The organism is Nitrospirillum goiasense (assembly GCF_034427435.1).
Lineage (GTDB): Bacteria > Pseudomonadota > Alphaproteobacteria > Azospirillales > Azospirillaceae > Nitrospirillum.
Genome location: NZ_JAXQNP010000002.1, coordinates 47,501 through 160,573 on the forward strand (window position 1 = coordinate 47,501; position 113,073 = coordinate 160,573).

The window sequence follows — 113,073 nt, forward strand, 5'->3', positions numbered from 1 at the left end:
TTCGCTACGCCTCCAGCTATCGCCTTAAGCTCGCTGCATACTGTAAGTCGCTGACCCATTATACAAAAGGTACGCCGTCACGGCCGTTGCCGCTCCGACTGCTTGTAGGCATCCGGTTTCAGGAACTGTTTCACTCCCCTCGTCGGGGTGCTTTTCACCTTTCCCTCACGGTACTGGTTCACTATCGGTCACTGAGGAGTACTTAGGCTTGGAGGGTGGTCCCCCCACGTTCAGACAGGATTTCACGTGTCCCGCCCTACTCGAGGATCAATGCCGGTTTACCCGTACGGGGCTTTCACCCACTCTGGCATGCCTTTCCAGGCATTTCCGGTTATGTAGCATCAATCACTGGCCTGGTCCGCGTTCGCTCGCCACTACTAGCGGAGTCTCGGTTGATGTCCTTTCCTCCGGGTACTTAGATGTTTCAGTTCCCCGGGTTCGCTTCTCCAACCTATGAATTCAGTTGAAGATACCCATCGCTGGGTGGGTTTCCCCATTCGGAAATCCACGGATCAATGCCTGCTCGCGGCTCCCCATGGCTTATCGCAGCGTGCTACGTCCTTCATCGCCTCTCAGTGCCAAGGCATCCACCAGATGCCCTTATTTCACTTGATACACCGTCAGCGCTCCCTCGCGCAGGGACAAGCCCATCGCCAGGTCACGACCGACAAAACTTCAGAAGGTCATTCACCAATCCCGCAACTCCCGTACGTCGTACGGCGTCCACGGAACCGGGAATGGTCCTCGGTTACACTAGACCCTCTTCACAATGTCCAAGACCCCTGATCCTCTCCTCGGAGACGATCAACAGGCGATCGCGATAGCGTCTCGCCTGTAATCTTTGCACAACGTCTTTTTGACAAACCCTTGTTGCTCTCTCCCAAGCCTCAACACCAGCCCGCTTAACGCTGAATGGTGGAGGCGATCGGGATCGAACCGACGACCTCATGCTTGCAAAGCACGCGCTCTCCCAACTGAGCTACGCCCCCGGAACCAATTCCGGACGCTGGGGATAGAGTGGTGGGCCAGGCAAGATTTGAACTTGCGACCTCACGCTTATCAAGCGCGCGCTCTAACCAGCTGAGCTACTAGCCCACGGGATCACGAAGCCTCAAGCCTCGCGCCGTTCTAAAGGGTCTGGAGAAGGGATGCGCCGACGGCGGAACCTACGGGCCGGTTAAAACCACGCTCACCCAAAACGGGCAAGCCGTGAACCCAGCGCAGGCAATCCTTAGAAAGGAGGTGATCCAGCCGCAGGTTCCCCTACGGCTACCTTGTTACGACTTCACCCCAGTCGCTGACCGTACCGTGGTCGGCTGCCTCCTTGCGGTTAGCGCACCGGCTTCGGGTAAAGCCAACTCCCATGGTGTGACGGGCGGTGTGTACAAGGCCCGGGAACGTATTCACCGCGGCGTGCTGATCCGCGATTACTAGCGATTCCAACTTCATGCACTCGAGTTGCAGAGTACAATCCGAACTGAGATGGCTTTTGGAGATTAGCTACCCCTCACGAGGTCGCTGCCCACTGTCACCACCATTGTAGCACGTGTGTAGCCCAGCCCATAAGGGCCATGAGGACTTGACGTCATCCCCGCCTTCCTCCGGCTTGTCACCGGCAGTTTCTCCAGAGTGCCCAACCAAATGATGGCAACTGAAGATGGGGGTTGCGCTCGTTGCGGGACTTAACCCAACATCTCACGACACGAGCTGACGACAGCCATGCAGCACCTGTCTTACCGTCCCCGAAAGGAAAAGTACGTCTCCGTACCGGTCAGTAGATGTCAAGAGCTGGTAAGGTTCTGCGCGTTGCTTCGAATTAAACCACATGCTCCACCGCTTGTGCGGGCCCCCGTCAATTCCTTTGAGTTTCAACCTTGCGGCCGTACTCCCCAGGCGGAGTGCTTAATGCGTTAGCTGCGACACCGAAGTTCTAAGAACCCCAACGTCTAGCACTCATCGTTTACGGCGTGGACTACCAGGGTATCTAATCCTGTTTGCTCCCCACGCTTTCGCGCCTCAGCGTCAGTATCGGTCCAGTGAGCCGCCTTCGCCACCGGTGTTCTTCCCAATATCTACGAATTTCACCTCTACACTGGGAATTCCACTCACCTCTCCCGAACTCAAGCCGCACAGTCTCAAGCGCAATTCCCAGGTTAAGCCCGGGGATTTCACGCCTGACTTGCGCAGCCGCCTACGCGCCCTTTACGCCCAGTAATTCCGAACAACGCTAGCCCCCTTCGTATTACCGCGGCTGCTGGCACGAAGTTAGCCGGGGCTTCTTCTCACGTTACCGTCATCATCGTCACGTGCGAAAGAGCTTTACAACCCTAAGGCCTTCATCACTCACGCGGCATTGCTGGATCAGGGTTGCCCCCATTGTCCAATATTCCCCACTGCTGCCTCCCGTAGGAGTCTGGGCCGTGTCTCAGTCCCAGTGTGGCTGATCATCCTCTCAGACCAGCTACCGATCGTCGGCTTGGTGAGCCGTTACCTCACCAACTACCTAATCGGACGCGGGCCCCTCCTTCGGCGATAAATCTTTCCCGATCAGCCTCCACGGCCAACCGGCTCATCCGGTATTAGCTCCAGTTTCCCGGAGTTATTCCGAACCAAAGGGCAGGTTCCCACGCGTTACTCACCCGTGCGCCACTAAGGCCGAAGCCTTCGTTCGACTTGCATGTGTTAGGCATGCCGCCAGCGTTCGTTCTGAGCCAGGATCAAACTCTCAGGTTCAATGCGGTATCCCGATCACCGTCGCCGGCAATCAAGAACCTCGGCGGAAACCAACCGTAGTCGGCACCTAAACCCAAGTCCGTTCCTGTATCCCCAATCGCTCGGGGATCATTTCAGAGCATGTATTCAAGATGCGTTCTGGTCGTTTCCATGTTGCTGCCCGTACCGGGCCCATCATCGGAACCGCCGTCTGCGCATCCCTTCTCAAGACGTTCACTTGTTCAAGAACCCGTGACCCAAACGCGAATACGCGCTCAAACCACAACCCCGTCCCTAGCCGATCCCCTGAAGGACCAACCCAAACCCGGACAGTAAGGGCAAATTCCGTTTCGTCCAGCGGCGTTGCCGCCAGGATCGCTACCCCGTCATCACCAGCGTCAACCGCCAGAACTCAGGGATCGCTTCGCCGTCGCGCCGTTCGTTGTCGCCCGCCGCGTCGGTGAACGGGGTTATAGAGATGGCGCCGGGGCCTGTCTATAGCTTTTTTCGGTCCGCCTTCATTTTTTTCGAAACGCGGCGTAGCCCCAATCCCAACACCGCGCCGCAGGCGGCAAACCCCATGGGCCGCAAGGGCTTAGGCCAGGCCCAACTGGCGTAGTTCCGCCAGGATATGGGGCGGCAGGTCCTGCCCGCCACCGGCCTGGTCCAGGTCGGGCGGCGCGTCCTCGGGCTTCAGGTAGCGCCAGCCCTGGAACGGCCGCTTGGGCTGCGGCACGGTTTCCACCAGTTCGGTATCCAACAGCATGCGGCAGACCTCGTCCCCCTCGGGCGAACGCAGCAGGTCGAAACCGACGAAGCGCGCCCGGCAGCACAAGATCCCCTTCACCACCCAATAGAGGGAACCGCCGTCCAGCAGCTCCGCCGTGCGGGTGGGCATGCGCCGGGTATAGGTCGGCACCACGCGGTGACCGTTCCAATCCATCTGGTTGCGATTGCGCCAATCGCGCATGTCGGCAAGGTCGGGGGCGCCCACGGCGAGGCGCAGCATATGAAGGGGCATGGTCTCACAAAGCCGATATCACTCAGGGTCCGTGAGACTACGAGCTTAAGCCCCGGGGTCAAGGCGCCCCGTCACAGGAGCGCCGCTACAGGGGGCGAAAGGGTCCCGAGATCAGCCGGTGGGGATCAGGCGGTGGGAATCAGGCGGTGGCGGAGGCGTTCAGGGACCGGCACTTGGCCTCGAACCCTTCGGAAATGAATTCCGGCCGTTTGAACATGCCCTTCAGCCACGCGGCCAACAGGCACAGTTCCTCCAGCTTCAGCACCTCATCCAAGGTGCCCTGGGGGAAGCGGATCGAGAAGCTGTCGGCGACGATGTCCAGCACCTCTTCCACCTGCTCAATGGTGAGGCCGCAGTCGGTCTCCAGCACCGCGGTGCGGGTCAGGATTTTCTCGTCGACGCCGTAGTCGTCGCGGATCAGTTTCACGATCCAACGAAACAAGTGCATCCAGTTGCTGACGCCTTCGATCGACCGGCTCACGGCATCCCGCCCCTCAAGTTTCAGGCCCCGCGCCGGGGCGGTCACCCCTGCCCCAACGCGGCTTTCGGCCTCAACCCCTATCAGAGAAGCGTTAAGACTTTTTTGACACGGGCACCAGAGATGATTGGCGATGATTTATCGTTCGGGGGGCCGACGGCTGCTGGAATAGCTGAAAATGGCGTTGAAGCCGAACAGCAGCAGCAGCATGCCGACGATGACCTCGGCCGCCACCACCAGCCGGATGAAGCTGCCCACCGGCACGATGTCGCCATAGCCCACCGTCGACAGGGTGACGACGGAGAAATAAAGGCTTTCGGCGAATCCGATGCGCTGCGGCACGCCACCGATCATGAATTGGTTGAGGGGCGCGAAACGGTCGACCACCGTGTAAAGGGCGGCGAAGATGATCACCAGCAGGGAGTAGAAGGTGAAGAAGGCGAAGGCCGGCTCCGCCAGGCCGGCCACCTGCTCGAAGAACTCCTCGAACAGCAGCCCCGTCTCCAGCAGCAGGACCACCACGTCGTAGCTGACCAGCAGCACGATGAAGGAGATGAACCCCATGGCGGCGACGAAGGCGTCGCGGACCACAGGCTGGGGCGTCTCCGGCGTCAGCAGGAAAGTGGCGGCCCCCACCAGGCCCAGCGGCAGCACCCAGCCGAAGGCCCGGCCGAAGCGCCGCAGATCGCGCCGGGTCGGCCCCTGCGGACGGCCATGGACGATGGCGCGGATGCCGGCGCGCCGGATGACCACGCCCGCCAGGAAGGCCGCCAGGGGCAAGACGAAGCCCAACCCCAGCAGATAGGCCGGCAGCTTGGCGAAGTGCGCCTCGACAAAGAACTCGAAGATGATGGCGTAGATGCCGACGAAGTTGGCCAGACCGATGGTGAAGAAGCGGCTGCCTGGGAACAGCAGGTGGCAGGAGCCCACCACCACCACCACGGCACCCAGCAGCGCCAGCGTCAGGCCCGGATCGGCCCCCTGGATGGTGAGGGAGATCAGGGCCAACAGGCCCACCGTCAGGGCGATGGGCGTGACCAGCGAGCGCTTGCGGCGGCGACGGGGCGTGGCGCTGGCGTTCATCACCAACCGCCCTGGGCCAGCCAGCGTTCCACCTGCACCAGGCGGTCGGCGCCCCAGAACCCCTCCCCATCCACGAAAAGGAAGGGCGAGCCGAAGACGCCCCGGGCCATGGCCGCGTCGGTGGCGGCGCGCAGCGCGTCCTTCACCGCCGGTTCCTGCACGCCGTTGCGCACCGCGTCGCCATCCATGCCGATGCCGGCGGCGACATCGGCCACCGCGTCTATTCCGGAAATGTCCCGCCCCTCCTGCCAATGGGCGCGATACAGCGCCTTCGCCAAGCCCCGCGCCAACTCGGCATCACAGGCGGCCGTCCAGTAATAGGCGCGCGAGGGTGTGACCGCATTGATCGGCATCACCGCGGGCCAAGTCAGGGGCAGGTCGTAATAGCGGGCACAGCGCACCACGTCATGGCGCAGGTAATCGCCCTGCAAGGGGCGTTGAACGGTGGCCGCCACACCCGTGCTCTTGAACACCGCCCCCAGCAGGATGGGATGCCAATTGACGGTCCGGCCATGACGGGCGGCCAACTCATCGATGGCCATGGCGGCGAAATAGCCGTAGGGCGAGGCGAAGTCGAAATAAAAATCCAAGGGCTGCGTAGCCATCACGGGGTGGCCCCTCCTGATAAGAGGACGGCCGCGCCTCCCGGCGCGGCCGTCTCCAGTATGCCCACCCGATGGATGAGATCCAGCGTGTCAGTGCAGGCGTTCGATGGCCACGGCCGTGGCCTCACCCCCGCCGATGCACAGGCTGGCCACGCCCCGTGCCAGGTCGTAGCGCTGCAGGGCCGCCAGCAAGGTCACCAGGATGCGGGCGCCGGACGCGCCGATGGGGTGGCCGAGGGCGCAGGCGCCGCCATGGACGTTGACCTTGTCGTGCGGGATATCGAACTCCCGCATCGCCGCCATGGGCACCACGGCGAAGGCCTCGTTGATCTCGAACAGGTCGACATCCCGGGCGGACCAGCCGGTCTTGGCGAACAGGGTCTCGATGGCCCCGATGGGGGCGGTGGTGAACCAGTTGGGCGCACGGGCGTGGCTGGCGTGGCCGACGATGCGGGCCAGCGGCTTGAGACCGCGCTTCTCCGCCACGCTGGCGCGGGTCAGCACCAGGGCGGCGGCGCCGTCGCTGATGCTGGCGCTGCTGGCCGCCGTGACCGTGCCGTCCTTGCGGAACGGGGTCTTCAGCGTGGGGATCTTCTCGGGCTTGCCCTTCAGCGGCTGCTCATCCCGGCTGATGACGACATCGCCCCCCTTGCCCTTGACCGTGACGCCCACCGTCTCGCCATCGAACCAGCCGCCTTCCACCGCGGCCTTGGCCCGGCGCAGGCTTTCGATGGCGTAGGCGTCCTGCATCTCCCGGGTGAACTGGTAATGGGCGGCCGTGTCCTCGGCAAAGGTGCCCATGGCGCGGCCCCGGTCGTAGGCGTCCTCCAGCCCGTCCAGCGCCATGTGGTCATAGATGGTGGCGTGGCCATAGCGGTAGCCGCCCCGCGCCCGGTCCAGCAGGTAGGGGGCGTTGGACATGCTTTCCATGCCACCAGCTAGCGCGATGTCGACGCTGCCCGCCACCAGCAGGTCATGGGCGACCATGGCCGCCTTCATGCCGCTGCCGCACATCTTGTTCAGGGTGCTGCAGGGCACGGACTGCGGCAGGCCCGCCGCCAGCGCCGCCTGGCGGCCGGGCGCCTGGCCCTGGCCGGCCTGCAGCACGCAGCCCATCACCACCTCGTCAATGGTGTCGGGCGCCAAGCCCGCGCGCTCCACCGCCGCCTTCACGGCCGCCGCCCCCAGCTGGGCCGCCGGCAGGCTGGACAGGTCGCCCATCATGCCGCCCATGGCGGTGCGGGCGGCGCTGACAATGACAATCGGATCAGTCGACATGGCTTATCTCTCCCGTTTGATTGTGTGCGGCGGCAGCCGCGTCCGTAACCTGGGCGCGCCAGGCGCGGCGTACGAAATCCAGGCCCTCCGGCTCGCCCAGCAGGCGGCAGGTCATGGTCTGGGCGAAGGCGATCCCCACCATCTGGAACGCGAACAGGGTGCAATCGAGGTCGGGGCGAAAATGGCCCGCCGTCACCGCCATGGCGGCCCCCTGCTGGATGAAGGTGCGCAGACGGCGTTGCGCCCCCGCGATCTCATCGCGCAAAGGGCCGGGGCGGTCGTCCAGCTCCAGGCTGGCCGCCTGGATGGGGCAGCCGCCCGGGAAGGGCGGCGACTGGTTCCAGGCCCACCAGCCCTCGGCGAAGGCCTCCAGCCGGGGCAGGCCGCGCGGCAGGGGCAGCACCGGCCGGATGACATGGGTGGTGAAGCATTCCTGGGCCTGCCGCAGCACGGCCACCTGCAACTGCTCCTTGGACCCGAAATGAGCGAACAGGCCGCTTTTCGACAGGCCGGTACGCTCCGCCAGCAGGCCGATGGTCAAGCCTGACAACCCGTCCGTGCTGGTGAGGCTCAATGCCTCCTCCAGGATGGCGGCGCGTGTGCGGACACCCTTGCTCATGGGCGAGAAAATAAACGAACGATCGTGCTTTTGTCAAGGTGAGGACTGGCGCCGGAACGGAAAAGGCCGCCCGGATCACTCCGGGACGGCCCTTTTCAGATCACGCCTCCAGCGCAGTGGGCACCGGATCGGATCAGTTCCCCTCACCCGCCTCGTGCATCTGGGCGTCGACCACGGCCAGGGCGGACATGTTGACGATGCCGCGCACGGTGACGGACGGGGTCAGGATGTGGGCCGGCTGGGCGGCCCCCAGCAGCACCGGACCCACCGGCTGCCCCTCACCCAGGGTCTTCAACAGGTTGAAGGCGATGTTGGCGGCGTCGCGGCTGGGCATGATCAGCAGGTTGGCCGTGCCCTTCAGGCGGCTGTTCGGGAACACGCGGTTGCGGATGTCCTCGGAGATGGCGCTGTCGGCATGCATCTCACCCTCGACCTCCAGGGTCGGGCAATGCTGCTCGATCTTGGCCAGGGCCTCGCGCATCTTCACCGACGAAGCGTCGCCATGGCTGCCGAAGTTGGAATGCGACAGCAGGGCCACCTTGGGCACCACGCCGAAGCGCCGGACCTCTTCCGCCGCCAGCGCGGTCATGGCCGCGATCTGGTCGGCCGTCGGCTCCGGCGTCACATAGGCGTCGGCCAGGAAGAAGGTGCCCTTGGGCAGGATCAGGACCGACAGGGCGGCCGGGATGGTCGTGCCCGGCTTCAGGCCGATGACGTCCAGCACATGCTTGAGGTGCCAGTCGTAGAGGCCGACGGTGCCGGCGATCATGGCGTCGGCATCACCCTTGCGCACCATCAGCGAGCCGATGACGGTGGTGTTGTTGCGCACCAGCTGGCGGGCGCGGTCCGGGCTGACGCCCCGCCGCTCCATGACGGCATGGTAGCTCTGCCAGTAGTCGGCGTAACGCGGATCGTTCTGCGGGTCGACCAGCTCGACATCGCGGTCCAGCGCGATGCGCAGGCCCAGCTTCTCGATGCGACGCGCCACCACGTCGCGGCGGCCGATGAGGATGGGCTTGGCCAGGCCGTCGTCCACCACGAACTGCACGGCGCGCAGCACCCGCTCCTCCTCGCCCTCGCAATAGACCAGGCGCTTGGGCGCCTGCTTGGCGCGGGAGAACACCGGCTTCATCAGCAGGCCGGAGCGGAAGACGAACTGTGACAGCCGCTCGCGGTAGGCGTCGAAATCGGTGATGGGCCGGGTGGCGACGCCGCTGTCCATGGCGGCCTTGGCCACCGCCGGCGCGATCTCCAGGATCAGGCGCGGGTCGAAGGGCTTGGGAATGATGTTGTCCGGGCCGAAGCCGGTGGACTGGTCGCCGTAGGCGGCGGCCACCACGTCATGCTGCTCCGCCATGGCCAGGCGGGCGATGGCCTCCACCGCGGCGATCTTCATCGCCTCGTTGATCTGCGTGGCGCCCACGTCCAAGGCGCCGCGGAAGATGAAGGGGAAGCACAGGACGTTGTTGACCTGGTTGGGATAGTCGGACCGGCCAGTGGCGATGATAGCGTCCGGCTGCGCCGCGCGCGCCTCCTCCGGCATGATTTCCGGGGTGGGGTTGGCCAGCGCCAGGATGACCGGCTGGCCCGCCATCTTGGACACCATGGGCTTGGTCAGCACACGCGGCGCCGACAAGCCCAGGAAGATGTCCGCGCCGTCGATGATGTCATCCAGGGTGCGGGCGTTGGTCTTCTTGGCGTAGCGGGCCTTGCGCGGGTCCATCAGCTCGGTGCGGCCGTCATAGACCACGCCCTTGATGTCGCTGACCCAGATGTTGTCCACGGGCATGCCCATGTCCACCAGCAGATCCAGGCAGGCCAGCGCCGCGGCGCCGGCGCCGCTGGCCACCAGCTTGACCTCGTCGATCTTGCGGCCGCGCAGCTTCAGCGCGTTGGTGATGGCGGCGGCGACGATGATGGCGGTGCCGTGCTGGTCGTCATGGAAGACCGGGATCTTCATGCGCTCGCGCAGCTTGCTTTCCACGTAGAAGCATTCCGGCGCCTTGATGTCCTCAAGGTTGATGCCGCCGAAGGTCGGTTCCAGCGCCGCGATGATGTCGACGAGCTTGTCGGGGTCCTTCTCATCGATCTCGATATCGAAGACGTCGATGCCGGCGAACTTCTTGAACAGGACGCCCTTGCCCTCCATCACCGGCTTGGCGGCCAGGGGGCCGATGTCGCCCAGGCCCAGGACGGCGGTGCCGTTGGTGATAACGGCCACCAGGTTGCCGCGCGAGGTCATCTGGCTGGCCTCGGCCGGATCGGCGACGATCGCCTCGCAGGCGAAGGCCACGCCGGGCGAATAGGCCAGGGCCAGGTCGCGCTGAGTCGCCAGGGGCTTGGTCGGTTGAACGGCGATCTTACCCGGCGTCGGCAGCCGGTGATAGTCTAGGGCGGCTTCGCGAAACTCGTCGGACATGGGGCCGGTCTCTTCTGCGGGGGACTGGGTCCCGAACGGCATCACCGGCGCCCGTGGCGCCACCGTCGCGGCGGCCCCACCGGCGCCGCGAAGCGTTCGGCGCCCTTCCTGCTTAGGCCCCAGGGCCCGCCATTGTCCAGAGGCGATGGGCGGCAAGGTGCCATTCAGGCCCGGCGCGACCGGCTGCCATGCGTTTGATCGGCCTGGAAAAGGCGCCCGGATACGCGAAAGGCCGAACCAAACGGTCCGGCCTTTCAGGTCTATGGTGCGGTCAAGAAGACTCGAACTTCCACGGGTTGCCCCACAGCGACCTCAACGCTGCGCGTCTACCAATTCCGCCATGACCGCATCATGTCAGAACCTCGCCGGCAAGGGCTTGCCAACGGGTGAACGGGGGAATAGCAAATCGCCGAACCCATAGCAAGCCCCCGTGTGGCCCTTATCGGATGGGAACCACTATATAAAGGTGTGATCCCCACCCATCAGGGCCACACGGGGGGTCCCCGGCACCGCCCCGCCCGCGGTGTTCACGGAAAAACGCCTTCACACGACAGGTAAGCGCATCACCATGTCCGCCAGCCCCTCCCCAGCCCCGACCACGCCACCTGTCCCGTCCCTGGCATCCTCCAAGGAGGGACCGGAGTGGCGCATCAGCGACCAGCCGGTGGCCTACCCCGAGGCGGTCGCCGCCATGGAGGAGCGGGTGGCCGCCATCCGCGCCGGCACGGCACCGGAATTGGTGTGGCTGCTGGAACACCCGCCGCTGTACACCGCCGGCACCAGCGCCAAGGCGGAGGATCTGCTGGACCATGGCCGTTTCCCGGTGTTCCAGACCGGACGGGGCGGGCAGTACACCTATCACGGCCCCGGCCAGCGCGTGGCCTATGTCATGCTGGACCTGATGAAGCGCGGACCGGACGTGCACCGCTACGTGACCAACCTGGAGGAATGGATCATCCGCACCCTGGCCCTGTTCAACATCAAGGGGGAACGGCGGTGCGGCCGGGTGGGCATCTGGGTGGACAAGCAACCCTATGGCGGCCTACCGGGCCAGGAGGACAAAATCGGCGCCATCGGCGTGCGCGTGCGCCGGGGGGTCACCTTCCACGGCATCTCGCTGAACGTGGATCCGGACCTGAGCCACTTCGGCGGCATCGTGCCCTGCGGCATCACCCAGTACGGGGTCACCTCCATGCACGCGCTGGGTCACCTGGCCAGCCTGCACGAAGTGGACGCGGCGCTGCGCGATGCCTGGAACGGGGTGTTCGAGACGGCGGAAAGCGCGACGGCGGAAGGGGGGGCGGCGGCCCGCTGCGACCGGTAACGGCCGGCCACCGCCAACCGGCGCTTACCCCTCGGCTTTCGCCTTGAGCAGGTCGCGGATCTCTTCCAGCAGCACTTCCTGCCGGGGCGGGGCGGACGCGGCCTTGGTGCGGAAGCGGTTGACCTGCTTCACCAGCAGGAACACAGCGCCGGCGACGATGAAGAAGCGGATGACGACGTTGATGAAGACGCCATAGTTGACGGTGGCGGCGCCCGCGTCCTGCGCGGCCTTCAGGCTGGCGTAATGCTCCCCGTTCAGGGCGACGAAATAGCTGGAGAAATCAATGCCGCCCATGAGGTAGCCGATGGGCGGCATGATCAGGTCATTGACCAGCGAATTGACAATGCCGGTGAAGGCGGCGCCGACGATGATACCGACCGCGAGATCGATCACGTTGCCCCGGCTGATGAACGACTTGAACTCTTCCCACATGGCTCGTCCCCCGTCTTGTGTTGAGGCCCCCGTTTGGCTGGGGCGGTTCATGGGTTGATCGCCATACTATGACGCCCATCGCCCGGCGGGGTCACTACCCACACGATGTAGGGTCCCTGGCCGCCGGGGCGGAAAGCCTCACACGGACGCCCGGAATCGACAGGGCCGGTCCCGTCGCCGGGCCGGCCCTGTGCGTAAACCGTCTCCGGTTCGGTCTTAAGCCAGGATGTACAGCCCGCGCTGGCCATCCATGGGCTTGAACTTGTCCGTGATGCCCAGCACCGTCTCGGCCCCGCCCAGGTACAGCACGCCGTCCGGCGGCATCTGCTTGGCGATAGCCTCCAGCACCTTGGTCTTGGTCGGCTGGTCGAAATAGATCAGGACGTTACGGCAGAACACCACGTCGAACTGGCCCAAGGGCGACAGGTCGGTCAGCAGGTTGTATTCCCGGAACGTGGCCATCTGCCGTATCTGCGGCGACAATTGCCATTTGTCGCCCATCTGCTTGAAATACTTGACCAGCATGGTGATGGCCAGGCCGCGCTGCACCTCGAACTGGGTGTAGATGCCGGCCCGCGACTTCTCCACCATCTCGGAGGACAGGTCGGTGCCCACGATCTCGATGCGCCAGCCGGCCAGGCGGACATTGTCTTCCGACAGCATCATGGCCAGGGAGTAGGCCTCCTGCCCGCTGGAGCAGGCGGCCGACCAGATGCGGATGGATTTCTTGGCCGCACGCGATTCCAGCAGCGCCGGCAGAACGACCTGCTTGAACTGGTCGAAGGGCTTTTGATCGCGGAAGAAGGACGACTCGTTGGTCGTCATCGCCTCCGTGATGTCCTTCAGCAGGGTTTCGTCCTTGCGGGCGCGAACCGTGGCCGCCAGTTCATCCAGCGTCTTCAGGTTCCATTTCCGCGCCACGGGCATGAGGCGCGATTCCAGCAGGTAGGCCTTGTCCTTGGTTAGGACCAAGCCCGAACGCTGCTTCAGCATCGTGCAGAACATGTCGAAGTCTTCGACCTTCATGCCGCCGTCCTCAGTGCGATCTTGCGGATAAACGGACCGATCTCCTTCAAGGGTAGGATGGAGCTGCACAAGCCCGCCGTCGCCACGGCACCCGGCATACCCCATACCACGCTGCTGGCCTCGTCCTGACCAACAACCATTCCCCCGGCCTGGACCACGTGGTCGCAGCCACCACGACCGTCATGCCCCATGCCGGTGAGGATGACCGCCAACACCTTACGCCCATAAATCTTAACAATACTGCGCAACATGGGATCGACCGCCGGCCGGCAGAAATTTTCCGGCGGGTCCTTGGTGAGTTGCGCGGTGGTGACGCCGTTACGCGACACCAGCAGGAAATGATTGTCGCCCGGCGCCACATAGGCGCGTCCGCCGACGATGGGTTCCCCATCCTTGGCCTCCGCGCACTCGATCCCGCACTGGCGGGTGATGTGCTCGGCCAGGATGGTGGTGAAAGTCGCCGGCATGTGCTGGGTGATGACGATGGGCTGCTGCAGCCCACCGCGGAAATTGGCCATCACCTCGAACAGCGCCTGCGGTCCGCCGGTCGAACTGCCGATGGCGATGATGTCGGGGCGGATGTCCGGCGCGGGCCGCAAGGTGACCGGTCCCTGGTCATACAGGCGGCTGCGGATGGGCGACGGCGCCGCGGCTGACGCGGTGCCGGCCGACGCCGGGACACCCCCTGGCGCCGGTGCGATAATCGGGCGCGGCGCCAACGGACGCGACGGCGCCCCCTTGGATGGATCGGCCCGGCGCGCGGCCTCGCCCAGCGCCTGGACCTTGCTCAGCAGCTCCGCCTTGAAGCTTTCGGCCCCCGTCAGCTCACGCGTCGACGACGGCTTCGTGACATAGTCGGAGGCGCCGGCGCGCAGGGCCCGCAGGGAGATATCGGCGTTCTTGGCCGTCAGGGTCGAGGCCATGATGACCTTGACCGCGGGATCGGCGGCGATGAGTTGCGGCAAGGCGGTCAGGCCGTCCATCACCGGCATCTCAATGTCCAGGACGATGACATCCAGGGACTGGCGCTGCAGGGTGTTGATGGCCATCTGGCCATTGGCGACGGAGGCGACGACACGGATGGTGCCGTCACTCTCCAGCGTACGGGTCAGCAAGCCACGGATGACCGCCGAATCGTCCACAACCATGACCCGGTACGGCTCGGTGGTTGCGGCCGCCGGTGAAGCGGCCTGGGGTCGTCCGGGGATATCGTTCATGATCTTATGATTCCCGGGCGTCAGAGAAGCCCGACCTGCTCGAACTTGGTTTGGATGATCTCGCTGTCGAAGGGCTTCATGATGTACTCGTTCGCCCCGGCGGACAGCGCCTCCTGGATGTGGGCCAGATCGTTCTCGGTGGTGCAGAACACCACCTTGGGCGCCTGGCCCCCCGACATCTTACGCAGACGTCGCAGGAACTCGATACCGGTCATGACCGGCATGTTCCAGTCCAGCAGGATGGCGTCCGGCATGGAAACCGCACACGCATCCATGGCCTGCTTGCCATCCTCGGCCTCTGAACAGGTGAAGTTCAGTTCTTCCAGGATCTTGCGCGCGACCTTGCGGACGACGCGGCTGTCATCGACGACCAGGCAGGACTTCATGCAAAGAACCTCGGGTTGCTAAGCGCTCGAAAGCACCGGTGGTTGAAGCCCAGGCTTAGGCAGCTTCGGTATTAGCGAAATTCAACAACCGCGACACGTCAAGTACAACGAGAAGATTTTCGCGAAGACGATAAATACCCGTGGACACTTCGCGCCAACGCGCGTCCATGGTGGCCGGCTGACGCTCGAAATCGTCCGACGTCAGGCTCAGCACTTCGCCCACGCTGTCGACCATGAGGGAGTAGAGTTCCCCCTTATGGTCCACGACGATGCTCATGCCGGGCTTGTCGGCCGCGCGCGGCGGCAGGCCCAGGCGCAGGCGGACATCGATGGCGGTGACGATACGGCCACGCAGGTTCAGCGAACCGGCAACCTCGGGCGGAGCCAGGGGAATGCGGGTGATGCGCTGGGGACCCAACACGTCCTGGACCTGGAGGACGGGGATGCCGAACACCTGGTCGGCGATGGTCATGGTGACGAAGTCTTCGTTCTTGACGACCGCGACTTCAGTGCTGGCGGTGCGCTTGGCGGGCAGGTTGGTACTCATGCGGCACCCTTGGTCTCGGAGATGGTCTGCTGCAGCGTGAAGAGCAGCGCGTCACGGTCGAACTTCGCCACGTAGTCGGTGAAGCCGGCCTGACGGCCGCGATCGAGGTCGCGCGGGGTGGCGTGGCTGGACAGCGCCACCAGGGGCACGTTCTGCCAGCGGCTGTTGCCGCGGACGGCCTGGGCGAATTCCAGCCCACTCATGCCGGGCATCTCGATATCGCTGACGATGACATCGAAGTCCTCGCCGGATTCGCAGAGGCCCAGGGCTTCATCCGCGCTCTGCACCGCCGTGACGGCGTAACCGGACACGGTCAGCAGCGGGGTCAGCAGGTTGCGGAAGAAGGGGCTGTCGTCGACCAGCAGCACCTTGTGCAGGCGCTCATCCTCGAAGCGATCGGTGGCGTTGCCGAACCAATCGCGGAAGGCCTGGGTCAGGTAGAAACCGGCATCGATGACGTCCGTCGCCTTGTCGGCGATGATGGCGCTGCCCATGAAGCCGGCACGTTCCGTGCCCAGCTCCACCTGCAGGCGATCCTCGACGATGTCGATGATCTCGTCCACCACCAGGCCCATGGAGCGGTCGCCATCGGCGAACACCAGGACCGGCTGGCGCTTGTCGCGCTGGATCTGCCAGGACGGATCGATGGGCACCAGCGGCATGAGCTTGCCACGGTACTGCACAACCGGCTGGCCGTTGGACGCCTCGACCTGGTTGAGGTCGATGTCTTCCAGGCGGGCCACCAGCGACAGCGGCACGGCCTTGGGGGCGCCCTCGCCGGCGCGGAACAGCAGCAGGGCCATGCGGTCGTCCTGGCGGGTGGCTTGCTTGGCCTCGGCGGCGGCGGCGGCCGTGTCGTGCATGCCGCCCGAAATCTCGCCGGAGAAGCTGGCGATGCCGTTCGGGTCCAGGATCATGATGACGGAGCCGTCGCCCAGGATGGTGTTCCCCGAGAACAGCTCGATGTGGCGCAGGATGGGGGCCACCGGCTTCACCACGATTTCTTCCGTGTCGAAGACGCGGTCGACGATGATGCCGAAGGTGTAGTTGCCGACCTGGGCGACCACGATGAAGGTCTCGCGGTTGTACTGGTCGCCGTCACCCAGCTTCAGCAGCCGTTCCAGGCTGACCAGCGGCAGCAGGCGATTGCGCAGGCGCAGGACCGGAGTGCCGTTGATGCGCTCGATCTTGTGCTCGCTGTCGTTGGCGGCGCGCACCAGCTCGATCACGCTGATCTGCGGGATGGCGAAGCGTTCGCCACCGCATTCGACGACCAGGGCCGAAACGATGGCCAGGGTCAGCGGGATCTTGATGGTGAAGGTGGTGCCACGGCCCTCGATGGACTTCAGCTCGATCGTGCCGCCGATCTTCTCGATGTTGGTCTTCACCACGTCCATGCCGACACCACGCCCGGAGACGCTGGTGACCTTGGCGGCGGTGGAGAAGCCGGCCTTGAAGATGAACTGCTGGATCTGCTGGTCGGACATGCCGGCCAGCTCGGTTTCGGTGGCCAGGCCGTTCTGCAGGATCTTGCGCTTGATCGCCTCGATCGCCAGGCCCTTACCGTCGTCGGCGATCTCGATGATGATGTGGCCGCCTTCATGGAAGGCGTTCAGCGTGATGCGGCCGGTCTCGGACTTGCCCTTGGCCACACGCTCGCCCGGCAGCTCCAAGCCATGGTCGGCGGAGTTGCGGACCATGTGGGTCAGCGGGTCCTTGATCAGTTCCAGCACCTGACGGTCCAGTTCCGTCTCGGCGCCCAGCATCTGCAGGTCGATCTTCTTGTGCAGTTCGTGCGCCAGATCGCGCACCAGACGCGGCAGCTTGGCCCAGGCGTTGCCGATGGGCTGCATGCGCGTCTTCATGACGCCTTCCTGCAGCTCCGACGTCACATGGTTCAGGCGCTGCAGCGGAACCGCGAATTCGCTTTCCTTCTGGCTGCGCAGGATCTGCAGCAGCTGGTTGCGGGTCAGCACCAGCTCGGAAACCATGGTCATCAGGTTTTCGAGCAGGTCGACGTTGACGCGGATGGTCTGGTTGGCCAGCGACGACTCACCACCGTCACCACCACCGGCATGCGGCGGCGGGGCGGCCTGGGGAGCGGCGGCGGCGGGGGCAGGCGGGGCGGCCTCGGCGACGGGCGCGACCTCGCGGGTCGTGGTGGCGGCCGGCACCGACGGAGCGGCGGCCACGGGGGCGGGCGGCGGCGGGGCCACCGGCTCGGGCACAGGCTCCGGCGCCGGGGGAGGAGGCGGTGCCGCGACGACCGGGGCCGCGGGAGCGGCGGCGGCCGGAGCCTCGCGGCCTTCGGCCAGGGCGTTCAGACGGTTGATCAGATCTTCGTCGGTACCGGCCGGCTCAGCTTCCGTCTTTTCCAGGACCAACAGGATCGACTTGATGGCGTCCAGGGATTCCAGGATCAACGTCACCGCGTAGGGGCTGACGTTCAGCTCCCCATCACGGAAGCGGCCCAGCACGTTCTCAGACGCGTGCGCCACCGCTTCCAGCCGGGGCAGACCAAGGAAACCGCAGGTGCCCTTGATGGTGTGAACCAGCCGGAAGATATTGCTCAGCAGGCTGGGGTCATTCGGGTTCTGCTCAAGCCGCACCAACTCAACGTCCAAGACCGCTATGTTTTCGTTGGTCTCGGTCAGAAATTCGCTAAGCAGATCATCCATGGTCCACGTCCCGTTGCCATGCGCGTATCAGGGCCGTCCCGAGCGGGCGGTCCCGTTTGGAATTGAGGTGTCAGCCCCGGCCCCCGTCCTTAATCGCGACGGGGTGGCGCCACTCCCTACACCCATCTTTTCCAGAAAGACGATTAAGAACACGTTACTCCTGCCAGATTGATGGCGCGCCCCGGGCGACAAGACAAGCGATAAACGTATTAAGGTTCTCGATCGGCGCGAAAGAACCGGGCGGGCGGGTCAGGACGCCTGGCGCAGCAGCAGGAAACGCAATGCTTCCGGGGCCTTGGCGTCGATGGCGATGCGCCAGCCGCACTGTTCGGCAAAGCGGCCGGTGACATAGGCCTGCACGCTGCGTGGCGTAAGGTCGGCCTGGGCCAAAGCCCCGTCCAGGGCCAGGCGCACCTCATCGCGCAGGTTGAGCACAGGCCCCTCCGCCGTCACAGAAAGCGCCGGCTTTCCGCCCCCGTCGGCCTCCCCGCCACCGCCGGCGGCGGCGATGGTCACAACCCCGCCATGGGGCATGGCCTCTTCCGCCAGAAGGCCCAGGTTCAGCGCCAATTTCAGCAGGCCATCGTCCGGCTTGGGCATGACGTCGGCCGGCCAATCCAGCCTCACCCGCCCACCCCGGAACCAGGCGCCCAGCACGGTCCGCGCCTCGGCCGCGGTGAAGGAACCGCTGTTGCCCGCCGCCCCATAGGCCAACCGGAACAGCCGCAGCCGCCGGGCCGCCTGGTCGGCGCTGTCGGCGATCAGGGACATGGCCTCATCAGCCATGGATTGTCCCATTTCCTCAATGAGTTCCACGCCATTGGCGATGGCGCCCACCGGGCTTATCAGGTCATGGCACAGGCGGGAGCACAGCAGCTCCACGACGTGAAGTTCCAGGGAAACCGTCATTCGTAGGGGGCCTTGTCTTCGATGCGGGCGCAGGAGGCCTTGCGCGGGGGGCGGGGCGGTCCATAGTGGTGGGGGTGCCAGTATATTAACGATTGGCGCCCCCCAGGCAGGGATTTAGACCCCCCGGACCCGAGAAAAACGGATAAGGGCAAAAGGATAGGTGACGCTTTTTGTGCCGCTCCCGCCCACCGTCCCCCTCCCGCCCCAGCCCTCTAGCCCAAGGATATATACCCCATGCCCCCTTTCACCCCCGAATCAGGCGCGGTCACGGCACTGCTGACTCCCGGGGCGTATGTCATGCATCCCGATCAACCCGATTGGGGCCTGGGGCAGGTGCAGTCCGCGGTCGGCACCCGGGTGACGGTCAACTTCACCCACGCCGGAAAGGTGACCATGGACGCCGCCGTCATCGCCTTGCGGTTGGCGGAGCCGGAGGATTGGGCGCCATAAAGGCGGGCCAGCGTCGGAGGGGCACCGTTGCCGCCATCACAGCGCGACGGGGGCTGAATTGCTATGGTCGCTGTACCATATTGGCGATAACGGGTGAGCCGGGCGACGGTGACCGCGCGCCCGGGATGTTGGTTCGTGCTTGATTTGAGGATGGCTGAGACGATGGCGGATGGCGCCCTGAATACCGCAGCCCTGAATACCACACCTGGGCAAACCGGACCGGCGCGCGACCGTCTTCCGCTGGTGGATCCGTACGGTCGGTCCATCCGCTACCTGCGCGTTTCCGTGACCGACCGCTGCGACTTCCGCTGTGTCTATTGCATGGCGGAGGAGATGACCTTCCTGCCCAAGGCCCAGGTGCTGTCGCTGGAGGAGCTGGAACGACTGTGCGCCGCCTTTATCCAGACCGGCGTGCGCAAGCTGCGCCTGACGGGCGGGGAACCGCTGGTGCGCCGGGGCATCATGGACCTGGTCCGCCGCCTGGGTCGCCACCTGGATACCGGCGCCCTGGATGAACTGACCCTGACGACCAACGGCAGCCAGTTGGCCAAGTATGCGGACGAGTTGCGCGCGGCCGGCGTGCGCCGCGTGAACGTCAGCCTGGACACCCTGGACCCTGACCGCTTCCAGGCCATCACCCGCTGGGGCAAGCTGGGCCCCGTTCTGGACGGCATCCGCGCCGCCAAGGAGGCGGGACTGCACGTCAAGATCAACTGCGTGGCCTTGCGCGGCGTGAACGATGGTGAGGTGCACGACCTGGTGGACTGGTGCGGCCGCGAAGGGCATGACCTCACCTTCATCGAGGTCATGCCCCTGGGCGACATGGACGGCGGCGACACGGGCGGGGCCGGCGGCCAGGGCGGCAGCGTCCGGGCGGACCAGTATTGGCCCCTGTCCCTGCTGCGGGCGGAACTGGCCAAGCGCTGGACCCTGACCGACCTGCCCATCAGCACCGGCGGTCCCGCCCGCTACGCCCAGGTGGCCGAGACGGGCGGGCGCATCGGATTCATCACGCCCATGACGCATAATTTCTGCGAGAGCTGCAACCGCGTGCGCCTGACCTGCACCGGGATGCTGTACATGTGCCTGGGGCAGGAGGACGCCGCCGACCTGCGCGCCGTCATGCGGGCCGCCCCCGACGATGACGCGGCCCTGCTGGCCGCCATCAAGGAGGCCATCGCCCGCAAGCCCAAGGGCCATGACTTCATCATCGACCGCCGTCAAAAGACCCCGGCCGTGCCCCGGCACATGAGCGTCACCGGCGGCTGATCCGCCGGCGCCCCCCCCCCCACGCTCCCATTCCTGACGACACCGGTTTCCCCTCCCCGGCATTTCTTTGCCGGGCCCGATCCGTTAAGGTGGGCGTCCCTTCCAGCCAATGGGGCGTTTCCGGCAACGGGCCGCGTCCCTCCCCTTCCCCCGTGACCTGGACCCAGGCGAACACGCCATGCTTGACGAACCCACACGCGCCGCCGCCCCTGTTCCGGGCCAAGCCCCCGGCACCGCGGCGGAGGTGTCGGCCGTGCACGGCACCCCGGTTCCGCTGCCGGCCAAGCCCGCCTTCTGCATCGTCGCCGCCGAAACACCGGAGGCGGAGGCCGCGCGCGTCACCTTGTCGGAACGCTATCGCACCGTGCGGGCGGAGGACGCGGACGTCATCGTGGCGCTGGGCGGTGACGGCTTCCTGCTGGAAACGCTGCATCGCCACCTGCCCCTGTGCAAGCCGGTCTACGGCATGAACCGCGGCTCCGTCGGCTTCCTGCTGAACAACTTCAGCCCCCGGGGGCTGACGGACCGCGTGCGCCGGGCGCAGCGGGTGGCGCTGAACCCGCTGCGCATGGTGGCCGTGAACGCCCAGGGCCGGCATGAGGCGCTGGCGTTCAACGAGGTGTCGCTGCTGCGTGAGACGCGCCAGGCCGCCAAGCTGCGCATCAGCGTGGATGGGGTGGAACGCCTGGCCGAACTGGCCTGCGACGGCGCGCTGGTGTCCACGCCCGCCGGCAGCACGGCCTACAACCTGTCGGCCCACGGCCCCATCGTGCCCCTGGGCGCCGGCATCCTGGCCCTGACCCCCATCAGCGCCTTCCGTCCCCGCCGCTGGCGCGGCGCCCTGCTGCCCCATACCGCCAAACTGCAGTTCGACATCCTGGAAGGCGCCAAGCGCCCGGTCAGCGCCGTGGCCGACTTCACCGAAATCCGCGACGTCGCCCGGGTGGAAGTGTGCGAGGACCGCAGCGTGGCCTCCATCCTGCTGTTCGACCCGGAAATGAATTTGGAAGAGCGCATCCTGAAGGAGCAGTTCACGCCTTAGTTCCGGCCCTCAAGCGCCGGGAGACGCCGCCGGCTGGGCTTGGGTTGGATAGCCCTACTCCGCCGCCAGGCGGCGGTCGCCCACCCGAGCCAGGGCGAAGGCGTGGATGGCGCGCATCAGATCCTCCAGGTCGCGGGACAGGCGCCAATAGCCGTCGTGGCGCTCCAGCGTTTCCTCATCCATGTACAGGCGCCGGTCGATCTCCAGCTGCAGGCTGTGGCGGCCGCGCGTCGGCACGCCGTAGCGGCGGACCAGTTCCACGCCCTTGTAGGGGTCGTTGTGGCGCACGCGGTAGCCCATGCCGCGCAGCGTGGCGGCCACGAAGCGGCTGAAGGACGGGTCGCAGCAGGCGCCGTCACGGTCCCCCAGCACGAAGTCGGCACCGGCATCGCCCGTGCCCAGGGTGGGCATGGAATGGCAGTTCAGGTGCCAGACCTGGCCGAAACGGGCATGCAGGCCATCCAGCGACGCCTTGAGCTGGGCGTGGTAGGGGCGCCAATAGCGCTCGATGCGGGTCTGGACCTCCTTCACCGTCAGCTTCGCGGCGTAGAGCGCCTCGCCCGGGCGGCTGACCGTGCGCACCAGGCCCATGCCATGCCGGCTTTTTTCCGAGGGATTCAAGGGGCCTGGCCAGGGGTCCGCCAGACAGGCGGGGTCGATGTCATCCTCCGCCCGGTTCACGTCGATGTAGCTGCGCGGAAACAGGGCCTGCAGCAACGTCGCGCCCAGCGCGGGGGCACGGGCGAACAGTTCATCCACATGCGCGTCCTCCGACTGGCGCAGCAGCATCAGCGGACAGCGGGGGGTGAAGCCCAGGGGATAGGCGGAGCCGCTATGGGGCGAGTCATAGACGACAGGAACGGGCGTGCCTTCCGGATCGTGGCGCACCAGCACATCGTCGATGACGTATTTCATACCCACCTCACAACCGCCAATGGCGACGGAACAAACAACCGCCGGACTGCCTTATCATGGCCCCGACACCATACCGCAGACCGGGGCATCCCGTCCCTTTCCATGACGTCGTCCCCCATGGCCCTTTCCATGATCGAAAGGACCCGGCACTATTGCCTAACCAGCCCAATGGAGAAAGGCGGCCATGGTTCCAATGGGTTCGGACGCGATCGTCAGGGATGGGGGCGCATGATGTGGGACCGTCTGGGCCCACCCCTGGGGCCGGCCACGCCCCAGCCCCCCTTGGCCATGCCCGACCTGCGCGCGCACCGGGCTGGCAACATCGGCGTGCCCTATGTCTGGCGCTTCGAGGGCAAGGCCGAGGGGCCGCACGTGGCCATCGTGGCGCTGATGCATGGCAACGAGCCCTGCGGCGCCGTGGCGCTGGACCGGTTGCTGCGGCGGGGCCTGCGGCCGACGCGCGGCACCTGGACCCTGGCCTTCGCCAACACCGATGCGGCGGCGGGCGGCCGCCTGTTCGGCCCGGCGGGTACGCCCGCCCGCTATCTGGACCAGGACATGAACCGCCTGTGGGCCGGCGCCCGGGCATCGGGGCCGCCGCCGGGTCACACCCACGGCCGGGAACAGGCGCGGGTGGCGGCGTTGGCGCCCCTGATCCTGACGGCGGACCTGCTGCTGGACCTGCATTCCATGCAGGTGCCCTCGCCCGCGCTGACCCTATGCGGGCGATCCCCCCGGGGGCGGGCCCTGGCGGTGCGGCTGGCCGACCCGGGCTGGGTGGTGGCGGATGACGGCCATGCCGATGGCCGGCGCCTGATCGACCATCCCCGCTTTACCGGCCCTGGCGCCGAGGCCACCGCCATCCTGATGGAATGCGGGCAGCACGCCTCGCCCGCCGCCGGCGCCCAAGCGTGGCGCGGGCTCATCCGCTTCCTGGCGCTGTCGGAAACCCTGGACGCGGCCACGGTCCGCACCCTGCTGGGGGAGATCAACGCCCCGGCCATCCCGCCCCGGCCCACGGTGGTGGATGTCACCCACGCCATCCAGGCGCAAACGGATGAATTCGCCTTCGTGCGTCCCTTCCAGGGGTTGGAGCGCATCGCCGCCGCCGGCACCCTGCTGGCCCTGGACGGCAAGCAGGCCATCCATACCCCGTACGACGACTGCGTGCTGGTCATGCCCACGCGCAGCGCCCGGCGGGGGCAGACCACCGTCCGGCTGGGGCGGATCCTCTGATCACCCCACCAGGGGCCCGGTTATATGAACTGGGGTCACATGAACTGGGCGCGGTTCAGCAGATCGTAGAAGTTGCGCAGCACGGCGGCCTTCTCGGCCTCGGTGGTCAGGCCCTCGACGAACTTGGCGTCGAAGTTGGGCTGGCGCAAATGGCTGATGATCTGGTCGCGCACGATGCGCCGCGCCTTGGGGCTGGCCAGCACCTCGGCGGCGGCGAACTGCACCAGGCGGGTCGCGCGGACGCGCAGGCTGGCCGCCGGGTCGTCCAGCCGCTCGATCACCCGGCCATCGACAATGTAGGCCGCCACCATGTCATCCAGGCGGCCCCCCAGCTTTTCCGCCATCTCACCCGGCAGATCCCCACCCTCCATCACCAGGCGGTAGAGGGCGGCGCTGGCCTCCATCTTCGGCTTCAGCGGCAGGGCGCGGTCCACCAGGTCATTCAGGCCGGCCGCGCGGTTGGCGACTTCCAACGCCTGGGCGGCGATCGCCGCGCCATCGGTGGCGGCCAGGTCGGAGCGGGCGAGGCAGGTCAGGTAAACCAGCCGCTCCGCCCCGGTGGGCAGCAGTTGCAACACGGACTCGAGAGCCAGGCGCCGCCCCTCCGCACCGCCCTGCTCAATGAAGCGCTGATAGCCCATCAGCACCGCCTCGGCCATGGCGGGACCGCCCAGCAGCCCATCCAGTTGGGTCAGGCGGCCGACCAAGGCGCGGTATTTGGCGATTTGCTGGAACGGCTCGCCATGGGACAGGCGCTGCGTCCCGCGGACCTGGCGCCGCAGGAAGTCCAGCAGGACCGCCCGGGTTTCCTTGCCATGCGGGCCCGCCACCCAACGGCTGATGGCCGCGGTGCATTCCGGCGACATTTCCGCCGGCTGCGGCTCGAACGTGCCGCTGATCAGGTCGACCAGGCAATTCAAGGCGGTGACCAGATCCGGCTGCCGGCCCAGCATGTCGCGCACCATATCGGGCGCGGTCAGGACATCGGCCAGCAACTGATCCAAAAGCGCGGCATGGTCAGCGGGCAGGCTGTCGTCGGCGGCGAGTTCGATCAGCAATTCCGCCTTGCCCAGCAGGCCGCGGATGTTCACCAGATCACGGCAGACGATCACCTTCCCCAGGTACGCCGCCTCTTCCGCCGCCTCTTCAGGCGTAGCGGCGGGCGTGCCGCCCAGGATCTCATCCACCCGGCGCATGGTGGCGGCGAAGCCGATTTCCTTGGGATAAGGCAGCGTGCGGTTGGCCACCGCCTTTTCCGCCCGCTGGCGCAATTGTTCCAGCACCCCCAGGATGACGTCCCGGCGGGCGCGACTGTCCTCCCCCGTCTCCTTGACCTGCAAGGTCGCGATGCGGCTGACGGCGTTGGGGACCAGGGCCTCAAAATTCAGGACGCGCTTCGCCTCGTTGGCGTTGTGCAGCAATTCCGACGCCGTGACGCCTTTCTCATCCAGGTACTGGCGCAGCACGCGGGAGATCAGCACCCGGCTGTCGAACGCCAAATACTCCTGCGGCACGCGGCAGTAATGGGCCTCATCCACCGGGACCGGCGCGATGGGGCGCTTGGGCTCCTGCCGGTATTCGGTATGGATGATGGTGTCCACGGTTTCCCCGCCCCGGCCGGGGCGGACGAATTCGCGGATGATGCGCACGCCGGTGCGGGTGGGCAGGATGCGGGCGGCCAGCGCACGGGCATCCTCTTCCTTGCGGCAAATCTGCTCGGTGAGCCAATGGTCATCCTTCAGGTATTGCACCTCGAAGGAAATACCCCGCGGCTCGCTCAGCGGCGGCGGCCGTTTCGCCTTATCCTGTAGCAGCCCCAAGACCATCGCCCGCCCCGACCGGCAATAAAACCCGGGGGACGGGGAAGCCCCTTCCCCGCCCTCACCAGGCCAACCCTCGGCCCATTGGCAGCCCCGCCGCTAAGCCGAACGCACCACCGATATATGGATGCTGGCTTAAAGGTGACGTCGCACAAGCGGGTAGTCAACCGAATGATGTATGCCTACCGGTGGGACAGGCTGGTTTTTTTATCCCGATTGAACAGGAGGTTAACGGTCCGGCTTGCCTTTGGTCCAGGTGGGGTTGGCGCTGAACAAAGGTACTGTGGAGATGGCCATCTTGGCCGACGCATCCTTCACCTGGCGGCTGTAGACGACATAGATCAGGGTGTCGTTGGCCCGGTCATAGATTCGCCGGACGGCGATGGACTTGAAGATCAGGCTTTTGCGCTCGGAGAACACCTCTTCCCCATGCTTGGAGGTGTCGATCTTGCCGATCACGATGGGCCCGGTCTGCCGGCACGAGATCGAGGTGTTGGAGGGATCCTCGAACCAGTTGCCCTTGCGCAGCCGGTCGATGACGCTGCGGGAGAAGCTGACGATGTGGCAGGTGACACCCTGGATGTCGGGGTCGGGCACGGCCTCCACCGTCAGTTCGTTGCCGGTCCAATCGTTGCTGAACGACCCCACCTCATCGGCCCGCGCCGCCGCCGGGGCGAGCGACAGGCCGACCATCGCCACGGCCGCGATGGCCGCCGCCGCCAGCAGGCGCCTCAATTGGTCAACTCTTCCATGGTCTGGCGGACGATCTGGACGATCTGGCCGCCACGGCCGGCCACGTCGAACCCGGCGGCGTTGCTGATGACCGATAGCTCGATTTCCGTCGTGGGGGCGTAACGGGCGATCTCCGCCACCACGCTGTTGGACAGGATCTCCTCCTTGTCCACGCCCAGCGCCTTGGCGACGTCGGTGCGCCAGCTGTTGATGGCCGATATGATGGCCGACTCGATCTGCGCGGTTTCCTCCTTGCGGCGCAGGTCCCGGTATTGGACCAGCACCCGCCAGGCGCCATCGGCGTAGGCGGTATCGATACGCGAGACCTCCACCGTGCGCAGGAACGAGGCCAGGCGGGTCTCGTCCTCGTCATGCACGGCGTCACGGATGGAGAAGGTGCGGATTTCCAAGGTCATGCCCAGTCCCGGTCAGAGTAGCCCGGATGGTCCGCCCGGCGCCGAGGCCGGCGGGCCGCTTCCGAGGATAGGTGGCAATATAACCGAGGCTGGGCCGCTTTACAGGGGGCTGAGGTCCCGTCGCGTTGGTTTTTCGGGTTGGGTTTGCGGTTTTTCGCCTCGCGCGCCCCGACGTATTTCACTAATAGCAGCCAGATCGTTCATCAGCCGACGCAACACGGGTGCCGCCGCCCGCCGCTAAAGGAAAAACGACCATGCCCACGATCCACGTTATCGACGCCGATGGCGCGGAGCACGTCATCGAGGGGGACCTGAAGGCCTCCCTCATGGAGAACCTGTGCGATCACGACCTGCCGCTGGACGCCGATTGCGGCGGCTCCTGCGCCTGCGCCACCTGCCACGTCCTGGTGGACCCGGACTGGGCCGCCCGGCTGTCGGCCCCCAGCCTGGATGAGCAGGCGCTGCTGGAGGAAGAGGCGAGCTATCAGCCCGGCCGGTCGCGCCTGTCCTGCCAGATCGATTTCCGGGCGGAGTTGGACGGCCTGCGCGTAACCCTGCTGCCCCGCCGCTGAAGCGGGCGGCATCGCCAAAAAACGAAGGGCGCGGACCTTGGGACAGGTGCCGCGCCCTTCGCTTTTCACCGAGCCGGCTCAATGGCCGGCGGGGTTTTACTTGGAGGCCAGCACCCGCTCGGACGCCAGTTCCGCCAGGATGCTCCAGCGGGACAGCGAGATGAAGTGGGAGTAGACCAGGCCCAGGTAGCCGCGCTTGCGCCACTCCAGGAACACGTCGTCCGGCAGTTCGTTGAACTTCTTCTCATCGATGATGGTGAAGCCGGTCAGCGTCATGCGGCTGTTGTCGTGCGACAGCGTCAGGTCCAGGCGCTGTTCCACCAGCAGGCCGCGATCGTGCAGTTCCTTGCAGAAGGCGCTGGTGGCAACGGCGGACTGGTTGAAGGTGGCGCAGAAGTTCAGGGCGTCGTTGCCCGCCGGGCCGGCCTTGTCACCCTCGAACAGGGGAACGTCGCCGTCCGGACCCACTAGGTTGGCGTCCTCTTCCAGGCACAGCACCAGGCGTTCACGGTCCGGCGTTTCCATCATCAGGAAGGGGTAGCGGCGGACATAGGCCGGGATCGGCGTGTTCTTGCGCCAGTTGCCCTCGGCGTCCACGAACAGGTTCTCGTCCGGGCGCACCCCGGTCAGCACCACGGCGGCCGGGTTGTCACCCAGGGTGAAGACGATGGGGTAGTGGCCGTTGAGGGAGATGAACTCCTCACCCACGATCGGAATGGCGTTGGCGCCGGCGGCATAGGAGAACGTACGCTGCTGCTTCAGCTTCCAGTCACGGTGACGGCTGATGTCGACGGGAACGGGCTCCCGATAGAACGGGGGCATCTGGCCGGCATCGTTGGCGGCGGCGGCGTCGGTCATGGCAAAAGTCCTGATTTACCGGTTAAATCCCACTGACCGGGAATTGGACCCTGACACGCGCGCCCTCTCCCCCGACAGGATGGGCTTTGAAGTGCCGGAATTGTATGCGCAAGTCAACAGCGCCGCGACCCAGCCATGACTTCAGCGCGTGACAAGTTGTGACACCACCGCGGGGCGGCGCGGCCCCCTGGAACACGCACCGGGCGATTTATCGGTTGCGCAGCATCGTTTTGACGCGCTTGGCCCCCACCTCCTGCTCACCCAGCCAGATGACCAGCGTGGCGGAGCCGGAAATGACCTGCAGCACCTTCTCCGCCTTGGCGGGGATGCGAATCTTCCGCGTCATGCAGTAATTCACCAGGGCCGCCGCCACTTCCATCTCGGCGTAGCTGGTTTGGGACACCGTGCCGTAGTCATCCTCAATCGGCAGGTGCACGGCCACCGGGGGCCCCTCGACGATGACGGGGTCCTTGACCATGCCTACGGGCAGCGGGCGGTTGAGACGGGCCGTGAATTCCACGATCGCCGTCGCCAGCTCACGATCCGTGAAGCTGATCGCCCGCAATTCCTGCATGCACCGTCCCCTTGGATACGTCCACCCCTCGGTGGGGCCGCCCCTGAGGTGGGGCCGCGGCATCATATAGGCGGCGCGTCCGCCAAGTCACGCCATCGCAAGGATCATAATCATCCTGGCCCATAACGAAAAAGGCCGGCGCGCCACCAGATCGTCCTGGCGGGGCGCCGGCCTTCGGCGTCATGGACCTGGCAGGGCGCCGGTCTTCGGCGCCATGGAGATCACGGGGATCAGGCGACCTTGGCCATGCCCCGGGCGCGGCCGGCGGCCAGGCGCTCCCGCGCCATCTGGTCGGCGACCTCGTTGGTGGGGCGATCCTCGGCGTCGGCTCGGCGGAAGATGTCCGCCAGCGTGCCGTGGATGGCCTCCACCTTGGCCAGGATGGCCTCCTTGCTGTAGGCGCCGCCGACTTCGCCGGCCACGTTGATGATGCCGCCGCCGTTGATGACGTAGTCGGGGGCGTACAGGATGCCCAGGCCGCGCAGTTGGCGACCGATGGCGTCCACCGACAGCTGGTTGTTGGCGCCGCCGGCAACCACCTTGGCCTTCAACTGGGGCAGCGATTGCTCGTTCAGCACGCCACCCAGGGCGCAGGGGGCGAAGACGTCGACGTCCTGGGCATGGATGACGGACGGGTCCACGGCCGTGGCGCCATGGCGGTCGACCACACGCTTCACCTGGTCGGCGAAGATGTCGCTGACCACCAGGACGGCGCCGTCGTCAGCCAGGCGCTGGCACAGGTGGCTGCCGACATTGCCCAGGCCCTGCACGGCCACGCGCACGCCCTTCAGGCTGTCCGTGCCCAGGCGGTGCTGCACCGCCGCCTTGATGCCCAGATAGACGCCATAGGCGGTGAAGGGCGAGGGGTCGCCGCTGGCGGCGGCGCCATGGTTCAGGCCGGCCACATGCTTGGTTTCCCGGCCCATGACCTGCACGTCGGCAACGGTGATGCCCACGTCCTCCGCCGCGATGTAGCGACCGCCCAGGCTTTCCACCATGCGGCCGAAGGCGCGGAACAGGGCGTCTGACTTGGCGGTCTTGGGATCGCCGATCAGCACCGACTTGCCGCCGCCCAGGGGCAGCCCCGCCATGACGTTCTTGTAGCTCATGCCGCGCGACAGGCGCAGGACGTCCTTCACGGCGTCGGCCTCGGTCGCGTACGGCCACATGCGGCAGCCGCCGCAGGCGGGCCCCATGGTGGTGTCATGGACGGCGATGATGGCTTTGAGGCCACTCTCCGGGTCACGGCCGAACAGGACCAGCTCGTGATTGTCGAAATCCGGAGCGTCGAACAGCATGGGGGCACTCTCCTGCCTGGTGCCCGGAACCAAGGGCGCCGGGCCGGTGATCCGGCCCCCGTCACATGGGGCGGGGGCGGAACTGTCTGCGCGACGAAGCTTAGGGGGCGGGACAGGCCGGGTCGATTTCGTTGTTTTATTGCGCGGCGCAGCTTTGGCGAACCCACAGGCGCCCGCCGGGTAATGTCCTGTCGCGCCCGCCCGAGGGCAGGCGCCTTGGCGGGAAAAGGCGCGTCAGTGGCCGACGCGCAAGCCGGGGGACGGCTGGGGCGGGCCGCCCCTTCCCCCAGGCGGGGCATGACCCGGCCATCAGGCAGGCGGCTGTCCTCCCCGCCCAGCGACGGCTCACGCCGCACGTCGGCGGGGCGACCGCGCTTGGGCGCCTTGCGGCTGGGACGCCGCCCGCTCCACCACCAGATGCCGGCCATCAGCGCGAACAAGGCGCCGACGAAGCCCAACAGCGCGTTGCGCGCCCAATCCGGGGCGGTGATCTCGGTCGCCGCCTGTTCCGGCGTGTCACCGGTCGACTGCGTCTCCACCGCGATGCGCCCGGCACCGGTGGGGCTGGACGCGTCCTGGCTCCCGGCCTGTGAGGTGGCCGGGGCGTCGCCGGGTCGCTGGGTCACGGAGGGGGGCGACAGATCGGCGGGGGCGGAGGGCGTGGCGGTCGGCGTGCGCGACACGCTCAGCACCGTGCTTTCCTGGCCCTGGGGACCACGCTCGACACCGACGGCGGAGCGGGCGGCCTTGGGCTGCACATCCTCCTCCTTCAGGCGCGGCTGCGAAGCCTTGGCGCGGCTGGTGGGGTCGGCCAAATTCCCCACGGTCTTGTCCACCGGGCGGCCTTCCATCATGCGGGCGATGGTGTCCTGGTCCAGCTTGCCCGTCACCTTCAGGCCTTCGGCCTTCTGGTACTGGCGCAAGGCGGCGATGGTGGGCGGGTCCATGCGCGAGGTGGCGCGGCCCTCATACAGCTCTTTTTCCTTCAGGATGTTCTGGGCCCACTGGATGGTGGCGCTGTTGGGCTCCCCCCCATTGGCGTCTCCCGGGGCGGCCCACGCCTGGCCGGCGCCCGCCGTGGTCAGCATCACCGCCAGGATGGCAGAGGCGAACAGGGGCCGACGGGCGTTGAACATCGTGAAACGATCCTTTTTCCAGGTCATGCAAAGCGGCCTGATGAGAGACAAGCACCGGGCAAATCAACAGGCCGCCGCCATGCCAAGCGTGTTACAATTCATCCCGCTTTGCCATGCGCATTTTAGCCGCCGACCCCCGTGCATGCTGCATTGCACCGGAATGAGGGCGGCGCCGGAGCCGCAGGGGCCCGGAACCGCAGGAGCATCGAGACCAAATGGGTATGCCTGACGGCGACATGATGACCATGCGACCATAAGCGTTGCCAAAATCACCCCGGATTGTGGGTAAATAATGGCACGGGCGGGCCCAAGACCCCCATGAAGCATGCCAAATAACATAATAAACCAAGCGAACTAACGGAAAAGGCCTATGACCGCGCATCCCGAGACCGAAAACTGGCAACTTGAAGACACGCCCGTTCTGGACCGTGGCGTCCTGACCGCCCACATGACCGACCTGGGCGTCGACTTGGTCCGCCAGATCGCGGAGAAATACCTGGAGGACGCGCCGAGCAGCGTGGCCGCCGTGCAGGCGGCGCTGGAGGCGCAGGATCTGCCGCTGCTGCAGCGGCTGATCCATCGGCTGGGTGGCGGCGCCCAGACCGTGGGCCTGGCCGCCCTGTCGGCGCAGGCCAAAAAGGCGGAACACGCCTTGCGCCAAGGGCAGAGTGAGGAGGGCCTGCGCGAGGCGACCCGCCTGCTGGCGCGCGTCAGCAGCGACCTGAAGGCGCTGGAGGAATTCCGCGCCAGTCTCAAGGGCTGACGGCTGTCGCGGATCGGGCCCGACCCGGATTGGATCGGGCCCGATGGCGCTCAAACCCAGGGAATGCGGAGAGGACGCGGTGACTTACACCGGGCCGGTGACGTCGGCGCCCAGGCGGTAGCCCAAGCCCTTCTCCGTCAGGATCAGACGCGGCTGGGCGCCGCCGTCGTTCATCTTGCGGCGCAAGCGGCTGACCAGCACATCGATGGTGCGGTCGCTGGGATTGCGGTCCGTGCCGCTGACGGCGTCGATCAACTGGTCGCGGGTGACCACCCGGCCACCCGAACGGACCAGCAGCGCCAGCAGTTCGAATTCGCCGCGCGTCACGCGCACTTCCATGCCCTGCGGATCGATCAAGCGGCGACGCGCCAGGTCGATGGTCCAGCCACCGAAGCGGCGCACCGTGCCCTCGGCCCGGCGCATCTTGCTGGGATGGGTGCGGCGCAGCAGGTTGCGCGCGCGGGCCAGCAGCTCCCGCGGGTTGGGCGGCTTGGTCACATAGTCATCGCCACCGGTTTCCAAACCGAAGACGCGGTCGTCCTCATTGGCCCGACGGGTCACGATGATGATGCCGACGTTGGAGATCTCGCGGATGTCGCGGGCGATCGAAAACCCATCCTCGTCCGGCAGCTCGATATCCAACAACACCAGATCAGGGGGCTGCCGGATGATGGCTTCCCGCGTCTGCTTGCCATTGGCGGCTTCGGCGATCATGAAACCGGCCTGATGAAAGTACCCTGCCAACAAGGCCCTGGTCGCCGGCTCGTCCTCAACGATCAGGACCAGCGGCGCTTCCACACTCTCCGTCATGACTCTTCCAACCCCCCTGCCGGCCATTGCCCCAAACGCACCGCCGGACGTTGGCGACAGAATGTCTCTCGCGGCCTGTTAACGCAAGTCCCTGGCGAACCAAGGCTGTATGGCCTTTTCCTAGGTAAAAAGGCTGGGGTGGAGCCGGAAAACCTATCCAAAAAAGCATAGGGCGGGCACCACGGACAATCACCGCGAGCACCCGCCCTATGCCGGACCCTCCTGCCGAAGGGGACTCAAGCCCGAGTCTGCGCCCGAGTCTTGAGAAAGAAGAAATGGGTGGATCAGCCGCCCAGCCCCAACAGGTCGGCATTGCCGCCGAAGGCGGTGATGTTGACGGTCAAGGTCTTTTCCGTGGCGAAGCGCAGCAGATAGTGCGGGCCGCCGGCCTTGGGGCCCGTGCCGGACAGGCCATGCCCGCCGAAGGGCTGCACCCCCACCACGGCGCCCACCATGTTGCGGTTGATGTAGGTGTTGCCGCAGTTCAGGCGCTGGAAGATCTCCTGCGCCCGGCCCTCCAGGCGGCTGTGCACGCCCAGGGTCAGGCCGTAGCCGGTGGCGTCGATGTCGGCCAGCACCTGGTCCAGGCTGTCGGCCTTCCAGCGCACCAGGTGCAGGATGGGGCCGAACACCTCGCGCGGCAGGCGCTTCAGGCTGTCGATCTCATAGAGCCGGGGACCAAAGAAGGTGCCGTTGGCCAGGGCCGCGCCCGGGTCGCAGGCGTGGATCAGCTTGGCCTCGCGGTCCATGCGCGCGGCATGGGCCACCAGGATCTTGCGCGCGTCCTCATCGATGATGGGGCCGACGTCGGTGGCCAGATCCATCGGGTCGCCCAGGGTGACCAACTGCATGGCGCCCTTCAGCAGGTGCGCCATCTGATCGGCCACGTCATCCTGCACGAACAGGACGCGCATGGCGGAGCAGCGCTGCCCCGCCGACTGGAAGGCGGAGGTGATGCAATCGTCCACCACCTGCTCCAGCAGGGCGGTGCTGTCGACGATCATGGCGTTCTGGCCGCCGGTCTCGGCGATCAGCGGAACGATGGCGCCGTCGCGGGCAGCCAGCGCCCGGTTGATCAGGCGCGCCGTCTCGGTGGACCCGGTGAAGGCCACGCCGCCGATGCGGGCGTCAGCCACCAGGGCGGCGCCCACGGTCTCGCCATCACCCGGCAGCAGATGCAGGATGTCGCCCGGCACGCCGGCCTTGTGGAACAGGCGCACGGCGCGGGCGCCGACCAGGGTGGTCTGCTCCGCCGGCTTGGCCGCCACGGCGTTGCCGGCGGCCAGGGCGGCCGCGACTTGGCCAGTGAAGATGGCCAGGGGGAAGTTCCACGGGCTGATGCAGACGAAGGTGCCGCGGCCATGCAGCGACAGCTCGTTGCTTTCGCCCGTCGGGCCCGGCAGGCGGGTGGGCGCGCCGAACTGCTTGCGGGCGAGGTCGGCGTAATAGCGGCAGAAGTCCACCGCCTCGCGCACCTCGGCCACGGCGTCGCCCCAGGTCTTGCCCGCCTCGCGGATCAGGATGCCCAGAAGGGCCGGGGTGTCGGCCTCCAGCGCGTCGCCCATGGCGTCCAGGACGCGGGCGCGCCCCTCCCCGCCCAGCCTGTCCCAGGCGGGCTGGGCCTGGGCGGCCAGCGCCAGGGCGCGGTCGATGTGCTCCGCCGTGGCGTCGGCGGTGGTGCCCACGGTACGGGTGCGGTCGGCGGGGTCCAGCACCGGACGGGCCTTCTGGCCGGCCAAGTCCTGGCCACCGACGATGGGGCCGGCCGTCCAAGTCTGGGCCAGGGCGGCGTCGATGCCGGCGCGCAGGGTCCGCACCGTGGCCTCGTCCGTCAGGTCGACACCGCGGGAGTTGGCGCGGTCGTCACCATAGAGCTTGTCGGGGGTGGGGATACCGGCATGGCGCAGCACGGGCAAAGCCTCCAAAAGGGCGATCGGGTCGGCAACCACCTGGCTCACCGGAATGGCCGGGTCCATGTAGGCGTTGACGAAGTTGCTGTTGGCGCCGTTCTCCAGGAGACGGCGGACGAGATAGGGCAGCAGGTCCTCATGCGTGCCGACGGGCGCGTAGATGCGCACGCGCGGCACGTTCTTCAGACGGTCCCGCGCGGCGGCGTACAGCAGGTCGCCCATGCCGTGCAGGCGCTGGAACTCCAGGTCGCGGTTGTCGCCGGCCAGATGCAGGATGGCGGCGATGGTGTAAGCGTTGTGGGTGGCGAACTGCGGGTAGATGGCGTCCTTGGCCGCCAGCATCCGCCGCGCGCACACCAGATAGCTGAGGTCCGTGGCCGCCTTCTTGGTGTAGACGGGATAGTCGGCGTGGCCCTGGGTCTGGGAGAATTTGATCTCCGTATCCCAATAGGCGCCCTTCACCAGGCGCACCATCAGCCGGCGCCCGGCGGAACGGGCCAGCGCCGCCAGCCAATCGACCAGATGGGCGGTGCGCTTCTGATAGGCCTGGATGGCCAGGCCCAGGCCGTTCCAGCCGGCGAGATCGCCATCGCGCGCCAGGGCCTCCAGCAGATCCAGCGAGATGTCCAGGCGGTCGGCCTCCTCCGCGTCGATGGTCAGGTTGATGTCCCAGCGCTTGGCGGCCAGGCACAGGTCCTTCACGCGGGGCAGCAGCTGGGCCATGACGTCGGCGCGCTTGGCGAAGACGTAGCGCGGGTGCAGGGCCGACAGCTTGATGGAGACGCCGGGGGCGGCGTAGGGCCCACGGCCCGCCGCCGCCTTGCCCACCGTGTCGATGGCGTTGAGGTAGGAGGCCTGGTAGCGGTCCGCCTGTTCCCAGGTGCGGGCACCCTCGCCCAGCATATCATAGGAATGGACGGTGCCCTCGGGCTTGGCCTTCTTCGCCTCGGCCACCGCCTCGGCGATGGTGCGGCCCATGACGAAGTGCTCGCCCATGACGCGCATGGCCTTCATCATGGCGGCGCGGATGACGGGCTCGCCCGAGCGCTGCACCAAACGGCGCAGCAGGCCCGGAGCGTCCCCCTGCTTCTTGGTGTCGACCTCCACCACCCGGCCGGTCAGCATCAGGCCCCAGGCGGCGGCGTTGACGAAGGCGCTGTCGGATTGGCCCAGGTGCTGGTCCCACTGGCCCTTCGTGATCTTCTCGGCGATCAGGCGGTCGGCCGTGGCCGGGTCGGCGATGCGCAGCAGGCACTCGGCGATGCACATGAGGGCGATGCCCTCCTGGTTGGACAGGCCGAATTCCTGCATGAAGGCGTCGAGCGGCCCCAGCTCCGACCGGCGGGCGCGGGCGGCGTTCACCACGTCCACCGCCTGGACGTCGATGGTCCGGCGCTCCTGCGTCGTCAGGCCGTGCGCCGCCAGCAGGGCGCGCACCGCCGTCTCCTCATTCACATGCTTGGCCCGGCGCAGGGCCGCGCGGGGGCCATCAAGATCGGGCGTGGCCGGGGACGATGCGGGAGAGAGGGCGGTCGCCTGGTGCATGACACTGCCTGGGGCTGGAATAGGTGGTTGATGTCGCGGATTATGGCGAGATCACCGGCATATTTCCCGCCAATTTGGGGATTTTTTCAGTATATCATCCGGTCATGGGGCCTTTCGGACGATGAAAATATGACCCGCCAAACCGCCGACCAGTTGGACCGTATCGACCTGAACATCCTGCGCATCCTGCAGGAGGATGGGCGCCTGTCGAATGTGGAGTTGTCCCGCCGCGTGAACCTGTCCCCCACCCCCTGTCTGGAGCGGGTGCGGCGCCTGGAACGCGACGGCTATATCCAGGGCTACGCGGCGCGGCTGGACCCGGAGCGGCTGGGGCGCAGCCTGATGGCCTTCATCGAGGTGCGGCTGGACCGCACCAGCCCCGACGTCTTCAAAATCTTCGCCGACGCCATCGCCCCCATGGACGAGATCCAGGAATGCCACATGGTGGCCGGCGGCTTCGACTATCTGATCAAGGTACGGGTGGCCGACATGGCCGCCTACCGCGCCTTCCTGGGCGACAAGCTGTCCAGCATCCCGGGCGTGGCCCAGACCCACACCTATATGGTGATGGAAGAGGTGAAGTCGACGGCGGCCATTCCGGTGCCGGTGCGGTGAAAATTTAGAGCTTCCCCACAGCCAACAGCACTTGGGCCATCGTTTCCAACGGCAGCACCAAGCTTAACGGCGCATCAAGAAGCGGAACCGCGCCATAACTGGCGTACCATTCCGCCACCGTGTGGTTCTTGGCGTCGATAAGCAAAACGGTGCCGCCCGTTTCTTGCGCCACCCGCAGGCAACGATGGGCTGCGGCAAGAAGCAGTTGCCCGCCCATGCCCCGCCCCTGGCAGTTGCGGGAAACCGCGAGCCGTCCCAAGCGGTAGCCTCCTACGTCATAGCGACCGAGCCCGCGGCGAACCACGTCCGGGACACGGGCATATTCGATGGACGCGGGGCTAAGGCTGTAATAGCCGAAGACGGTCACACCGTCAGAAACATCGACGGCCAGGAACGTTTTCGCGGCGCCACGCTCATGGTTCTGCCGGGCATGTAACCGCAGAAAATCATTCAAATCAGCTTGACCGCAATCGAACCGCTTACGGTCATGGTGTTTGGCGATGGCTTCTTCCCGCCAAGTCGGCAACGTCATCGTTTGGCCGGCAGGGCCCGGGCCGCCGCCATCAAACGAGCATTGGGCGCCGGCGGATTTTCCAGCAGATCCAATACCCGCAGGCTGTCTCGCTCAGTCAGCTTAACCTGCTCCGCCTTCGCGATCACGTCGTCCGCCGCGCGTAAAGCCGTTCGCAGGATGAAGTCCGTGAGGTCGGCATCTTCCAGCGCACTGGCCCGCATCAGCTTGGCCTTGTCCGCCGGGCCGACCCGGAAACCGATCCGCGCTGTATCTTCACGCAGTGCCCTGGGCATCGACCATCCTCCACCACAGCGACCGATAGTGTCCCGCAGCACGATCGACATGTCAATTTGTACGCATTGAAAACGCACAAGGTCAAATTTAACGAAGCCTCGCCGCCATTCCCTCCGCCGCCACCACCGCCCCGCTGAAGCAGGCCTGCAGCAGGTAGCCGCCGGTGGGCGCCTCCCAGTCCAGCATCTCGCCCACGGCGAAGACGCCGGGCAGGCGGCGCAGCATCAGGTGGTCGTCCAGTTCGGTCAGCGTGATGCCGCCGGCGGTGGAAATGGCGCGGTCCAGGGGGCGGATGGCGGTCAGGGTGATGGGCAGGGCCTTGAGACGGGCGGCCAGCGCCGCCGGGGTGGCGAGATCGGCGGGCGGGACGCCCTCGCGCAGCAGGGCGGGGAGGACGCCCTCCAGGCCCAGGGCCTTGCGCAGGCGGTTTTTCAGGCTTTCCGACGGCGGCGCCTTGGCCAGACGCGCCGTGATGGCGGCCAGGTCCAGGTCGGGCTTGAGGTCGATGTGCAGCACCGCCTGGCCGTCGCGGGCGATGGCCTCGCGCAGCGGCGCGCCCAGGGCGTAGAGGGCGCCGCCCTCCAGGCCGGTGCGGGTCACCACCGCCTCCCCCCGGCTGGTCTGGCCGGCGAAGGACAGGGCGATGCGCTTCAGGGGCTGGCCCTCCGCCCGCTCGATGAAGGCGGGGGACCAGGCGACGTCGAAGCCGGCGTTGGCGGCGCGGAAGGGGGCGAGGTCAATGCCCCTCGCCGCCAGCAAGGCCGCCCACCCGCCGTCGGAGCCTAGGCGCGGCCAACTGGCGCCGCCCAGGGCCAGCAGGGTGGCGTCGGCCCGCACCGTCCGGGGCCCGTCCGGCGTGTCGAAGGCCAGCGCGCCATCGTCGGTCCACCCGGTCCAGCGGTGGCGGGGTTTCAGCGTCACGCCCAGGCCGTCCAGCCGGCGCAGCCAGGCGCGCAGCAGGGGGGATGCCTTGAGGCCCACGGGGAACACGCGGCCGCTGCTGCCGACGAAGGTCTCGATGCCCAGGCCGTGCACCCAGGCGCGCAGGTCATCCGGCGTGAAGCGCCTGATCCACGGCGCCACCACCGGCGCCGCCGCGCCATAGCGGGTGAGGAAGCGGTCTAGCGGTTCGGAATGGGTGATGTTCAGGCCGCCGCGCCCGGCCATCAGGAACTTGCGCGCCGGTGACGGCATGGCGTCATAGACGGTGACGGCGATGCCCTTGCCGGCCAGCGCCTCGGCCGCCATCAGGCCGGCGGGGCCCGCACCGATGATGGCGACCGTCGGGCGCCCCGCTTTTTCCGCCGTGTGAGGCACCGCTCAACCCTTTCTCAACACTCTTGGCCGCTTCTAGGCATGGCGACGCGCCGCCGTCAATGCGCGCGACCCGCCATGGCCCCCAACACGGGCCTCTGGAAGGCGGGTGACGCCTGCGTCCGGCGCATCACATAAAGACATCTTTATGTTTGCATCTGTATCCCCGGATGACTAGGGTGGCGAACATTGTTACCTGGAACATACCCGGCGTCCCTTATGCCGGTGGAGTACGCGATCATGGCCCTGACCCGTTCCGAACGCCTGGCCCGCCTGCCGGACCTGCTGAAGCAGCGCATCCTGGTGCTGGACGGCGCCATGGGCACCATGATCCAGGGCTATAAGCTGGATGAGGCCGGCTATCGCGGGGAGCGGTTCAAGGACTGGCACCGCGACCTGCGCGGCAACAACGACCTGCTGAACCTGACGCAGCCGCAGATCGTGCGGGAAATCCACCAGCAGTATTTCGACGCCGGCGCCGACATCGTCGAGACCAACACCTTCAATTCCACCAGCATCAGCCTGGCCGACTACGGCATGGAGGATCTGGCCTACGAGTTCAACAAGGCCGGCGCCGCCCTGGCCCGCGCCGCCGGCGACGCGCTGGAGGATGCCGATCCGTCGCGCCCGCGCTACGTCGCCGGCGCCATCGGCCCGACCAACCGCACCGCCTCCATCAGCCCGGTGGTGACCGATCCCGGCTTCCGCAATGTGGACTTCGATGAGCTGCGCGCCGCCTATCGCACCCAGGTGGAGGGCCTGATCGACGGCGGCGTCGACATGCTGCTGGTCGAAACCATCTTCGACACCCTGAACGCCAAGGCCGCCCTGTTCGCCGCCGAGGAGGTGCTGGAGGAACGGGGGCTGGAACTGCCGGTCATGATCTCCGGCACCATCACCGACCGCTCCGGCCGCACCCTGTCCGGCCAGACGACGGAGGCCTTTTGGAACAGCCTGCGCCATGTGAAGCCGCTGAGCATCGGCCTGAACTGCGCGCTGGGCGCCGACCTGATGCGCCCCTATGTCCAGGAACTGAGCCGCATCGCCGACACCTATGTCAGCGCCCACCCCAACGCCGGCCTGCCCAACGAGTTCGGCGGCTATGACGAGACGCCGGAGCAGATGGCCGACGCGCTACGCCACTGGGCCGGCGACGGCCTGGTGAACATCGTCGGCGGCTGCTGCGGCACCTCCCCCGTCCACATCCGCGCCATCGCCGAGGCGGTGAAGGGCATCACCCCGCGGCCGCCGGCCGACCGCCCGGCGCGCATGCGCCTGGCCGGGCTGGAGCCGTTCGAGATGCCGGCGTTCTGATCCACCCCACCCAGCCCCCCAGCGCCCCGCCCCTCGTTTCGCTTCCGGAATCAGCCGCCATGACCCAGCCCCGCACCGCCGTCTTCATCAATGTGGGTGAGCGCACCAACGTCACCGGATCGGCCAAGTTCAAGAAGCTGATCCTGAACGGCGACTATGAGGCGGCCCTGGCCGTCGCCCGCCAGCAGGTGGAGGGCGGCGCCCAGATCATCGACGTGAACATGGACGAGGCCATGCTGGACAGCGAGGCCGCCATGGTCCGCTTCCTGCGCCTGATCGCCTCGGAGCCGGACATCGCCCGCGTGCCGGTCATGATCGACAGTTCGAAGTGGAGCGTGATCGAGGCGGGGCTGAAGAACGTCCAGGGCAAGGCCATCGTCAATTCTATCAGCCTGAAGGAAGGCGAGGACGCCTTCATCGCGCAGGCCCGCAAGGTGCGCCGCTACGGCGCCGCCGTGGTGGTCATGGCCTTCGACGAGAAGGGCCAGGCCGACACGGAGGAGCGCAAGGTGGCCATCTGCCGCCGCAGCTATGACGTGCTGGTGAACAAGGTCGGCTTCCCGCCCGAAGACATCATCTTCGACCCCAACATCTTCGCCGTCGCCACGGGCATCGAGGAACACAACAACTACGCCGTCGACTTCATCAACGCCACGCGCCGCATCCGCACAGAGCTGCCGGGCGCCCACGTCTCCGGCGGCCTGTCCAACGTCTCGTTCAGCTTCCGCGGCAACGAGACGGTGCGCCAGGCGATGCACGCCGTGTTCCTGTACCACGCCATCGCCGCCGGCATGGACATGGGCATCGTCAACGCTGGCGAGCTGCCGGTGTACGAGAACATACCGGCCGAGCTGCGCGAGCGGGTGGAGGATGTCATCCTCAACCGCCGTGAGGACGCCACCGACCGGCTGCTGGAGGTGGCGGAGAAGTACAAGGGCGGCGGCGCCAGGAAAGAGGCGGATCTGAGCTGGCGCCAGGCGCCGGTGAACCAGCGCCTGACCCACGCCCTGGTGCACGGCATGACCGACTGGATCGACGAGGATGTGGAGGAGGCGCGCCAGGCCGCCGACCGTCCGCTGTCGGTCATCGAAGGCCCGCTGATGGACGGCATGAACGTGGTGGGCGACCTGTTCGGCGCCGGCAAGATGTTTCTGCCCCAGGTGGTGAAGTCCGCCCGCGTCATGAAGAAGGCCGTGGCCTACCTGCTGCCCTTCATCGAGGCGGAGAAGGACGGCGCCGCCAACCGCAGCCACGGCAAGGTGCTGCTGGCCACCGTAAAGGGCGACGTGCACGACATCGGCAAAAACATCGTCGGCGTCGTCCTGCAGTGCAACAACTACGAGGTCGTGGATCTGGGCGTCATGGTGCCCTGCGCCCAGATCCTGGAGACGGCGCGCAAGGAAAAGGCCGACATCATCGGCCTGTCCGGCCTGATCACCCCATCGCTGGACGAGATGGTGTTCGTGGCCAAGGAGATGCAGCGCGAAGGCTTCGACCTGCCGCTGCTGATCGGCGGCGCCACCACCAGCAAGGTGCACACCGCCGTCAAGATCGACCCTGTCTACCAGGGCCCGGTCGTCCATGTCATCGACGCCAGCCGCGCCGTGGGCGTGGCCGGCAACCTGGTCAGCCTGGCGGCCAAGGCCGACTACATGCAGAACGTGAAGGGCGATTACGCCCGCATGCGCGAGGCCCACGCCCGCGCCCAGGCCAACCGCGCCCGCCTGCCCCTCGCCGACGCCCGCGCCAACCGGGCCAAGCTGGACTGGGCGGCATATGAGGCACCGCAGCCGCTGAAGCCCGGCCTGACGGTGTTCGAGGATTACGACCTGGCGGAGCTGGTGTCGCGCATCGACTGGCGCCCCTTCTTCCAGGCCTGGGAACTGGCCGGCACCTTCCCCGCCATCCTGGAGGACGCCGTGGTGGGTGAGGCCGCGCGCAACCTCTACGCCGACGCCCAATCCATGCTGCAGCGGATCATCGGGGAGAAGTGGCTGACGGCCCGCGCCGTGGTCGGCCTGTGGCCCGCCAACGCCGTGGGCGACGACATCGAGGTCTATGCCGATGCCGGCCGCACGACGGTGACGGCCACGGTGCACACCCTGCGCCAGCAGATGGCGCGCGAGGCGGGCCGCGACCGGCCGCACTTGGCCCTGGCCGACTTCGTGGCGCCCAAGGAAACGGGTGTCGCCGATTGGATCGGCGGCTTCGCCGTCACCGCCGGTATCGGGCTGGAGGAGCGCGCCAAGGCCTTCGAGGCGGCGCACGACGACTACAGCGCCATCCTGCTGAAGGCCCTGGGCGACCGCCTGGCCGAGGCCCTGTCGGAACGCATGCATGAGCGTGTGCGCACCGAGCTATGGGGCTACGCCGCCGGCGAGAGCCTGAGCAACGAGGATCTGATCGCGGAGAAGTACCGCGGCATCCGCCCAGCCCCCGGCTACCCCGCCTGTCCCGACCATACGGAGAAGGGCATCCTGTGGCGGCTGCTGGACGCGGAGAAGAACGCTGGCGTCACGCTGACCGAAAGCTACGCCATGACCCCCACCGCCGCCGTCAGCGGCCTGTACTTCGCCCATCCGGACGCCAAGTACTTCGGCCTGGGCAAGGTGGAACGCGACCAAGTGGCGGACTATGCCGCGCGCAAGGGCATGGACATGGCCACCATGGAACGCTGGCTGGCCCCCAACCTGAACTACGAGCCCGCCACGACGGACGGCGTGGCGGCGTAAGCTAATACTGTCGCCGGCCTCCTGGTGTTCCAGACGATGGCCGAACCGATGCCGGTGGTCGCGGCGGGTTACGGTTCCGGCGCCGGCCGGTCGATGCGGCGGACGGAGGAAATGGCCCGGTCCAGGCCGATGCGGGACAGGTCGTTAATGACATCCCACCCGCTGATCGTCACGCAGTCACGGTAGCCGGCGTGGCGGCACACCTCCCACGTCCCCCCCGTGACTGTCAGGGACCGCGCCCGGTCGTTCCACGTGGTGTCGGCAAGGTTCTCGTTATCCTCGTCAATGTCGAGGGTCCTGCCTCCCCGGTTCAGCTCCGAATAGAGGATGACCGTGGCGTCGGCCGCCCGCGCCATCGTGGACGGGGCGGTCGACAACACCAGACCCGTGGACATCAACAGGCGCGCAACGAAACGGGCCATTCCCATCCCCTGCCCCGGCAGGATCACTGCCAGATGTTGATCTGCTCCGGCGTGCAGCGGTAGTGCCAGCGATCCCCATTCCAGAAGATGCGGCCTTCCCACTCCTCGCCCCGGAAATTGACGTCGCCCGGCGGGCCGAAGCGCTGGACGAAGGCGTCATAGATGCGGCGGCGGCAATCGCCCATGGGCGGGGGGCCGTCCCGGCGGTCGTCATTCCAGGTGATGCCGCCGCCATAATTGGGCGGCGGGGGCGGGGGCTGGTCATAGGCCGGCGGGCCCGAGGGACCATTGTTCCAGGTGATGCCGCCGCCATAGCCGGGCGGCGGGCCATAGGCGGGCGGGGGCGGCGGCGGCTCGTAGACCGGCGGCGGGGGCGGTTCCGGCTGGTAATAGCGGCCGTCGATCTGCCGGGCGGAGGAGATGGCGTTGTACAGCCCGATCTCGCCCAAATCGCCGATCCGGGTGCCACGGCCGACGCGCTTGCAGTTACGGAAGCCGGAGTCCTTGCACACCTCCCACTCGCCTGAGCGCACGATCATGGACTTGGCGCGGTCGTTCCAGCGCCCCATGTCGGCCAGGTTTTCCACGCCGTCGCGGACGGTCAGCGCATCACCCCGGAAAAAGGCCTCGGAATACAGGGTGATTTCCCCCGCCAGCGCACCGCCAGCGGTCATCAGGGTGCCAGCCAGCACGGCCGCCCCCATCACTCGGTGCATCAATCGTGTCATGACGGTCCACCCTGTCGTCCGGCCCGGCGGGATGCCCCGCCGGCTCAAGTAAGTACCGGCCCAATTCCTTGCAATCATCGTTTGCAAGAATGCCTGCCGGCGGATTTAACCTAAACCGACGAGAATGGCGAGCCCGTGGCGGCGCGGTGGCATCATCCGGATTTCAGGTGCCGTCAGGGGGCCTTGGGCGCCCGCACCCCCAGCATGTGGCAGATGGCAACCGTCAGGTCGGCGCGGTTGAGGGTGTAGAAATGGAAATCCCGCACCCCTTCCCGCTCCAGCCGCAGGCACTGCTGCACGGCCACGGTGGCGGCCACCAACTGGCGGGTTTCGGGTTCCGCGTCCAGGCCGCCGAACAGGTCCGCCATCCAGGCGGGCACGGCGCAGTTGCACTTGGCGCCCAACTCCACAGCGCGTCCGAAATTGGTGATGGGCAGGATGCCCGGCACGATGGGGATATCGATGCCGGCCGCCGCCACCCTGTCGCGGAAGCGCAGGAACTTGTCGGTATCGAAGAAGAACTGGCTGATGGCGCGCGTCGCGCCGGCGTCCACCTTGCGCCGCAAATTGTCGATGTCGGCGGCGGCGCTGGCGGCCTCCGGATGGGTTTCGGGGAAGCAGGCCACGGAGATTTCGAAATCCGCCACCCGCTTCAGTCCCGCGACCAGGTCGGTGGCGTAGGCGTAGCCGCCGGGATAGGGCTGGTAACCGCTGCCGCCCAGGCCGCCGCTGCCGTCCGCCGCCTGGGGCGGGTCGCCACGCAGCGCCACGATGTGGCGGATGCCGGCGTCCCAATAGGCGCGCGCGATGGTGTCGATCTCTTCCTTGGTGGCCGCGACGCAGGTCAAATGGGCGGCGGCCGGGATGCCGGTGCGCTGCTGGATGGCGGTGACGGTGGCGTGCGTGCGTTCCCGGGTGGACCCGCCGGCGCCATAGGTGACCGACACAAAGGCCGGGGACAGCGGCGCCAGGCGGTGGATGGCTTGCCACAGCGTCTGTTCCATCTTTTCCGTCTTGGGCGGAAAGAATTCGAAGCTGACGCGCAGGTCCCGCGGCACGGTCACCAGCGGCTCACCACCCCCCAAAGGGCTGTCGGCGGCGGTCTCATTCACGATGGTCATGGCAAGTCTCGGCGTCTTCGGAAGGTCGTTAAGCGGGCCGCTGGCCGGACCACAGGGTCACGGTCAGGGGTGTGCCAGGCAGATGCACGGGTGCCGCCGCCGTCAGGCCGGCGTTGGCGAACCACTGCGCCATCTCCGCATCGGTGAAGCCCAGGCGGCGATGGGCATGGTCGGTCCGCAGGTTCTCCACGGCGTGGCTGGCGAAGTCGACCACCACCAGCCTGCCGCCGGGGCGCAGCGCGCGCGCGGCCTCGGCCAGCACCTCCTGCGGTTCCTCGGCATAGTGCAGCACTTGGTGGATGATCACCATGTCCTGGCTGCCGGTGGGAACCGGCACCTGGTACATGTCCGCCAGACGGACCTGGACATGGCGCAATCCCGCCTTTTCGAGGTTCGCCCGGGCCACCGCCAGCATCTCGCGCGAGGCGTCGATGCCCAGGGCCCGGGTGACGTGGGGGGCGAACAGCTCCAGCATGCGGCCAGTGCCCGTGCCGATGTCCAGCAGGTCGCCGATGCCGCCGGCGGGCACCAGGGCCAGCAGCGCCTGCTCCACCTCACGCTCCGGCACATGCAGGCTGCGCACCTCGTGCCAACGGGCGGCGTTGTCGCGGAAATATTGGGCCGCCGTCTCCTGGCGCGCGCGCTTGATCTGGTCCAGCCGTTCCAGATCCAGCGCCAGGCCTGGGTCGTCGGCCGGGATAGCGTCCACCAGGGTGCGGGCCAATTCCGCCACCGCCCCGCGTTCCGCCAGTCGGTAATAGGCCCAGATGCCCTCGCGGAAGCGGTCCAGCAGGCCCGCGTCGCACAACAGTTTCAGGTGGCGGGACACACGCGGCTGGCTCTGACCCAGAATCTGGGTCAATTCGCTGACCGTCAGTTCACCATGGGCACACAGGGCCAGCAAGCGCAGGCGCGTCGGTTCGGCCGCCGCCTTCAATGCCCCTAGCAGAAAGTCCATGGTCCACCAGAATCCTACGCCGTCATTTCGTCGGATCATTTGTACATATAAAGATGTCTTTATGCGAGAGATTTTGTGCTCTCTCGCGAGAGGCCCGGTCGGGGTCGCACCGGGAGGGTGTTGCGGCAGGCCTACGACGGGATGCCGAGCGCACCAGGCACCGTCCCGGCACCCACCCGCCGGATGGCTGAATCCTATATCGAAGGTTGGATAGAAAATGGCCCCAGCCTGGCCCACCTCATAGTGGTGCCTGGATTTGGCCACAAAGTATGCCAATCATTCCCCCCAGTAACCAACTTAACCGTGGGTTGACGCATGCGCCTCATGTCGCTGACCGTGCCGGATGGGTCCTTGGCTTCCAGCCCGAAGCGGCCCCCTCCGGACCGCTGGGGACGGCGTTTGGCCCCCCCATTACTTGCCTTGATGGCCTTGCTCGGCACATCGGCCTGCGCCCACAAGCCCGACAGCACCCCTGCGCAGCCCGCCTTGGCGGGTCCGGAGGCCAATGACCCGCTGGAAGGGATGAACCGGGGCGTGTTCTGGTTCAACGACCAGGTGGACCAGGCCGTCCTGCGCCCGGTGGCCCAGGCCTATCGCTGGGCCATCCCGCCGGCCCTGCGCGATGCCGTGTCCAACGTGCTGAACAACGTGCGCTCCCCCCTCACCTTGGCCAACAACCTGTTGCAAGGCGACTTCGAGGGCGCTGGCGTGACGGTGGAACGGTTCGTCATCAATTCCACGGTGGGCATCGGTGGCCTGGTCGACGTGGCCGCCGCCAACGGCATCCCCTATCATTATCAGAGCCTGAGCCAGACCTTCGCCGTCTGGGGCATCGACGAGGGGCCCTATCTGGTGCTGCCCTTCCTGGGCGCCTCCTCCGTTCGTGACGCCGCCGGCTTCGGGCTGGAGGCATGGGGCGATCCCGTCACCCGCGTCGCCAGCAACACCAACAACGACTGGGCCAACTATACCCGCGTCGGCTTGACAGTGCTCGACGCGCGGTCAACGTACTTCGAGGCGCTGGACGATCTGCGCAAGAACAGCGTCGATTACTACGCCGCCATCCGGGCCGCCTATCGGCAGCAACGCGACGGCTACATCCTGAACGGCAAGGCAGATCCGCGCCAATATCCCACCATTCCCGACTACTCCCAGAACCCCGACCCGTAATAGAAAGGCGCCCGGCGCCTGGGCGTCGGCCATGCCGTCGCCATGATGGAAGTGGGACGCCCGAAACTGTACTGACCCGCCGTGACCCCCATCACTGCATCAGCCCCCGTCCCCAGCGGACAGTCTTGACACACGAAGAGATCAACAAGGCCATGACCAACATGCTGACGCGCCGTACCCTTTTGCTCGGCACCGCCACGATGGGCCTCGCCCTTTCCCTGGGCATGCCCTTCGCCACCCCCGCGCTGGCCGCCGCCGATGCCGGCGCGGCCGTGAAGTTCGTGCAGGGATTGGGCGACCGGGCCATCGGCGTCCTGTCCAAGCCTGGCGCATCGAAGGCGGAAATCCAGTCCACCTTCACCCAGCTCCTGGAACAGAATTTCGACCTGCAGACCATTGGCCGCTTCGTCCTGGGCCGGTACTGGAACATCGCCAACGACGCCCAGCGCCAGGAATACATGAAGCTGTTCCAGACCATGATCGTCTCGGTCTACGCGGAGCGGTTCAGCCAGTACGCCGGTGAGACGTTCAAGGTCGGCAACGCCCAGCCGGACGGTGAAAAGGACGCCATCGTCAACAGCCAGGTCATCCGGTCCAACGGCCCGGCGGTGAATGTCGATTGGCGCCTGCGTTCCAAGGACGGCAGCTTCCGCATCATCGACGTGGTGGTGGAGAACGTCAGCATGAGCCTGACGCAGCGGTCGGAGTTCGCCTCCGTGATCGAAAGCCACGGCGGCGACTTCAACGCCCTGCTGGAAGCCCTGCGCGACCGTATTCAGAAGGCCAACGCCGGCGTGGCCCAATAACGCCGGCACCATCGAGAGAATTGGCAGTTGGAATGGCGCCCCGGGGCAACGACCTCGGGGCGCCATTTCTTTTTGGCGCTGGGCACCGTAGCCTTCCCCCATGCTCGTGGAATGGATCACCAGCGGCCTGACGGCCTGCCCTCCCGCCGCGCGGCGACTGGGATATCATCGCCAGGCGGCGGCCATTGCCGCGCGGGGCCGCCGCCGCGCCCGCGACTGGGCGCCCCATTTGGAAAACAGCCGGCGGCAGGTGGCCGAGGCGGCGGAGCGGTTCGGCCGGGGTGGCACCCTGCTGGTCCTGGGTTCCGGCCCGCTGCTGGACCTGCCGCTGGCGGCGCTGCGGCCCCGTTTCGGCCGTCTCATCCTGGCCGATATCGCCCATGGGCCGGCGGCGCGCTGGCGGGCTTGGCGCGATCCCCGGATCACCCTGGATCTCGTGGACCTGACCGGTCTGGTGGACCGCATCGCCGCCGGACGGCCCCTGACGCCCAGGTGCGACGCTTATGTCGGCACCGCCTTGGATTTGGTCGTCTCGCTGAACCTGGCGTCGCAACTGCCCCTGGCGGCGCGGAGCCTGGTGGCGGCGCAAGAGGGGGAAGCGGTGGCCGACCGGCTGGCGGCGGCCATCGTGCAAGCGCACCTCGATCACCTGGCCCACCTGGCCGCCCCCTGCCTGATCCTGGCGGACGTGGAGCGCCGATGGCGGGATGGCCAGGGGCGCGTCCAATCGGTCGAAGACCCGTTGTTTGGCCAGGCACTGCCGGGGAAGCGCCTGGCCGCATGGCCATGGGCCGTGGCGCCGCCCGGTGAAATCACCCGCGACACCGCCTTTGAAACCACGGTGGCCGCCCATCTGCTGCCGCCGCCCGACCAGTCATAGGGCGGACCGGTCACGAGAATGTCATGCGCCCAGGGTCGCAACCGATGGTCGTTGATGATAGACGCCGCGCCATCGAAGGCCAGGGGCGCACGCCATGACCGAGGATTCACTACCTGAACGCACCAGCCTCTACCGGTTCATCATGCGCAGGGTGGGCGACCCTTGGGTCAGCGAGGACCTGGTGCAGGAAACCTTCATCCGCCTGTTCACCTATCGGCTGAAAAGCACGGTGGGGGACAATGCCGCCCTGTGCTTCCGCATCGCCCAGAACCTGGTGCGCGATCATTTCCGCGCCAGCCATCGGGCCGCGACCGAAGAGCTGGGTGACGATCTGGCGTGCGACGCCCCCCGGGCGGAGGAGGTGATCATGCACCGTCAGCGCGTGGCCGCCTTCCAACGGGCCCTGGAGGCCATGCCTCCCTTGCGCCGCGAGGTGTTCGTGCGACGGCGCCTCAAGGGGGAGAGCCTGCGTGACATCGCGCAGGCCCTGGACATGAGCGAGGCGGCGGCGGAAAAGCATGTGGTGCGCGCCTTGGAATGGCTGCACCAGGAAATGTCCCGCAGTGAACGCGCCCGCCCCCGCGCCGCGCGGCAGGAGGAAGCGCCGTGAGGGCCGACCGTCGCGATGTCTGGAACCCCAGCCCGGTGGAAGAGGCGGCCCGTTGGGCACTGCGCCGCGCCGACGCCCCCCTGACACCGGAGGAGGAAGCGGCCTTCCAAGCCTGGCTGGCGGCCGATCCAGACCATAGGGACAGTTATCGCGCGCTGAACGCCACCCTGGGGGACCCCGCCCTGGCCGAGGCGCTGGCCGGCCTGGGCACGGCCCCGCACGCGGCCCGGCGGCCGAGCCGCCCGCCCATGCCTCGCGCAATTCCTGGGGCGCGGCGCCTGCTGCCCGGTCTGGCCCTGGCCGCTTGCGCCGCGTTGGCGCTGGTCGTCGTCTGGCCCAACGTCGACCGCTACATGGCCACGCCGCTGCGCTATGAAACCGCAGCCGGCCAAGGCCGCACCGTCACACTGCCCGACGGCACGGCGCTGAACCTCAACGGCGACACGGTGGTCGAAGCGCGCCTGGGCCACGGCCACCGGTGGCTGACCTTGATCCGGGGCGAAGCCTTCTTCGACGTGGCGCACGACAGCGACCGGCCGTTCGAGATTCAGGCCGGCGACCGCGCCGCCATCACCGTCCTGGGCACCGCCTTCGATATCGACCTGACCCGCGACGTAGTGGAACTGTCCGTCTATCGCGGCCGGGTGCGCCTCAGCGCCACCGGCGGCCGGCGCGAGCTGACGGCGGGACAGCGCGCCGACGTCCATAACGGACAGCTTCAGGCCATGGCCGACTTCAACCCCACCGCCGAGGATTGGCGCCAGGGTTGGTTGGAAACGGAGGGCATCACCCTGGGCCGTCTGGCCGAACGGCTGAGCCGCCGCAGCGCCGTGCCCATCGTGCTGACCGACAGCCGCTTGGCCGCGCGACAAATCTCCGGCCGCTTCCGGCTGGATGACCCCGCCCGCCTGCTCGGCACCCTAGGCCGGGTCCACGGCTTCACCGTGGAGCGGGACGCCGATCGCCTGGTGCTGCAACCCACGGCGTAGGCCCCGTCTCACAAGCTTCATAAAATTCGATGTCCGGTTTCCCAACCGCCGGTCGTCTTCCGGCCCGAGGTCGCGCCCACGGGGGGACGCGGCCACGGGATTTGGGGACAAGAATGAAGAACCTGGATACGGCCCTCGGCCGCGCCCTGCGCCATCTGCGCGCCTCAGCCTCCGCCTTGGCCCTGGCCACGGCGGCGATCACGGCCACGGCGCCGGCCGCCCTGGCGGCGCAGAGCGTGACGCAGTTCAGCATCGCCGCCGGCGACCTGCGCGCCGCGCTCAACGCCTTTTCCCGCGCCACCGGCCTGCAGGTGCTTGCCGACCCGGCGCTGCTGGACGGCAAGCGCACCGGCGGCCTCAGCGGCGCCTTCAGCACCCCGGACGCGCTGGGCCGCCTGTTAGCCGGCACCGGGCTGGACTACACCCTGGACGGCGACAGCGTCGTGCTGAAAATGGCGGCCGCCAAGGCAGCGACTGCCGCCCCGGCCGCGACCACGCCCCCCGCCACCAGTCTGGCGGCCGCCGACGCCAGCCCGCTGGAAGAGATCATCGTCACCGGCTTCGCCGGCAGCGTCACCCGCGCCCTGGACACCAAGCGTCTGGCGGACAATGTGGTGGACGCCATTTCGGCGGAGGATATCGGCAAGTTCCCCAGCCAGAACGTGGCCGAGGCCATGCAGCACATACCGGGCGTCACCATCTCCCGCGACCGGGGCGAGGGCCTGTTCGTCCGCATCCGCGGCCTGGGCCCGGATTTCGAGGTCACCACCCTGAACGGCCGCAGCATGGCGGTGAACGAGAACGTGCGCGACAGCGGCCAGTCGGGCCGCAACTTCCGCTTCGACACCCTACCGTCCGAACTGGTGTCGGGCATCGAGGTGGTCAAAAGCCCCCTGGCCAGCCAGGATGAGGGCGCCATCGGCGGCCTGGTGAACATCCGCACCTTCCGCCCGCTGGAACTGGGCGACCTGACCTTCACCGGGTCGGCCAGCGGCAGCTATGCCCAGTTGGCCGACGCCGCGGACCCCCACGTCTCCGGCCTGACCAGCTGGAACAACGATGCGAAGACCTTCGGCGTGCTGCTGGCCGCCGTGTATGACGAGCGCACGGTGCGACAGGACCGCGTGCTGGGAGGGAGCTGGACCCTCTATCCCAACGGGATCGACACCAATGGTGACGGCAAGGCCGACAGCGGCCCCGTCATCGACGCCAGCGGCGAGCGCCCGACCCTGGAGATGCAGCACAGCCGCCGCGTGGGCATGAACGCCGCCGCCCAGTGGGCGCCCAACGACAACCTGGAGATCGGCCTGGACGTGCTGTTCACCCGGCTGAACATGCATTACGACGAGAAGACCTACTCCGCCGACTGGACCATATCCAAGGCGGTGCCGGGCAGCGTGTCCATCCGGGACGGGGCCGTCGTGGCAGCGACCGCCCCGGTCAGCGTGCAGATCGGGCGCGAGGAGTCCGACCTGCTGCACACCAACTACCAGGTGGGGCTGAACGGCAAGTACCGCATCGACGGCTGGACCCTGTCGGCGGACGGCGCCTATAACCGCGCCGACAGCGGCACGCCCACGCCCATCCGCCGGTCCCGCATCCTGGGCTCCGCCGGCCAGGTCAGCTTCAGCATGCCGTCGTCGGACGACGGCGTGCCCAGCCTGAACTATCTGACCGCCGACCTGAACTCCATCACCCTGCTGCCCGGCCGCCGGCTGGAGTGGCGCACCGAGAACGCCAAGGACACGGAAGGCGCCATCCAGGTCGATGCCGAACATGACCTGGATTGGGGGCCCTTTTCCAAGATCCAGATGGGCGCCAAGTACCGTGACCGGGGCCGCGATTACGACCGCCGCGACCTGACCATCACCCAGAACATCGCCGGCCAGTATTTCCCCGCCAGCTATTACGACAGCTTCCCGGTCAGCGGCTTCCTGGCCGACGCCTCCGGCACCCTGCCCCGCACCTGGCTGGTGCCGGACACCGGCGCCTTCTTCAGCCGCATGGATCCGAACCTGGTGAACCAGCCGCTGACGGCCGCCGACCAGCGCAATTCCTACAAGGTGACGGAAACCATCAGCGCCGGTTACGTCATGACCAGCCTGTCCACCACCTTGTTCGGCCTGCCCTTGCGCGGCGATGCCGGTGTGCGCGTCACCAACACCGACCAGACGTCCAGCGGCAGCGCCACCAGCGGCACCAAGGCCATCCCGGTGCGGTACGAGCGCATCTACACCAACGCCCTGCCGTCGGCCAACCTGGTGCTGGAGTTGCAGCCCGACGTGCAACTGCACCTGGCGGCGTCCAAGGTCATCACCCGGCCGTCGCTGTCCAGCCTGGGCCCGCAGATCACGCTGAACTCCTCCAACACCATCTTCACCGCCAGCGGGGGCAACCCGCAGCTCCGCCCCTATGAGGCATGGCAGTACGACGCCTCGGCCGAATGGTACTTCACCCGCAGCAGCGCGCTGATCGCCGACTTCTTCTACAAGGACATCAGCACCTTCACCTTCAACCAGGTGACCCCGCTGGTGGTGGATGGACAAAGCTATCTGCTGACCGCCCCCGTCAACGGCGGCGGCGCCCATGTCATCGGCGGCGAGCTGGCCTATCAGCAGCTATTCACCTTCCTGCCCGCCCCCTTCGATGGCCTGGGCTTCCTGGCCAACCTGACCATCACCAATTCCGGCGCGACCTACCACGACATCACCACCGGCCGCTTTTTCGAGGCCGATCTGGCCGGTGTGGCCCGCCACAGCTATAACCTGACCGCCTTTTACGAGAAGGGCCCCATCGGCGTGCGCGCCGCCTATAGCTGGACGGGCAACATCCTGAACCAGGTGGGCACCAACGGGCTGTCGTCGGTCAACGACCGGGCCTTCGGCACCCTGGACCTGAACGCCACCTACGCGGTGGACGACCACATGACCCTGACGGCGGAGGCCATCAACGTGACCGGTTCGGCCCAGAGCCAGTATGTGAACAACGGCCTGTTCGCCACCTACACCGACTTCGGCCGCACCTTCCGCTTCGGCGTCCGGGTGAAATACTGATGGGCGGCAAGGCCCTGCTGCGGGGGCTGGCGGCGGCGATGCTGCTGCTGGTCCTCCCCGCCGAGCTAGAGGCGGCGGAGGCGCCGGCGGACAAGCTGGAACGGGTGGTCATCCTGACGCGGCACGGCATCCGTGCCGCCATGTCCACGCCGGAGGAGCTGGGCCGCTGGACGGCGGAGCCCTGGCCGGCCTTCGCCGTGCCGCCCGGCCACCTGACGGCCCACGGCTTCCAGGCCGCCGTCCTGTTCGGCGCCTATTACCGGGAGCATTACCGGGCACTGGGGCTGTTGCCGGCGGGTGACTGCGCCGCCGCCCGGGTGCATGCCAACCTGCCCCAGCGCACGGTGGAGACGGGGCGGGCATTGGCCGAGCAGTTGCTGCCCGGCTGCCCCGCCAAAATCGACACGGTGACGACCAAGGCGGACCCGCTGTTCGACCCGGTGCCGGCGGGGACCACGCATCTCGATCCCGACCTGGCCCTGGCGGCGGTGCGCGGCCGCGTCGGCGACGCCACGGCCTGGACGGCAGCGCATGCCGACACGGTGGAGGCCCTGCAGCGCCTGCTGCTGAACTGCGCCCCGGCGGACTGCCGGGCCCAGGTCCAGCCGGGCGGCCGGCTGGCGGGCCGCCGGCTGCTGACCGACGTGCCATCGTCGCTGGGTCGGGGCCAGGGCGATGACTGGCTGGCCCTGCAAAGCCCGCTGGCCACGGCGTCCGGCCTGACGGAAAGCCTGATCATGGCCTATGCCGACGGGGCGCCGCTGGCCAGCCTGCTGGGCGGACGGGCGACCGCGGACGCGCTGAACCGCGCCGGGGCCGCCCATGCCGCCGACCTGGACGCGCGGCTGCGCACGCCCTACATCGCCCGCGTGGGCGCCAGCCCGCTGGCCCGGCACCTGGCGGACCTGCTGGCCGGCGACGGCCCCGCCGTCAGCGTGCTGGTGGGCCATGACGGCACCATCCTGCTGCTGGCGGGCCTACTGCGCCTGGATTGGGTGCTGCCGGGATATCAGCCCGACCAGGTGCCCCCCGGATCGGCGCTGGTGCTGGAACGCTGGCGCCGGGCGGACGGCCAAACCGTCATCCGCGCCCGCTTCACGGCGCAAAGCCTGGACCAATTGCGCACCCTGGCGCCCCTGACCGAGGCCCAGCCACCCCTGTCGGCACCCGTCTTCATCCCCGGGTGCAGCCAGGCGGGCCCGGCGTTGGACTGCCCACTGGAACGGTTCCGGCAAGTGGTGGACGACGCCACGCGGGGCGACTGAGCCCCCAATGAAAACGGGGAGCGGCATCACCGCTCCCCGTTTCCCATTCCACTGACCGCAGGCGCTTAGTTGCGCACCAGCGGGCGGTATTTGATGCGGTGCGGCTGATCGGCGGCCGAGCCCAGGCGGCGCTTGCGGTCGGCTTCGTAGTCCTGGTAGTTGCCCTCGAACCAGACCACCTGGCTTTCGCCCTCGAAGGCCAGGATGTGGGTGGCGATGCGGTCCAGGAACCAGCGATCGTGGCTGATGACCACGGCGCAGCCGGCGAAGCTGACCAGCGCCTCTTCCAAGGCGCGCAGGGTTTCCACGTCCAGGTCGTTGGTCGGTTCGTCAAGCAGCAGGACGTTGGCGCCGGACTTCAGCATCATGGCCAGGTGGACGCGGTTGCGCTCACCGCCCGACAGCTGCCCCACCTTCTTCTGCTGGTCGGAACCACGGAAGTTGAAGGCGGAGACATAGGCGCGGCTGGGCATGGACTTCTTGCCCAGCTCGATGATGTCCAGGCCGCCGGAGATCTCTTCCCACACCGTCTTGTTGGGGTTGAGGGCGTCTCGGCTCTGGTCGACATAGCCCAACTTCACCGTCTCACCCACCTTGAAGGTGCCGGCGTCGGGCGTGTCCTGGTTGGTGATCATGCGGAACAGGGTGGTCTTGCCGGCGCCGTTGGGGCCGATGATGCCCACGATGCCACCCGGCGGCAGACGGAAGGACAGGTCGTCGATCAGCAGGCGGTCGCCGAAGCCCTTCTTCAGGTGATCGGCCTCGATGACCACGTTGCCCAGGCGGGGCGGCACGGGGATGACGATCTGGGTGTCGGTGATCGCCTCCTTCGTGCTCTGGGCCAGCAATTCCTCGTAAGCCTGGATACGGGCCTTGGACTTGGCCTGGCGGGCACGCGGGCTCTGCCGCACCCACTCCAGTTCCTGGGCCAGCTGCTTCTGGCGGGCGTCCTCGGTGCGGCCTTCCTGGGCCAGGCGCTTTTCCTTCTGCTCCAGCCAGCTGGAGTAGTTGCCCTCGTAGGGGATGCCCGAGCCGCGGTCCAGTTCCAGGATCCAGCCGGTGACGTTGTCCAGGAAGTAACGGTCGTGGGTGACCATCACCACCGTGCCCTTGTAGTCGGCCAGGAAGCGCTGCAACCAGGCCACACTTTCGGCGTCCAGATGGTTGGTCGGTTCGTCCAGCAGCAGCATGTCGGGCTTGGACAGCAGCAGCTTGCACAGCGCCACGCGGCGCTTCTCACCGCCCGACAGCTTGGTCACGTCGGCGTCGCCCGGGGGGCAGCGCAGGGCGTCCATGGCGATGTCCACGGTGCGCTCGATGTCCCAGGCGTCGGCGGCGTCGATCTTCTCCTGCAGCTCCGCCTGCTCGGCGATCAGCGCGTCGAAGTCGGCGTCCGGGTCCGCCATGGCGTTGCTGACCTCGTTGAACCGGTCCAGCAGGCCCTTGGTGGCGCCCAGGGCGTCCATGACGTTTTCCTGGACGTTCTTGTTGGGGTCCAGCTGCGGCTCCTGCGGCAGGTAACCGACGGACACGCCGTCGGCGGCCCAGGCCTCGCCGTTGTAGTCCTTGTCCAGGCCGGCCATGATCTTCAGCAGGGTGGACTTACCCGAGCCGTTCACGCCCAGCACGCCGATCTTGGCGCCGGGATAGAAGCTCAGCCAGATGTTCTCGAAAACCTTGCGGCCGCCGGGGTAGACCTTGGTCACACCCTTCATCACGTATACATATTGGTACGACGCCATGGGCTGTCTCTTCACAAAGGGTGGCAACAAGGGCAGGGTCGCGACCCAGCCGGCGACGCCTTTTACCCCACCATCCCCCCCGCGCGCAACGCGGGCCGCACGCATCCGAAAGCCTTAACCCCCTGCTGGAGATCCCATGCTGGAGATCTATGTCGACGCCGACGCCTGCCCCGTGAAGGAGGAGGTGTTCAAGGTGGCGGAACGCTATCAGCTCAAGACCTATCTGGTGTCCAACGCCCCGCTGCGGGTGCCGCCCGGCGGCCTGGTGCAGCTGGTGGTGGTCAGCGACGGATTCGACGCCGCCGACGATTGGATCGCAACCCATTGCGGCGTGGGCGACATCGTCATCACCGCCGACATCCCCCTGGCCGACCGCAGCCTGAAGGCCGGCAGCCGGGTCATAGGCCCCACCGGCCGTCCCTTCACCCCGCAGTCCATCGGCACGGCCATCGCCACCCGCGCCCTGATGAGCGACCTGCGCGCCATGGGCGTGGTCCAGGGCGGCAACGCCCCCATGGCCAAGCGCGACAAGTCGCAGTTTCTGCAGGCGCTGGACCAGGCGGTGAACGCCGTCCGCAAGACCGGCAAGTAGACCGACAGCGCCAACCAGCGGCGATGTCACAGCTTCGTCACAGGACAGGCCCCCACCCGCCCCTTTCCCGCCCCAATGGCCCCCCACGCTGCCGAGACAGCAGGCGGAGCGACCGCCAGCCGCAGCGATGGAGGGTTTGGGCATGCATTGTTATTTCGGGCGCAAATCCGCCCTGCTGGCGGCGGTGCTTTTGTCCCTATGCGTGGCCCTGGGCGGCGGCGTCGCCCGGGCCGACACGCAGCACGGCGTGGACGCCTTCAAGCGCAAGGATTATCCCACGGCCCTGGCCGACCTGACACCCGCCGCCGACAAGGGCGATGCCGAGGCGCAGACCTATCTGGGCTGGATGTATGAAAAGGGCCTGGGCGTGCCGGTGGATTACACTCGCGCCCGGACCTGGTACGCCAAGGCGGCCGCCAAGGGCCATGCCCACGCCCTGAACAACCTGGGCTCGCTCTACTATCTGGGCAACGGCGTGTCCAAGGACGCGCCCAAGGGCATCAGCCTGTTCCGCAAGGCGGCCAAGAAAGGCGACGCGCAGGCGCAGATGAACCTGGCCATGATCTATTACCTGGGCCAGGACACGCCCAAGGACGATGTGGAGGCTGCCCATTGGGCCCGCGCCGCCGCGCGCCAAGGGGAACCCCATGCCCAGACGCTGCTGGCCCGCCTCTACGACACCGGCGCCGGCCTGCCGCGCAACCCGGTGCTGGCCTACACCCTGGCCATGCTGTCGGGTGAGAACCCCGACTCCCAGGCCCTGCGCACCCGCCTGGACGGCGAGCTGACGACCGCCCAGAAGGCGGAAGCGCAAACTCTGGCCCAGTCCTGGCAGCCGGGCCAGCCCTTGCCGACAGCAACACGGACGTAAGCGCCTGCCATTATCCCGCCTTAGTTGTCGATCAACCTGCGCTGGCACGCCTGGAAGCGTGCCGATGGAGGGAAATATCACATGGGGAACAGAAGGATAAGGTGGCCGCGCGCGTCGCGCCCCTTGGTCATGGCAGCCTGGGTCATGGCGGCGGGATCGGCCGCTGCCGCGACGCCACAGGCCGACACGCCACCCGCGTCCAGCGTGCCCGCCGCGACATCCGCGCTGGACCAGGGTATCGCGGCCTTCGAGGCGGGGAAAGAGACCGAGGCGGTGGCCCTGCTGACGCCGCTGGCGGAAAAGGGTGACGCCGAGGCGCAAACCTATCTCGGATGGATTTATGAGGAGCCGCCGATGGCGATTGAGCCCGCCTCGGGCCGGCGCGCGCCGCCCCCGTTCGTCCATGACAACGCCCAGGCCCGCGCCTGGTACGAGAAGGCCGCCGCCCAAGGCGAGGCCCATGCCATGAACAACCTGGGCTCCCTCTATTTCCTGGGACGGGGCGTGCCTCAGGACCCGGCCAAGGGCCTCGCCCTGTTCAAACGGGCGGCGACCAACGGCGATCTCCAGGCGCAAAAGAACCTGGCCGGAATCTACAGCCTGGGCATCGGCACCCCGAAGGACCCGAAAGAATCGGCGAAATGGGGAACGGAAGCCGCGCAACAGGGGGATCAGGACGCGCTGTACTCCCTCAGCACCGTGTATGAGGCCGGCGAGGGCGTGCCGAAGGACCCGGTCGCCGCCTACATCCTGCTGAACCTCAGCCATAAAGCCGGCCCTGAGGCCGACGCCCTGCGCGCGCGGCTGGAACAGCGGCTGTCCGCCGACGAACGGCAATCGGCCCATGCCCTGGCGGCGGACTGGCATGCCGGCACGCCGCTGCCCCTGCCGATGCAGGCCCAAGGACTGGTGCAGCGTAAGCGTCAGCGCAGGGTCGCCTTCTCATGGCGTTATTGATGGGCATGCTGGCTGCTCAGCTTGAGCGGTGGGGGCATGGACGCGGTATCGGTGATTAGCAAGGAGGCGCTTCGAAGTGCTCATACGAGCGCTGCGGAGTTGCAGGGCGAGGTTCTGAGCGGGCCGGAGCGGCGGCGGCGTTGGAGCATCGAGGAGAAGCTGCGGGTTCTGGCGCAGAGTGTGGCGCCGGGGTCGTCGCCAAGCCTGACGTGCCGGATGCACGGTATCAGCACTGGCCAACTATCGACTTGGCGCAAGCAATTCCGGTCAGGCGAGTTGACGGGGTTCGTGCCGGTCTCGGTCATTGACGGCGGGGCTTTGCCCGAACCGGCCCTCGTGCCCGAGGTGCCGGAGGGCGCGCCCATGGCCGTAGGCGTGATTGAGGTCGAACTGCCGACCGGTGTGAGGTTGCGGATCACCGGTGATGTCAGCGAGGGCGCCTTGCGCCGGGTTTTGGCGGCGCTGTCGTGATCGGCATTCCCGGCAATGTTCGCCTTTATCTGGCGTGCGGCGCCACGGACATGCGCCGTGGGTTCGACAGCCTGGCCGCCCAGGTGCAGACGATGCTGAAGCTCGATCCCCATGACGGCGCGCTTTACGCCTTCCGGGGCCGTCGCGGTGACCTGATCAAGATTTTATGGTGGGACGGCCAGGGCCTCTGCCTGTTCGCCAAGCGGCTGGAGCGCGGCCGGTTTGTCTGGCCGCAGGCCAAGGAGGGCTCTGTCGCGCTCACCGCCGCCCAGGTTTCCATGCTGCTGGAGGGGATCGATTGGCGGACGCCGGTGCGGACCTGGCGGCCGGAGGCGGCGTGCTGAAGCCCGCGCGGCCCCCACGCGGCAAAGTGACTCGGATGCTGTCCACCACCCTGCCGATGGTGGCGGTTTCGGGTATAATCCGGTCCCATGATCGATGCCGCCGGAGAGATCGCCGAGCTTCGTGCCCGGCTTGCCGAACGCGAGGCTGAACTGGCCGCGGCGCGGGCGGAACTGACCGGCGCGCGCATCCTGATCGAACAGTACAAGGCCCAACTCGCCAAGTTGCGCCGGATGCAGTTCGGCCGCTCGTCGGAGAAGCTGGACCGGCAGATCGCGCAACTGGAACTAATGCTGGAAGACCTGGAGGAAGGCGAAGCGGCCCGGACGGCGCCGTCGCTGGATGCGGGGAGCGCGGCCCCGGAACGGCGCCCACGGGACCAGCGCCATCCGGTGCGTCGGCCTTTGCCAGAGCATCTGGTGCGCGAGGAGGTCATCCACTCGCCCGGTGATGTCTGCCCCGGTTGTGGCGGCACGCATTTCTCCAAGCTGGGCGAGGACGTGACCGAGGTGCTGGAGAAGGTCCCGGCCCGGCTCAAGGTGATCCGCCACATCCGGCCGAAGCTCTCCTGCCGGGCGTGCGAGGCGATCATCCAGGCAGCGGCACCGGACCTGCCGGTGGAGAAGGGGCGCCCCGGGCCCGGCCTGTTGGCCAATGTCGTGGTGTCGAAGTATCTGGACGGGCTGCCGCTCTACCGGCAATCGGCGATCCTGGCGCGCGAGGGCGTCGCGATCGAGCGCGCGACCTTGGCTGATTGGGTCGGCCATGCCGCCTGGTGGGTGGCGCCCCTGGCCGGTCTGATCGGCGCCCATGTGATGGCGGCGCCGATCATCCACACCGACGACACGCCGATCAAGGTGCTGGCCCCCGGCAACGGCCAGACCAGGCTTGGTCGCCTTTGGACCTATCTGGTCGATGAACGGCCCTGGTGCGGCGAGCGTGCGCCAGCGGCGTTCTATCGCTTCAGCCCGGACCGCAAGGGCGAGCGGCCCCGCGACCATCTCGCCGGGTTCAGCGGGGTGATCCAGGCCGACGCCTACACCGGCTATAAGGCCCTGACGCGACCGTCCAGCATCGCACCACCAACCATCGTCCACGCGGCGTGCTGGGCGCATGCGCGGCGGCACCTCTACGACCAGTACGAGAAGACCAAGTCACCGATCGCCGAGGAGGCCTTGCGCCGGATCGGGCGCCTCTATGAGGTCGAGGCCGCGATCACCGGCCTGTCGGCCGACCAGCGCCGGAACGCCCGACGGCAATTGGCCGTTCCCATCCTGGACGACCTCAAGCCATGGCTCGAGGCGCAGCGGCAGCGCCTGTCGGCGAAGAACACACTCGGCAAGGCCATCGGGTATGCACTGACCCGCTGGGACCAGCTCACCCTCTATGCCGCCGACGGCCGCATCGCCATCGACAACAACCCCGCCGAACGCTCCCTGCGCGGCATCGCCCTCACCCGGAAGAACTTCCTGTTCCTGGGCTCCGAGGCGGGCGGCGACAGGGCCGCACTCCTCTACTCCGTCCTGGAGACGGCGAAGCTGAATGGGCTTGATCCCGAAGCCTATCTGGCCGACGTCCTGGACCGCATGGCCAAGGGCCACCCCATCAACCGGCTGGCCGAGCTTCTCCCCTGGAACTGGACGCGCCAGGCTGACAAACTCGCGGCATGACCGCCGACACCCTCGCCATCCTGCGCATCGAACTGCTTCATACCGAGCCCCTGGTCTGGCGGCGTGTCGCCGTGCGCGGCACCACCAGCCTCGCGGCGCTCCACAAGATCATCCAAGCCGCCATGGGCTGGCTCGACTACCATCTCTGGGAGTTCGAGGTGGAAGGGACAACCTACGGCCTGCCCGACCCCGATGGCATGGACTGGGGCCGCACCATCAAGCGCGCCAGCACGGTCAAGCTGCAGAAGCTGCTCGACGCCGACGTCGAGACCGTCGGCTACGTCTACGACATGGGCGACAACTGGGAACACCGGCTCATCATTGAGCGCGTCGAGGCCGCCCAGCCGGACCAGCCATACCCTCAGTTCCTCGGCGGAGAGCGGCGCTGCCCGCCCGAGGATTGCGGCGGTTTGCCCGGCTACTACGAGTTCCTCGAAGACATCGCCGGGCCCGACAAGGGCAGAGGCAGCAAAAAGAAGAAGGAGGCCCTCGACTGGTACGGCGGCCCCTACGACCCGGACAACATCAGCGAAGAGCAGATCCACCTCGCATTCAAACGGATCGCCAGTGCTTCAAGAATGAAGAAAGCCGTCAACCGCTGAATCGATCGTCCACCCGCTGACGCTTACGGTGCAGCCGGCAGCGCACTGACCCCCGCACGCGCCAAGCCCGCCGTGATGGGCATGGCGCCGGAATGAGGAAAGGGCCGCACCCCGGCAGGGATGCGGCCCTTCGCTTTACTCAAGCATCCACCCGCCTCAGGCGGCCGGCTGCTCCGTCGGGGTGTCCGGCGGCAGGGCCGGGGCCTCGCCCGCCTGCAGGGCGGAGAGTTCCCGGTCGCGCTCGGCGGCGATCTGCTTCAGACGGTTCACGACACTGCCGGTACCGGCCGGGATCAGACGGCCGACAATGACGTTTTCCTTCAGACCTTCCAGGTTGTCCGACTTGCCCTGGACGGCGGCTTCCGTCAGGACGCGGGTCGTTTCCTGGAACGACGCGGCCGAGATGAAGGAACGCGTCTGCAGGCTGGCCTTGGTGATGCCCTGCAGCACCGGACGGCCGCGGGCGAACCGCAGACCACCCTCGCCCTCGTCCATGCGGGCCTGGACCTTGCGGTTCTCGGCCTCGAACTCGGCGCGGTCGACCTGCTCGGCGATCAGCAGGGTGGTGTCACCCGGCTCGTCGATCTCGACCTTCTGCAGCATCTGGCGAACGATCACCTCGATGTGCTTGTCGTTGATCTTCACGCCCTGCAGACGATAGACGTCCTGGATTTCGTTGGTGAGGTAGGAGGCCAAGGCCTCCACGCCCATGACGGCCAGGATGTCGTGCGGAACGGGGTTGCCGTCCATCAGCAGGTCGCCCTTCTGGACATAGTCACCCTCCTGCACGGAGATGTGCTTGCCCTTCGGGATCAGGTACTCACGCGGCGTCTCGTTCTCGTCGTTGGGGACGACCACGATGCGGCGCTTCGTCTTGTAGTCCTTGCCGAACTCAACCCGGCCATCGATGTCCGAGATGATGGCGAAGTCCTTGGGACGACGGGCTTCGAACAGCTCGGCCACGCGCGGCAGACCGCCGGTGATGTCACGCGTCTTGGAGCTTTCACGCGGGATACGGGCCAGCACGTCACCGGCCTTCACATGCGCGCCATTCTCCACCGACAGGATGGCGTCCACGCTCAGGTAGTAGCGGGCCTCCACGCCGTTCGGCAGCTTGATGATATCGCCGTTGGCGTCGCGCAGGGTCACGCGGGGGCGGAGATCCGCGCCGCGCGGCTGCTGACGCCAGTCCACCACGACCTTGGACGAAATGCCCGTGGCCTCGTCGACCACCTCGCGGATGGACACGCCCTCGACCAGGTCGACATAGTTGGCGGTACCCTCGCGCTCGGTGATGATCGGCAGGGTGTAGGGGTCCCACTCCGCCAGGCGATCGCCCTTCTTCACCAGCACGCCGTCCTCGACCAGCAGCTTGTTCAGCTTGGCGCCGTAGGGGATGCGGTGACGGGCGCGCTCACGACCCTGCAGGTCGAACAGCGCCAGTTCCACGTTACGGCCCATGATGACGGGAACGCCCTCGCCGTTCAGAACCATGTTGCGGTTCTTCACGACGACCTTGGCATCCAGGCTGCTGTCCACGGACGACTGCTCGGCACCACGCTGCGCCGCACCGCCGATGTGGAAGGTACGCATCGTCAGCTGCGTGCCGGGCTCACCGATCGACTGAGCGGCGATGACGCCGACGGCCTCACCGATGTTCACGGTGGTGCCGCGGGCCAGGTCGCGGCCGTAGCAGCAACCGCAGACACCCTCGCGGGTCTCGCAGGTCAGCACCGAGCGGATCAGCACGGTGTCGATGCCGGCGCGCTCGATCAGCTCCACGGCCTGCTCGTCGATCAGGCCGGCGGCCGGAACGAGAACCTTGCCGCTCAGCGGATCAACCACGTCGACCGAGGCGCAACGGCCCAGGATACGCTCGGACAAGGGGGAGATGACCTCGCCGCCGTCGATGACGGCGCGCATGGTCAGGCCCTTGGTGGTGCCGCAATCATGCTCGACGACGATGGCGTCCTGGGCGACGTCGACCAGACGACGCGTCAGGTACCCGGAGTTCGCCGTCTTCAAGGCGGTGTCGGCCAGACCCTTACGGGCGCCGTGGGTGGAGTTGAAGTACTCCAACACGGTCAGGCCTTCCTTGAAGTTCGAGATGATGGGCGTCTCGATGATCTCGCCCGAGGGCTTGGCCATCAGGCCGCGCATGCCGGCCAGCTGCTTGATCTGGGCGGCGGAGCCACGGGCACCGGAGTGCGCCATCATGTACACCGAGTTGACGCCGACGCCGGGGCGGGGCTGCTCGATGACCTTCATCATGGCGCCGGCGACCTTTTCGGTCGTTTCCGACCAGACGTCGACCACCTTGTTGTACTTTTCGCCCTGGGTGATCAGGCCGTCCAGGTACTGCTGCTCGTATTCCTTGACGCGCTCCTGCGCCTCGTGGATCAGCGTCTCCTTCTCGGCCGGGATGACCATGTCATCCTTGCCGAAGGAGATGCCGGCGCGGCAGGCGTGGCTGAAGCCCAGCTTCATCAGGCGGTCGGCGAAAATCACCGTCTCCTTCTGACCGCAATGGCGGTAGACGGCGTCGATGATGTTGCCCACGTCCTTCTTGGTCAGCAGCCGATTGATCATCTGGAAGCCGATCGCCGGGTGGCGCGGCAGGATCTCCGACAGCAGCATGCGGCCGGGCGTGCTCTCCACGCGGGTCACGATGGGGTTACCATCCTGGTCCACGGTGTGATAGCGGGCCTTCACCTTGGAATGCAGGGTGACGACCTTGGCCGCGAGGGCCTGTTCGATCTCGCCGATGTCGGTGAAGGCCATGCCCTCGCCCACGGCGCCCGGCAGTTCCATCGTGATGTAGTACAGACCCAGGACGATGTCCTGGCTGGGGACGATGATGGGCTTGCCGTTGGCGGGCGACAGGATGTTGTTGGTCGACATCATCAGGACGCGCGCTTCCAGCTGGGCCTCAAGGCTCAGCGGGACGTGCACGGCCATCTGGTCGCCGTCGAAGTCGGCGTTGAAGGCGGTGCAGACCAGCGGGTGCAGCTGGATGGCCTTGCCTTCGATCAGGGTCGGCTCGAAGGCCTGGATGCCCAGACGGTGCAGCGTGGGCGCCCGGTTCAGCATGACCGGATGCTCGCGGATGACCTCTTCCAGGATGTCCCAGACTTCGGGACGCTCCTTTTCCACCATGCGCTTGGCCGCCTTGATGGTGGAGGCCATGCCGTACAGTTCCAGCTTGGCGTAGATGAAGGGCTTGAACAGCTCAAGCGCCATCTTCTTCGGCAGGCCGCACTGGTGCAGCTTCAGTTCCGGGCCCACGACGATGACCGAACGGCCGGAATAGTCGACGCGCTTACCCAGCAGGTTCTGACGGAAGCGGCCCTGCTTGCCCTTCAGCATGTCGCTGATGGACTTCAGCGGACGCTTGTTGGCGCCGGTGATGACGCGGCCGCGGCGGCCGTTGTCGAACAGGGCGTCGACAGCCTCCTGCAGCATGCGCTTCTCGTTGCGCACGATGATGTCGGGCGCGCGCAGCTCGATCAGCCGCTTCAGGCGGTTGTTACGGTTGATGACGCGGCGGTACAGGTCGTTCAGGTCGGACGTGGCGAAACGGCCGCCGTCCAGGGGGACCAGCGGGCGCAGTTCCGGCGGAATGACCGGGACGACGTCCAGGATCATCCATTCCGGACGCGAACCGGACTCCAGGAACGCCTCGATCAGCTTCAGGCGCTTCACCAGCTTCTTGCGCTTGGCCTCGCTGGAGGTCTCCTTGAGCTCCTCGCGGACGGTCTTCATCTCCTCTTCCATGTCGATGGCGGAGAGAAGGACCTTGATGGCCTCGGCGCCGATGGACGCGGTGAAGGCGTCCTCGCCGTACTCGTCCTGGGCCTGGATGTACTCCTCCTCCGACAGAAGCTGGTGCAGCTTCAGCGGGGTCAGGCCGGGCTCGGTGACGACGTAGTTCTCGAAGTACAGGACCCGTTCCAGATCCTTCAGCGTCATGTCCATGAGCAGGCCGATACGGCTCGGCAGGCTCTTCAGGAACCAGATGTGCGCGACGGGCGAGGCCAGCTCGATATGGCCCATGCGCTCACGCCGGACCTTGGCCAGCGTCACTTCGACGCCGCACTTCTCGCAGATGATGCCGCGGTACTTCATGCGCTTGTACTTGCCGCACAAGCACTCGTAGTCCTTGATCGGGCCGAAGATGCGGGCGCAGAACAGGCCGTCGCGCTCCGGCTTGAAGGTACGGTAGTTGATGGTCTCGGGCTTCTTGATCTCGCCGAACGACCAGGACCGGATGCGCTCGGGGCTGGCGATCGAGATGCGGATCTGATCGAAGCTCTGCGGCCCCTGCACCTGGCCGATAATGTTCATCAACTCATTCATAAGCCGTCTCCCCTGGGAAGGGCTGGGAATTCTGTATGTCGCAGACCTGGGGGCTGCGAACCGGGAAGCTGCGAACCGGGACGGGCAAGCGCCCCCGGGGAGTTCCCCGAGGGCGCCGTCCCAACTCGACCGGCGATCAGTAGGTCCGCTCGTTCAGCTCGACGTTCAGGCCCAGGGACCGCAGTTCCTTGACCAGCACGTTGAAGCTTTCGGGAATGCCGGCTTCGAAGTTGTCGTCGCCACGGACGATGGCTTCGTAGACCTTGGTGCGGCCGGACACGTCGTCCGACTTCACCGTCAGCATTTCCTGCAGCGTGTAGGCGGCGCCGTAGGCTTCCAGCGCCCAGACCTCCATTTCACCGAAGCGCTGGCCACCGAACTGCGCCTTACCGCCCAGCGGCTGCTGGGTGACCAAGCTGTACGGGCCGATGGAGCGCGCGTGGATCTTGTCGTCCACCAGGTGATGCAGCTTCAGCATGTAGATGTAGCCGACGGTGACCTTGCGATCGAACGCCTCGCCGGTACGGCCGTCGGTCAGCACCATCTGGCCCGAGCTGTCGATGCCGGCTTCCGTCAGCATGCGGACGATGTCGTCCTCCCGCGCGCCGTCGAAGACGGGCGTGGCGAACGGAATGCCGCGACGCAGGTTGCCAGCCAGTTCCAGCACCTCACCATCGGTCAGGTCGCTCACCTCCTCGGTGTAGGCGGCCTCGCCGTAGATGTGCTTCATGCGGCCCTTGATGGCATCCAGGACGGGGGCCTTGGCCTCCGGCTCGGCATGGCGCATCTGGTCCAGCATCTGGCCGATCTGCTTGCCGAGGTTGGCCGAGGCCCAGCCCAGGTGGGTCTCCAGGATCTGACCGACGTTCATGCGCGAGGGCACGCCCAGCGGGTTCAGAACGATGTCGACCGCCTGGCCGTCGGCCAGGTAGGGCATGTCCTCGATGGGCAGGATGCGGCTGATCACACCCTTGTTGCCGTGACGACCGGCCATCTTGTCGCCGGGCTGCAGCTTGCGCTTCACCGCCACGAAGACCTTGACCATCTTCATGACGCCGGGCGGCAGCTCATCGCCGCGCTGCAGCTTCTCGACTTTGTTCTCGAACCGCTCCTGCAGCTTCTGGATGCTCTCGTCGAACACCCGGCCGTAGGCCTCCACGTTCTCCATGATCTGGTCGTTGCCGACCGCGATCTGGCGCCACTGGCCGCGCGACAGGCCGGACAGCAGCTCCTCGGTGATGACCTCGCCCGACTTGATGCCGCGCGGGGCGGACAGCACGGTCTGGCCGACCAGCGTTTCCTTCAGGCGGGTGTAGAAGCTGCGCTCCAGGATCCCCTTCTCGTCGTCGCGGTCCTTGGCCAGCTTCTCGATCTCGGCCCGCTCGATCGCCAGCGCGCGTTCGTCCTTGTCGACGCCGCGGCGGGAGAAGACGCGGACCTCGACCACCGTGCCGGTGACGCCCGGCGGCAGACGCATGGACGTGTCGCGCACGTCGCTGGCCTTTTCACCGAAGATGGCGCGCAGCAGCTTCTCTTCCGGGGTCATCGGGCTTTCGCCCTTCGGCGTCACCTTGCCGACCAGGATGTCGCCCGGCTTCACCTCGGCACCGATGTAGACGATGCCCGCCTCGTCGAGGTTCTTCAGAGCCTCTTCGCCGACGTTGGGGATGTCGCGGGTGATTTCTTCCTGGCCCAGCTTGGTGTCGCGGGCCATGACCTCGAACTCCTCGATGTGGATCGAGGTGAAGACGTCATCGCGCACGATGCGCTCGGAGATCAGGATCGAGTCTTCGAAGTTGTAGCCGTTCCAGGGCATGAACGCGACCAGCACGTTACGGCCCAGGGCCAGCTCGCCCAGGTCGGTCGAGGGACCGTCGGCGATGATGTCGCCCTTCTCCACCCGGTCGCCCACCCTCACCAGCGGACGCTGGTTGATGCAGGTGTTCTGGTTGGAGCGCTGGAACTTCAGCAGGTTGTAAATGTCGACGCCGGGGGCGCCCGCGTCTGTGTCGCCGGTGGCGCGCACGACGATGCGGGTGGCGTCGATCTGGTCGATGATGCCGGCGCGGCGGGCGGCGATGGCCACACCCGAGTCACGGGCGACCGTCGCTTCCATGCCGGTGCCGACCAGCGGCGAGTCCGCCTTGATCAGCGGCACGGCCTGACGCTGCATGTTCGAGCCCATCAGCGCGCGGTTGGCGTCGTCGTTCTCCAGGAACGGGATCAGCGCCGCGGCGACGGACACCAGCTGCTTCGGCGACACGTCGATCAGGTCGATCATGTCCGAGCGGGTCATCATGTACTCGCCGCCCTTACGGCAGCTGATGAGCTCGTCGGTGAAGCGGTTGTCGGCGTCCAGCGTGGCGTTGGCCTGCGCCACCATGTAGCGGCCTTCCTCCATGGCGGAGAGATAGACCACCTCGTTGGTGACGCGCTTGTCCACCACCTTGCGGTAGGGGCTCTCGATGAAGCCGTACTGGTTCACGCGGGCGTACGTCGCCAGCGAGTTGATCAGACCGATGTTCGGACCTTCGGGGGTCTCAATCGGGCAGATGCGACCATAGTGGGTGGGGTGCACGTCGCGGACTTCGAAGCCCGCGCGCTCACGGGTCAGACCGCCCGGCCCCAGCGCCGACAGGCGGCGCTTGTGGGTGATTTCCGACAGCGGGTTGGTCTGGTCCATGAACTGCGACAGCTGCGAGGAGCCGAAGAACTCACGCACCGCCGCCGCCGCAGGCTTGGCGTTGATCAAGTCATGCGGCATGACCGTGTCGATCTCGACCGAGCTCATGCGCTCGCGGATCGCACGTTCCATGCGCAGCAGGCCGACGCGGTACTGGTTCTCCATCAGCTCGCCGACGGAACGGACGCGACGGTTGCCCAGGTGGTCGATGTCGTCGATCTCGCCGCGACCGTCCTTCAGCTCGACCAGGAGCTTCAGGATGGCCAGGATGTCGTCCTTGCGCAGGACGCGCATCTGGTCGTCGGTCTGGAAGCCCAGGCGCGCGTTCATCTTCACGCGGCCCACGGCCGACAGGTCGTAGCGCTCGCTGTCGAAGAACAGGCCGCTGAACAGCGCCTCGGCGCTTTCCAGCGTCGGCGGCTCGCCCGGACGCATGACGCGGTAGATGTCGATCAGCGCGTCTTCACGGCTGGCGTTACGGTCCGCCGCCATGGTGTTGCGGATGTAGGCGCCGACGTTCAGGTGGTCGATGGCCAGGACCGGCACCTCGTCCACGCCGAACTTCTCCAGCTTCTCCAGGGCGGCGGTGGTGATCTCGTCACCCGCCTCGAAGATCACTTCGCCGGTCAGCTCGTTGATGATGTCGATGGCGAGGTAGCGGCCAGCCAGCTCCTCGGTCGGCACCTTCACCTCTTCCAGGCCACCCTCCTGCAGCTTCTTCAGCACGCGGGGGGTCATCTTGGTCTCGCGCTGCAGCAGCACCTCGCCCGTGCGGGCGTCGATGAGGTCGGAGGCCAGCTTCACACCCTTCATGCGCTCGGCGACGAAGGGGGTCTTCCAGCCGTCACCGGCGCGGGAGTAGGTGATGGTGTCGTAGAAGGCCGCGAGCATCTCCTCCTTGGACATGCCCTGGGCCTCGTACGGGGCCAGGCCATGACCGGCCTTCGCACGCTCCGCCCGCAGCTTCTGCGTCTCAGCGCCGTCCAGCGCGAACAGCAGGGTGGTGGCGGGCAGCTTGCGGCGACGGTCGATGCGGACGTAGACGAGGTCCTTGGCGTCGAACTCGAAGTCCAGCCAGGAGCCGCGGTAGGGGATCACGCGGGCGGCGAACAGGTACTTGCCCGACGAATGGGTCTTGCCCTTGTCGTGGTCGAAGAACACGCCCGGCGACCGGTGCATCTGGCTGACGATGACGCGCTCGGTGCCGTTGATCACGAAGGTGCCGTTGGCCGTCATCAGGGGCATGTCGCCCATGTAGACGTCCTGCTCCTTGATGTCGCGGATCGACTTCAGGCCGGTGTCCTCGTCGATGTCGAAGACGGTCAGGCGCAGGGTCACCTTCAGGGGCGCGGCGAAGGTCATGCCGCGCTGCTGGCATTCCTCGACGTCATACTTCGGCTGTTCAAGCTCGTACTTAACGAAGTCGAGCACGGCACGGTCGGAAAAGTCCTTAATCGGGAAAACCGACTTGAACACTTCCTGAAGGCCCAGGTTGGCGCGCTTCTCGGGCGCCGTGTCCATCTGAAGGAAGTGGTCGTAGGAACTCCGTTGAACCTCGATGAGGTTCGGCATGCGGGTCACTTCGGGGATACGTCCGAAGCTCTTGCGAATACGCTTACGTCCCGTGAACGACTTGGCCATGAAATGCGCCTCTCGTGAACTAGGCCCGGGTCAACTGCGCCGGCCGATGGATGCGACGGCAAGCGAACAAGCACAAATAGGCGCGTCCGGCCCCGCCCCATCAGAGGCGGCCGCCGTCCGGCGCCAAACCACTTACACTGCCCTTCCCGCCCCAAATTCCATCGCGGAACCTTCTTCGGGAAGATACTGGAGGGTCAGCATACGACATCCTCCAAAAAAAGGCGACAGCGCCGGGCGACGCTCCCCCATATGGGGAATGCCGTCGTCCAGCGCCATCTTTTTTTCAGAAACGTCCACAGGGGGGCGTTTCTTACTTCACCTCAACCTTCGCGCCGGCGTCTTCCAGCTGCTTCTTAATCTTAGCAGCTTCGTCCTTCGTGGCGCCTTCCTTCACGGTCTTCGGCGCACCCTCGACCAGGTCCTTGGCTTCCTTCAGGCCCAGGTTGGTGATGGCGCGGATTTCCTTAATCACGTTGATCTTCTTGTCGCCGGCGTCGGCGAGGATCACGGTGAATTCGGTCTGCTCTTCGGCGGGAGCGGCGGCTTCAGCGGCCGGGCCGGCAACGGCGGCAACGGCAACGGGAGCAGCGGCGGAAACGCCCCACTTCTCTTCCAGCAGCTTCGACAGCTCGGCGGCCTCGATGACGGTCAGAGCGGACAGCTCTTCAACCAGCTTTTCCAGCTTGGACATGGATGTTCTCCTAAATCAGGTCTTGTCTTGAGAATTACGAAAAGTACGCGAGGCTCAGGCCGCCTCGCCCTTCTTGGCGTAAGCCGACAGCACGCGCGCCACCTGGCCGCCAGGAGCCTGCAGCACACCGGCGATGCGGGTGGCGGGCGTCTGGAGCATGCCAAGCAGGCGACCACGCAGTTCTTCGATGGACGGGAGCTTCGAGAGAGCCTCGATGCCCTTGTCGTCCAGGACGGTAGCGCCCATGCCGCCGCCAATGATCTTGAACTTGTCATTGGCCTTGGCATAAGCGATCGCAACCTTCGCCGCCGCAACCGGATCGCTCGAGTAAGCGATGGCGGTCACGCCGACGAACAGGTCGTCCAGCTTTTCGAACTGGGTGCCCTTCAGGGCGATACGGGCGAGCCGGTTCTTGGTCACCTTGAAGCTTGCGCCAGCGGCCCGCATCTTGCGGCGCAGATCCGTCACCTCGGCAACCGTCATGCCCGACTGGCGGGTCACGACGACCAGGGAGGTGGCGGAGAGCGCCTGATGCAGAGCCGCGATGGTCGCTTGCTTTTCTGTGCGATCCACGGTTCGCCTCCTAACAACTGGGACAGATAGGCGCACGCGCCTTTCTTCCCGGTCCAAATGTAGCCCCGTCCTTCCCCGTGAGGGGTCGTCCGGAACCGGTGAACCTGCCCCAGAAGCGACAAGCCATCCATTCCAAGCGGGCGGTAAGTCCGACCACCTGGCCAATACGCTTGCTACTCCCGTCTATGCCGGCATTCATTAAGCCGCCCCGAACGTCATCCCCCGTGAGGGGCAATCGGTACCGGCTTGGCGCCCGCAGTCTTGGACAGGGTTGGAAGGACGGATCGCTCCGGCCCTCCGCCGACCGCACCGTCCGCTTCCCGAGAGAACCGGACGGCTTGGACGGAAACTCTCTTCAGCCTTAGGCCGAGATCGACGCGACCAGGGCGGCGACGTCGAGCTTCAGACCCGGGCCCATGGAGGAGCTCAGGCTGACCTTCTCGATGTAGGTGCCCTTGGCGCCCGTCGGCTTGGCGCGGTTGATGGCGCCAACGAAGGCCTTGATGTTCTCGGCCAGGGCTTCCTGGCTGAAGCTGGCCTTGCCCACGCCGGCGTGGACGATACCGGTCTTCTCGGCGCGGAACTCGACCGAGCCGCCCTTGGCGGACTTCACGGCCTCGCCGACGTTCATCGTCACGGTGCCCAGCTTCGGGTTCGGCATCAGGCCGCGCGGGCCCAGCACCTTACCCAGACGGCCGACCAGGGCCATCATGTCCGGGGTGGCGATGCAGCGGTCGAAGTTCATCTCGCCCGCCTGGATCTTGTCGGCCAGGTCTTCCGCACCCACCAGCTCCGCGCCGGCGGCCAGGGCTTCGTCAGCCTTGGCGCCACGGGCGAACACGGCGACGCGAACGGTCTTGCCAGTGCCGTTGGGCAGCTGGACCATGCCGCGGACCATCTGGTCGGCATGACGCGGGTCGATGCCCAGGTTCATGGCGATTTCGACGGTCTCGTCGAACTTGGCGGTGGCGTTGCCCTTCACCGACTGGACGGCCTCGTCCAGGGCGTAGAACTTGTTCCGGTCGACGGTGGCGTTAGCCTTCTTGAGACGCTTGCCGGCCATGATCAATCCTCCACCACTTCCAGGCCCATGGAACGGGCCGAGCCGACCAGCATGCTGGCAGCCGCCTCGATGTCGTTCGCGTTCAGGTCCGGCATCTTCGTCTTAGCGATTTCGCGGATCTGCGACATCTTCACCTTGCCCACCGCGGCGCCCTTGCCCACCTGGACAGCGCCCTTGGTGATGCCGGCGGCCTTCTTCAGGAAGTAGGTGTTCGGCGGGGTCTTGGTGACGAACGTGAAGGTGCGGTCACCGTAGGCGGTGATCACGACCGGGATGGGCATGCCCTGCTCCAGGTCGGCCGTCTTCGCGTTGAAGGCCTTCACGAATTCCATGATGTTCAGGCCGCGCTGACCCAGCGCCGGGCCGATGGGCGGCGACGGGTTGGCCTTGCCGGCCGGCACCTGCAACTTGATATAACCGACGATCTTCTTCGCCATGATACGTCCTCAACAACAATCCGGACGGAACCCCAACCAAGGGGCGCCACCCGGATCTGCGGGATGCGTGGTTCGGTCCGCCCCATGGACTTGCGTTCGGGCTCGCCTCCCACGCGGGGAATGGGAAGACGCCCAACCTTCCAAGAGGGTTGGGCGCCGTCCCGCTTAAATCTTTTCGACCTGCGCGTACTCGAGCTCGACGGGGGTCGCACGGCCGAAGATGGACACCGCCACCTTGACCCGCGCCTTGTCCTCGTCGACCTCTTCGATGAGGCCGGTGAACGAGGTGAAGGGGCCGTCCGTGACACGCACGTTCTCGCCCACTTCGAAGTGGATGGAGGGCTTGGGCCGCTCGATCCCTTCCTGGACCTGGTTCATGATGCGCAAGGCTTCCGCCTCGCTGATGGGCTGCGGCTTGCCACCGCCACCCAGGAAACCCGTCACCTTCGGCGCGTTCTTCACCAGGTGCCAGCTCTCGTCCGTCAGCTCCATCTTCACCAGCACGTAGCCGGGAAAGAACTTCCGTTCGGAGTTCACCTTGGCGCCGCGGCGCACCTCGACGACCTCTTCGGTCGGGACGAGGATTTCCTCGAACTGATCTTCCAGACCCTTCTGGGCGGCCTTCTCACGAATCGACTGAGAGACCTTCTTTTCGAATCCGGAATAAACGTGAACGACGTACCAACGAGCGGCCATGACCTTAGCCTCCGATACCGAAAACGAGGCGGACAGCGAACGCGATGATCTGATCGACCGCCAGGAAGAACAGAGACGCGACGATGACCATGAGAAACACCATCCAGGTGGAGATGACCGTTTCCTTGCGGGTCGGCCACGTCACCTTGGCGATTTCACGGCGCACCTCGCGCACAAACTGGGCAGGACTGGTCTTCGCCATAAGGGCTACGCCACCACGTTCAGAGCTACTCGTCATACTGCTGCGGCATCGCTGCCGTCGCCCGGCCCCAAGGGCCGTCCGGACAGGGTCTTCAGCGGGGCGACGTGGCAGGAGTGGAGGGGATCGAACCCCCAACCCCCGGTTTTGGAGACCGGTGCTCTACCAATTGAGCTACACTCCTACGTCGCCGGCCGCAGTTTCCCGCGTCTCGGAGCGCCGGTTTATTCACCATTCGGAACCGCTTGTCCAGATAAAACAGCATGCCCCTCGTATGCGGGGCTGACCTGCGTCAGAACAAGCGGCCGGTGACCCGGCCACACCCTCGAGATACAGCCCACAGGGCCGAAAAAGAGCGGTGTTTACAGGGGTTTGGCCGAACCTTTCCGCGTTGCCCCGGACGGCGGCCACAGGGCCTCCGACGACCCTCCCCTACTTAAAGGAAAGGGGTGCCGCCGGCGGACCGGGGGCACCCCTCACCAAAACACATGGGTACACCCAAGCGTCTACGGATGGCCGCGCACGCGCGACAACCCGCAGGACCCCGAGAGTGGACCTTAGGCGATGATCTTCGCGACCACGCCGGCGCCGACGGTGCGGCCGCCTTCACGGATGGCGAAGCGCAGGCCTTCGTCCATGGCGATCGGGGCGATCAGCTCCACGGTCACCTGCACGTTGTCGCCCGGCATCACCATCTCGGTGCCTTCCGGCAGCGAGACCATGCCCGTCACGTCCGTGGTGCGGAAGTAGAACTGGGGACGGTAGTTGGTGAAGAACGGGGTGTGACGGCCGCCTTCTTCCTTCGTCAGGATGTAGGCTTCGGCCACGAACTTGGTGTGCGGGGTGATCGAGCCGGGCTTGGCCAGGACCTGGCCGCGCTCGACGTCTTCACGCTTCGTGCCGCGCAGCAGCGCGCCGATGTTGTCGCCAGCCTGGCCCTGGTCCAGCAGCTTGCGGAACATCTCAACGCCGGTCACGGTCGTCTTGACCGTGGTCTTCAGGCCTACGATCTCGATTTCCTCGCCCACCTTCACGATGCCGCGCTCGACACGGCCGGTCACCACGGTGCCGCGGCCAGAGATCGAGAACACGTCTTCGATCGGCATCAGGAAGGGCTTGTCAACCGGACGCTCCGGCTGCGGGATGTAGGCGTCGACCTGCTTCATCAGCTCCAGGATGGCTTCCTTGCCAATCTCGGGGCTGCGGTCTTCCAGGGCGCACAGGGCGGAGCCCTTCACGATCGGAATGTCGTCGCCAGGGAAGTCGTAGCTGCTCAGCAGCTCGCGCACTTCCAGCTCCACCAGCTCCAGCAGCTCGGGGTCGTCGACCATGTCGACCTTGTTCATGAACACCACCAGAGCCGGCACACCGACCTGACGGGCCAGCAGGATGTGCTCGCGGGTCTGCGGCATCGGGCCGTCGGCGGCGGACACGACCAGGATCGCGCCGTCCATCTGCGCGGCGCCGGTGATCATGTTCTTCACATAGTCGGCGTGGCCGGGGCAGTCGACGTGGGCGTAGTGACGGTTGGACGTCTCGTACTCGACGTGGGCGGTCGAGATCGTGATGCCACGCGCCTTCTCTTCCGGCGCCTTGTCGATCTGGTCGTACGCGGTGAACGTCGCGCCACCGGTCTCAGCCAGCACCTTCGTGATCGCAGCCGTCAGCGACGTCTTGCCATGGTCAACGTGACCGATCGTGCCGATGTTGCAGTGCGGCTTGGTGCGCTCAAATTTCGCCTTGGCCATGGTCTTATCCGCCTTTGCCTGACAGTCTGAAGTTAAGCTTTAGGATTTCGCGTGGAGCTTTGTACTGGAGCGGGTGAGGGGAATCGAACCCCCGTCGTAAGCTTGGAAGGCTTCTGCTCTACCATTGAGCTACACCCGCCTAAGTCTCTGCCGCTCCATACCCCGGAACTGCTTCGCGCACGCGGGGAACCAGTAAACCCACCCCTCATCCCTGGGGGGCGGTTTTACCGGCAAAATGGTGGAAGGGGTAGGATTCGAACCTACGTACGCTAACGCGGGCAGATTTACAGTCTGCTGCCTTTAACCACTCGGCCACCCTTCCGTCGCCGCGTGTCCGACCGGGGTCGAAAACGGTGGACAGGTGGGTAGGCGTTTCGACCCCCTCCTGTCAACGGGGAAATGTTGGTCGGATGAAAAGACTGCTGCACAAGGGTGCCATGCCTGCGGAAAGCAGTGGCAAGCCTGCACCGCTTGGCGCTAAGGATGGCACCATGAAGCGATCTGGATTTTCAAACCAGGGCCCGTCCCGCACCGGCGGCAACGGCCCCTCAGCCCCCAATTCCCCCCGCCCGCCCCGCGATGGCGGCCGGCCCGCCACGCCCAAAGGTGCCGCGCCCAAGGGCAACGTCCCGGCGGGCGAGCGCGCCCGTGCGCACGAGGCGCGCACCGAAACGCGTGGCGAGCCCCGTGGCGAACCGCGCGGCGCGGCCAAGAAGCCCGCGCCCGGCAAGGTGGCCCCCAAGCCGGGCATGCTCTATGGCCAGCACCCGGTGGTGGCCGCCTGGACCAACCCCGAACGGCGCTGCAAGGCCCTGCTGGCCACGCCGGCCGGCCTGGAGCTGATGACCGAGGCCTTCGCCCAGGCCAAGGCCGCCGGCCTCGCCCGGCCGGAGCCCACGGTGGTGGAGCGCGAGGCGCTGGACCGCCTGCTGCCGGCCGGCGCCGTGCACCAGGGCCTGGTGCTGGACGCCAGCCCCCTGCCCGAGCTGGACATCGCCGACGTCGACCGCGCCTGCGGTGAGACGGACATGGTGGTGGTCCTGGACCAGGTGACCGACCCCCACAACGTCGGCGCCATCCTGCGGTCCGCCGCCGCCTTCGGCGCCAAGGCCGTCATCGTCCAGGATCGGCACGCGCCGGAGGTGACCGGGGTGCTGGCCAAGACCGCCTCGGGCGCGCTGGAGGTGGTGCCCCTGGTGCGGGTGACCAACCTGTCCCGCGCGCTCACGGAGTTGCAGGACGGCGGATTCTTCTGCGTCGGCCTGGCCGAATCGGGGCCCAAGCCCCTGCACGCGCTGGACTTCCCGGGGCGCGTCGCCGTCGTCATGGGGTCCGAGGGCGACGGCCTGCGGCGCCTGACCATGGAACGCTGCGATGCGCTGGCCCATCTGCCCACGCAGCCGCCCATCGGTAGCCTGAATGTGTCGAACGCGGCCGCCGTGGCGCTTTACGAGGTCGCGCGGCGACGCTAAGGTCTGCCCGCGCACGCCGCCGGGCCACCCGGCGGCCCTGGATGCCGGCTTAGCTCAGTTGGTAGAGCAACCGCCTTGTAAGCGGTAGGTCGCGAGTTCAAGTCTCGCAGCCGGCACCAGTTCCCCGTCCCTCCCGCGCCGGGCGCCGAGGGACGCGCAGGGGACGCCCGGGGGACGCACTCAGCGAATCACGTAAGGCTTGTGCCCCAGGTCCAGCCCGATGTTGCCGGCCGGCACCTCGTTGAAGCTGCGATAACGGCCGCCACCCGGTCCCACGACATAGTCGGCCAGCGCGTCGTCATTCACGTAATAGACCGCCTGCGACCGGTAGATGTAATAGCCATCCCGGCTGATCGACACGGTCAGCATGAGTTCGGTGGAGGTGCTGTCCACCGAGGCCAGGGCCGCGTCCAGCGCCAGGCCGCCGGCCGCCGCCGTGATTCCCCAGGGAATGGCATCCAGCATCAGCTTGCCCACGGCCACCCCCGCCCCCAGGGCGGTCAGCGGCCCGGGGACGCTACGGTTGGCGTTGGTGAACCTGGGATGGGCGATGACGTTGACATCGATGGACACCAGCGTCACGTCGGGCTTGGGCTCCATGGCCACGGCGTGCCCGTTCTGGACAAAGGCGGTGGTGACCGCCTGCTGGAAGGCGTCCGCGAACGGGGAATCGCCATGCCGGGTGAGGTACACCTGCACCGGCGGTTTTTGCCCCGTCTGTTCCTGAAGATAGGCGGAAACTGCCGAGGCCACGTCCTTGGACACCAGGATCCAGTGCGCCGCCGTTTCCATCTTGTACTGCGGCGCCGTGACGAAACTGGCGGCCACCGGCCGTTCCGAGCAGCCGGACAGCAACGCCCCCGCCAGCGCCAAACCGCAGAGCGCCGCCGCCGGCAAGGCACGCGCACGAAGACATGACCGGAAGGGAGGGATGGCGCGGAACATGGGGCGGTTCATCTCTGGCGGCTCGATTCTGACCTGGAGGCCCGCCATCACGCGGGCCCGCTATGACCATGGGGCCCGCCGCCGGGCGAGCCCACGCCGTCAATCAAGCAAACGCCGTGCCGCGCCAGGCGATCACACCGCCGGCGCACCGCCAGCGGGCGTCAGGATGGTCAGCGCGCTGTCGTCGCCCTTGGCGCGCTCCCCCGCCGGCGCCTGCCCCAGCACCTGGAAGCACAGCGTCTCGGCGATGTTGGTGGCGTGGTCGCCGATCCGCTCCAGATTCTTGGCCGCGAACATCAGGTGGGTGCAGGCGGTGATGCGCTGCGGCGCTTCCATCATGTAGGTCAGCAGCTCGCGGAACAGGGCGGTATAGGCCAGGTCCACCTCGCTGTCGGCGTCGCGCACCGCCAGGGCCGCCGCCGCGTCGCTGTCGGCATAGGCCGTCACCACCCGGGTCAGCATGTCGTTGGCGGCGTCGCCGATGCGGCGCAGCGACCGGGTCAACTCCACCTCCGGCATCTGGTTCAGCGCCAGCGAGCGCTTGGCCACATTGGCCGCGAAATCGCCGATGCGTTCCAGATTGTTGGAGATCTTCAGCGCCGCCACCACCTCGCGCAGGTCGCTGCCCACCGGCGCCCTCAGCGCCAGCACCTTCAGCGTCTGCTCTTCGATGCGCTTCTCCAGGGCGTCGATCTTGTCGTCGTCCGCCATGACCGCTGCCGCCAGATCGCCATCCCTGTCCAGCGTCGCCTTCAGGGCGCGGCTGAGCTGGGAGGAGGCCAGCCGCCCCATCTCCGTGATGGCGCGGTGGAGTTGGGCCAGTTCTTCGTCATAGGACGTCACGATATGGCCGGTCGACATTCGCTGTTCTTCCTTAAACCGAATAATTGACGACACTCCGGTCGGGGGCCGCGGATAATCCCATGGGGCCAAGACCCCACCCCGCAGGGGTAGCATCCCCTATTACCGGCCCCCATTACCGGCGACGCGGGCCGCCGATTCACGCCCTAGCTTGGCCCAAGCGGTGCCAGCGTCAATGGTTTCTTAGCAAAGGGATAGGATGTTTTGTTGTAAGCAGTCCAAAAGAAATACAGACTGCCCGCAAATTCACGATTGCCGCTGAGAGGCCCGACCGGGGCATGACACCGCACGAATTGATCGCCGTCCTGGAAAAGCACGACCGCTGGCTGAAGCGGAAGACGGGCGGCGCCCGCGCCATGCTGCCGCTGGTCGACTTGCAGGGCGCCACCTTCTCCGGCATGAACCTGCAGTCCGCCAAGCTGTCGGGCGCCAACCTCACCGGCTGCGACTTCACCTCCGCCAACCTCAGCATGGCCGACCTGTTCGCCGCCAGGCTGACCCGCGCCGTGCTGATCAACGCCAACCTGTACCGCGCCGACCTGCGCGGCGCCCACATGCGCGGCGCCCGCTTGAAGGGCGCCATCCTGCGGGAAGCCGACCTGCGCGGCGGCGCGCTGCTGGACCGCCGGGGCCCCGGCCAGGTCAGCATGCAACAGTCCGATCTGCGCGGCGCCGACATGGACGACGCCCTGCTGTCCAGCGCCAACCTGGCGGGCGCCGATCTCAGCGAGACCAGCATGGTCGGCGCCGACTGCTCCGGCGCCCAGTTGTCCGGCTGCAATCTGGCCAAATCGGTGCTGAAGTCCGCCAACTTCACCGGCTGCGACATGCGCGGCGTCAACCTGTCGGGCAGCAACCTGACGGGGGCGGTGCTGCGGGACTGCCGTCTGGCGGGTGCCACCCTGGCCGGCGCCAACCTAATGAACGCCGACCTGACGGGCGCCAACCTGGAGGGGGTGGACCTGACCGGCGTGGACACCACCGGCGCCAACCTGGCCCGGGGGTCGGAGAATTTCTCGGAAAAGATCCAGAAGGCGCTGGGCCACCACCGCACCTGGATCCTGAGCAATGGCGCCAAGGGCATCCGGGCGGAGCTGATGGGCGAGGATTTGAGCCACATCGACCTGAAAGGCGTGAACCTCAGCGGCGCCGACCTGAAGGGCGCCAAGCTGGTGGGCGCCAAGCTGTGCGACGCCTTGTTCATCATGTCCGACCTGGCCGGCGCGGACCTGCGCGGCGCCGACCTGACCGGTGCCACCCTGGACGGCGTCAGCCTGCGCGGCACCGACCTGACCGGCGCCAAGCTGGATGGGGCGGAGATCGGTTCAGTCGACATCAAGGGGCCGGACGGCCGCCCCATCGGGCGACTGTGGCCCGCGAACCTGGCGGACGCCCAGTTGATGAAGGCCAGCCTGCAACGCGCCAACCTGCGCAGCGCCAACCTGTCGGGCGCGGACCTGCGCGGCGCCGACCTCAGCGGCGCGAACCTGATCGACGCCAACCTGCGCGGCGCCCTGCTGGAGGGTGCGCTCCTCGATGGCGCCGCCATGCCCGCCTTGATCGACGACGACGACGATTGAGCGTCCCGCTTCCCTGGCGCCGTGGCCGCCATTAAGCATAGCCGCTGATCTGGAGGCGGGGACGTCGTGAGAGGAAGCAGGATAGCCCGGCGGGCGGCATTGGCCGCGTTGGCCCTGATGGCAGTGGCGCCGGCCTGGGTGCCAGCATGGGGCGGTCCGACAACCGGCGCCCCACCCCCCAGCACCCAGCCCCGGCGGGTCGTCTCCCTCAACCTATGCACCGACCAGCTTGCGGCGCTGCTGCTGCCGCCCGGACGCATCGCCGCCCTGTCGCACTTGGCGGCCGACCCAACGCTGTCCTACGTCGCGGGGCGCATCGGCGGCATCCCGCTGACCCAGGGCGGGGCGGAGGAGCTGCTGGCGCTGAAGCCGGATCTGGTGCTGGCCGGACGGTACACGGCGCAGGCCGCGGTGCGCATGGCCAAGGCCCACCATATCCCTGTCGTACAGGTCGGCCTGATCGCCGATTTCGATGGAATTCGCGACCAGGTGCGCGCCGTGGCCGCCGCGCTGGGCGAATCAGCGACGGGCGAATCGCTACTGGCGGACATGGACCGGCGCCTGGCGGCGGCGGCACCCACCGATGACCGGCGGCCCACCGCCCTATCGCTGGCGCCGGGCGCCTTCACCTCCGGCGCCGGCACCCTGACCGCCGCCGTCATGAATGCCGCCGGCCTGGCCAACTATCCCGCCACCAAGGGCATGACCGGCTATGGCTATCTGACGGTGGAGGGAATCGTGGCCGACCCGCCCGACCTGCTGATAACCGGCGCGCCCGATACGGCGGAGGACCGGCACCCCTCGCTGTCCGGCGCCCTCATCGCCCACCCCGCCCTGCTGCGGGCGATACCGCCCAGCCGCCGCCCGCACCTGGATGAGACGCTGCTGGGCTGCGGCGGCCCCTACACGGTGGAGGCGGTGGAGGCGCTGGCCCGCGCCCGGACGGACTGGCTGAACCGCCAGCGGGCAGGGACGCCATGACCCCGCCCCCGTGGATTCGTCGTCATCCTCTGGGGGCACTGCTACCCCTGACGGCCGCGCTGTTCATCGCCTCCCTCTCCGTCGGGGCCAGCGGCGTGTCGCTGGCGGGGGTGTGGGCCGATTGGCGCGGCGGCGCCGGCGGCATGGCCTGGGTGATCTTCACCGAGATTAGGCTGCCCCGCGCCCTGCTGGGCCTGTTGGTGGGGGGCGCCCTGGGCATGGCCGGAGCCGCCTTGCAGGGCATGCTGCGCAACCCGCTGGCGGAGCCGGCGGTCATCGGTGTATCGCCCTGCGCCGCGCTGGGAGCCGTCATCGTCTTCTACAGCGGCTGGGCCACCAGCCTGGCGCTGGCCGTGCCCCTGGGCGGCATCGCCGGCGCGCTCATCGCCGTGGCGCTGCTGTTCGCGCTGGCGGGGCGCAGCGTCGGCGTCCTCACGCTGATCCTGGCCGGCATCGCGCTCAGCAGCTTCGCCGGCGCCGCCACCTCGCTGGCCCTGTCCCTGTCACCCAACCCCTATGCCTTGGCGGAAATCGTCTTCTGGATGATGGGCTCGCTGGCCGACCGGACCTTGGACCAGGTCTACCTGGCCGCGCCCTTCATCGGCGTCGGCGCCGCCCTGCTGCTGAGTGCCGGTCCGGCGCTGGACGCGCTGTCACTGGGGGAGGATACGGCGCAGTCCCTGGGATTTCCCCTGCGCCGGGTGGGGGCCCGGGTGGTGGTGGGCACGGCGCTGGCCGTGGGCGCCGCGGTCGCCGTGACGGGCGCCATCGGCTTTGTCGGCCTGGTGGTGCCGCACCTGCTGCGCCCCCTGGTCGGGCACCAGCCCCGCCGCCTGCTTCTGCCCAGCTTCGCCGGCGGCGCCTGCCTGGTGCTGGCGGCCGACACGGCGGTGCGTTTGGGCGGGCCGGGGCCGGAGCTGAAGCTGGGCGTGGTCACCGCCCTGCTGGGCGCGCCGTTTTTCCTGGGGCTGGTGCTGGCCACCCGCCGCCGGCTGGCCTGAGAGGTTGGACATGACCCTGTTGCAGGCCCATGACATCCACCTGGCCCTGGACGGCCGGACCATCCTGGACGGCGTATCGCTGGCGCTGCGGGCGGGGGAGGTCTGCGGCCTGATCGGCCCCAACGGCGCCGGCAAGTCCAGCCTGATGCGCATCCTGGCGGGCCTGCGCCGGCCGGACAGGGGCGGCGTGGCGTTGGACGGCCGCCCCCTGCCCTGCCCGCCCGACCGCGCCAGCGCCCGCCGGATGGCCTATCTGGCGCAGGAGCGGGACATCCATTGGCCGCTGACGGTGGCCCATGTGGTGGGCCTGGGCCGGCTGCCCCACCAGGGGCCCTTCCGCGCCGATGGCGCCGCCGACCGCGACGCCGTGGAGCGGGCCATGGCCGACGCCGACTGCGCCCACCTGCGCGACCGTGTCGCCACCACCCTGTCGGGCGGGGAGCGGGCGCGGGTGCTGCTAGCCCGCGCGCTGGCGACGGCGCCGGATGTCCTGCTGGCGGATGAGCCGGCGGCCAGCCTGGACCCGCTGCACCAGGTGCAGGTCATGTCCCTGCTGCGGCGGCGGGCCCACGGGAACGGAAGCGCCGTGCTGGCGGTGCTGCACGACCTGAACGCGGCGGCCCAGTGGTGCGACCGCGTCGTGGTGCTGCAGGACGGACGGGTGGCGGGGGACGGCCCGCCCCAGGCGGTGCTGGAACCGGGGCTGCTGCGCACCATTTATGGCGTTGACATCATCCCGGGCAGCGTCGAGGGACGGCCGGTGTTCGTGACGCGCTAGTGCCTGTCACGAAGACGGCTATGATGGGACCGGTTTCAGGTTGCGGAAAAAGGAGCGCGCGATGCGACAGGTGACGGTGGCGGCCACCCAGACGTGGTGCGACTGGAACAAGGACGGCAACATCGACCGGGTGGAGGCGCTGGTGCGCCGCGCCGCGGCCGAGGGCGCGCAGATCATCCTGCCGCAGGAACTGTTCGAGACGCCCTACTTCTGCATCAACCAGAAGGCCGCGCACTTCGCCCACGCCGCCCCGGCGGATGGCCATCCCGTGCTGAACCGCTTCACGGCGTTGGCGCGTGAGCTGCAGGTCGTCCTGCCCACCAGCTTTTTCGAGCGGGCGGGCACCGTCTATTTCAATTCCCTGGCCATGATCGACGCCGACGGCAGCATCCTGGGCATCTACCGCAAGAGCCACATCCCCGATGGCCCCGGCTATCAGGAGAAGTTCTATTTCAGCCCCGGCGACACCGGCTTCCAGGTCTACAAGACCCGCTACGCCACCATCGGCACGGCCATCTGCTGGGACCAGTGGTTCCCGGAGGCCGCGCGCGTCATGGCGCTGCAGGGGGCGGAGATCCTGTTCTATCCCACCGCCATCGGCTCGGAGCCGCAGGACCCCACTTTGGACAGCCGCGACCACTGGCAGCGGGTGATGCAGGGCCATGCCGGGGCCAACCTGGTGCCGCTGGTGGCCAGCAACCGGGTGGGCACCGAGCCGGATGACGACCGCGCCATCACCTTCTACGGCTCGTCCTTCATCGCCGGCCCCAAGGGCGAGAAGGTCGCGGAAGCGACTCGTGAGGAAGAGACGGTGCTGACCGCCACCTTCGATCTGGACCAGATCGCGGCCATGCGGTCGTCCTGGGGGGTGTTCCGCGACCGTCGGCCAGAGCTGTATGCGCCGCTGTTGACCCTGGATGGACGCACACGCAGGGGTTGACGGTAAATCCTTGCCATTTCATTGGGCAAATGGCGCATTAACCAACAAATAACGATTACATTGCCGTCACGCATTGGCCCCAACTGCCGCATCCCCAGATAAATCCTTTTGCCAAAGGCGATTCTGCGATAAACGAGGGGCGGCAGTTGTTAAATCGAGGTCAATACAAATGGGTGCTCAAAAGAGCTCTGTGACCGGTACCCTTGCGTCCGCGTACTCACTTTCCAAGCGAGGCGAGGGTCCCAATCCTATCGATATCCATGTCGGTAATCGCTTGCGCTTGCGCCGTACTTTGCTGGGCCTGAGCCAGGAGATCCTGGGCGAGGCCGTTGGAATCACCTTCCAGCAGCTACAGAAGTATGAGCGGGGCATGAACCGCATCAGCGCCAGCCGGCTGTTCAACCTTTCGCAGGTGCTGGGCGTGCCCGTCGGGTACTTCTTCGAAGACCTGCCGGCGACCGAGCAGGCCACGCGCATCGCGTTGGGCAGCGAGGAAGGTGAGACCATGGCCCGGCGGGAAACGCTGGAGCTGGTGCGCGCCTATTACCGCGTGCCGGACGGCGCCGTCCGCCGCCGCGCCTTCGACCTGCTGAAGGCCCTGGGTGGCGACGCTCGTGAAAACGAAGACGCCTAAGACCTGAAAGTTTCACGTGTCTTAGGGTATATTGCCGACCGCCGGATGGCCTCCCCATCCGGCGGTTGCCTTATGGCCCCCTCGCACGCGTCGAAGCCCAAATGCCGCTGACCACCGAAGAGATCGCCCTCGACCACGGTTTCCCTGGAACGCGGCGGAATGTGACGGTCCACCGCTTTGGCCCGGCCGCCGCCGATGCGGGAACCGGCCGCCCCAAGGCCTATATCCAGGCGGCCTTGCACGCCGACGAGATCCCCGGCCTGCTGGTGGCTCAGCACATCCTGGCCCGCCTGCGCGCGGCGGACGCGGAAGGCCGGGTGCGGGGCGACATCATCCTGGTTCCCTACGCCAACCCCATCGGCCTGTCGCAGGCCGTGCTGGGCACGGCCATCGGCCGCTTCGCGCTCAGCAACGGCATCAACTTCAACCGCGATTTCCCCGACCTGGCCGCCGCCGTGGCCGACCGGGTGATGGACCGCCTGGGCCCGGACGCGGGCGCCAACGTCGCGCTGGTCCGCCATGCCGCACGGGAGGCCATCGCCGCCTGGGAGACGGCGACGGAAGCCGACAGCCTGCGCAAAATCCTGCTGGGCCTGGCCATCGACGCCGACATCGTGCTGGACCTGCATTGCGACAGCGAGGCCCTGCTGCACGCCTATACCGGCACCGAATCCTGGCCGGACGCCAGCGACCTGATGGCGGAGCTGGGGTGCCGCGCCGTGTTCCTGGCCCTGGAATCGGGCGGCAATCCCTTCGACGAATCCTGTTCCGGCCTGTGGTGGCGCCTGCGCAACCGCCTGACCACCGGCCGGCCCGGCGGGGCACCGCCCCTGCCCGCCGCCTGCCTGGCCGCCACCATCGAGCTGCGCGGCCGCCGCGACGTGGACGATGCCCAGGCCGCCACCGACGCCGACGCCTTGATTCGGTTCCTAACCCGGCGCGGCCTGCTGGCGGGCGACGTGGCCGCCCCGCCCGCCCCCGCCTGCCACGCCACCCCCCTGGCCGGCGTGGATCGGGTGCGGGCCCCCGTGGCCGGCGTGGTCCTCTACACCGTGGCGCTGGGCGACACCGTCGCCGTGGGCCAGACGGTGGCGGAGGTGGTGGACCCCGTGACCGGCATCCGCCACCCCGCCCGCGCCCGCGCCCCCGGCATCGTCTGGGCCCGGGCGGAGCAGCGCTACACCGCCGCCGGCGCCATCATCACCAGCATCGCCGGCGATCGCCCCCTGGCCGAGGAAGGCAGCGGGCTGCTGACGGCCCGTTAAGTTCGCCCTTCTGTCCCGTCCCTCATAATGGTCCCCCGCCCCTGCACGCGGGCGGCCCTTGCCCCTGGGCGCGCTTCCAAGGGAAACTGGTGCTGGGAGAAGACCCGCCGCACACGCGGCGGCATCTGAGTCAACGCGGGGATATCATGGCGCGGGGAATTCGGGCGGCGTTGGCCGCTCTCATGGTGGCGGGGCTGGCGGCGATGGCGCCCGCCCCGGCCAATGCCGCCTGGTACACGGGCCGCAACATCGTAGTGGACCAGGCGGCCGATGGTTCGGTCATCGCCCTGGGCGACAGCGTCCAGCTCAACAGCACCGTGGCCGGTAGCGCCGTACTGATCAGTTCTAGCGCCACCGTCAACGGCACGGTGGCCGACAGTCTCATCGTCGTCTCCGGCAGCACCACCCTGTCCGGCCAGGTGGGTGGCGACGTGGTGCTGGTGGCCGGCAACATCGACATGGTGAAGGGCTCCGTCGTGTCCGGCGACGCCACGCTGCTGGGCGGCGAGGTCACGATGGACGGCACGGTCACGGGCGACGTGGCGGTCAAGGGCGGCGACCTCACCGTGTCGGGCACCATCATGGGCGATGTCGACGCCACCTCCGGCAAGCTGATCCTGAAGCCCGGCGCCCACATCATGGGCGACGTCACCTTCAGCGGCGGTCAGGCGCTGGAACTGCCGGCCGGCGCCCACATCGAGGGCAAGGTGCAGTACAAAGGCGACGGCGTGAAAAGCCATCGCCACCACGACGCGGACGCCGATGAGGAAAGCGGCACCGACACCCGGGGCAACCACCACAGCGGCTGGCATATCTGGATGCCCTGGTTCGGCGGCATCGGCATGATCAGCTTCGGCGTCGGCATGCTGCTGGTAGGTGCCGTGCTCTACATCCTGTTTCCCGGCGCCGTCACCAACGTCGCCGCCGGGATCGCCGGCGACCCCGGCCCGGCCGCGGTGAAGGGCCTGGTTTTGCTGGTGGGCGTGCCGCTGTTCAGCATGGTCTGCCTGATCACCATCATCGGCATCCCCGTGGCCCTGGTGCTGGGGTTCGCCTATGTCCTGGCGCTGATGGTGGCCATGCCGCTGGCCGGCTTCGCCCTGGCCGACATGGTGACCCAACGCCGGGGCCCGCCAGTCAGCCCGGGCGACCGCATCCGCCGCTACGCCCTGGTGGTGCTGATCCTGGCGGTGCTGCAGCTCATCCCCTTCGTGGGCGGGCTGGTGAAGTTCGGCCTGCTGATGATGGGCCTGGGCGGCCTGGTCAGCCACCTGCGCCGCCGGGGCCCGGTGGCGGCCTACTGAGCCGCCACCCTCAGTACAGCGCCCGCTTGCCGGGCGGGCGGCGCGGCAACGTCGTCTCCCGGCGCAGGGTGGCATAGGCGACGGCGATCTGGGCGGCCACCGCGGCGTTGTTCAGCAACAGGGCGCGGTTGGCCACCAGGCTGGCGCCCTCGGTCAATTCCTCCAGGCGGGCCAGCAGGAAGGGGGTCAAGTCCTTGCCGCGCACGCCCTGGCCTTCGGCCTCCGCCACCGCCAGGCGGATGGCCTGTTCCGTGGCCTCGGCATCCAGCGCCGCCTCTTCCGGGACGGGCACGGCGATGAGGACGCCGCCGTTCAAGCCCAGCTGCCATTTGGCGCGCAGGATGCGGGCCACGTCGTCCGCCGAGTCACAGCGGCTGTCGACCGGCAGGGTGCACTGGGCGGTGTAGAAGGCGGGGAAGTTGTCGGTGCCGTAGCCCACCACCGGCACACCCCGTGTCTCCAAGTATTCCAGGGTCTTGGGCAGGTCCAGGATGGCCTTGGCACCGGCGCAGACCACGGCCACGTCGGTGCGGGCCAGTTCCTCCAGGTCGGCGGAGATGTCCAGCGTCGTCTCCGCCCCCCGGTGCACGCCGCCGATGCCGCCGGTGGCGAAAACGGAAATGCCGGCCAGGCGGGCGGCGATCATGGTGGCGGCCACGGTGGTGGCGCCGTCGCCACCGGCCGCCAGCACCAGGGGCAGGTCGCGACGGCTCACCTTGCGGATGCCGCCAGCGGCCAGCCGCTCGAAATCCTCCGCCTCCAGGCCGATTCGAATGCGGCCGTCCAGAATGGCGATGGTGGCCGGCACGGCACCGTGCGCCCGCACCGTCGCCTCCATGGCGCGGGCGGCCTCGATGTTGTCGGGATAGGGCAGCCCATGGCTGATCACGGTGGATTCCAGGGCGACGACCGCCCGGCCCGCCTTGATGGCGGCCGCGATCTCCCCCTTGATCACGCAATACTCCAGCATGCCCGCCCCCGTTTGTTCATGCCCTCAACCGCCGGGCGTTACAGCACCGCCGCCAGGCGCCGGATCAACTCGGCCGCCCCGGCCGCCGCCGCCTGGCAGAAGGCGGGAAAGTCCATGTGGCTGTCGGCCCCGGCCAGATCGCTGAGGCTGCGCACCACCAGGTAGGGCACACCCCAGCGGGTCGCCACCTGGGCCACGGACGCGCCCTCCATCTCCACCGCCTGCGCCGCGAAGGTGCGGAACAGCCGGTCGCGCGAGGTCTCGCAGTTCAGGAACTGGTCGCCCGTCAGCACGGTTCCGAAGTGGATGCCGGGCACCCGCGCCTCCCCGCCCGTCGCTTCCGCCGACAGGGCCGGCAGGACCAGGCCGTCCAAGGCTGCACGCGCCTTGGCTTCCAGGCCCTGATCCAGGTCATAACCATGGGTTTCATCGAAGCCCGGCAGGGGCGGGACGCCGGGCTGATAGACCTTCAGCTCGCCCTGCGCCAGGGCGCCGTAATCGTGTTGTACCAGACGGGTCGCCACCACCACGTCGCCAATGGCCAGGGCCGGATCGACCCCGCCGGCCACGCCGGAGAACAGCAGGGCGCGGCAACCGAACACCTGCAGCAGCAGGGTGGAGACGACGGCGGCGTTGACCTTGCCGATTCCCGCCTCCACCAGCACCACTTGGCGGCCGTCCATGCTGCCTTGCTGGAAGGTGAAGCCGGCGATGACGCGCGTCTCCTCCGCCTGGAAATGCGCGCCGAAATGGGCGATTTCCTCCGGGATGGCGCAAATCAGCCCCAGCGGGCCACCCTTCTGCTCGGTCATGTCGGACTTGATCCCCTTAGTCGCATAGGAGGCCGGCAGCATCCCCACCGTGCACACAAAGGCGGGCGCCGGGCCTGAACCTCATATATCCTGAGGGCATGCCGCCTGTCGCGCCAATCTCTGTTCCAGGGCCAGATCCAGAGCTGTTGCCCGCCAACATCGCGGGCTGGTTCGCCCATCGCGGCTGGACGCCGCACGCCCACCAGCTGGAGATGCTGCGCGCCGCCCAGCGGGGGGAGCATACGCTGCTGATCGCCCCCACCGGCGGCGGCAAGACGCTGGCGGGGTTCCTGCCCAGCCTGATCGACCTGTCGGAACGCCCGCGCGAGGGGCTGCACACCCTTTACATCTCCCCCCTCAAGGCGCTGGCGGTGGACATCGCCCGCAACCTGGAACAGCCGGTGGCGGAGCTGCGCCTGCCCATCCGGGTGGAGACGCGCACCGGCGACACGCCGGAGGCCAAGCGCCGCCGCCAGCGCGCCCACCCGCCGCAAATCCTGATGACCACGGTGGAAAGCCTGGCGCTGCTGCTGTCGTATCCCGAGGCGGCGACTCTGTTCGGGACCCTGCGCACCATCATCGTGGATGAACTGCACGCCCTGGCCGGCAGCAAGCGCGGCGACCTGCTGGCCCTGCACCTCGCACGCCTGGCCAGCCTGGCGCCCAACGCCCGCCGCGTCGGCCTGTCCGCCACCGTGGCCCATCCCCAGGCCCTGGTCGATTACCTGGCCCTGCCCCACCATCCCATCGCCCCCGCGACCCCGGTCAAGATCGTGCGCGGCGCCCCGGGCGCCCCGGCGGAGGTGGGCATCCTGCTGACCATGGAGATCCCCTGGGGCGGGCACATGGCGCTGCAGACCATGCCGGACGTCTATGAGCAGGTGAAGGCCTGCGGCACCACCCTGATCTTCGTGAACACCCGTGCCCAGGCCGAACTTGTGTTCCAGGAGCTGTGGCGGGTGAACGCCGACGCCCTGCCCATCGCCCTGCACCACGGCAGCCTGTCGACCGAGCAGCGCCGCAAGGTGGAGGCGGCGATGGCGCGAGGATCACTGCGCGCCGTGGTCGCCACGAGTTCGCTGGACCTGGGCATCGACTGGGCCGCCGTGGACCTGGTGGTGCAGATCGGCGCGCCCAAGGGCGTCAGCCGCCTGCTGCAGCGCATCGGCCGCGCCAACCACCGCATCGACCTGACCTCCCGCGCCCTGCTCGTTCCCGCCAACCGGTTCGAGGTGCTGGAGTGCAAGGCCGCCATCGACGCCGTGCGCGCCGGCACCCTGGATGGCGACCCACCCCGCCCCGGCGGGCTGGAGGTGCTGGCCCAGCATGTCGTGGGCACCGCCTGCGCTGGGCCCTTCGACGCCGACCACCTGTTCGCCGAGGTCGCCAGCTGCGCGCCCTACGCCAGCCTGACGCGGGAGCGGTTCGAGCAGGTGATGGATTTCGTGGCCACCGGCGGCTACGCCCTGCGCGCCTATGAACGCTTCCAGCGGCTGCGCCGGCGGGAGGATGGCTTGTGGCAGCTGGCCAACTACCAGGTGGCGCGGCAATACCGCCTGAACGTCGGCACCATCGTGGAGGAGCCGACGGTCAAGGTCCGAATGTCCAACGGCGGCTCCATCGGCGATGTGGAGGAATACTTCATCCAGGGCCTGGTGCCGGGCGACACCTTCATCTTCGGCGGCCAGCTGCTGCGCTTCGTCGGCATGCGCGACAACGCCGCCATCGTGGTCAAAGGCGGCCAGGGCCAGCCCAAGGTGCCGGTCTACGCCGGTGGCCGCCTGCCCCTGACCACCCATCTGGCCGACCGGGTGCGCGCCATGCTGGCCGATCCCGGCCAGTGGCGCGACCTGCCGCCGGAGGTGGCGGAGTGGCTGCGCATCCAGCGCTATGTCTCAGCATTGCCCGACCGCACCGGCCTGCTGGTGGAAACCTTCCCGCGCGGCGGCAAGGAGTTCCTGGTGGCCTACACCTTCGAGGGCCGCAACGCCCACCAGACCCTGGGCATGCTGCTGACCCGCCGCATGGAACGGCTGGGCCTCCACCCGCTGGGGTTCGTCGCCACCGACTATGTCCTGGCCATCTGGTCGCTGAGCACCGTCACGGACATGGACGCCCTGTTCGCCGAGGACATGCTGGGCGATGACCTGGAGGAGTGGATGGACGAGTCCAGCATGCTGCGCCGGACCTTCCAGACCGTGGCCACCATCGCCGGCACGCTGGAGCGCCGCCACCCGGGCGAAGAGAAGACCAAGCGCCAGATGACCGTCAGCGCCGACCTGATCTACGACGTGCTGCGCCGCCACGACCCCGGCCACCTGCTGCTGCAGGCCACCCGTGCCGAGGCCGCCGCCGGCCTGACCGACGTGCGCCGGCTGGCCGACATGCTGGCCCGCGTGAAGGGGCACATCCGCCACATGGCGCTGGACCGCATCTCCCCCCTGGCGGTGCCCGTGCTGCTGGAGATCGGCCGCGTCATGGTGGGGGGCCGGGCGGACGAGGTGCTGTTGCAGGAGGCCGCCGAGGAACTGGCGGCCGAGGCCCTGCCCAAGACCATGCGGCAAGGCCAGGGGCTATTGCCGTTTTAGGCGGCTCTCAAACGCCAAAACGGCGCAGGATCGCTCCCGCGCCGTTTGGAGAAGCGTCGCCGTCAGCCGGCGTTGGACGGGTGGCTGTCGTAGGCGTCCATGACCCGGGTGGTGTAGACCAGGGCGGCACCGGCGCCGATGGCCACGGCCACGCCCAGGGCCTCGGCGATCTCCTCCTTGGTGGCGCCGTGCTTGATGGCGGCGTCGGTGTGGACGGTGATACAGCCGTCGCACTTCACGCTCACCGCCACGGCCAGGGCGATCAGCTCCCGCGTCTTGGCATCCAGGTGGTTGGTGTGCTGGCCGGCACCGCTGATGGTGACATAGCCCTTGACCGTATCCGGGCTCAGCTTGGCATAGGCGCCGACGCCGGCGCCGATCTGCTGACGATACTGGTTCCAATCGAGCATCATGATCTGCTTCCTTTCAATCCGCAGGCGCCGTCAGGTGAGGCGCCGGTCGCGGTGTGTTTCGATGTCTGAAAGGTAGCGCCGGGGATGCCGGCGCTGAATGCCCGGGCGGATCGAGGTCATGACCGGCAGGATCAATGGTGGCGGGGTGAGGCAAAGTCCATGGACGACGGTCGCAACGACGTGCTGAGCACACTGGCCCCCCTGATCCAGGTGCGCCCCCTGGTGGAGCAGCACTGCCTGTTCGGGCCCGGCTGGTCCACCCCCCATGCCCGCGAACCCTTGGGGCTCGCGCCGTTCCACATCGTGACGGCCGGCAGCGCCCAGGTGCTGCTGCCCGACCTGGAGCGCACTCTGCACCTGTCCGCTGGGGATGTCCTTTTGTTGCCGCATGGCGCGCGGCACACCGTGCGCACCGCCGGCGCCGTTGCCACCCCGACAACGAGGCTGAACCGCCGCGACAACGGGGTGGTGGAGGTCAAATGGACCAGCGACCTGCCCGACGCGGTGTCGGCGGTCCCGCCGGACAGTCCCGTCGCCCCGCCCGCGCTGGAATTGATTTGCGGGCGATTCGCGTTCGAGCGGGTTGCGGACAACCCGCTGCTGGCCCTGCTGCCGGAGGCGGTGCACCTGACGGCGGCCGACCACCAGGAAAGCCGGCGCCTGACCCGGCTGGTGGAAACCATCCGGGATGAGGTCGCCTTGCCCCGGCCCGGCGGCCGCGCCATCGCCACCGATCTCGCCCGCGCCTTGTTCACCATGATCCTGCGCGGCCATCTGGCGGGCCATGGCGAGGGCGCGGAGGCGGCGGGCCTGCTGGCCCGCCCGGCCACGGCGCGGGTGGTGGCGGCCCTGGTGCGCGATCCGGCGCGGGCCTGGACCCTGGACGAGTTGGCGGCGCAGGCCCATCTTTCCCGCGCCACCCTGGTGCGCGCCTTCCGCGCCGCCGGCGCCCCCGCCCCGCTGGCCTTCCTGGCCCAGGTGCGCATGACGCTGGCCGTGCGCCACCTGGTGGCAGAGGGGCTGTCGCTGGCGGAGACGGCGGCCCGCGTGGGCTATGAATCGGAAAGCGCGTTCAGCCGCGCCTTCAAACGCCACTACAATGCGGCCCCCGGGGACTACCGGGACGCCGCGCGCGCCTGACTGAATGGGGATCTTTTTCGCATGAACGCCCGTTTCGGCACCGGCAGCGCCGGCGACCAGACCGCCCTGACCGTGAACGGGGCCACGGTGCTGGCGGACGCCAGCGGCGCCCTGTTCTGGCCGGACCGCGGCCTGCTGGTGGTGGCCGACCTGCACCTGGAAAAGGGATCGGCGTTCGCGGCGCGCGGCACCCTGCTGCCGCCCTACGACACCGCGGCCACGCTGGCGCGGTTGGAGGCGACCTGCCGCCGCCTGGCTCCCCGGCGCGTGCTGTGCCTGGGTGACAGCTTTCATGACCCCCGCGCCGGCGCCCGCGTCTCAGCCGACGACGGCCGTCGCCTCGCCGGGCTGATCCAGGCCCATGACTGGCTGTGGGTGGTGGGCAACCACGACCCGGCCCCACCCCCGGACTGGGGCGGACAGGTGGTGGACGACTGGGTGGAGGGCCCGCTGGTTTTCCGGCATGAGGCGCAGGACATCACCACCGCGGGCGAAATCTCCGGCCACTACCACCCCAAGGCCAGCGTACCCACCCGGGCACGGCGGGTGGGGGGGCGCTGCTTCATCACCGACGGCCACCGCCTGGTGCTGCCGGCCTTCGGCGCCTACACCGGCGGGCTGGATGTGCGCGACGCGGCGTTGCGCCGGCTGTTCCCCGGCGCCTTCAGCATCGTGCTGCTGCACCGGGACCGCGGCTACGCCTTCCAGTCCGCCCACATCCTGGGCGATGACTGGCCGCGAACCGGCACGGTCTGATTGATCGACAGGGACTTTAGAAATAGGGACCCCAGAAAAGGAAACGGGCGGCCCGGGGATGGGGGGACCCGGGCCGCCCTTAGGTCGTCCGCTGAACGCGCTTTGGGGGGTGCGCAACCAGGCCGGGATGGGGGAACCGGTAACTGGACTATCGAGCGGACACTGTTACAGATAGGAGCCCCCCGGGGAAAAACAAGCACGCCAATACATCTGGATAGGGTGGGGAGTAGATCTCGATGGAGGTGATCCACCGGACGGGCGGGTACGTATCTTTTGTCATACGCGGATCGTCCTGCGACAATCGATCCGCCATCCTGGAAAACCCACTCAAAGGCCTATAGCCGGGTTCGAAGGGAGAGGTTTTTCTTGCCCGCTATTGTAACGCTCCCCTGCCGCCGGCCAGTTGCAGATTTGCTAGGGTTTGCCTGATGTTCGCCGCCTCCGCCCCCCATGCCCCCATCGTCGTCTGGTTCCGCCAGGACCTCCGCCTGGCCGACAATCCGGCGCTGACCCATGCCGCCGACAGCGGCCGGCCGGTGGTGCCCGTCTACATCCTGGACGACCAGGGCGCCGCCCCCTGGGCACCCGGCGCCGCGTCGCGCTGGTGGCTGCACCACAGCCTGTCGTCCCTGGGCGCGGCGCTGGCGGGCCTGGGCTGCCCCCTGGTGCTACGGCGCGGCCGGCCGGACGTGGTCTTGCGCGACCTGGTGCGCGAGGTGGGCGCCGGCGCCGTGGTCTGGAACCGCTGCTACGAACCCCAGGCCACCGCCCGCGACAGCGCGCTGAAGGCCGACCTGAAGGCAGAGGACGTCACGGTCCACAGCTTCCAGGCCAACCTGCTGGCCGAGCCCTGGACGGTGAAGACGGGGGGCGGCGGCCCCTACAAGGTGTTCACCCCGTTCTGGAGGGCGGTGAAGGACGGGTTGAAGGGTGGGCTCAACCCCGGCGCGCCCCTACCGCCCCCGGCGGCGCTGGCAGCCCTGCCCACCCCGCCCGATGGCGACCGCCTGGCGGACTGGGCCCTGCTGCCGACCAAGCCCGACTGGGCCGGCGGCCTGCGCGACGCCTGGACGCCCGGTGAGGCGGGCGCCGCCCGACGCCTGGCGGCCTTCCTGGATTCGGCCGTGGGAAACTATGCCGAGGGGCGCGATTATCCCGCCCAGCCCTGGACATCGCGCCTGTCGCCCCACCTGCACCACGGCGAGATATCGCCCCGTCAAATCTGGGCGGCGGCCATGGCCAGGGCCGACAGTACCCATGAAGACAAGGGCGTGGCCGGTTTCCTCCGCGAACTGGGCTGGCGGGAGTTCTGCCACCACCTGCTATACCACTTCCCCTACCTGCCGGAGCGGCCGCTGAACCCCAAGTTCGAGGCCTTCGCCTGGCGTGAGGACGCCAAGCACCTGGAAGCCTGGCAACGGGGCCGCACCGGCTATCCCATCGTTGACGCCGGCATGCGGGAGCTGTGGGCCACGGGCTGGATGCACAACCGGGTGCGGATGATCGTCGGTTCCTTCCTGGTGAAGCACCTGCTGCTGCCCTGGACCGCCGGCCAGGCGTGGTTCTGGGACACGCTGGTGGATGCCGACCTGGCCAACAACGCCGGCGGCTGGCAGTGGATCGCTGGCTGCGGCGCCGACGCCGCCCCCTATTTCCGGGTGTTCAACCCCGTGCTGCAGGGGGAGAAGTTCGACGCGGCGGGGGCCTATGTCCGCCGCTGGGTCCCGGAACTGGCGGGCCTGCCCGACAGCGTGCTGCACCAGCCGTGGGCGGCGGACCCGATCACCCTGCGGGCGGCGGGCGTGCGGCTGGGCCATGACTATCCCCACCCGGTGGTGGACCATAAGGCGGCGCGCCAGCGGGCGCTGGACACGTTCGCCGCGATCAAGGACGACAACGAGTGACAGCTGGGATTAAATGCCGATGCGGGATCAATTGGATGACCAGGACACCGGACCTTCGGGCGGCAGGAGCGCGGGCATGAAGATCGCCATCATCGGCGCCGGCATCACCGGCATGAGCTGCGCCTGGCTGCTGGCCCGCCAGGGTCACGACGTCACCCTGTTCGAACAGAACGGCTATCTGGGCGGCCATTCCAATACCGTGGACGTGCCCGGCCGCGGCGCCCATCCCCTGCCGGTGGATACGGGCTTCATCGTCTACAACGCCGCCACCTACCCCAACCTGGTCGCCCTGTTCGAGCATCTGGACGTGCCCACCCAGTCCTCCGACATGTCCTTCGCCGTGACGCTGGACGGGGGCAAGCTGGAATATTCCGGCACCAACCTGGCCGGCATGTTCGCCCAGAAGCGCAACCTGCTGTCGCCCACCTACCACCTGATGCTGCGCGACATCCTGCGCTTCTACAAGACGGCGCCGGCCCTGCTGGACCAGCCCTCGGCCGCCGCCATGACCCTGGGCGAATACCTGGTGGCGCAGCGCTACGGCCACCGCTTCATCTACGACCACCTGCTGCCCATGGGGGCGGCCATCTGGTCCTCCACCATCGGGGAGATGCTGTCCTTCCCGGTGCAGAGCTTCGTGCGCTTCTTCTGCAACCACGGCCTGCTGAAACTGAAGGACCGGCCGCAGTGGCGGACGGTGACGGGGGGCAGCCGCGCCTATGTGACCCGGCTGACACGCTCGCTGGAGGGGCGGGTGCACATGGGGCGCGCCATTTCCTCCATCCGGCGGACGGCGGGCGCCGTGCACATCCAGGATGCCCAGGGGTGGAGCGGCAGTTTCGAGCAGGTGGTGGTGGCCACCCACGCCGATCAGGCGCTGGCCCTGCTGGTCGACCCGTCGGAGGAGGAGCGCCGCGTCCTGGGCGCCTTCCGTTACCAGATGAACCGGGCGGTGCTGCACCGCGACCCGCTGCTGATGCCCCGCCGCCCCAAGGCCTGGTCAAGCTGGAACTACAGCGCCAACGGCACCCGCGACCGGGACGCCAAGGTGTCCGTCACCTACTGGATGAACCTGCTGCAAGGGGTGGACAAGCGGGTGCCACTGTTCGTCACCCTCAACCCCATCGTGGAGCCGCGCCCGTCGCTGAAGGTGCGGGAATTCATTTACGACCACCCGATGTTCGACCTGGCCGCCGCGACGGCGCAGCAGGACCTGGGGCTGATCCAGGGCGTGCGCCGTACCTGGTTCTGCGGCGCCTATTGCGGCTACGGCTTCCATGAGGATGGCCTGTCGGCCGGCCTGGCGGTGGCGGAGTCGCTGGGCGCACAGCGGCCCTGGCAGGTCACCGACGCCTCCCCCGCCGGCCGCAACGCCCGCCCCCGGGGCAGCGCGCACTTGGCGGCGGCGGGATGAAGCGGCGGGGTGAACGTCAGCCGGCCAGGAAGTCCGCGATGGCCTGCCCCAGGTCGGGCTTGGTCACGGCGCTCATGTGGTCGCCGGGGATTTCGGTGTAGCGGGCGTTGGGCAGGGCGGCGACCAGGTCGGCGGCGGAGCCGTTGTCCTGGTCCTGGGCCCCGGCAGTGACCAGGATGGGCAGGTCCAGGCCCGCCAGCACGCCCACGGGCGTGTCGACGAAGGTTTCCAGGATGTTCAGCAGGGCCACCGGGTCCCCGCCCACCGTCTTGAGGAAAGCCTCCGCCATCCATTCCGGTGTGCCGCGCTGAAAGCTGCCCAGGTTGGTCAGGATGCGGCGGAAATGCTCCCCCCGGCCGGCGGTGTGGGTCAGCCCCGCCAGTCCCATGCCGGCACAGATGGCGCGGGCCGGGGTGGCGCCACGGGCCAGCATGCGCATGGTGGTGCGCCCACCCAGGGAATAGCCCCCGAGGTCATAGTCGGTCAGCCCCAGATGCTCCACCAGGGCCAGGCCGTCATCGGCCAGCACATCGGGGGGGTAGGCCGACACCTCATGCGGCTTGGCGCTATCGCCGTGCGCCCGCAGGTCCGGCATGATGACGCGATAGCCGCGCTCGGCGATGCGGGCGGCGTGGCCGTATTTCAGCCAGTTGACGGTGGCGGTGGAGAAATAGCCGTGGATCAGCACCAGCGGCCGGCCCTGCCCCACCTCCCGATAGGCCAGGCGCTGGCCGTCATGGCCAAAGAAATACTGGACGGCGGTATCGGTCGGGGCCACGGGCATGAATCCGGCTTTGAGGAGACTGGCCCCAAAGCTATCGCCCGACCTCGACGTTTGGAATCGATTCCTGAAAGCCGGCCGTGACGGGGCGGCTGAGCGCCTTGCGCATGCCCCAGGCGGCCAATTGGGTACCGCAGCCCATGGTCATCAGGCGGGGGCCCTGGCGCTGGTATCCCATCGCTTCATAGAAGCCCACGGCGTTCATGGACGAAGTGAGGTGCAGGGCGCCGGCCCCCCGGCCCCGCGCCAAGTCCTCAATCCCCTCCAGCAAGCGGCGGCCCGTCCCTTTGGCGGCAACGGGATCGACATAAACGGCACGCACCTCCGCGCTGTACAGGGCGGCGAAGCCCACGATGCGGGCCGCCTGCTCCGCGACCAGCACATGCTCCCCCCATTCCGTCATGGCGGCGCGGTAATCCGCCGCCTCGCGCCCACCCAACAGGGCGATGAGCTGCTCGGGCGAATAATGCCCGGCGCAGAAGGCATGGACGGAGCGGATATGGACCTGACGGATGCCCTCGGCATCATCGGCCTGAGCCGGCCGGATCATCGGGGCCGGGGCGTCCGGCGGGGGTGTGCGTATGCTAGACCGATACATGCCGCCCAATTCTCATCCCACCCTTCGCCGCCCACCCTGATGGCTGCCCGGCCCTGAGGCCACCTGCCGCAAGGCTTCCGGGGTCGCGGCCATTCAAATAGAAGTGCGCCCAGCCGCCGCAAGCGCGGAAAAGCTGTGTCGATGAGAATTATGCACGGGGAAGACGCCCGAGGCGACGACGCGGATGCACCTCTTGCTATTTTCACGATAATTCCCTTTGTGTGCAAGCGGTCCGTCATCCTCCTGAAATAAGCGCTGGGGCTTCCATACCGGGCCAGGACCGTTATCCTGTCCCGGCATGACCTCCACCACGGGCAGCCCCCTTTGGACACGCCGACGCCGACCCCGACCGCCGCCTCCCCTTTGGCCCCGCTTCCTGACACCACATCCCCTGGGACCATGCCCCCGGCAGCAGTCCCCCTGCTGGACCCCGGCGAGCCGCCGGCCGTGACGGTCGTGAACCCGAACGGCGCGGCACCCGTGGTGCTGTTGTGCGAGCACGCCTCGCGCCGGGTGCCGGCGCGCCTTGCCAGCCTGGGCGTCTCGGCGGCGGATATGGAACGGCACATCGCCTGGGACATCGGGGCGGAGGCGGTCACCCAGGCCCTGGCCCGTCGGTTGAACGCGCCGGCGGTCATCGCCGGCTATTCCCGCCTGGTGGTGGACCTGAATCGCCCGCTGGACAGCCCGACGCTGATGCCGGCCGTCAGCGACGGCACCCCCATCCTGGCCAACCAGACGGTGACGGAGGCCGACCGCCAGGCGCGGCTGGACGCCCTGTTCCATCCCTTCCACGCCGCGGCCCGGGCCTGCGTGGCGGCCAAGCGCGCGGCGGGCCAGGTGCCCGCCATCATTTCCATCCACAGCTTCACGCCGGTCATGGACGGCTTCCAGCGGCCCTGGCACCTGGGCGTGCTGTGGGACCAGGACGGCCGCCTGCCCTTGCCGCTGCTGCACCTGCTGCGGACCCTGCCGGGCGTGGTGGTGGGCGACAACGTCCCCTATTCGGGGCGCGACGGCCACGGCTACACCCTCAAGACCCATTCCACCCAACCGGGCCTGCCGGGGGTGCTGATCGAGGTGCGGCAGGATCTGATCGGCGAGGCCGATGGGGTGGAGCGCTGGTCCGCCCTGCTGGCCCAAGCCCTTGGACAGTTGATCGGCCGCGCCGATATACATCACGTCCTGGCCGGCGCCTGAGCCGGCCGCATCCCTTCACCCAGAGGATATCCATGGTTCCCGAGATCGACGACGCCACCCGGGTGCAGCTTGAGGCCGCCGCCTTCCGCCGGCTGGTGGCGCATCTGCGTGAGCGCACCGACGTCCAGAACATCGACCTGATGAACCTGGCCGGCTTCTGCCGCAACTGCCTGTCCAAATGGTATCGCGCCGCCGCCGAGGAGCGGGGCGTGGCGCTGGACTATGAGGCGGCGCGGGAAATCGTCTACGGCATGCCGTATGAGGATTTCAAACGCCTGCACCAGCGCGAGGCGACGGCGGAGCAGAAGGCCGCGTTCGAGCAGAACAAGCCCAAGGACTGACGCGGCACACGGGGCTGACGCGGCCCCTGCCCGCTTTCCCGGCGCTTGCCCATCCGGGGCGGCGCAGGTAAGGTCGCGCCCTCACCATTCAGACCACCCACTTAAGATAAGAGGCATTCCCCATGTCGGACGCCCCGGTAACGGATGTTGGCGGCATCGCCGGCGAACGCCTGCGCTCCATCATTGAGCGTATCGAGCGCCTGGAAGAGGACAAGAAGGGCATCGCGGACGATATCAAGGATATCTACGCCGAAGCCAAGGGCACGGGGTTCGATACCAAGATCCTCCGCCAGATCATCCGCCTGCGGAAGATGGAAAAGAACGACCGGCAGGAGCAGGACGCCCTGCTGGAGCTCTACAAGGCCGCGCTGGGCATGGAGTGAGTTGCGCATCGGCGTTCCTTCTTTACCGAACGGAAAAGGCCGGAAACCACCTCGCCAGCCCTCTTAAGGTCATAACGCCAACCTTAAATGACGATTCATGCATCAGGTTCTTAAATCGCCTAATCATGAGAACGAAGGTGGCGAATGGCAAATCACTACTCGGATCTCAACCCGACAAAAGCGCTGATCTGGCGCATAGTCCACCATAGCAACCTATCTTGGATTTTGGATAATGGCCTGCATTGTGGCAATGGCGGCGTGCAGGCCACCAACTGGGTAAGCATTGGAAGCCCAGAACTAATTGGCAAACGCGCGAACCATCCCGTGCCGATCCCTCCTGGCGGTTTCTTAAACGACTATGTGCCATTTTACTTCACCCCGTTTTCACCAATGCTTCGCAACATCCATACCGGCTGGGGCGGCATTCGGCGGAGGCCCAATGAAGAAATAGTGATCCTCGTATCCAGCTTGCATCAGGTTGCAAGGCAGAAGCTGCCTTTCCTGTTCACCGATAGCCATGCTTACTATCAGTGGGCGAATTTCTATTCCGACTTGGCCAATCTCGATAAAATCGACTGGCCACTGCTTCAAGCCCGAGATTTCCGGCGTGATCCGGAAGATCCTGCCAAATTCGAACGGTACCAGGCGGAAGCCCTGGTTTATCGGCACTTGCCGATCAATGGGTTGCTCGGCATTGTGTGTTATACGGATAACTTGAAACGGGGCATTGAGCAGCAGATTCAGGCTCGAAGCTTGAACTTACCGGTCTATGTCCGCCCTGGCTGGTATTTCTCATGATCAAGTTCACTCAAGGCAATCTGCTAGAGGCCCGCACTGAAGCGCTGGTCAATACCGTCAACACCGTGGGTGTGATGGGTAAGGGCATAGCTTTGATGTTCAAGGAGCGTTTTGCCGAAAATTTTCGCCGCTACGCCGCAGCCTGCAAAGCCAAGGAAGTGCGTACAGGTAAAATGTTCGTGACTGAGACAAATGAGCTAGATGGCCCACGCTGGATCGTTAACTTCCCAACCAAGCAACATTGGCGAGGTGATTCGAAGATCGAATGGATCATCGGAGGGCTGCAAGACCTGCGCCGCTTCCTAATTGAGAACAAGGTCGAGTCCATTGCTATTCCGCCATTAGGCGCGGGCAATGGTGGGCTGGATTGGGCCGAGGTACGTCCGCAAATCGAAGAAGCGTTGGCTGGGCTAGACACCGAAATCCTGGTGTTTGAGCCGACCGAAAAATATCAGAACGTCGCTAAACGCACCGGCGTCGAAAAGCTCACCCCCGCCCGTGCGTTGATTGCTGAACTTGTACGTCGCTACTGGGTGCTCGGTATGGAGTGTAGCCTGCTGGAAATCCAGAAGCTGGCGTGGTTCCTTGAGCGCTCCATTGAGCATGCAGGATTGCCACCGCTGGACTTACGCTTTGCTCCGCATAAATACGGCCCCTACGCTGATCGCCTGCGCCATCTTTTGGAGGGGTTGGACGGCAGCTATCTCCACTGCGACAAGCGCATCAGCGACGCGGACCCGCTGGACGTGATCTGGTTCGACGACGGTCGCAAAAACATCGTCCAGGCCTATCTCAAGAGTGCAGCCAAAGAATACATCCCAGCGCTCGAAATCACAGCGGACCTAATCGATGGCTTTGAATCGCCCTTTGGCATGGAGCTGCTGGCCACCGTGGACTGGCTGCTGGTCAAGGACGGTGTGCAACCAACGGTGACTGCCGTGCGCGAGGGCCTGCGTCGCTGGTGCGGCGGCCACGATGCAGCTGCGCGTAAAAGCAGGCTGTTTGATGACCGAGCCCTTGGTATTGCGTTAGAACGGCTAATACCCAGCGCAATCTCCCCAACGTGAGTTCAAATGTCACGGCACCCGATGAATGTAGAGAGAGGCATTCCCCCTTATCCTTAACTTCTTGGAGAAGCTCGCCCTCAATCGAAGCGGTACGCGTCCATGGCCAGGGCGCCCAGTTGCACGCTGTCGTGCAGGCGGCGGCCGGGCTGACCCGGTGTCGCCGCGCCCACGGCGGCGAACAGGGGCAGCAGGTGCTCATCGCGCGGATGGTTCTGGCGGGCGAAGGGGGCACGGGCCCGGTAGTCGTCAAGCGCCGCGATGTCGGCGCCGCTGACCTTGTCATGGATCCAGGACTGGAACGCGGCCGCCCACGGGGCCACCTCATCCGTTCCCTCCCAGACCAGGTTGCGCAAATTATGGGTCAGGGAGCCTGACGCCATGATCAACACACCCTGGTCGCGCAAGGGCCGCAGCGCCTCCCCCAGCCGGCGGTGATGGGCGGGGCCCAGGTGCGGCTGGATGGACAGTTGCGCCACGGGGATGTCCGCCTCCGGAAACATCAGGATCAGGGGCACCCAGGCGCCGTGGTCCAGGCCGCGCGCCTCGCCGGCCGTCACCGGGATGCCGGCGGTGGCCAGGGCCGCCAGGGCGGCGCGCGCCACCTCCGGCGCGCCGGGCGCGGGATATTGCATCTCGAACAGGGCGCGGGGAAAGCCGCCGAAGTCATGGATGGTTTCAGGCTGCTGCGCCAGCGAGGCGGTGGGGGCCGCCGTCTCCCAATGCGCCGACAGCACCAGGATGGCGCGCGGTACGCCCGCCGCGCGGATGTCGCGCCCCAGATCCTGCAGGAAACGCCGCGCCTCGCTATCCTCCAACGCCAGCATGGGGGACCCGTGGGAGATAAAATAGGCGGGCTGCCGCCGTACCGGGACGGAAGCAGGGGCGGCAGGGGCGGAGACGGCAGAAGCGGCGTCGAAGGAGGCGGACGACATGGCGGGGACCTTGGGGCCAAAAGGGTGGAGAGCAGGCTTCGTTAGGTTCCAACATGGCCCCGGCCTCGTCATTTGCCAAATCACTGGTGATCAACATCATCATTCACCATAGTGATGATGGTGTTGCAGGAGGCCCCCCGCATGGATATCAGCCGCATCGACCTGAACCTCCTGCACGTCTTCGACGCCCTCTATCGTGAGCGGCAGGTGACGCGGGCGGGACGGGCGCTGGGCCTGTCGCAGTCAGCGGTCAGCAACGCGCTGGCCCGCCTGCGCCAGCAGGCCGGCGACGAACTGTTCGTCCGCACCCCCGCCGGCATGGTGCCCACCGCCGTGGCCGACGCCATGGCCGTGCCCCTGCAGGGCGCGCTCGACCAGGTGCGCGCCGCCCTGGCCGCCAGCCGCCCGTTCAAGCCCTGCGAGGCGCGGGATGAAATCACCGTGGGCCTGTCCGACCATGCGGAATTCGTGCTGGGACCGCCCCTGGTTACGGCCCTGAGGAAGGAGGCGCCCGGCCTGTCGCTGGTCCTGCGCCACGCCGACAAGGACAACGCCCTGCCCGGCCTGGAATCGGGCCTTCTGGACCTGGCCCTGGGCATGCTGCCTGAGCCGCCGGCGCACATGACACGGCAGATGCTGGTGCGTGATGGCCTGGTGGTGCTGATGCGGCCGGACCACCCGGCGCTGGACACGCCGTGGGTGCTGGACACCTATCTCGCCTATTCCCACCTGCTGGTTTCGGCCACGGCGTCCAAGGTGGGAGCGGTGGACCGTATGCTGGAAAGCCTGGGGCGGCAGCGCACCCTGGCGGTGGTGGCCTCCCATCTGCTGGTGGCGGCCCCCATGCTGCGCGATAGTGACCTGCTGTGCACGATGGCGGCACGGGTGGCGCATCCGCTGGCGGCGGCCTTCGGCCTGGCGGTGCGGCCCCTGCCGGCGGAACTGCCGGCCAGCAGCATGCGCCTGTCCATGGTCTGGCACCGCCGCCTCGACAGTCATCCCGCCCATGCCTGGCTGCGCCGCCGGGTGGCGGAAGTGGCGCGGGCGCTGCCGCCAATTCTGGGCCCTGCATGACACAGCTCCCCGGTTGACCTGTCTCATTGGCCCGGTGGCCCCGCCGATGTAGAGTGCGGACCCTGATTCGCCCCCTCCTGACTGGTGACGACGCCTTGGCCGAGCCGAACTTCTTCCTGACCGACATCTGGTATTTCGCCATGCCCGGCAGCGCCCTGGCGAAGGGCGCCATGCAGGCCGTGACCCTGCTGGGCCAGCCGGTGCTGCTGGGTCGCGCCACGGATGGCGGCGTCTTCGCCCTGCGGGATATCTGCCCCCATCGCGGCATCCCGCTGTCCTGCGGCCGGTTCGACGGCAAGGAGGTGGAGTGCTGCTATCACGGCTGGCGCTTCGACCGGCAGGGCAAGTGCACCGACATCCCCTCGCTGGTCGAGGGGCAGGACTTCGACCTGAACCGCATCCGCGTGCGCGATTACCCGGTGCGGGAGATCAGCGGCAACATCTGGATCTGGATGGGCACGGATGAGCCCGACCAGGAGCCGCCGCAGCCGCCGGGCCTGCCCACCGACAAGCAGCCCGACATGCTGATGACCATGGACTTCCCCTGCCACCTGGATCATGCGGTGGTGGGCCTCATGGACCCGGCGCATGGCCCCTTCGTCCACCAGTCCTGGTTCTGGCGCACGCCCAAATCCATCCATGCCAAGGAGAAGGCCTTCGGCCCGGCGCCCTTCGGCTTCGTCATGAAGAAGCATCGGCCGTCCAGCAACTCCCGCGCCTATGCCATCCTGGGCGGCGTGCCGGAGACGGAAATCTCCTTCCGGCTGCCCGGCGTGCGCACGGAAACCATCGAGGCCGGCCGGAACCGGGTGTGGAACCTGACGGCGGTGACGCCGCTGGATGAGAACAACACCCGCATCACCAACATGTTCTACTGGACCATGCCCTGGGCCAGCCTGCTGAAGCCGGTGTTCCGCCCCATCGCCCAGCGCTTCCTGGGGCAGGACCGCGACGCGGTGGTGATGCAGCAGCAGGGCCTGCGCCACAACCCGACCCTGATGCTGATCAAGGACGCCGATACCCAGGCGCGTTGGTATTACCAGCTGAAGAACGAGTTCCGGCGCGCCCGGGAGGAGAAGCGCCCCTTCGAAAATCCCGTGCGCGATACCGTCCTGCGCTGGCGCAGTTAACGCCCTGGCACGCTATAGTCATGCCCAGACCGCTTGCTGAAGAGGGACGGGCATGACCGCGACCGCCGCCGAATCCACCGCCGCCCTGGGCACCTTGCCCACCTGGGACCTGTCCGACCTGTACACCGGGCCCGAGTGCCCACGGCTGCGGGCGGACCTGGAGCGGGTGGAGCGCGAGGCCCAGGCCTTTTACCACCGCCATGCGGGCAAGCTGCCCGGCCTGTCGGGCAAGGAGCTGGGCCAGGCGATCGCCACGTACGAGGCGCTGGATGAGACGCTGACGCGGATCATGAGCTACGCCGGCCTGCTGTACGCCGGCGACCAAAGCGATGGCGCCATCGCCCGCTTCTATCAGTCCATGCAGGAGAAGGTGACCGCCGTCTCCGTCCACCTGCTGTTCTTCACCCTGGAACTGAACCAGCTCAGCGACAAGGCCATCGACGCCAAGCTGAAGGCGCCGGAGGCGCAGCGCTACGCCGCCTGGCTACGCGATGTCCGTATCTTCCGCCCCCACCAGCTATCGGATGAGCTGGAGCGCTTCCTGCACGAGAAGGCGGTGGTGGGCCGCAACGCCTGGACCCGCCTGTTCGACGAGACCATGGCCTCGTTACGCTTCCGAATCGATGGCCGGGACCTCACATCGGCGGAGGCCTTGAACCTGCTGTCCGCGCCGGAGGCCGAGGTTCGGCGGGCGGCGGCGGTGGAGATCGGCGCGGTCCTGGGCCGCAACATCAAGCTGTTCACCCTGATCACCAACACCCTGGCCAAGGACAAGGAGATCGAGGACAAGTGGCGCCGCTATGACCAGCCCTGGTCGGCGCGCAACCTGTCCAACCGGGTCGAGGACGCGGTGGTGGAGGCGCTGGTGGGCGCCGTCAAGGACAGTTACCCCAGCCTGTCGCACCGCTACTACAAACTGAAGGCCAAATGGTTCGGCGGCGACACGCTGGAGTATTGGGACCGCAACGCCCCCCTGCCCGACGTGGCGGAGCGCACCATCCCTTGGGACGAGGCGCGGGAGATCGTGCTGTCCTCCTACGCCCGCTTCAGCCCCGACCTGGCCGGGGTGGGACGGCAATTCTTCGATAACGCCTGGATCGACGCGGCCGTCCGGCTGGGCAAGAACCCCGGCGCCTTCGCCCACCCCACCGTGCCGAGCGCCCACCCCTACCTGCTGGTCAACTACATGGGCAAGACGCGCGATGTCATGACGCTGGCCCATGAGCTGGGCCACGGCGTGCATCAGGTGCTGGCCGGCGGCCAAGGCCATCTCCAATCCGACACGCCCCTGACCCTGGCGGAAACGGCCAGCGTGTTCGGGGAGATGCTGACCTTCCGCGGGCTGCTGGCCGCCGAGACCGACCCGGCCCGCCGCCGCGCCCTGCTGGCCGGCAAGGTGGAGGACATGCTGAACACCGTGGTGCGCCAGACGGCGTTCTATGACTTTGAGCGCCGCGTCCATGCCGAGCGGCGGCAGGGTGAGCTGTCAGAGGAGCGGCTGGGCGCAATCTGGCTGGCGGTGCAGACCGAGAGCCTGGGCCCGGCGCTGCAATTCGACACGGGTTATGCCACCTACTGGTCCTACATCCCCCACTTCATCCATTCGCCCTTCTACGTCTACGCCTACGCCTTCGGCGATTGCCTGGTGAACAGCCTCTATGCCGCGTTCGAGGAGGCGTCCGCCCACAACGGCTCCGAGGCCTTCGCGCGCCGCTATCTGGAGATGCTGGCGGCCGGCGGCACCAAGCGGCATAAGGAACTGCTGGCGCCCTTCGGCCTGGACGCCACCGACCCGGCCTTCTGGCACAAGGGTCTGGGCATGCTGAAGGGCTTCATCGATGAGCTGGAGGCGCTGGGCTGAGCGCCGCCAGTTCGACCAATTTCCGATTCGGGCCTTCCTGGCCTTGGGGCATCCTTCTGGTACGAAGAACAACAATCATGACGCACCGCATCCCCGCCCGCCTCGCCATCGCGCTGGCGGTCCTGGCTTTCAGCGCCGCCTCGGGCACGGCGCTGGCGGCCGCCCAACCCAAGCATGAACCCGCCAAGGCGGCGAAGGCCGGCAAGGCAAAAGACCTGAACGGCTGGGGCCAGGTCACCTGGGGCATGACCCACAAGCAGATCCTGGCCGCCTACCCCAAGGCGCGGGAGTTCGAGATCGGCAACGGAGGCCCCAAGGGGGGGCAGGTCCGCTATCTGTTCGGCCTGGAAAGCGTGCGCCTGGGCGGCTGCGCCTATGCCGTGGACTTCGAGATGAAGAAGAACGCGCTACGCCGCGTCACCCTCTACGGCCAGGAGGCGTCCAAGGAATGCGGCGACGGCGTGGATGCCCAGTTGGTGAAGCAGCTCGGCGCCCCCGCCGGCCGGCAAAAGGACGCCGAGTCGGCCAGCGCGGAGTGGAAGGCCGGCCACACCAAGGTCACCCTGCGCCGCGGCATGGGCAAGGCCGCCCGCAAGGTGGCACCGGTGGTGGAGTACCAGCCGAAGTAAGCCCCTCCTCCCACCGGGAATGGCAAAAGGGCGGCCCCGACGGGACCGCCCTTTTTCATTTCGCCTGAGTCACTGATCCGGGGATCAGCGCGGCCACGACATCAATGCAGCTTGCCGGGCAGCTCCTCGATGGCCGTGGCCACCATGGCGTCGCTGCGCGACTGGTCAATGGTCTGGGCCAGCAGCGATTCGGTGGCGGCCAAGGCCACGTCCACGGCCAGGCTGCGCACCTGCTGCAGGGCGGCGGCTTCGGCCTGGGCGATCTTTTCCAGGGCCTGGGCCTCGCGGCGCTTCAGCGTGGCCTCCAGATCCGCTTCCGCGTGCTGGCAGATGCGGTCAGCCTCTTCGCGGGCGGCGGCGATGATGGCGTCAGCCTCCTTCATCGCGTCACGCTGCTTCTTCTGATAGGCCGTCAGGGCCGCCTCGGCGTCCTGGCGCAGCTTCTGCGCGGTCTCGATCTCCAGCCGGATCTTCTCGGCGCGGGCGTCCAGGCCCTTGCCCAGGGCGCCAAGGCCGCCCTTCCAGATCACCAGGGCGAAGAAGACGACGAAGGCGACGCCAACCCAGAAAGTGGGATTCTGCAGATCGAACATCACGCACGCTCCTTCAGGGCGGCATCCACGGCGCCATCGACACCAGCCTGCTCGGGCGCGACACCCGCCAGCTTGGCGACGGCGGCGCTGGCGGCCTCGGCGGCGACGGTGCGGACATTGGCCAGCGCGGTCTGCTTCTGGCCCTCGATGCGGGCCTCGGCTTCCTTCTGCTTGGCGACCAGGCCGGCGACGACGTCGGCCGTGCGCTGGGCGGCGGCGGCATCGGCAGTGGCGGCGGTCTCGTTCAGCAGCTTGTGGGCGCTGGCGCGGGCCTCGGCCACCGCCTTCTCATAGGCGGCGACGATGGCGTCGGTCTCGGCCTTCAGGGCCGTGGCCTTGTCCAGGTCGCCGGAGATCTTGGCCTCACGGGCCTCCAGAACGGCGCCGACGCGCGGCAGGCCGACCTTGGCCACCAGCACGTAAAGCGTGCCGAAGGTGACGGCCAGCCAGAAAATCTGAGACGCGAACGTCTTGGTGTTCAGCTGGGGCAGACCCTTTTCGTCATGCACGCCAGCCTCGTGCTCCACGCTGTCCGTCGCGTGGGTGGCTTCTTCACCCGTCTGCGCGAACGACGGCGTGCCGCCCAGGGCCACCGTGAGCACGGCGGCGGCGGCAAGGCCCTTCAGCCACACCATGAGCCTTGGATTCACCATGAAGATCACCTTGATTGCGAGATCGCCCGGATTTGGGGCTGGCGCCAAGGCCGCACCATGAAACCTAGTCCATGGGAACGCCCAGCACCGGGCCATCGCCGGAAATCGGATCGGAACCTGCGATGAAGCGCTGCCGGAAGCCGAACCGGACATGGGATCGGGGGCGGCGGCCGGCAAACGCCAACCCCGCCCCGTCCCTGTCAATGCCGCGAAGCTCGCCCCAAAGAGGCTGCCCCGCGGGGCCGTTCCATCAACGCCCGGATATCAGGCTTAGGTGAACAGGATCAGGAAGGCGATCAGCAGCGCGAACAGCGCCACGGCTTCGGTCAGCGCGAAGCCCAGAATGCCGATCGGGAACACGGAGGCGCGGGCGGCCGGGTTACGGCCCACGGCGGCGATCAGGTTGGCGAAAATGTTGCCGATGCCGATGCCGACACCAGCCAGGGCGAACATGGCCAGACCGGCGCCGATGAACTTAGCGGCTTGCGGATCCATTATAGACTTCCTCTGTGATGGAACGGTTGAAAGGTGAAGACAGGCTCTACCGACGGACGACCGGGCTTAGTGCAGCTCGATGGCGTCGCGGATGTAGAGGCAGGTCAGGATGGTGAAGACGTACGCCTGCAGGAAGGCGACCATGATCTCAAAGCCGATCAGGGCCACGTTGATCGCCACCGGCACGGCGCCGGCCAGCCAGCCGACGGCGCCCAGGGCACCGATCATGGTGATCGTGAAGCCGGCGAAGACCTTCAGCATGGTGTGGCCCGCCATCATGTTGGCGAACAGTCGGATGGAGAGGCTGACCGGCCGCATCAGGTAGGAGATGACCTCGATGGGGATCAGGATGGGCGCCAGCGCGATGGGCGCGCCCGAGGGGAAGAAGAAGCTGAAGAAGTGGAAGCCGTGGCGGATCAGCGCCACCAGGGTCACGAACACGAACACCAGGGCCGCCAGCGTGAAGGTCACGATGATGTGGCTGGTGAAGGTGAAGGTGCCGGGGACCATGCCGATCATGTTGCCGAACAGCACGAAGGCGAAGATCGAGAACACCAGTGGGAAGTAGGGGCGCGCCTCGGCGCCCGCGTTGTCCCGCACCATGCCCGACACGAATTCGTACAGCAGCTCCGCCACCGACTGCAGCCGGCCCGGGACCAGCGCGCGCGAGGCGGTGCCGGCGACCAGCAGGCCGGTGATCAGGACGGCGGCGACCACCATGTAGAAGGAGGAATTGGTGAAGGAGACGTCGTGCCCAGCGAGATGCAGAGGAACGATCTGCTCAATGCGAAACTGATGCAGCGGATCAGTGGCCACGATTCCCCTCACCTTCATCCTTGGCGGGGGTGGAGTTGGCTCCGCCCCCTGAGTTGGCGTCCGAGCCCGGCCGCCGGTATCCCACCGCGTATCCCATGCCGTTGACGGCGCGGTATACGTTCAACATCGCGGCCGCCGACCCCAGGACGAACATAACGATCAGCCCCCAGGGCGACGTGCCCAGCCAGCGATCGATGACCAAACCGCCACCGACGCCGACCACCATCGCCGCGACCAGCTCAGCACCGATGCGAAACGCGACGCCCAAAAAACCGTTGCCCGCCTCATCCTTCCGCTGTGTCGGGGAGGAAGAGGAAGACTCGGCGCCACGTCGCGCTTCCCGCAAGCGGGCCTCAAGCTCATCCAAGGAAGGCGGGGGTGTCTGGTCCGTCAAGGTCTAAACCCCTGGAGGTATGCCCCTTCCGCCGCAATGGAGTCGTCGCCATGCGAAAGCGGCGGCACCATACGGGGCGGCCCACCCCCTGTCAAGTCGCAAAAGCACAGGATCAAGTGCATGATTCTAAAGGACTATTTTGGTGCCCCGCGCCACACGCGCAGGCGCGATGTCCCAAGCTCAGCCACCGCTCCGCCCGCCACCCTGCGTGGCGCTGCCGGCCATGCCTGGCTCCGCCCCCGGCGCCAGCACCGTCGCCTCGACGGTGAGGGGCGCCGCGGCCTTGAAGCGCAGGGTCAAATGGACGCGCTGCCCCACCACCAGCGGCTGGGTCAGGCCCATCAGCATGATATGCGGCCCATCGGGTTTCAGGGTCACCGTGCCCCCCGCCGGCAGGGCGACGCCGTCGATCAGCGGCCGCATGCGGGCGATGCCGTCCACCACCGTGATCACGTGCAGTTGGGCCATCTTGCCCACGTCGGCGTCAACGCCCACCAGCCGGTCGGCCGGCCCGGCGTTGTGCAGCGTAACGAAGGCCACGCCAGCGCGGGCGCCACGGATGGTGGGCCGCGCCCAAGCGGCGGTGGCCTGGATGGCGGGCGCCGGGGCGGGCGCCTCCTGCGCGGACGCGACGTCCGGCAGGGCCACCGACGCGATGGCGATCATCAGGGAGGCGAGAACGGAACGGACGCGGACCATATGGTTCAACCCCGGTTCAGGAGAGGGATGACGCGATGTGCCCGGGAGAGCGGGCGCGTGGCAAGCGGACGGAAGCGCCCAGCCGCCCCGGCTTACTTCCCCGCGGGGGCTTTGGCGATGGCCTCGCGGATGCCTTTCACCATGTCCTCCGCCGTGGTGCCGCGGGCGAAGATGGTGGCCAGATGGTTGTCCGGATCCATGAGGTAAACGTAGGTGGAATGATCCATGAGGTAATTGTCCGGATCGTCGCCGGCGACCTTGGCGGCATAGACCCGCCAGGCGCGCGTCGCCGCCGCCACCTGGGCGGCCGTGCCGGTCAGGCCGACCAGCCGGGGATGGAACTGCGCCACATAGTCGGACAGTTGCTGCGGCGTGTCGCGGCCGGGATCGACGCTGACGAAGATGGGCTGCACCTTGTCGCCCTCCGCGCCCAACTGATCCATGGCCTGGGTCATCACCTGCAACTCGGTGGGGCAGATGTCGGGGCAGAAGGTGTAGCCGAAGAACATCAGCCGCCAGAAGCCGGCATAGCTTTTCTCCGTCACCGTCTTGCCCGACTGGTCCACCAGGGTGAAGGGCCCGCCCACGGCCACGCCCGGGACGATCTGGCCGCCGGCGCCCGAGGCCGGGGCGGCGCCCGTGCTGCTGGCGCTGGCCGCCGGGCGCGACGAG

The 113,073-nt window shown here is 67.4% G+C and carries 103 protein-coding genes, 7 tRNA genes, 2 rRNA genes and 1 pseudogene (2 of these 113 only partly in view); 48 read left to right on the forward strand and 65 right to left on the reverse strand.

What is annotated here, in order from left to right:
* From ULB03_RS02525 to ULB03_RS02580, 12 genes are all read right to left on the reverse strand, one after another.
* Positions 1-615 (reverse strand): 23S ribosomal RNA (locus ULB03_RS02525); it reaches 2,139 nt to the left of the window's first position.
* Between the two features lie 298 nt (positions 616-913).
* A tRNA-Ala gene (locus tag ULB03_RS02530) sits at positions 914-989 on the reverse strand.
* A 29-nt stretch (positions 990-1,018) separates the two neighbouring features.
* Positions 1,019-1,095 (reverse strand) — tRNA-Ile (locus ULB03_RS02535).
* A gap of 140 nt (positions 1,096-1,235) precedes the next feature.
* Positions 1,236-2,733 (reverse strand): 16S ribosomal RNA (locus tag ULB03_RS02540).
* The 16S and 23S rRNA genes sit together here with 2 tRNA genes alongside, the layout of an rRNA operon.
* Positions 2,734-3,307: 574 nt before the next feature.
* On the reverse strand, positions 3,308-3,733 hold the full coding sequence (locus ULB03_RS02545) for a DUF1489 family protein (protein WP_322481753.1): 426 nt from the start codon (positions 3,731-3,733) through the stop codon (positions 3,308-3,310).
* Positions 3,734-3,872: 139 nt separating this feature from the next.
* Positions 3,873-4,214, reverse strand: coding sequence for an acyl carrier protein (locus ULB03_RS02550; protein ID WP_145736161.1), 342 nt, complete (start codon positions 4,212-4,214; stop codon positions 3,873-3,875).
* A 135-nt stretch (positions 4,215-4,349) separates the two neighbouring features.
* Positions 4,350-5,294 carry an ion channel gene (locus ULB03_RS02555; protein ID WP_322481754.1) on the reverse strand — a complete coding sequence of 315 codons (945 nt, stop codon included), beginning with the start codon at positions 5,292-5,294 and terminating at the stop codon, positions 4,350-4,352.
* Complete coding sequence (locus tag ULB03_RS02560; protein WP_322481755.1) at positions 5,294-5,899, reverse strand: 2-hydroxychromene-2-carboxylate isomerase; 606 nt, start codon at positions 5,897-5,899, stop codon at positions 5,294-5,296. Before ULB03_RS02560 ends, ULB03_RS02555 begins: the two co-directional genes overlap by 1 nt.
* A gap of 90 nt (positions 5,900-5,989) precedes the next feature.
* Positions 5,990-7,177, reverse strand: coding sequence for an acetyl-CoA C-acyltransferase (locus tag ULB03_RS02565; protein WP_322481756.1), 1,188 nt, complete (start codon positions 7,175-7,177; stop codon positions 5,990-5,992).
* Positions 7,167-7,796: a TetR/AcrR family transcriptional regulator gene (locus tag ULB03_RS02570; protein WP_322481757.1), complete on the reverse strand. Its 630-nt coding sequence runs from the start codon at positions 7,794-7,796 to the stop codon at positions 7,167-7,169. Before ULB03_RS02570 ends, ULB03_RS02565 begins: the two co-directional genes overlap by 11 nt.
* A 133-nt stretch (positions 7,797-7,929) precedes the next feature.
* On the reverse strand, positions 7,930-10,215 hold the full coding sequence (locus tag ULB03_RS02575; protein WP_322481758.1) for an NADP-dependent malic enzyme: 2,286 nt from the start codon (positions 10,213-10,215) through the stop codon (positions 7,930-7,932).
* 263 nt (positions 10,216-10,478) lie between these two features.
* Positions 10,479-10,563 (reverse strand) — tRNA-Leu (locus tag ULB03_RS02580).
* A gap of 220 nt (positions 10,564-10,783) precedes the next feature.
* Here ULB03_RS02580 and lipB point away from each other — a divergent pair.
* Entirely contained in the window at positions 10,784-11,539 is a 756-nt protein-coding gene (gene lipB, locus ULB03_RS02585; protein ID WP_322481759.1) for a lipoyl(octanoyl) transferase LipB, read from the forward strand.
* 24 nt (positions 11,540-11,563) lie between these two features.
* On the opposite strand, the gene mscL is transcribed toward lipB, so the two are convergent.
* From mscL to ULB03_RS02620, 7 genes are all read right to left on the reverse strand, one after another.
* The gene (mscL, locus tag ULB03_RS02590; RefSeq protein ID WP_322481760.1) at positions 11,564-11,971 is read right to left on the reverse strand and encodes a large conductance mechanosensitive channel protein MscL; all 408 of its coding nucleotides are present in this window, start codon (positions 11,969-11,971) and stop codon (positions 11,564-11,566) included.
* Positions 11,972-12,187: 216 nt separating this feature from the next.
* Positions 12,188-12,997 carry a CheR family methyltransferase gene (locus ULB03_RS02595; RefSeq protein WP_322481761.1) on the reverse strand — a complete coding sequence of 270 codons (810 nt, stop codon included), beginning with the start codon at positions 12,995-12,997 and terminating at the stop codon, positions 12,188-12,190.
* Positions 12,994-14,214 carry a protein-glutamate methylesterase/protein-glutamine glutaminase gene (locus ULB03_RS02600; protein ID WP_322481762.1) on the reverse strand — a complete coding sequence of 407 codons (1,221 nt, stop codon included), beginning with the start codon at positions 14,212-14,214 and terminating at the stop codon, positions 12,994-12,996. Before ULB03_RS02600 ends, ULB03_RS02595 begins: the two co-directional genes overlap by 4 nt.
* 20 nt (positions 14,215-14,234) lie before the next feature.
* On the reverse strand, positions 14,235-14,600 hold the full coding sequence (locus ULB03_RS02605) for a response regulator (protein WP_322481763.1): 366 nt from the start codon (positions 14,598-14,600) through the stop codon (positions 14,235-14,237).
* A gap of 55 nt (positions 14,601-14,655) precedes the next feature.
* Entirely contained in the window at positions 14,656-15,147 is a 492-nt protein-coding gene (locus ULB03_RS02610) for a chemotaxis protein CheW (protein ID WP_044559593.1), read from the reverse strand.
* Positions 15,144-17,825 carry a hybrid sensor histidine kinase/response regulator gene (locus ULB03_RS02615; protein WP_322481764.1) on the reverse strand — a complete coding sequence of 894 codons (2,682 nt, stop codon included), beginning with the start codon at positions 17,823-17,825 and terminating at the stop codon, positions 15,144-15,146. The genes ULB03_RS02610 and ULB03_RS02615 overlap by 4 nt, the downstream gene beginning before the upstream one ends.
* Positions 17,826-18,074: 249 nt before the next feature.
* Positions 18,075-18,734 carry a histidine phosphotransferase family protein gene (locus tag ULB03_RS02620; RefSeq protein WP_322481765.1) on the reverse strand — a complete coding sequence of 220 codons (660 nt, stop codon included), beginning with the start codon at positions 18,732-18,734 and terminating at the stop codon, positions 18,075-18,077.
* Positions 18,735-18,968: 234 nt separating this feature from the next.
* On the opposite strand from ULB03_RS02620, the gene ULB03_RS02625 reads away from it, so the two are divergent.
* The 3 genes from ULB03_RS02625 (at position 18,969) to ULB03_RS02635 (ending at position 21,495) form a co-directional block, all read left to right on the forward strand.
* The gene (locus tag ULB03_RS02625) at positions 18,969-19,184 is read left to right on the forward strand and encodes a DUF3553 domain-containing protein (protein WP_322481766.1); all 216 of its coding nucleotides are present in this window, start codon (positions 18,969-18,971) and stop codon (positions 19,182-19,184) included.
* Between the two features lie 240 nt (positions 19,185-19,424).
* The gene (gene moaA, locus ULB03_RS02630) at positions 19,425-20,453 is read left to right on the forward strand and encodes a GTP 3',8-cyclase MoaA (RefSeq protein WP_322483762.1); all 1,029 of its coding nucleotides are present in this window, start codon (positions 19,425-19,427) and stop codon (positions 20,451-20,453) included.
* 178 nt (positions 20,454-20,631) lie between these two features.
* Entirely contained in the window at positions 20,632-21,495 is an 864-nt protein-coding gene (locus tag ULB03_RS02635; protein ID WP_322481767.1) for an NAD kinase, read from the forward strand.
* A 54-nt stretch (positions 21,496-21,549) separates the two neighbouring features.
* Here the strand turns inward: ULB03_RS02635 and ULB03_RS02640 are convergent, their stop codons facing one another.
* Positions 21,550-22,410 (reverse strand): N-formylglutamate amidohydrolase, encoded by an 861-nt coding sequence (locus ULB03_RS02640; RefSeq protein WP_322481768.1) that lies wholly within the window; start codon positions 22,408-22,410, stop codon positions 21,550-21,552.
* 228 nt (positions 22,411-22,638) lie between these two features.
* Between ULB03_RS02640 and ULB03_RS02645 the strand changes: the two genes are divergently transcribed.
* Positions 22,639-23,646: a M14 family metallopeptidase gene (locus ULB03_RS02645; protein ID WP_322481769.1), complete on the forward strand. Its 1,008-nt coding sequence runs from the start codon at positions 22,639-22,641 to the stop codon at positions 23,644-23,646.
* A 35-nt stretch (positions 23,647-23,681) separates the two neighbouring features.
* Here ULB03_RS02645 and ULB03_RS02650 read toward each other — a convergent pair whose 3' ends face one another.
* The 3 genes from ULB03_RS02650 to ULB03_RS02660 form a co-directional block, all read right to left on the reverse strand.
* Entirely contained in the window at positions 23,682-25,466 is a 1,785-nt protein-coding gene (locus ULB03_RS02650; RefSeq protein ID WP_322481770.1) for a hypothetical protein, read from the reverse strand.
* 228 nt (positions 25,467-25,694) lie between these two features.
* Entirely contained in the window at positions 25,695-26,201 is a 507-nt protein-coding gene (locus tag ULB03_RS02655) for a CreA family protein (RefSeq protein ID WP_322481771.1), read from the reverse strand.
* Positions 26,198-26,614 carry an HRDC domain-containing protein gene (locus ULB03_RS02660; RefSeq protein ID WP_145736129.1) on the reverse strand — a complete coding sequence of 139 codons (417 nt, stop codon included), beginning with the start codon at positions 26,612-26,614 and terminating at the stop codon, positions 26,198-26,200. The genes ULB03_RS02655 and ULB03_RS02660 overlap by 4 nt, the downstream gene beginning before the upstream one ends.
* Positions 26,615-26,868: 254 nt before the next feature.
* On the opposite strand from ULB03_RS02660, the gene ULB03_RS02665 reads away from it, so the two are divergent.
* On the forward strand, positions 26,869-27,186 hold the full coding sequence (locus tag ULB03_RS02665; RefSeq protein ID WP_322481772.1) for a 2Fe-2S iron-sulfur cluster-binding protein: 318 nt from the start codon (positions 26,869-26,871) through the stop codon (positions 27,184-27,186).
* Between the two features lie 96 nt (positions 27,187-27,282).
* On the opposite strand, the gene ULB03_RS02670 is transcribed toward ULB03_RS02665, so the two are convergent.
* The 4 genes and pseudogenes from ULB03_RS02670 to ULB03_RS02685 all read right to left on the reverse strand — a co-directional run.
* The gene (locus ULB03_RS02670) at positions 27,283-28,044 is read right to left on the reverse strand and encodes a SapC family protein (protein ID WP_322481773.1); all 762 of its coding nucleotides are present in this window, start codon (positions 28,042-28,044) and stop codon (positions 27,283-27,285) included.
* A 208-nt stretch (positions 28,045-28,252) separates the two neighbouring features.
* Positions 28,253-28,618 (reverse strand): hypothetical protein, encoded by a 366-nt coding sequence (locus ULB03_RS02675; RefSeq protein WP_322481774.1) that lies wholly within the window; start codon positions 28,616-28,618, stop codon positions 28,253-28,255.
* A gap of 230 nt (positions 28,619-28,848) precedes the next feature.
* Complete coding sequence (locus tag ULB03_RS02680) at positions 28,849-29,916, reverse strand: Glu/Leu/Phe/Val family dehydrogenase (RefSeq protein ID WP_322481775.1); 1,068 nt, start codon at positions 29,914-29,916, stop codon at positions 28,849-28,851.
* 863 nt (positions 29,917-30,779) lie between these two features.
* A pseudogene (locus ULB03_RS02685) lies at positions 30,780-31,079 on the reverse strand (peptidoglycan-binding domain-containing protein); the annotation flags it as partial.
* 343 nt (positions 31,080-31,422) lie between these two features.
* Between ULB03_RS02685 and ULB03_RS02690 the strand changes: the two are divergent.
* Entirely contained in the window at positions 31,423-31,815 is a 393-nt protein-coding gene (locus tag ULB03_RS02690) for an Hpt domain-containing protein (RefSeq protein ID WP_322481776.1), read from the forward strand.
* Between the two features lie 84 nt (positions 31,816-31,899).
* Here the strand turns inward: ULB03_RS02690 and ULB03_RS02695 are convergent, their stop codons facing one another.
* Together ULB03_RS02695 and putA are read right to left on the reverse strand one after the other, a co-directional pair.
* Complete coding sequence (locus ULB03_RS02695) at positions 31,900-32,625, reverse strand: response regulator transcription factor (protein ID WP_145736117.1); 726 nt, start codon at positions 32,623-32,625, stop codon at positions 31,900-31,902.
* Positions 32,626-32,909: 284 nt separating this feature from the next.
* A complete protein-coding gene (putA, locus tag ULB03_RS02700; protein WP_322481777.1) occupies positions 32,910-36,080 on the reverse strand; it encodes a bifunctional proline dehydrogenase/L-glutamate gamma-semialdehyde dehydrogenase PutA in 3,171 nt (1,056 codons plus the stop codon).
* 129 nt (positions 36,081-36,209) lie between these two features.
* Between putA and ULB03_RS02705 the strand changes: the two genes are divergently transcribed.
* A complete protein-coding gene (locus tag ULB03_RS02705) occupies positions 36,210-36,695 on the forward strand; it encodes an Lrp/AsnC ligand binding domain-containing protein (RefSeq protein ID WP_040843736.1) in 486 nt (161 codons plus the stop codon).
* 4 nt (positions 36,696-36,699) lie between these two features.
* Here the strand turns inward: ULB03_RS02705 and ULB03_RS02710 are convergent, their stop codons facing one another.
* The 3 genes from ULB03_RS02710 to ULB03_RS02720 are packed head-to-tail and all read right to left on the reverse strand — an operon-like array spanning position 36,700 to position 38,820.
* Complete coding sequence (locus ULB03_RS02710) at positions 36,700-37,227, reverse strand: GNAT family N-acetyltransferase (protein ID WP_322481778.1); 528 nt, start codon at positions 37,225-37,227, stop codon at positions 36,700-36,702.
* Positions 37,224-37,553 carry a type II toxin-antitoxin system TacA family antitoxin gene (locus ULB03_RS02715; RefSeq protein WP_322481779.1) on the reverse strand — a complete coding sequence of 110 codons (330 nt, stop codon included), beginning with the start codon at positions 37,551-37,553 and terminating at the stop codon, positions 37,224-37,226. The genes ULB03_RS02710 and ULB03_RS02715 overlap by 4 nt, the downstream gene beginning before the upstream one ends.
* A gap of 37 nt (positions 37,554-37,590) precedes the next feature.
* Complete coding sequence (locus ULB03_RS02720; RefSeq protein WP_322481780.1) at positions 37,591-38,820, reverse strand: BaiN/RdsA family NAD(P)/FAD-dependent oxidoreductase; 1,230 nt, start codon at positions 38,818-38,820, stop codon at positions 37,591-37,593.
* Between the two features lie 237 nt (positions 38,821-39,057).
* Here ULB03_RS02720 and ULB03_RS02725 point away from each other — a divergent pair, with 237 nt between their 5' ends.
* Positions 39,058-40,131 (forward strand): homocysteine S-methyltransferase family protein, encoded by a 1,074-nt coding sequence (locus ULB03_RS02725; protein ID WP_322481781.1) that lies wholly within the window; start codon positions 39,058-39,060, stop codon positions 40,129-40,131.
* Positions 40,131-42,863 (forward strand): methionine synthase, encoded by a 2,733-nt coding sequence (gene metH / locus ULB03_RS02730; RefSeq protein WP_322483763.1) that lies wholly within the window; start codon positions 40,131-40,133, stop codon positions 42,861-42,863. The genes ULB03_RS02725 and metH overlap by 1 nt, the downstream gene beginning before the upstream one ends.
* 68 nt (positions 42,864-42,931) lie before the next feature.
* On the opposite strand, the gene ULB03_RS02735 is transcribed toward metH, so the two are convergent.
* The 4 genes from ULB03_RS02735 to ULB03_RS02750 all read right to left on the reverse strand — a co-directional run bounded on the left by ULB03_RS02735 (position 42,932) and on the right by ULB03_RS02750 (position 46,092).
* Positions 42,932-43,285, reverse strand: a complete 354-nt coding sequence (locus tag ULB03_RS02735) for a beta/gamma crystallin-related protein (RefSeq protein WP_322481782.1) — start codon at positions 43,283-43,285, stop codon at positions 42,932-42,934.
* Between the two features lie 23 nt (positions 43,286-43,308).
* Positions 43,309-44,013 (reverse strand): beta/gamma crystallin-related protein, encoded by a 705-nt coding sequence (locus ULB03_RS02740; RefSeq protein ID WP_322481783.1) that lies wholly within the window; start codon positions 44,011-44,013, stop codon positions 43,309-43,311.
* 173 nt (positions 44,014-44,186) lie between these two features.
* A complete protein-coding gene (gene metF / locus ULB03_RS02745; protein WP_322481784.1) occupies positions 44,187-45,134 on the reverse strand; it encodes a methylenetetrahydrofolate reductase in 948 nt (315 codons plus the stop codon).
* Between the two features lie 28 nt (positions 45,135-45,162).
* Positions 45,163-46,092 (reverse strand): ArsR/SmtB family transcription factor, encoded by a 930-nt coding sequence (locus ULB03_RS02750; RefSeq protein WP_322481785.1) that lies wholly within the window; start codon positions 46,090-46,092, stop codon positions 45,163-45,165.
* A 423-nt stretch (positions 46,093-46,515) separates the two neighbouring features.
* On the opposite strand from ULB03_RS02750, the gene ULB03_RS02755 reads away from it, so the two are divergent.
* The 7 genes from ULB03_RS02755 to ULB03_RS02785 all read left to right on the forward strand — a co-directional run bounded on the left by ULB03_RS02755 (position 46,516) and on the right by ULB03_RS02785 (position 54,865).
* Positions 46,516-47,262, forward strand: coding sequence for an MlaA family lipoprotein (locus tag ULB03_RS02755; RefSeq protein ID WP_322481786.1), 747 nt, complete (start codon positions 46,516-46,518; stop codon positions 47,260-47,262).
* A 125-nt stretch (positions 47,263-47,387) separates the two neighbouring features.
* Positions 47,388-48,068, forward strand: a complete 681-nt coding sequence (locus tag ULB03_RS02760) for an MlaC/ttg2D family ABC transporter substrate-binding protein (RefSeq protein WP_322481787.1) — start codon at positions 47,388-47,390, stop codon at positions 48,066-48,068.
* Positions 48,069-48,168: 100 nt separating this feature from the next.
* Positions 48,169-48,948 carry a hypothetical protein gene (locus tag ULB03_RS02765; protein ID WP_322481788.1) on the forward strand — a complete coding sequence of 260 codons (780 nt, stop codon included), beginning with the start codon at positions 48,169-48,171 and terminating at the stop codon, positions 48,946-48,948.
* A gap of 94 nt (positions 48,949-49,042) precedes the next feature.
* Complete coding sequence (locus tag ULB03_RS02770) at positions 49,043-49,558, forward strand: RNA polymerase sigma factor (RefSeq protein WP_322481789.1); 516 nt, start codon at positions 49,043-49,045, stop codon at positions 49,556-49,558.
* The gene (locus ULB03_RS02775) at positions 49,555-50,547 is read left to right on the forward strand and encodes a FecR family protein (protein WP_322481790.1); all 993 of its coding nucleotides are present in this window, start codon (positions 49,555-49,557) and stop codon (positions 50,545-50,547) included. Before ULB03_RS02770 ends, ULB03_RS02775 begins: the two co-directional genes overlap by 4 nt.
* 113 nt (positions 50,548-50,660) lie before the next feature.
* Positions 50,661-53,600, forward strand: coding sequence for a TonB-dependent receptor (locus tag ULB03_RS02780; RefSeq protein ID WP_322481791.1), 2,940 nt, complete (start codon positions 50,661-50,663; stop codon positions 53,598-53,600).
* Complete coding sequence (locus ULB03_RS02785; protein ID WP_322481792.1) at positions 53,600-54,865, forward strand: histidine-type phosphatase; 1,266 nt, start codon at positions 53,600-53,602, stop codon at positions 54,863-54,865. The genes ULB03_RS02780 and ULB03_RS02785 overlap by 1 nt, the downstream gene beginning before the upstream one ends.
* Before the next feature lie 65 nt (positions 54,866-54,930).
* On the opposite strand, the gene ettA is transcribed toward ULB03_RS02785, so the two are convergent.
* A complete protein-coding gene (gene ettA, locus ULB03_RS02790; protein WP_044563973.1) occupies positions 54,931-56,607 on the reverse strand; it encodes an energy-dependent translational throttle protein EttA in 1,677 nt (558 codons plus the stop codon).
* 139 nt (positions 56,608-56,746) lie between these two features.
* Between ettA and ULB03_RS02795 the strand changes: the two genes are divergently transcribed.
* From ULB03_RS02795 to ULB03_RS02825, 7 genes are all read left to right on the forward strand, one after another.
* The gene (locus ULB03_RS02795) at positions 56,747-57,199 is read left to right on the forward strand and encodes a YaiI/YqxD family protein (protein WP_322483764.1); all 453 of its coding nucleotides are present in this window, start codon (positions 56,747-56,749) and stop codon (positions 57,197-57,199) included.
* 142 nt (positions 57,200-57,341) lie between these two features.
* On the forward strand, positions 57,342-58,070 hold the full coding sequence (locus ULB03_RS02800; protein ID WP_322481793.1) for a tetratricopeptide repeat protein: 729 nt from the start codon (positions 57,342-57,344) through the stop codon (positions 58,068-58,070).
* A 129-nt stretch (positions 58,071-58,199) separates the two neighbouring features.
* Positions 58,200-59,027, forward strand: a complete 828-nt coding sequence (locus ULB03_RS02805; RefSeq protein WP_322481794.1) for a tetratricopeptide repeat protein — start codon at positions 58,200-58,202, stop codon at positions 59,025-59,027.
* Between the two features lie 36 nt (positions 59,028-59,063).
* Positions 59,064-59,498: an IS66-like element accessory protein TnpA gene (tnpA, locus tag ULB03_RS02810; protein WP_322481361.1), complete on the forward strand. Its 435-nt coding sequence runs from the start codon at positions 59,064-59,066 to the stop codon at positions 59,496-59,498.
* Complete coding sequence (tnpB, locus tag ULB03_RS02815; protein ID WP_322481360.1) at positions 59,495-59,842, forward strand: IS66 family insertion sequence element accessory protein TnpB; 348 nt, start codon at positions 59,495-59,497, stop codon at positions 59,840-59,842. Before tnpA ends, tnpB begins: the two co-directional genes overlap by 4 nt.
* An 87-nt stretch (positions 59,843-59,929) precedes the next feature.
* On the forward strand, positions 59,930-61,510 hold the full coding sequence (gene tnpC / locus ULB03_RS02820) for an IS66 family transposase (RefSeq protein ID WP_322481359.1): 1,581 nt from the start codon (positions 59,930-59,932) through the stop codon (positions 61,508-61,510).
* Complete coding sequence (locus ULB03_RS02825; protein WP_322481358.1) at positions 61,507-62,112, forward strand: plasmid pRiA4b ORF-3 family protein; 606 nt, start codon at positions 61,507-61,509, stop codon at positions 62,110-62,112. Before tnpC ends, ULB03_RS02825 begins: the two co-directional genes overlap by 4 nt.
* A gap of 156 nt (positions 62,113-62,268) precedes the next feature.
* Here ULB03_RS02825 and rpoC read toward each other — a convergent pair whose 3' ends face one another.
* The 13 genes from rpoC to ULB03_RS02890 form a co-directional block, all read right to left on the reverse strand.
* Positions 62,269-66,468, reverse strand: coding sequence for a DNA-directed RNA polymerase subunit beta' (gene rpoC, locus ULB03_RS02830; RefSeq protein WP_322481795.1), 4,200 nt, complete (start codon positions 66,466-66,468; stop codon positions 62,269-62,271).
* A 136-nt stretch (positions 66,469-66,604) separates the two neighbouring features.
* Positions 66,605-70,792, reverse strand: coding sequence for a DNA-directed RNA polymerase subunit beta (gene rpoB / locus ULB03_RS02835; protein WP_322481796.1), 4,188 nt, complete (start codon positions 70,790-70,792; stop codon positions 66,605-66,607).
* A 132-nt stretch (positions 70,793-70,924) separates the two neighbouring features.
* Positions 70,925-71,089 carry a hypothetical protein gene (locus tag ULB03_RS02840; protein ID WP_322481797.1) on the reverse strand — a complete coding sequence of 55 codons (165 nt, stop codon included), beginning with the start codon at positions 71,087-71,089 and terminating at the stop codon, positions 70,925-70,927.
* Positions 71,090-71,102: 13 nt separating this feature from the next.
* The gene (gene rplL, locus ULB03_RS02845; protein WP_145613980.1) at positions 71,103-71,483 is read right to left on the reverse strand and encodes a 50S ribosomal protein L7/L12; all 381 of its coding nucleotides are present in this window, start codon (positions 71,481-71,483) and stop codon (positions 71,103-71,105) included.
* Positions 71,484-71,537: 54 nt separating this feature from the next.
* Positions 71,538-72,056 (reverse strand): 50S ribosomal protein L10, encoded by a 519-nt coding sequence (rplJ, locus tag ULB03_RS02850; RefSeq protein ID WP_088871001.1) that lies wholly within the window; start codon positions 72,054-72,056, stop codon positions 71,538-71,540.
* Between the two features lie 361 nt (positions 72,057-72,417).
* Positions 72,418-73,125 carry a 50S ribosomal protein L1 gene (gene rplA, locus ULB03_RS02855; RefSeq protein WP_416211005.1) on the reverse strand — a complete coding sequence of 236 codons (708 nt, stop codon included), beginning with the start codon at positions 73,123-73,125 and terminating at the stop codon, positions 72,418-72,420.
* Positions 73,122-73,556 carry a 50S ribosomal protein L11 gene (gene rplK / locus ULB03_RS02860; protein ID WP_040842373.1) on the reverse strand — a complete coding sequence of 145 codons (435 nt, stop codon included), beginning with the start codon at positions 73,554-73,556 and terminating at the stop codon, positions 73,122-73,124. The genes rplA and rplK overlap by 4 nt, the downstream gene beginning before the upstream one ends.
* Positions 73,557-73,721: 165 nt before the next feature.
* Entirely contained in the window at positions 73,722-74,252 is a 531-nt protein-coding gene (nusG, locus tag ULB03_RS02865) for a transcription termination/antitermination protein NusG (RefSeq protein ID WP_004271317.1), read from the reverse strand.
* A 4-nt stretch (positions 74,253-74,256) separates the two neighbouring features.
* Complete coding sequence (gene secE / locus ULB03_RS02870; protein ID WP_145736506.1) at positions 74,257-74,454, reverse strand: preprotein translocase subunit SecE; 198 nt, start codon at positions 74,452-74,454, stop codon at positions 74,257-74,259.
* Positions 74,455-74,559: 105 nt separating this feature from the next.
* Positions 74,560-74,635, reverse strand: a tRNA-Trp gene (locus ULB03_RS02875).
* A gap of 373 nt (positions 74,636-75,008) precedes the next feature.
* Positions 75,009-76,199 carry an elongation factor Tu gene (gene tuf / locus ULB03_RS02880; RefSeq protein ID WP_322481798.1) on the reverse strand — a complete coding sequence of 397 codons (1,191 nt, stop codon included), beginning with the start codon at positions 76,197-76,199 and terminating at the stop codon, positions 75,009-75,011.
* 65 nt (positions 76,200-76,264) lie between these two features.
* Positions 76,265-76,338, reverse strand: a tRNA-Gly gene (locus ULB03_RS02885).
* 97 nt (positions 76,339-76,435) lie between these two features.
* A tRNA-Tyr gene (locus ULB03_RS02890) sits at positions 76,436-76,521 on the reverse strand.
* A gap of 169 nt (positions 76,522-76,690) precedes the next feature.
* On the opposite strand from ULB03_RS02890, the gene rlmB reads away from it, so the two are divergent.
* Together rlmB and ULB03_RS02900 are read left to right on the forward strand one after the other, a co-directional pair.
* Positions 76,691-77,671: a 23S rRNA (guanosine(2251)-2'-O)-methyltransferase RlmB gene (gene rlmB / locus ULB03_RS02895; protein WP_322481799.1), complete on the forward strand. Its 981-nt coding sequence runs from the start codon at positions 76,691-76,693 to the stop codon at positions 77,669-77,671.
* Positions 77,672-77,714: 43 nt separating this feature from the next.
* Positions 77,715-77,790 (forward strand) — tRNA-Thr (locus ULB03_RS02900).
* A 61-nt stretch (positions 77,791-77,851) separates the two neighbouring features.
* Here the strand turns inward: ULB03_RS02900 and ULB03_RS02905 are convergent.
* Positions 77,852-78,628: a hypothetical protein gene (locus ULB03_RS02905; protein ID WP_322481800.1), complete on the reverse strand. Its 777-nt coding sequence runs from the start codon at positions 78,626-78,628 to the stop codon at positions 77,852-77,854.
* A 120-nt stretch (positions 78,629-78,748) separates the two neighbouring features.
* On the reverse strand, positions 78,749-79,477 hold the full coding sequence (gene phoU / locus ULB03_RS02910) for a phosphate signaling complex protein PhoU (RefSeq protein WP_322481801.1): 729 nt from the start codon (positions 79,475-79,477) through the stop codon (positions 78,749-78,751).
* 278 nt (positions 79,478-79,755) lie between these two features.
* Here phoU and ULB03_RS02915 point away from each other — a divergent pair, with 278 nt between their 5' ends.
* From ULB03_RS02915 to ULB03_RS02950, 8 genes are all read left to right on the forward strand, one after another.
* Positions 79,756-81,057 carry a pentapeptide repeat-containing protein gene (locus ULB03_RS02915; protein ID WP_322481802.1) on the forward strand — a complete coding sequence of 434 codons (1,302 nt, stop codon included), beginning with the start codon at positions 79,756-79,758 and terminating at the stop codon, positions 81,055-81,057.
* Between the two features lie 117 nt (positions 81,058-81,174).
* Positions 81,175-82,038 carry an ABC transporter substrate-binding protein gene (locus tag ULB03_RS02920; RefSeq protein WP_322481803.1) on the forward strand — a complete coding sequence of 288 codons (864 nt, stop codon included), beginning with the start codon at positions 81,175-81,177 and terminating at the stop codon, positions 82,036-82,038.
* Positions 82,035-83,039, forward strand: a complete 1,005-nt coding sequence (locus ULB03_RS02925) for a FecCD family ABC transporter permease (RefSeq protein ID WP_322481804.1) — start codon at positions 82,035-82,037, stop codon at positions 83,037-83,039. The genes ULB03_RS02920 and ULB03_RS02925 overlap by 4 nt, the downstream gene beginning before the upstream one ends.
* A gap of 10 nt (positions 83,040-83,049) precedes the next feature.
* Positions 83,050-83,817 (forward strand): ABC transporter ATP-binding protein, encoded by a 768-nt coding sequence (locus tag ULB03_RS02930; protein WP_322481805.1) that lies wholly within the window; start codon positions 83,050-83,052, stop codon positions 83,815-83,817.
* Positions 83,818-83,878: 61 nt separating this feature from the next.
* Complete coding sequence (gene aguB / locus ULB03_RS02935; protein WP_322481806.1) at positions 83,879-84,757, forward strand: N-carbamoylputrescine amidase; 879 nt, start codon at positions 83,879-83,881, stop codon at positions 84,755-84,757.
* Positions 84,758-84,926: 169 nt separating this feature from the next.
* Entirely contained in the window at positions 84,927-85,391 is a 465-nt protein-coding gene (locus ULB03_RS02940) for a helix-turn-helix domain-containing protein (RefSeq protein ID WP_322481807.1), read from the forward strand.
* 101 nt (positions 85,392-85,492) lie between these two features.
* Positions 85,493-86,656 carry a succinylglutamate desuccinylase/aspartoacylase family protein gene (locus ULB03_RS02945; protein WP_322481808.1) on the forward strand — a complete coding sequence of 388 codons (1,164 nt, stop codon included), beginning with the start codon at positions 85,493-85,495 and terminating at the stop codon, positions 86,654-86,656.
* A gap of 146 nt (positions 86,657-86,802) precedes the next feature.
* A complete protein-coding gene (locus ULB03_RS02950) occupies positions 86,803-87,960 on the forward strand; it encodes a bactofilin family protein (RefSeq protein ID WP_322481809.1) in 1,158 nt (385 codons plus the stop codon).
* Positions 87,961-87,970: 10 nt separating this feature from the next.
* Here the strand turns inward: ULB03_RS02950 and ULB03_RS02955 are convergent, their stop codons facing one another.
* Both ULB03_RS02955 and ULB03_RS02960 read right to left on the reverse strand, forming a co-directional pair.
* Positions 87,971-88,930 (reverse strand): pseudouridine-5'-phosphate glycosidase, encoded by a 960-nt coding sequence (locus tag ULB03_RS02955; protein ID WP_322481810.1) that lies wholly within the window; start codon positions 88,928-88,930, stop codon positions 87,971-87,973.
* A gap of 38 nt (positions 88,931-88,968) precedes the next feature.
* Positions 88,969-89,742, reverse strand: coding sequence for a 5'-methylthioadenosine/adenosylhomocysteine nucleosidase (locus ULB03_RS02960; protein ID WP_322481811.1), 774 nt, complete (start codon positions 89,740-89,742; stop codon positions 88,969-88,971).
* A gap of 98 nt (positions 89,743-89,840) precedes the next feature.
* Between ULB03_RS02960 and ULB03_RS02965 the strand changes: the two genes are divergently transcribed.
* Positions 89,841-92,330, forward strand: coding sequence for a ligase-associated DNA damage response DEXH box helicase (locus ULB03_RS02965; RefSeq protein WP_322481812.1), 2,490 nt, complete (start codon positions 89,841-89,843; stop codon positions 92,328-92,330).
* A 62-nt stretch (positions 92,331-92,392) separates the two neighbouring features.
* Here the strand turns inward: ULB03_RS02965 and ULB03_RS02970 are convergent, their stop codons facing one another.
* The gene (locus ULB03_RS02970) at positions 92,393-92,743 is read right to left on the reverse strand and encodes a carboxymuconolactone decarboxylase family protein (RefSeq protein ID WP_416211007.1); all 351 of its coding nucleotides are present in this window, start codon (positions 92,741-92,743) and stop codon (positions 92,393-92,395) included.
* Positions 92,744-92,902: 159 nt separating this feature from the next.
* Here ULB03_RS02970 and ULB03_RS02975 point away from each other — a divergent pair, with 159 nt between their 5' ends.
* From ULB03_RS02975 to ULB03_RS02990, 4 genes are all read left to right on the forward strand, one after another.
* A complete protein-coding gene (locus tag ULB03_RS02975; RefSeq protein ID WP_322481813.1) occupies positions 92,903-93,883 on the forward strand; it encodes an AraC family transcriptional regulator in 981 nt (326 codons plus the stop codon).
* Positions 93,884-93,904: 21 nt separating this feature from the next.
* Complete coding sequence (gene pdeM, locus ULB03_RS02980) at positions 93,905-94,639, forward strand: ligase-associated DNA damage response endonuclease PdeM (RefSeq protein WP_322481814.1); 735 nt, start codon at positions 93,905-93,907, stop codon at positions 94,637-94,639.
* A gap of 428 nt (positions 94,640-95,067) precedes the next feature.
* On the forward strand, positions 95,068-96,543 hold the full coding sequence (locus tag ULB03_RS02985) for a cryptochrome/photolyase family protein (RefSeq protein ID WP_322481815.1): 1,476 nt from the start codon (positions 95,068-95,070) through the stop codon (positions 96,541-96,543).
* Between the two features lie 76 nt (positions 96,544-96,619).
* Complete coding sequence (locus ULB03_RS02990) at positions 96,620-97,957, forward strand: NAD(P)/FAD-dependent oxidoreductase (protein ID WP_322481816.1); 1,338 nt, start codon at positions 96,620-96,622, stop codon at positions 97,955-97,957.
* A gap of 16 nt (positions 97,958-97,973) precedes the next feature.
* On the opposite strand, the gene ULB03_RS02995 is transcribed toward ULB03_RS02990, so the two are convergent.
* Positions 97,974-98,741, reverse strand: a complete 768-nt coding sequence (locus ULB03_RS02995; RefSeq protein WP_322481817.1) for an alpha/beta fold hydrolase — start codon at positions 98,739-98,741, stop codon at positions 97,974-97,976.
* Positions 98,742-98,772: 31 nt separating this feature from the next.
* On the reverse strand, positions 98,773-99,288 hold the full coding sequence (locus ULB03_RS03000; protein ID WP_322481818.1) for a GNAT family N-acetyltransferase: 516 nt from the start codon (positions 99,286-99,288) through the stop codon (positions 98,773-98,775).
* 447 nt (positions 99,289-99,735) lie between these two features.
* On the opposite strand from ULB03_RS03000, the gene ULB03_RS03005 reads away from it, so the two are divergent.
* The 5 genes from ULB03_RS03005 to darG all read left to right on the forward strand — a co-directional run bounded on the left by ULB03_RS03005 (position 99,736) and on the right by darG (position 103,125).
* Positions 99,736-100,536, forward strand: a complete 801-nt coding sequence (locus ULB03_RS03005) for an N-formylglutamate amidohydrolase (RefSeq protein WP_322481819.1) — start codon at positions 99,736-99,738, stop codon at positions 100,534-100,536.
* Positions 100,537-100,568: 32 nt separating this feature from the next.
* Positions 100,569-100,877, forward strand: coding sequence for a DUF1244 domain-containing protein (locus ULB03_RS03010; protein ID WP_322481820.1), 309 nt, complete (start codon positions 100,569-100,571; stop codon positions 100,875-100,877).
* 122 nt (positions 100,878-100,999) lie between these two features.
* Positions 101,000-101,260, forward strand: a complete 261-nt coding sequence (locus ULB03_RS03015; protein WP_145736021.1) for a DUF2312 domain-containing protein — start codon at positions 101,000-101,002, stop codon at positions 101,258-101,260.
* 144 nt (positions 101,261-101,404) lie between these two features.
* Positions 101,405-102,058, forward strand: coding sequence for a type II toxin-antitoxin system toxin DNA ADP-ribosyl transferase DarT (gene darT / locus ULB03_RS03020; protein WP_322481821.1), 654 nt, complete (start codon positions 101,405-101,407; stop codon positions 102,056-102,058).
* Positions 102,055-103,125 (forward strand): type II toxin-antitoxin system antitoxin DNA ADP-ribosyl glycohydrolase DarG, encoded by a 1,071-nt coding sequence (gene darG / locus ULB03_RS03025; RefSeq protein WP_322481822.1) that lies wholly within the window; start codon positions 102,055-102,057, stop codon positions 103,123-103,125. The genes darT and darG overlap by 4 nt, the downstream gene beginning before the upstream one ends.
* A gap of 77 nt (positions 103,126-103,202) precedes the next feature.
* On the opposite strand, the gene ULB03_RS03030 is transcribed toward darG, so the two are convergent.
* The gene (locus ULB03_RS03030; RefSeq protein ID WP_322481823.1) at positions 103,203-104,057 is read right to left on the reverse strand and encodes a DODA-type extradiol aromatic ring-opening family dioxygenase; all 855 of its coding nucleotides are present in this window, start codon (positions 104,055-104,057) and stop codon (positions 103,203-103,205) included.
* Positions 104,058-104,198: 141 nt separating this feature from the next.
* Between ULB03_RS03030 and ULB03_RS03035 the strand changes: the two genes are divergently transcribed.
* The 4 genes from ULB03_RS03035 (at position 104,199) to ULB03_RS03050 (ending at position 108,751) form a co-directional block, all read left to right on the forward strand.
* Entirely contained in the window at positions 104,199-105,131 is a 933-nt protein-coding gene (locus ULB03_RS03035) for a LysR family transcriptional regulator (RefSeq protein ID WP_322481824.1), read from the forward strand.
* A 95-nt stretch (positions 105,132-105,226) separates the two neighbouring features.
* The gene (locus tag ULB03_RS03040) at positions 105,227-106,261 is read left to right on the forward strand and encodes an aromatic ring-hydroxylating dioxygenase subunit alpha (protein WP_322481825.1); all 1,035 of its coding nucleotides are present in this window, start codon (positions 105,227-105,229) and stop codon (positions 106,259-106,261) included.
* A 52-nt stretch (positions 106,262-106,313) separates the two neighbouring features.
* A complete protein-coding gene (locus ULB03_RS03045) occupies positions 106,314-108,122 on the forward strand; it encodes a M3 family oligoendopeptidase (protein ID WP_322481826.1) in 1,809 nt (602 codons plus the stop codon).
* Positions 108,123-108,199: 77 nt separating this feature from the next.
* Complete coding sequence (locus ULB03_RS03050) at positions 108,200-108,751, forward strand: hypothetical protein (protein ID WP_322481827.1); 552 nt, start codon at positions 108,200-108,202, stop codon at positions 108,749-108,751.
* Positions 108,752-108,852: 101 nt separating this feature from the next.
* On the opposite strand, the gene ULB03_RS03055 is transcribed toward ULB03_RS03050, so the two are convergent.
* The 7 genes from ULB03_RS03055 to ULB03_RS03085 form a co-directional block, all read right to left on the reverse strand.
* Positions 108,853-109,344: a F0F1 ATP synthase subunit B family protein gene (locus tag ULB03_RS03055; RefSeq protein ID WP_322481828.1), complete on the reverse strand. Its 492-nt coding sequence runs from the start codon at positions 109,342-109,344 to the stop codon at positions 108,853-108,855.
* The gene (locus ULB03_RS03060) at positions 109,344-109,997 is read right to left on the reverse strand and encodes a F0F1 ATP synthase subunit B family protein (RefSeq protein WP_322481829.1); all 654 of its coding nucleotides are present in this window, start codon (positions 109,995-109,997) and stop codon (positions 109,344-109,346) included. Before ULB03_RS03060 ends, ULB03_RS03055 begins: the two co-directional genes overlap by 1 nt.
* A gap of 270 nt (positions 109,998-110,267) precedes the next feature.
* Positions 110,268-110,492 (reverse strand): ATP synthase subunit C family protein, encoded by a 225-nt coding sequence (locus ULB03_RS03065; RefSeq protein WP_145736003.1) that lies wholly within the window; start codon positions 110,490-110,492, stop codon positions 110,268-110,270.
* Positions 110,493-110,558: 66 nt separating this feature from the next.
* The gene (locus tag ULB03_RS03070) at positions 110,559-111,308 is read right to left on the reverse strand and encodes a F0F1 ATP synthase subunit A (protein WP_322481830.1); all 750 of its coding nucleotides are present in this window, start codon (positions 111,306-111,308) and stop codon (positions 110,559-110,561) included.
* Positions 111,298-111,702, reverse strand: a complete 405-nt coding sequence (locus ULB03_RS03075) for an AtpZ/AtpI family protein (RefSeq protein ID WP_322481831.1) — start codon at positions 111,700-111,702, stop codon at positions 111,298-111,300. Before ULB03_RS03075 ends, ULB03_RS03070 begins: the two co-directional genes overlap by 11 nt.
* Before the next feature lie 180 nt (positions 111,703-111,882).
* On the reverse strand, positions 111,883-112,401 hold the full coding sequence (locus ULB03_RS03080) for a copper chaperone PCu(A)C (RefSeq protein WP_322481832.1): 519 nt from the start codon (positions 112,399-112,401) through the stop codon (positions 111,883-111,885).
* Between the two features lie 92 nt (positions 112,402-112,493).
* On the reverse strand, positions 112,494-113,073 hold the 3' portion of the coding sequence (locus ULB03_RS03085; protein ID WP_322481833.1) for an SCO family protein. The gene runs 92 nt beyond the window's last position; 580 of the gene's 672 nt are visible here — the last part of the coding sequence; its start codon lies beyond the right edge, outside the window — the gene reads right to left on this strand; its stop codon occupies positions 112,494-112,496.

Bases quoted from the DNA above. Each gene is read 5' to 3' on its own strand.
- ULB03_RS02735 (WP_322481782.1), bottom strand. From the start codon at position 43,285: ATGGCCCGTTTCGTTGCGCGCCTGTTGATGTCCACGGGTCTGGTGTTG.
- ULB03_RS03045 (WP_322481826.1), top strand. From the start codon at position 106,314: ATGACCGCGACCGCCGCCGAATCCACCGCCGCCCTGGGCACCTTGCCC.
- ULB03_RS02680 (WP_322481775.1), bottom strand. From the start codon at position 29,916: ATGCTGTTCGACGCTCCGGATTTCGACAATCACGAGCTGGTCCTGTTC.
- ULB03_RS02600 (WP_322481762.1), bottom strand. From the start codon at position 14,214: ATGAACGATATCCCCGGACGACCCCAGGCCGCTTCACCGGCGGCCGCA.
- ULB03_RS02825 (WP_322481358.1), top strand. From the start codon at position 61,507: ATGACCGCCGACACCCTCGCCATCCTGCGCATCGAACTGCTTCATACC.
- ULB03_RS02750 (WP_322481785.1), bottom strand. From the start codon at position 46,092: ATGGACTTTCTGCTAGGGGCATTGAAGGCGGCGGCCGAACCGACGCGC.
- ULB03_RS02950 (WP_322481809.1), top strand. From the start codon at position 86,803: ATGGCGCGGGGAATTCGGGCGGCGTTGGCCGCTCTCATGGTGGCGGGG.
- tuf (WP_322481798.1), bottom strand. From the start codon at position 76,199: ATGGCCAAGGCGAAATTTGAGCGCACCAAGCCGCACTGCAACATCGGC.
- ULB03_RS03055 (WP_322481828.1), bottom strand. From the start codon at position 109,344: ATGTTCGATCTGCAGAATCCCACTTTCTGGGTTGGCGTCGCCTTCGTC.
- ULB03_RS03005 (WP_322481819.1), top strand. From the start codon at position 99,736: ATGCCCCCGGCAGCAGTCCCCCTGCTGGACCCCGGCGAGCCGCCGGCC.
- ULB03_RS02805 (WP_322481794.1), top strand. From the start codon at position 58,200: ATGGCAGCCTGGGTCATGGCGGCGGGATCGGCCGCTGCCGCGACGCCA.
- ULB03_RS02705 (WP_040843736.1), top strand. From the start codon at position 36,210: ATGACCCGCCAAACCGCCGACCAGTTGGACCGTATCGACCTGAACATC.
- rpoB (WP_322481796.1), bottom strand. From the start codon at position 70,792: ATGGCCAAGTCGTTCACGGGACGTAAGCGTATTCGCAAGAGCTTCGGA.
- putA (WP_322481777.1), bottom strand. From the start codon at position 36,080: ATGCACCAGGCGACCGCCCTCTCTCCCGCATCGTCCCCGGCCACGCCC.
- ULB03_RS02800 (WP_322481793.1), top strand. From the start codon at position 57,342: ATGCATTGTTATTTCGGGCGCAAATCCGCCCTGCTGGCGGCGGTGCTT.
- ULB03_RS03065 (WP_145736003.1), bottom strand. From the start codon at position 110,492: ATGGATCCGCAAGCCGCTAAGTTCATCGGCGCCGGTCTGGCCATGTTC.
- ULB03_RS02670 (WP_322481773.1), bottom strand. From the start codon at position 28,044: ATGACCGACGCCGCCGCCGCCAACGATGCCGGCCAGATGCCCCCGTTC.
- ULB03_RS02765 (WP_322481788.1), top strand. From the start codon at position 48,169: ATGCTCGTGGAATGGATCACCAGCGGCCTGACGGCCTGCCCTCCCGCC.
- ULB03_RS02625 (WP_322481766.1), top strand. From the start codon at position 18,969: ATGCCCCCTTTCACCCCCGAATCAGGCGCGGTCACGGCACTGCTGACT.
- ULB03_RS02915 (WP_322481802.1), top strand. From the start codon at position 79,756: ATGACACCGCACGAATTGATCGCCGTCCTGGAAAAGCACGACCGCTGG.
- ULB03_RS02595 (WP_322481761.1), bottom strand. From the start codon at position 12,997: ATGAAGGTCGAAGACTTCGACATGTTCTGCACGATGCTGAAGCAGCGT.
- ULB03_RS03050 (WP_322481827.1), top strand. From the start codon at position 108,200: ATGACGCACCGCATCCCCGCCCGCCTCGCCATCGCGCTGGCGGTCCTG.
- ULB03_RS02995 (WP_322481817.1), bottom strand. From the start codon at position 98,741: ATGCCCGTGGCCCCGACCGATACCGCCGTCCAGTATTTCTTTGGCCAT.
- ULB03_RS02945 (WP_322481808.1), top strand. From the start codon at position 85,493: ATGCCGCTGACCACCGAAGAGATCGCCCTCGACCACGGTTTCCCTGGA.
- tnpC (WP_322481359.1), top strand. From the start codon at position 59,930: ATGATCGATGCCGCCGGAGAGATCGCCGAGCTTCGTGCCCGGCTTGCC.
- rplL (WP_145613980.1), bottom strand. From the start codon at position 71,483: ATGTCCAAGCTGGAAAAGCTGGTTGAAGAGCTGTCCGCTCTGACCGTC.
- ULB03_RS02615 (WP_322481764.1), bottom strand. From the start codon at position 17,825: ATGGATGATCTGCTTAGCGAATTTCTGACCGAGACCAACGAAAACATA.
- ULB03_RS02695 (WP_145736117.1), bottom strand. From the start codon at position 32,625: ATGACGGAGAGTGTGGAAGCGCCGCTGGTCCTGATCGTTGAGGACGAG.
- ULB03_RS02770 (WP_322481789.1), top strand. From the start codon at position 49,043: ATGACCGAGGATTCACTACCTGAACGCACCAGCCTCTACCGGTTCATC.
- ULB03_RS02905 (WP_322481800.1), bottom strand. From the start codon at position 78,628: ATGAACCGCCCCATGTTCCGCGCCATCCCTCCCTTCCGGTCATGTCTT.
- mscL (WP_322481760.1), bottom strand. From the start codon at position 11,971: ATGTGGGAAGAGTTCAAGTCGTTCATCAGCCGGGGCAACGTGATCGAT.
- ULB03_RS02620 (WP_322481765.1), bottom strand. From the start codon at position 18,734: ATGACGGTTTCCCTGGAACTTCACGTCGTGGAGCTGCTGTGCTCCCGC.
- nusG (WP_004271317.1), bottom strand. From the start codon at position 74,252: ATGGCCGCTCGTTGGTACGTCGTTCACGTTTATTCCGGATTCGAAAAG.
- pdeM (WP_322481814.1), top strand. From the start codon at position 93,905: ATGAACGCCCGTTTCGGCACCGGCAGCGCCGGCGACCAGACCGCCCTG.
- rplK (WP_040842373.1), bottom strand. From the start codon at position 73,556: ATGGCGAAGAAGATCGTCGGTTATATCAAGTTGCAGGTGCCGGCCGGC.
- ULB03_RS02965 (WP_322481812.1), top strand. From the start codon at position 89,841: ATGCCGCCTGTCGCGCCAATCTCTGTTCCAGGGCCAGATCCAGAGCTG.
- phoU (WP_322481801.1), bottom strand. From the start codon at position 79,477: ATGTCGACCGGCCATATCGTGACGTCCTATGACGAAGAACTGGCCCAA.
- lipB (WP_322481759.1), top strand. From the start codon at position 10,784: ATGTCCGCCAGCCCCTCCCCAGCCCCGACCACGCCACCTGTCCCGTCC.
- ULB03_RS02635 (WP_322481767.1), top strand. From the start codon at position 20,632: ATGCTTGACGAACCCACACGCGCCGCCGCCCCTGTTCCGGGCCAAGCC.
- ULB03_RS02645 (WP_322481769.1), top strand. From the start codon at position 22,639: ATGATGTGGGACCGTCTGGGCCCACCCCTGGGGCCGGCCACGCCCCAG.
- ULB03_RS03035 (WP_322481824.1), top strand. From the start codon at position 104,199: ATGGATATCAGCCGCATCGACCTGAACCTCCTGCACGTCTTCGACGCC.
- ULB03_RS02610 (WP_044559593.1), bottom strand. From the start codon at position 15,147: ATGAGTACCAACCTGCCCGCCAAGCGCACCGCCAGCACTGAAGTCGCG.
- ULB03_RS03080 (WP_322481832.1), bottom strand. From the start codon at position 112,401: ATGGTCCGCGTCCGTTCCGTTCTCGCCTCCCTGATGATCGCCATCGCG.
- metF (WP_322481784.1), bottom strand. From the start codon at position 45,134: ATGACCATCGTGAATGAGACCGCCGCCGACAGCCCTTTGGGGGGTGGT.
- ULB03_RS03000 (WP_322481818.1), bottom strand. From the start codon at position 99,288: ATGATCCGGCCGGCTCAGGCCGATGATGCCGAGGGCATCCGTCAGGTC.
- ettA (WP_044563973.1), bottom strand. From the start codon at position 56,607: ATGGCGTCGTACCAATATGTATACGTGATGAAGGGTGTGACCAAGGTC.
- ULB03_RS02675 (WP_322481774.1), bottom strand. From the start codon at position 28,618: ATGCAGGAATTGCGGGCGATCAGCTTCACGGATCGTGAGCTGGCGACG.
- ULB03_RS02755 (WP_322481786.1), top strand. From the start codon at position 46,516: ATGGCCTTGCTCGGCACATCGGCCTGCGCCCACAAGCCCGACAGCACC.
- ULB03_RS02725 (WP_322481781.1), top strand. From the start codon at position 39,058: ATGGCCCTGACCCGTTCCGAACGCCTGGCCCGCCTGCCGGACCTGCTG.
- ULB03_RS02640 (WP_322481768.1), bottom strand. From the start codon at position 22,410: ATGAAATACGTCATCGACGATGTGCTGGTGCGCCACGATCCGGAAGGC.
- ULB03_RS02930 (WP_322481805.1), top strand. From the start codon at position 83,050: ATGACCCTGTTGCAGGCCCATGACATCCACCTGGCCCTGGACGGCCGG.
- ULB03_RS02985 (WP_322481815.1), top strand. From the start codon at position 95,068: ATGTTCGCCGCCTCCGCCCCCCATGCCCCCATCGTCGTCTGGTTCCGC.
- ULB03_RS02690 (WP_322481776.1), top strand. From the start codon at position 31,423: ATGACCGCGCATCCCGAGACCGAAAACTGGCAACTTGAAGACACGCCC.
- ULB03_RS02710 (WP_322481778.1), bottom strand. From the start codon at position 37,227: ATGACGTTGCCGACTTGGCGGGAAGAAGCCATCGCCAAACACCATGAC.
- ULB03_RS03010 (WP_322481820.1), top strand. From the start codon at position 100,569: ATGGTTCCCGAGATCGACGACGCCACCCGGGTGCAGCTTGAGGCCGCC.
- ULB03_RS02940 (WP_322481807.1), top strand. From the start codon at position 84,927: ATGGGTGCTCAAAAGAGCTCTGTGACCGGTACCCTTGCGTCCGCGTAC.
- ULB03_RS02960 (WP_322481811.1), bottom strand. From the start codon at position 89,742: ATGACCGAGCAGAAGGGTGGCCCGCTGGGGCTGATTTGCGCCATCCCG.
- darG (WP_322481822.1), top strand. From the start codon at position 102,055: ATGATCAAGTTCACTCAAGGCAATCTGCTAGAGGCCCGCACTGAAGCG.
- aguB (WP_322481806.1), top strand. From the start codon at position 83,879: ATGCGACAGGTGACGGTGGCGGCCACCCAGACGTGGTGCGACTGGAAC.
- tnpA (WP_322481361.1), top strand. From the start codon at position 59,064: ATGGACGCGGTATCGGTGATTAGCAAGGAGGCGCTTCGAAGTGCTCAT.
- ULB03_RS02570 (WP_322481757.1), bottom strand. From the start codon at position 7,796: ATGAGCAAGGGTGTCCGCACACGCGCCGCCATCCTGGAGGAGGCATTG.
- ULB03_RS02785 (WP_322481792.1), top strand. From the start codon at position 53,600: ATGGGCGGCAAGGCCCTGCTGCGGGGGCTGGCGGCGGCGATGCTGCTG.
- rlmB (WP_322481799.1), top strand. From the start codon at position 76,691: ATGAAGCGATCTGGATTTTCAAACCAGGGCCCGTCCCGCACCGGCGGC.
- secE (WP_145736506.1), bottom strand. From the start codon at position 74,454: ATGGCGAAGACCAGTCCTGCCCAGTTTGTGCGCGAGGTGCGCCGTGAA.
- ULB03_RS02740 (WP_322481783.1), bottom strand. From the start codon at position 44,013: ATGACACGATTGATGCACCGAGTGATGGGGGCGGCCGTGCTGGCTGGC.
- ULB03_RS02780 (WP_322481791.1), top strand. From the start codon at position 50,661: ATGAAGAACCTGGATACGGCCCTCGGCCGCGCCCTGCGCCATCTGCGC.
- ULB03_RS02660 (WP_145736129.1), bottom strand. From the start codon at position 26,614: ATGACCTTGGAAATCCGCACCTTCTCCATCCGTGACGCCGTGCATGAC.
- ULB03_RS02925 (WP_322481804.1), top strand. From the start codon at position 82,035: ATGACCCCGCCCCCGTGGATTCGTCGTCATCCTCTGGGGGCACTGCTA.
- ULB03_RS02665 (WP_322481772.1), top strand. From the start codon at position 26,869: ATGCCCACGATCCACGTTATCGACGCCGATGGCGCGGAGCACGTCATC.
- ULB03_RS02605 (WP_322481763.1), bottom strand. From the start codon at position 14,600: ATGAAGTCCTGCCTGGTCGTCGATGACAGCCGCGTCGTCCGCAAGGTC.
- ULB03_RS02955 (WP_322481810.1), bottom strand. From the start codon at position 88,930: ATGCTGGAGTATTGCGTGATCAAGGGGGAGATCGCGGCCGCCATCAAG.
- ULB03_RS02555 (WP_322481754.1), bottom strand. From the start codon at position 5,294: ATGAACGCCAGCGCCACGCCCCGTCGCCGCCGCAAGCGCTCGCTGGTC.
- ULB03_RS03030 (WP_322481823.1), bottom strand. From the start codon at position 104,057: ATGTCGTCCGCCTCCTTCGACGCCGCTTCTGCCGTCTCCGCCCCTGCC.
- rpoC (WP_322481795.1), bottom strand. From the start codon at position 66,468: ATGAATGAGTTGATGAACATTATCGGCCAGGTGCAGGGGCCGCAGAGC.
- ULB03_RS02715 (WP_322481779.1), bottom strand. From the start codon at position 37,553: ATGTCGATCGTGCTGCGGGACACTATCGGTCGCTGTGGTGGAGGATGG.
- darT (WP_322481821.1), top strand. From the start codon at position 101,405: ATGGCAAATCACTACTCGGATCTCAACCCGACAAAAGCGCTGATCTGG.
- ULB03_RS02565 (WP_322481756.1), bottom strand. From the start codon at position 7,177: ATGTCGACTGATCCGATTGTCATTGTCAGCGCCGCCCGCACCGCCATG.
- ULB03_RS02560 (WP_322481755.1), bottom strand. From the start codon at position 5,899: ATGGCTACGCAGCCCTTGGATTTTTATTTCGACTTCGCCTCGCCCTAC.
- ULB03_RS02920 (WP_322481803.1), top strand. From the start codon at position 81,175: ATGGCAGTGGCGCCGGCCTGGGTGCCAGCATGGGGCGGTCCGACAACC.
- ULB03_RS03015 (WP_145736021.1), top strand. From the start codon at position 101,000: ATGTCGGACGCCCCGGTAACGGATGTTGGCGGCATCGCCGGCGAACGC.
- ULB03_RS03060 (WP_322481829.1), bottom strand. From the start codon at position 109,997: ATGGTGAATCCAAGGCTCATGGTGTGGCTGAAGGGCCTTGCCGCCGCC.
- ULB03_RS02545 (WP_322481753.1), bottom strand. From the start codon at position 3,733: ATGCCCCTTCATATGCTGCGCCTCGCCGTGGGCGCCCCCGACCTTGCC.
- ULB03_RS02970 (WP_416211007.1), bottom strand. From the start codon at position 92,743: ATGATGCTCGATTGGAACCAGTATCGTCAGCAGATCGGCGCCGGCGTC.
- ULB03_RS02975 (WP_322481813.1), top strand. From the start codon at position 92,903: ATGGACGACGGTCGCAACGACGTGCTGAGCACACTGGCCCCCCTGATC.
- ULB03_RS02575 (WP_322481758.1), bottom strand. From the start codon at position 10,215: ATGTCCGACGAGTTTCGCGAAGCCGCCCTAGACTATCACCGGCTGCCG.
- ULB03_RS02990 (WP_322481816.1), top strand. From the start codon at position 96,620: ATGAAGATCGCCATCATCGGCGCCGGCATCACCGGCATGAGCTGCGCC.